The organism is Actinoplanes sichuanensis, from assembly GCF_033097365.1.
Taxonomy (GTDB): domain Bacteria; phylum Actinomycetota; class Actinomycetes; order Mycobacteriales; family Micromonosporaceae; genus Actinoplanes; species Actinoplanes sichuanensis.
This window is the reverse complement of the sequence record NZ_AP028461.1, coordinates 2,865,727-2,981,069: the sequence shown is the minus strand read 5'-3', so window position 1 is coordinate 2,981,069 and position 115,343 is coordinate 2,865,727. Positions and strand designations below refer to the sequence as shown.

At 69.2% G+C, this 115,343-nt stretch carries 91 protein-coding genes, 1 tRNA gene, 1 pseudogene and 1 riboswitch (1 of these 94 running past the window's edge); of the genes and pseudogenes, 43 read left to right on the top strand and 50 right to left on the bottom strand.

From position 1 onward, the window contains the following. On the bottom strand, nt 1-2,134 hold the 5' portion of the coding sequence (locus Q0Z83_RS13215) for an alpha-L-rhamnosidase (protein ID WP_317794181.1). The gene continues 422 nt to the left of window position 1, outside the view; the window shows 2,134 of its 2,556 coding nt (coding positions 1-2,134); it begins with the start codon at nt 2,132-2,134; its stop codon lies beyond the left edge, outside the window. A gap of 389 nt (nt 2,135-2,523) precedes the next feature. On the opposite strand from Q0Z83_RS13215, the gene Q0Z83_RS13210 reads away from it, so the two are divergent. Further along, the gene (locus Q0Z83_RS13210) at nt 2,524-3,306 is read left to right on the top strand and encodes a DUF3152 domain-containing protein (protein ID WP_317794180.1); all 783 of its coding nucleotides are present in this window, start codon (nt 2,524-2,526) and stop codon (nt 3,304-3,306) included. A 150-nt stretch (nt 3,307-3,456) separates the two neighbouring features. On the opposite strand, the gene Q0Z83_RS13205 is transcribed toward Q0Z83_RS13210, so the two are convergent. Beyond that, complete coding sequence (locus tag Q0Z83_RS13205; RefSeq protein WP_317794179.1) at nt 3,457-3,843, bottom strand: VOC family protein; 387 nt, start codon at nt 3,841-3,843, stop codon at nt 3,457-3,459. Nucleotides 3,844-3,933: 90 nt separating this feature from the next. On the opposite strand from Q0Z83_RS13205, the gene Q0Z83_RS13200 reads away from it, so the two are divergent. After that, entirely contained in the window at nt 3,934-4,488 is a 555-nt protein-coding gene (locus Q0Z83_RS13200; RefSeq protein WP_317794178.1) for a dihydrofolate reductase family protein, read from the top strand. Between the two features lie 312 nt (nt 4,489-4,800). Here Q0Z83_RS13200 and Q0Z83_RS13195 read toward each other — a convergent pair whose 3' ends face one another. Continuing rightward, nucleotides 4,801-5,712, bottom strand: a complete 912-nt coding sequence (locus tag Q0Z83_RS13195) for an NAD(P)-dependent alcohol dehydrogenase (protein WP_317794177.1) — start codon at nt 5,710-5,712, stop codon at nt 4,801-4,803. Between the two features lie 187 nt (nt 5,713-5,899). On the opposite strand from Q0Z83_RS13195, the gene Q0Z83_RS13190 reads away from it, so the two are divergent. Further along, on the top strand, nt 5,900-6,520 hold the full coding sequence (locus Q0Z83_RS13190; RefSeq protein WP_317794176.1) for a TetR/AcrR family transcriptional regulator: 621 nt from the start codon (nt 5,900-5,902) through the stop codon (nt 6,518-6,520). Between the two features lie 48 nt (nt 6,521-6,568). Then, nucleotides 6,569-6,653: transfer RNA gene (locus Q0Z83_RS13185), tRNA-Leu, on the top strand. Here the strand turns inward: Q0Z83_RS13185 and Q0Z83_RS13180 are convergent. Then, a complete protein-coding gene (locus Q0Z83_RS13180) occupies nt 6,618-8,312 on the bottom strand; it encodes a recombinase family protein (protein ID WP_317794175.1) in 1,695 nt (564 codons plus the stop codon). The genes Q0Z83_RS13185 and Q0Z83_RS13180 overlap by 36 nt on opposite strands. Nucleotides 8,313-8,556: 244 nt before the next feature. Between Q0Z83_RS13180 and Q0Z83_RS13175 the strand changes: the two genes are divergently transcribed. Next, entirely contained in the window at nt 8,557-9,072 is a 516-nt protein-coding gene (locus Q0Z83_RS13175; protein ID WP_317794174.1) for a hypothetical protein, read from the top strand. Nucleotides 9,073-9,164: 92 nt separating this feature from the next. Here Q0Z83_RS13175 and Q0Z83_RS13170 read toward each other — a convergent pair whose 3' ends face one another. The 4 genes from Q0Z83_RS13170 to Q0Z83_RS13155 form a co-directional block, all read right to left on the bottom strand. Beyond that, nucleotides 9,165-10,829 (bottom strand): FtsK/SpoIIIE domain-containing protein, encoded by a 1,665-nt coding sequence (locus tag Q0Z83_RS13170; protein WP_317794173.1) that lies wholly within the window; start codon nt 10,827-10,829, stop codon nt 9,165-9,167. A 74-nt stretch (nt 10,830-10,903) separates the two neighbouring features. Beyond that, nucleotides 10,904-11,224, bottom strand: coding sequence for a hypothetical protein (locus tag Q0Z83_RS13165; protein WP_317794172.1), 321 nt, complete (start codon nt 11,222-11,224; stop codon nt 10,904-10,906). Nucleotides 11,225-11,264: 40 nt separating this feature from the next. After that, a complete protein-coding gene (locus Q0Z83_RS13160; protein ID WP_092546299.1) occupies nt 11,265-11,459 on the bottom strand; it encodes a hypothetical protein in 195 nt (64 codons plus the stop codon). Beyond that, nucleotides 11,456-11,659 carry a hypothetical protein gene (locus tag Q0Z83_RS13155; RefSeq protein WP_317794171.1) on the bottom strand — a complete coding sequence of 68 codons (204 nt, stop codon included), beginning with the start codon at nt 11,657-11,659 and terminating at the stop codon, nt 11,456-11,458. The genes Q0Z83_RS13160 and Q0Z83_RS13155 overlap by 4 nt, the downstream gene beginning before the upstream one ends. 152 nt (nt 11,660-11,811) lie before the next feature. Here Q0Z83_RS13155 and Q0Z83_RS13150 point away from each other — a divergent pair, with 152 nt between their 5' ends. Genes Q0Z83_RS13150 through Q0Z83_RS13140 form a run of 3 tightly spaced genes read left to right on the top strand, consistent with a single transcriptional unit; the run spans nt 11,812 to nt 13,475 of the window. Continuing rightward, nucleotides 11,812-12,546, top strand: coding sequence for a helix-turn-helix domain-containing protein (locus Q0Z83_RS13150; protein ID WP_317794170.1), 735 nt, complete (start codon nt 11,812-11,814; stop codon nt 12,544-12,546). A gap of 7 nt (nt 12,547-12,553) precedes the next feature. Beyond that, nucleotides 12,554-13,030 (top strand): NUDIX hydrolase, encoded by a 477-nt coding sequence (locus Q0Z83_RS13145; RefSeq protein ID WP_317794169.1) that lies wholly within the window; start codon nt 12,554-12,556, stop codon nt 13,028-13,030. Continuing rightward, entirely contained in the window at nt 13,023-13,475 is a 453-nt protein-coding gene (locus Q0Z83_RS13140) for a hypothetical protein (protein ID WP_317794168.1), read from the top strand. Before Q0Z83_RS13145 ends, Q0Z83_RS13140 begins: the two co-directional genes overlap by 8 nt. A gap of 2 nt (nt 13,476-13,477) precedes the next feature. Here the strand turns inward: Q0Z83_RS13140 and Q0Z83_RS13135 are convergent, their stop codons facing one another. Then, nucleotides 13,478-14,026, bottom strand: coding sequence for an HD domain-containing protein (locus tag Q0Z83_RS13135; protein WP_317794167.1), 549 nt, complete (start codon nt 14,024-14,026; stop codon nt 13,478-13,480). Nucleotides 14,027-14,082: 56 nt separating this feature from the next. Next, on the bottom strand, nt 14,083-14,295 hold the full coding sequence (locus tag Q0Z83_RS13130; RefSeq protein ID WP_317794166.1) for a hypothetical protein: 213 nt from the start codon (nt 14,293-14,295) through the stop codon (nt 14,083-14,085). A gap of 137 nt (nt 14,296-14,432) precedes the next feature. On the opposite strand from Q0Z83_RS13130, the gene Q0Z83_RS13125 reads away from it, so the two are divergent. Both Q0Z83_RS13125 and Q0Z83_RS13120 read left to right on the top strand, forming a co-directional pair. Beyond that, a complete protein-coding gene (locus tag Q0Z83_RS13125) occupies nt 14,433-15,164 on the top strand; it encodes an XRE family transcriptional regulator (protein ID WP_317794165.1) in 732 nt (243 codons plus the stop codon). Between the two features lie 1,199 nt (nt 15,165-16,363). Then, complete coding sequence (locus tag Q0Z83_RS13120; RefSeq protein WP_317794164.1) at nt 16,364-19,102, top strand: nSTAND1 domain-containing NTPase; 2,739 nt, start codon at nt 16,364-16,366, stop codon at nt 19,100-19,102. Between the two features lie 21 nt (nt 19,103-19,123). Here Q0Z83_RS13120 and Q0Z83_RS13115 read toward each other — a convergent pair whose 3' ends face one another. Beyond that, on the bottom strand, nt 19,124-19,345 hold the full coding sequence (locus Q0Z83_RS13115) for a hypothetical protein (protein WP_317794163.1): 222 nt from the start codon (nt 19,343-19,345) through the stop codon (nt 19,124-19,126). Between the two features lie 230 nt (nt 19,346-19,575). After that, nucleotides 19,576-22,164 carry a tetratricopeptide repeat protein gene (locus Q0Z83_RS13110; RefSeq protein ID WP_317794162.1) on the bottom strand — a complete coding sequence of 863 codons (2,589 nt, stop codon included), beginning with the start codon at nt 22,162-22,164 and terminating at the stop codon, nt 19,576-19,578. A gap of 303 nt (nt 22,165-22,467) precedes the next feature. On the opposite strand from Q0Z83_RS13110, the gene Q0Z83_RS13105 reads away from it, so the two are divergent. Next, on the top strand, nt 22,468-22,950 hold the full coding sequence (locus Q0Z83_RS13105; RefSeq protein ID WP_317794161.1) for a hypothetical protein: 483 nt from the start codon (nt 22,468-22,470) through the stop codon (nt 22,948-22,950). A gap of 293 nt (nt 22,951-23,243) precedes the next feature. Here the strand turns inward: Q0Z83_RS13105 and Q0Z83_RS13100 are convergent, their stop codons facing one another. From Q0Z83_RS13100 to Q0Z83_RS13090, 3 genes are all read right to left on the bottom strand, one after another. After that, entirely contained in the window at nt 23,244-23,636 is a 393-nt protein-coding gene (locus Q0Z83_RS13100; RefSeq protein ID WP_378079298.1) for a hypothetical protein, read from the bottom strand. Nucleotides 23,637-24,429: 793 nt separating this feature from the next. Next, complete coding sequence (locus Q0Z83_RS13095; RefSeq protein WP_317794160.1) at nt 24,430-25,761, bottom strand: hypothetical protein; 1,332 nt, start codon at nt 25,759-25,761, stop codon at nt 24,430-24,432. 192 nt (nt 25,762-25,953) lie between these two features. After that, nucleotides 25,954-27,942, bottom strand: a complete 1,989-nt coding sequence (locus tag Q0Z83_RS13090; RefSeq protein WP_317794159.1) for a polysaccharide lyase family protein — start codon at nt 27,940-27,942, stop codon at nt 25,954-25,956. Nucleotides 27,943-28,564: 622 nt separating this feature from the next. Here Q0Z83_RS13090 and Q0Z83_RS13085 point away from each other — a divergent pair. From Q0Z83_RS13085 to Q0Z83_RS13045, 9 genes are all read left to right on the top strand, one after another. Then, entirely contained in the window at nt 28,565-29,863 is a 1,299-nt protein-coding gene (locus tag Q0Z83_RS13085; RefSeq protein ID WP_317794158.1) for an ABC transporter substrate-binding protein, read from the top strand. 59 nt (nt 29,864-29,922) lie between these two features. After that, nucleotides 29,923-30,891, top strand: coding sequence for a carbohydrate ABC transporter permease (locus Q0Z83_RS13080; RefSeq protein ID WP_317794157.1), 969 nt, complete (start codon nt 29,923-29,925; stop codon nt 30,889-30,891). Next, the gene (locus Q0Z83_RS13075) at nt 30,888-31,751 is read left to right on the top strand and encodes a carbohydrate ABC transporter permease (protein ID WP_317794156.1); all 864 of its coding nucleotides are present in this window, start codon (nt 30,888-30,890) and stop codon (nt 31,749-31,751) included. Before Q0Z83_RS13080 ends, Q0Z83_RS13075 begins: the two co-directional genes overlap by 4 nt. Continuing rightward, nucleotides 31,748-32,359 carry a hypothetical protein gene (locus Q0Z83_RS13070; RefSeq protein ID WP_317794155.1) on the top strand — a complete coding sequence of 204 codons (612 nt, stop codon included), beginning with the start codon at nt 31,748-31,750 and terminating at the stop codon, nt 32,357-32,359. Before Q0Z83_RS13075 ends, Q0Z83_RS13070 begins: the two co-directional genes overlap by 4 nt. After that, complete coding sequence (locus Q0Z83_RS13065; protein ID WP_317794154.1) at nt 32,341-33,318, top strand: LacI family DNA-binding transcriptional regulator; 978 nt, start codon at nt 32,341-32,343, stop codon at nt 33,316-33,318. The genes Q0Z83_RS13070 and Q0Z83_RS13065 overlap by 19 nt, the downstream gene beginning before the upstream one ends. Nucleotides 33,319-33,409: 91 nt before the next feature. Beyond that, the gene (locus Q0Z83_RS13060; protein ID WP_317794153.1) at nt 33,410-36,376 is read left to right on the top strand and encodes a glycoside hydrolase family 2 TIM barrel-domain containing protein; all 2,967 of its coding nucleotides are present in this window, start codon (nt 33,410-33,412) and stop codon (nt 36,374-36,376) included. Between the two features lie 5 nt (nt 36,377-36,381). Beyond that, nucleotides 36,382-37,464 carry a Gfo/Idh/MocA family protein gene (locus tag Q0Z83_RS13055; RefSeq protein ID WP_317794152.1) on the top strand — a complete coding sequence of 361 codons (1,083 nt, stop codon included), beginning with the start codon at nt 36,382-36,384 and terminating at the stop codon, nt 37,462-37,464. A 938-nt stretch (nt 37,465-38,402) separates the two neighbouring features. Then, nucleotides 38,403-40,907 (top strand): rhamnogalacturonan lyase, encoded by a 2,505-nt coding sequence (locus Q0Z83_RS13050; RefSeq protein ID WP_317794151.1) that lies wholly within the window; start codon nt 38,403-38,405, stop codon nt 40,905-40,907. A gap of 68 nt (nt 40,908-40,975) precedes the next feature. After that, nucleotides 40,976-42,157: a hypothetical protein gene (locus Q0Z83_RS13045; RefSeq protein WP_317794150.1), complete on the top strand. Its 1,182-nt coding sequence runs from the start codon at nt 40,976-40,978 to the stop codon at nt 42,155-42,157. A gap of 214 nt (nt 42,158-42,371) precedes the next feature. Here Q0Z83_RS13045 and Q0Z83_RS13040 read toward each other — a convergent pair whose 3' ends face one another. The 7 genes from Q0Z83_RS13040 to Q0Z83_RS13010 all read right to left on the bottom strand — a co-directional run bounded on the left by Q0Z83_RS13040 (nt 42,372) and on the right by Q0Z83_RS13010 (nt 51,571). After that, the gene (locus Q0Z83_RS13040) at nt 42,372-43,817 is read right to left on the bottom strand and encodes an APC family permease (RefSeq protein WP_317794149.1); all 1,446 of its coding nucleotides are present in this window, start codon (nt 43,815-43,817) and stop codon (nt 42,372-42,374) included. Between the two features lie 176 nt (nt 43,818-43,993). Next, nucleotides 43,994-44,587: a TetR/AcrR family transcriptional regulator gene (locus Q0Z83_RS13035; protein ID WP_317794148.1), complete on the bottom strand. Its 594-nt coding sequence runs from the start codon at nt 44,585-44,587 to the stop codon at nt 43,994-43,996. Nucleotides 44,588-44,655: 68 nt separating this feature from the next. Beyond that, nucleotides 44,656-45,114 carry a hotdog family protein gene (locus Q0Z83_RS13030; RefSeq protein ID WP_317794147.1) on the bottom strand — a complete coding sequence of 153 codons (459 nt, stop codon included), beginning with the start codon at nt 45,112-45,114 and terminating at the stop codon, nt 44,656-44,658. Continuing rightward, nucleotides 45,090-46,679 carry a class I adenylate-forming enzyme family protein gene (locus Q0Z83_RS13025; protein ID WP_317794146.1) on the bottom strand — a complete coding sequence of 530 codons (1,590 nt, stop codon included), beginning with the start codon at nt 46,677-46,679 and terminating at the stop codon, nt 45,090-45,092. Before Q0Z83_RS13025 ends, Q0Z83_RS13030 begins: the two co-directional genes overlap by 25 nt. A 36-nt stretch (nt 46,680-46,715) precedes the next feature. After that, nucleotides 46,716-48,176 (bottom strand): amidase, encoded by a 1,461-nt coding sequence (locus tag Q0Z83_RS13020; protein ID WP_317794145.1) that lies wholly within the window; start codon nt 48,174-48,176, stop codon nt 46,716-46,718. Nucleotides 48,177-48,409: 233 nt separating this feature from the next. Beyond that, nucleotides 48,410-49,468, bottom strand: coding sequence for a rhamnogalacturonan acetylesterase (locus tag Q0Z83_RS13015; protein ID WP_317794144.1), 1,059 nt, complete (start codon nt 49,466-49,468; stop codon nt 48,410-48,412). A 138-nt stretch (nt 49,469-49,606) separates the two neighbouring features. Continuing rightward, nucleotides 49,607-51,571 (bottom strand): rhamnogalacturonan lyase family protein, encoded by a 1,965-nt coding sequence (locus Q0Z83_RS13010; RefSeq protein WP_317794143.1) that lies wholly within the window; start codon nt 51,569-51,571, stop codon nt 49,607-49,609. A gap of 413 nt (nt 51,572-51,984) precedes the next feature. Here Q0Z83_RS13010 and Q0Z83_RS13005 point away from each other — a divergent pair, with 413 nt between their 5' ends. Then, entirely contained in the window at nt 51,985-53,868 is a 1,884-nt protein-coding gene (locus Q0Z83_RS13005; RefSeq protein ID WP_317794142.1) for a sigma-70 family RNA polymerase sigma factor, read from the top strand. A gap of 5 nt (nt 53,869-53,873) precedes the next feature. On the opposite strand, the gene Q0Z83_RS13000 is transcribed toward Q0Z83_RS13005, so the two are convergent. Genes Q0Z83_RS13000 through Q0Z83_RS12985 form a run of 4 tightly spaced genes read right to left on the bottom strand, consistent with a single transcriptional unit; the run spans nt 53,874 to nt 59,150 of the window. Next, nucleotides 53,874-55,964, bottom strand: a complete 2,091-nt coding sequence (locus tag Q0Z83_RS13000; RefSeq protein WP_317794141.1) for a beta-galactosidase — start codon at nt 55,962-55,964, stop codon at nt 53,874-53,876. A 5-nt stretch (nt 55,965-55,969) separates the two neighbouring features. Beyond that, the gene (dgoD, locus tag Q0Z83_RS12995; protein WP_317794140.1) at nt 55,970-57,100 is read right to left on the bottom strand and encodes a galactonate dehydratase; all 1,131 of its coding nucleotides are present in this window, start codon (nt 57,098-57,100) and stop codon (nt 55,970-55,972) included. A 26-nt stretch (nt 57,101-57,126) separates the two neighbouring features. Continuing rightward, entirely contained in the window at nt 57,127-57,879 is a 753-nt protein-coding gene (locus Q0Z83_RS12990; protein WP_317794139.1) for an SDR family oxidoreductase, read from the bottom strand. Then, nucleotides 57,876-59,150 carry a cellulase-like family protein gene (locus tag Q0Z83_RS12985; RefSeq protein WP_317794138.1) on the bottom strand — a complete coding sequence of 425 codons (1,275 nt, stop codon included), beginning with the start codon at nt 59,148-59,150 and terminating at the stop codon, nt 57,876-57,878. The genes Q0Z83_RS12990 and Q0Z83_RS12985 overlap by 4 nt, the downstream gene beginning before the upstream one ends. A gap of 166 nt (nt 59,151-59,316) precedes the next feature. On the opposite strand from Q0Z83_RS12985, the gene Q0Z83_RS12980 reads away from it, so the two are divergent. Further along, nucleotides 59,317-60,018, top strand: a complete 702-nt coding sequence (locus Q0Z83_RS12980; protein WP_317794137.1) for a FadR/GntR family transcriptional regulator — start codon at nt 59,317-59,319, stop codon at nt 60,016-60,018. Here Q0Z83_RS12980 and Q0Z83_RS12975 read toward each other — a convergent pair. The 6 genes from Q0Z83_RS12975 to Q0Z83_RS12950 form a co-directional block, all read right to left on the bottom strand. Continuing rightward, a complete protein-coding gene (locus Q0Z83_RS12975; RefSeq protein WP_317794136.1) occupies nt 60,015-60,950 on the bottom strand; it encodes a sugar kinase in 936 nt (311 codons plus the stop codon). The genes Q0Z83_RS12980 and Q0Z83_RS12975 overlap by 4 nt on opposite strands. Further along, on the bottom strand, nt 60,943-61,587 hold the full coding sequence (locus Q0Z83_RS12970) for a bifunctional 4-hydroxy-2-oxoglutarate aldolase/2-dehydro-3-deoxy-phosphogluconate aldolase (RefSeq protein ID WP_317794135.1): 645 nt from the start codon (nt 61,585-61,587) through the stop codon (nt 60,943-60,945). The genes Q0Z83_RS12975 and Q0Z83_RS12970 overlap by 8 nt, the downstream gene beginning before the upstream one ends. After that, nucleotides 61,584-63,944: a beta-galactosidase gene (locus Q0Z83_RS12965; protein ID WP_317794134.1), complete on the bottom strand. Its 2,361-nt coding sequence runs from the start codon at nt 63,942-63,944 to the stop codon at nt 61,584-61,586. The genes Q0Z83_RS12970 and Q0Z83_RS12965 overlap by 4 nt, the downstream gene beginning before the upstream one ends. Nucleotides 63,945-64,032: 88 nt before the next feature. Further along, nucleotides 64,033-64,719 (bottom strand): cupin domain-containing protein, encoded by a 687-nt coding sequence (locus Q0Z83_RS12960; RefSeq protein ID WP_317794133.1) that lies wholly within the window; start codon nt 64,717-64,719, stop codon nt 64,033-64,035. Further along, the gene (locus Q0Z83_RS12955; protein WP_317794132.1) at nt 64,716-65,651 is read right to left on the bottom strand and encodes a DUF6807 domain-containing protein; all 936 of its coding nucleotides are present in this window, start codon (nt 65,649-65,651) and stop codon (nt 64,716-64,718) included. The genes Q0Z83_RS12960 and Q0Z83_RS12955 overlap by 4 nt, the downstream gene beginning before the upstream one ends. Next, nucleotides 65,648-66,733, bottom strand: coding sequence for a Gfo/Idh/MocA family protein (locus Q0Z83_RS12950; protein ID WP_317794131.1), 1,086 nt, complete (start codon nt 66,731-66,733; stop codon nt 65,648-65,650). Before Q0Z83_RS12950 ends, Q0Z83_RS12955 begins: the two co-directional genes overlap by 4 nt. 219 nt (nt 66,734-66,952) lie before the next feature. Between Q0Z83_RS12950 and Q0Z83_RS12945 the strand changes: the two genes are divergently transcribed. The 5 genes and pseudogenes from Q0Z83_RS12945 to Q0Z83_RS12925 all read left to right on the top strand — a co-directional run bounded on the left by Q0Z83_RS12945 (nt 66,953) and on the right by Q0Z83_RS12925 (nt 74,147). Continuing rightward, a complete protein-coding gene (locus Q0Z83_RS12945; RefSeq protein ID WP_317794130.1) occupies nt 66,953-67,804 on the top strand; it encodes an SMP-30/gluconolactonase/LRE family protein in 852 nt (283 codons plus the stop codon). A 16-nt stretch (nt 67,805-67,820) separates the two neighbouring features. Beyond that, nucleotides 67,821-70,751, top strand: coding sequence for a family 43 glycosylhydrolase (locus tag Q0Z83_RS12940; protein ID WP_317794128.1), 2,931 nt, complete (start codon nt 67,821-67,823; stop codon nt 70,749-70,751). Beyond that, nucleotides 70,748-71,536 (top strand): hypothetical protein, encoded by a 789-nt coding sequence (locus tag Q0Z83_RS12935; RefSeq protein WP_317794127.1) that lies wholly within the window; start codon nt 70,748-70,750, stop codon nt 71,534-71,536. The genes Q0Z83_RS12940 and Q0Z83_RS12935 overlap by 4 nt, the downstream gene beginning before the upstream one ends. A gap of 395 nt (nt 71,537-71,931) precedes the next feature. Further along, a pseudogene (locus Q0Z83_RS55770) lies at nt 71,932-72,087 on the top strand (DapH/DapD/GlmU-related protein); the annotation flags it as partial. Between the two features lie 1,046 nt (nt 72,088-73,133). Beyond that, nucleotides 73,134-74,147, top strand: coding sequence for a hydroxyacid dehydrogenase (locus Q0Z83_RS12925; RefSeq protein WP_317794125.1), 1,014 nt, complete (start codon nt 73,134-73,136; stop codon nt 74,145-74,147). A gap of 99 nt (nt 74,148-74,246) precedes the next feature. On the opposite strand, the gene Q0Z83_RS12920 is transcribed toward Q0Z83_RS12925, so the two are convergent. Both Q0Z83_RS12920 and Q0Z83_RS12915 read right to left on the bottom strand, forming a co-directional pair. Then, nucleotides 74,247-75,599, bottom strand: a complete 1,353-nt coding sequence (locus Q0Z83_RS12920) for a hypothetical protein (RefSeq protein ID WP_317794124.1) — start codon at nt 75,597-75,599, stop codon at nt 74,247-74,249. Between the two features lie 236 nt (nt 75,600-75,835). After that, nucleotides 75,836-76,981 carry a hypothetical protein gene (locus tag Q0Z83_RS12915; protein WP_317794123.1) on the bottom strand — a complete coding sequence of 382 codons (1,146 nt, stop codon included), beginning with the start codon at nt 76,979-76,981 and terminating at the stop codon, nt 75,836-75,838. Nucleotides 76,982-77,455: 474 nt separating this feature from the next. On the opposite strand from Q0Z83_RS12915, the gene Q0Z83_RS12910 reads away from it, so the two are divergent. The 7 genes from Q0Z83_RS12910 (at nt 77,456) to Q0Z83_RS12880 (ending at nt 86,137) form a co-directional block, all read left to right on the top strand. Beyond that, nucleotides 77,456-78,478 (top strand): GDSL-type esterase/lipase family protein, encoded by a 1,023-nt coding sequence (locus Q0Z83_RS12910; protein WP_317794122.1) that lies wholly within the window; start codon nt 77,456-77,458, stop codon nt 78,476-78,478. Continuing rightward, nucleotides 78,475-79,788, top strand: coding sequence for a right-handed parallel beta-helix repeat-containing protein (locus Q0Z83_RS12905; RefSeq protein ID WP_317794121.1), 1,314 nt, complete (start codon nt 78,475-78,477; stop codon nt 79,786-79,788). The genes Q0Z83_RS12910 and Q0Z83_RS12905 overlap by 4 nt, the downstream gene beginning before the upstream one ends. A gap of 34 nt (nt 79,789-79,822) precedes the next feature. Then, nucleotides 79,823-81,631: a family 43 glycosylhydrolase gene (locus Q0Z83_RS12900; RefSeq protein WP_317794120.1), complete on the top strand. Its 1,809-nt coding sequence runs from the start codon at nt 79,823-79,825 to the stop codon at nt 81,629-81,631. 304 nt (nt 81,632-81,935) lie between these two features. Continuing rightward, nucleotides 81,936-83,291, top strand: coding sequence for an extracellular solute-binding protein (locus Q0Z83_RS12895; RefSeq protein ID WP_317794119.1), 1,356 nt, complete (start codon nt 81,936-81,938; stop codon nt 83,289-83,291). Beyond that, nucleotides 83,288-84,238, top strand: coding sequence for a carbohydrate ABC transporter permease (locus Q0Z83_RS12890; RefSeq protein ID WP_317794118.1), 951 nt, complete (start codon nt 83,288-83,290; stop codon nt 84,236-84,238). The genes Q0Z83_RS12895 and Q0Z83_RS12890 overlap by 4 nt, the downstream gene beginning before the upstream one ends. Before the next feature lie 14 nt (nt 84,239-84,252). Beyond that, the gene (locus Q0Z83_RS12885) at nt 84,253-85,164 is read left to right on the top strand and encodes a carbohydrate ABC transporter permease (protein ID WP_317794117.1); all 912 of its coding nucleotides are present in this window, start codon (nt 84,253-84,255) and stop codon (nt 85,162-85,164) included. 22 nt (nt 85,165-85,186) lie between these two features. Continuing rightward, nucleotides 85,187-86,137: a glycoside hydrolase family 43 protein gene (locus Q0Z83_RS12880; RefSeq protein ID WP_317794116.1), complete on the top strand. Its 951-nt coding sequence runs from the start codon at nt 85,187-85,189 to the stop codon at nt 86,135-86,137. 1,065 nt (nt 86,138-87,202) lie between these two features. On the opposite strand, the gene Q0Z83_RS12875 is transcribed toward Q0Z83_RS12880, so the two are convergent. Next, a complete protein-coding gene (locus Q0Z83_RS12875; protein WP_317794115.1) occupies nt 87,203-87,760 on the bottom strand; it encodes a hypothetical protein in 558 nt (185 codons plus the stop codon). Nucleotides 87,761-87,963: 203 nt separating this feature from the next. On the opposite strand from Q0Z83_RS12875, the gene Q0Z83_RS12870 reads away from it, so the two are divergent. Then, entirely contained in the window at nt 87,964-89,331 is a 1,368-nt protein-coding gene (locus Q0Z83_RS12870) for a M14 family zinc carboxypeptidase (protein ID WP_317794114.1), read from the top strand. 30 nt (nt 89,332-89,361) lie between these two features. Here the strand turns inward: Q0Z83_RS12870 and Q0Z83_RS12865 are convergent, their stop codons facing one another. Further along, on the bottom strand, nt 89,362-90,195 hold the full coding sequence (locus Q0Z83_RS12865; RefSeq protein ID WP_317794113.1) for a hypothetical protein: 834 nt from the start codon (nt 90,193-90,195) through the stop codon (nt 89,362-89,364). 390 nt (nt 90,196-90,585) lie between these two features. Here Q0Z83_RS12865 and Q0Z83_RS12860 point away from each other — a divergent pair, with 390 nt between their 5' ends. Both Q0Z83_RS12860 and Q0Z83_RS12855 read left to right on the top strand, forming a co-directional pair. Beyond that, nucleotides 90,586-90,885, top strand: a complete 300-nt coding sequence (locus Q0Z83_RS12860) for a metal-sensitive transcriptional regulator (protein WP_317794112.1) — start codon at nt 90,586-90,588, stop codon at nt 90,883-90,885. Between the two features lie 608 nt (nt 90,886-91,493). Next, nucleotides 91,494-91,619, top strand: a riboswitch (cyclic di-AMP (ydaO/yuaA leader). Between the two features lie 6 nt (nt 91,620-91,625). Then, the gene (locus tag Q0Z83_RS12855) at nt 91,626-92,207 is read left to right on the top strand and encodes a C40 family peptidase (RefSeq protein WP_317794111.1); all 582 of its coding nucleotides are present in this window, start codon (nt 91,626-91,628) and stop codon (nt 92,205-92,207) included. A 98-nt stretch (nt 92,208-92,305) separates the two neighbouring features. On the opposite strand, the gene Q0Z83_RS12850 is transcribed toward Q0Z83_RS12855, so the two are convergent. The 7 genes from Q0Z83_RS12850 to Q0Z83_RS12820 all read right to left on the bottom strand — a co-directional run bounded on the left by Q0Z83_RS12850 (nt 92,306) and on the right by Q0Z83_RS12820 (nt 98,894). Beyond that, entirely contained in the window at nt 92,306-94,570 is a 2,265-nt protein-coding gene (locus Q0Z83_RS12850; RefSeq protein WP_317794110.1) for a heavy metal translocating P-type ATPase, read from the bottom strand. A gap of 12 nt (nt 94,571-94,582) precedes the next feature. After that, complete coding sequence (locus Q0Z83_RS12845) at nt 94,583-95,551, bottom strand: hypothetical protein (RefSeq protein ID WP_317794109.1); 969 nt, start codon at nt 95,549-95,551, stop codon at nt 94,583-94,585. Nucleotides 95,552-95,553: 2 nt separating this feature from the next. Continuing rightward, entirely contained in the window at nt 95,554-95,760 is a 207-nt protein-coding gene (locus tag Q0Z83_RS12840; protein ID WP_204299584.1) for a heavy-metal-associated domain-containing protein, read from the bottom strand. 154 nt (nt 95,761-95,914) lie between these two features. Beyond that, the gene (locus Q0Z83_RS12835) at nt 95,915-96,520 is read right to left on the bottom strand and encodes a CueP family metal-binding protein (RefSeq protein WP_317794108.1); all 606 of its coding nucleotides are present in this window, start codon (nt 96,518-96,520) and stop codon (nt 95,915-95,917) included. A 239-nt stretch (nt 96,521-96,759) separates the two neighbouring features. Further along, nucleotides 96,760-97,410, bottom strand: coding sequence for a DUF305 domain-containing protein (locus Q0Z83_RS12830; protein ID WP_317794107.1), 651 nt, complete (start codon nt 97,408-97,410; stop codon nt 96,760-96,762). 87 nt (nt 97,411-97,497) lie between these two features. After that, the gene (locus Q0Z83_RS12825; RefSeq protein WP_317794106.1) at nt 97,498-97,932 is read right to left on the bottom strand and encodes a DUF6153 family protein; all 435 of its coding nucleotides are present in this window, start codon (nt 97,930-97,932) and stop codon (nt 97,498-97,500) included. 86 nt (nt 97,933-98,018) lie between these two features. Next, nucleotides 98,019-98,894, bottom strand: a complete 876-nt coding sequence (locus tag Q0Z83_RS12820) for a L,D-transpeptidase (RefSeq protein WP_317794105.1) — start codon at nt 98,892-98,894, stop codon at nt 98,019-98,021. Nucleotides 98,895-99,261: 367 nt separating this feature from the next. On the opposite strand from Q0Z83_RS12820, the gene Q0Z83_RS12815 reads away from it, so the two are divergent. Continuing rightward, a complete protein-coding gene (locus Q0Z83_RS12815) occupies nt 99,262-99,768 on the top strand; it encodes an RICIN domain-containing protein (protein ID WP_317794104.1) in 507 nt (168 codons plus the stop codon). A gap of 75 nt (nt 99,769-99,843) precedes the next feature. Here the strand turns inward: Q0Z83_RS12815 and Q0Z83_RS12810 are convergent, their stop codons facing one another. Continuing rightward, entirely contained in the window at nt 99,844-100,467 is a 624-nt protein-coding gene (locus Q0Z83_RS12810) for a response regulator transcription factor (RefSeq protein WP_317794103.1), read from the bottom strand. A gap of 102 nt (nt 100,468-100,569) precedes the next feature. On the opposite strand from Q0Z83_RS12810, the gene Q0Z83_RS12805 reads away from it, so the two are divergent. The 4 genes from Q0Z83_RS12805 to Q0Z83_RS12790 all read left to right on the top strand — a co-directional run bounded on the left by Q0Z83_RS12805 (nt 100,570) and on the right by Q0Z83_RS12790 (nt 104,945). Next, on the top strand, nt 100,570-100,920 hold the full coding sequence (locus tag Q0Z83_RS12805; protein WP_317794102.1) for a hypothetical protein: 351 nt from the start codon (nt 100,570-100,572) through the stop codon (nt 100,918-100,920). Nucleotides 100,921-100,976: 56 nt separating this feature from the next. Continuing rightward, nucleotides 100,977-102,839, top strand: a complete 1,863-nt coding sequence (locus Q0Z83_RS12800; protein ID WP_317794101.1) for a sensor histidine kinase — start codon at nt 100,977-100,979, stop codon at nt 102,837-102,839. Nucleotides 102,840-102,969: 130 nt separating this feature from the next. Continuing rightward, nucleotides 102,970-103,689 (top strand): TylF/MycF/NovP-related O-methyltransferase, encoded by a 720-nt coding sequence (locus Q0Z83_RS12795; protein WP_317794100.1) that lies wholly within the window; start codon nt 102,970-102,972, stop codon nt 103,687-103,689. Between the two features lie 236 nt (nt 103,690-103,925). After that, nucleotides 103,926-104,945 (top strand): LacI family DNA-binding transcriptional regulator, encoded by a 1,020-nt coding sequence (locus tag Q0Z83_RS12790; RefSeq protein ID WP_317794099.1) that lies wholly within the window; start codon nt 103,926-103,928, stop codon nt 104,943-104,945. On the opposite strand, the gene Q0Z83_RS12785 is transcribed toward Q0Z83_RS12790, so the two are convergent. Then, complete coding sequence (locus Q0Z83_RS12785) at nt 104,935-106,641, bottom strand: amylo-alpha-1,6-glucosidase (protein WP_317794098.1); 1,707 nt, start codon at nt 106,639-106,641, stop codon at nt 104,935-104,937. The genes Q0Z83_RS12790 and Q0Z83_RS12785 overlap by 11 nt on opposite strands. Before the next feature lie 202 nt (nt 106,642-106,843). Continuing rightward, nucleotides 106,844-107,005 (bottom strand): tetratricopeptide repeat protein, encoded by a 162-nt coding sequence (locus Q0Z83_RS12780; protein ID WP_317794097.1) that lies wholly within the window; start codon nt 107,003-107,005, stop codon nt 106,844-106,846. 131 nt (nt 107,006-107,136) lie between these two features. Here Q0Z83_RS12780 and Q0Z83_RS12775 point away from each other — a divergent pair, with 131 nt between their 5' ends. Further along, nucleotides 107,137-107,622: a hypothetical protein gene (locus Q0Z83_RS12775; protein WP_317794096.1), complete on the top strand. Its 486-nt coding sequence runs from the start codon at nt 107,137-107,139 to the stop codon at nt 107,620-107,622. Between the two features lie 108 nt (nt 107,623-107,730). On the opposite strand, the gene Q0Z83_RS12770 is transcribed toward Q0Z83_RS12775, so the two are convergent. From Q0Z83_RS12770 to Q0Z83_RS12755, 4 genes are all read right to left on the bottom strand, one after another. After that, entirely contained in the window at nt 107,731-108,519 is a 789-nt protein-coding gene (locus tag Q0Z83_RS12770) for a GNAT family N-acetyltransferase (RefSeq protein ID WP_317794095.1), read from the bottom strand. Between the two features lie 105 nt (nt 108,520-108,624). Then, nucleotides 108,625-109,122, bottom strand: coding sequence for a hypothetical protein (locus tag Q0Z83_RS12765; RefSeq protein ID WP_317794094.1), 498 nt, complete (start codon nt 109,120-109,122; stop codon nt 108,625-108,627). Between the two features lie 2 nt (nt 109,123-109,124). Next, on the bottom strand, nt 109,125-112,178 hold the full coding sequence (locus Q0Z83_RS12760) for an FtsX-like permease family protein (protein WP_317794093.1): 3,054 nt from the start codon (nt 112,176-112,178) through the stop codon (nt 109,125-109,127). Then, nucleotides 112,175-115,267 carry an FtsX-like permease family protein gene (locus tag Q0Z83_RS12755; protein WP_317794092.1) on the bottom strand — a complete coding sequence of 1,031 codons (3,093 nt, stop codon included), beginning with the start codon at nt 115,265-115,267 and terminating at the stop codon, nt 112,175-112,177. Before Q0Z83_RS12755 ends, Q0Z83_RS12760 begins: the two co-directional genes overlap by 4 nt. Nucleotides 115,268-115,343 lie beyond the last annotated feature (76 nt).

The following is a 115,343-nucleotide window of genomic DNA, read 5'->3' as shown; positions in this document are numbered from 1 at the left end:
GGCTGGTGTCCTGGAACAGCAAGGCGTAGGCCAGTTCCCGATGGCCGTGATCGGCCAGGACCGGGAGCAGGTCGGGGGTGGCCAGGAAGCCGGTGGCCAGGTGGGTGCCGGCTTCGCGTACCAGGGTGGCCAGGTCGTCGGCGGTTTTCTGAATGAGATGGTCGGGGACCAGGTTGAAGCGTAGGGCTCGGACCAGATTGGCCTGGGTGTGCGGGGTGATGCGGTCGTCGACGATGAAGGCGGCCTGCCAGGCGGCGGTTATCCGGTCGGCCGATTCGGTGTAGCGGTGGGCCTCTTCGGTGTATCCGAGGATTTCGGCGATCTTCGCCGCGTGTCGGGTGGACCAGGCGAAATAGGCGGTGGCCACATCTGATTTGTCGGCGGCGATGAAAGCGGCGAAGTCGGTGGGTTCGGCGCCCGGTTCCAGCCATTCGCCCCAGTGGAATCCGGAGTCCCACAGATGGTTCGGGCCGGCCATCGTCTCGGCGCGGTTCAGCCAGGCGATCATGTGCGGCCACATCTCGGCCAGAATCGTGGTGTCGCCGTATTCCTGGTAGAGCTCCCACGGGACCAGAATGATCGCGTCGCCCCAGCCCGCCGAGCCGTTCAGGTTCTTCAAGGGGCCGGATCGTTCGGCCGGTGGCATGGGGGCCATGTTGCCGATCGTGCCGTCCGGCCATTGACCCGCGGCCACGTCTCGCAGCCATTTGGTGGTGAATCCGGCCACGTCGTAAAGGAATGTCGCAGTGGGGATGTAGAGCTGCCAGTCGCCGGTCCAGCCCGCTCGTTCCCTGGTGGGGCAGTCGGTGGGGATGTCGCAGACGTTACCGCGAAGGCTGCGGACGGCGGCGTCGTGCAGTTGCTGCAGGCGCGGATCGTCGCAGCTGAAACCGCCGCGGCGGGGCATGTCGGTGTGTACGAAGATGCCCGTCACATCGTCGGTGGTCAGTGGGCCGGGGTGGCCTTCGATGCGGGCGTAGCGGAAGCCGTGTGTGGTGAATCGCGGTTCGAAGATGTCGCCGGGAATGCCGGCGGAGACGACACGGTCCACCTGGCCCGCGGACAGCGGGCCGGGCAGGAACGCGACGTCGGGCCGCAGGTGTTCCATGGTGACGTCGCCGGTGTGGTCGAGGGCTTCGCCGTGGGTGAGGGTGATGGCGGTGCCGGCCGGGCCCAGGTGGGACAGGCGTAGCCGGCCGTTGATGTTCTGGCCGAGGTCGACGATGTGACGACCGGGGGCCAGCTCGGTGATCGAAATCGGACGGATCTCCTCGATCGCGCGCACCGGCGGGGCGACCGTGTTCGTCAGGTGGTCGTAGCCTCGGTCCACTACCGTCACCGGCGCCCAGGTCGGGTCGGTCGGGCGGTGGTCCTCGTGTTGGCCTTCGATCAGGTCGGCGGCCCGGATGTGCGACGGGGTCCACTGCCAGTCGGCGTTCGTGCCGAAGGTCTGCGTGGTGCCGTCGGTGTAGGTGACGTCGAGCTGGGCCAGTAGGGCGGTGGTGTCGCCCCACTGGTCGCGGGCCCGGAGCAGGCCGACCTGGCCCCGGTACCAGCCGTCGGCCAGCAGGGCGCCGAGTTCGTGGCGGCCCGGGGTCAGGTGGCCGGTCACGTCGTAGGTGGCCACCTGGGTGCGACTGGTGTATTCGGTGTAGCCGGGGAGCAGCTCGTCGTCGGTCACGCGGGAACCGTCGATCGAGGGCTCGCAGAGGCCGTGGGCGGTGACGTAGAGGCGTGCCCGGTGGACCGGCTCGGTGATGTCGACGCTTCCCCGTAGCTGCTGGACCGGGCCGGACTCGGTCTGCGGGGTCACCCAGGCGGCGCTCCAGTCTTCGGCGTGCAGCAGGCCCGCCTCGACGATCAGGTCTGCTGACCAGTCGGAAGGGCCGTGGTCGGTCCAGACCCGGACGCGGACCGTGCGCTGTTCGCCCGAGGTCAGTGGGCGGCCCGGCCACGGGACCAGGACGCAGTCGGCGGTCTCGATCCGGATCGGGTCGCGGTCGTCGACGTGCAGCTCGTACGCCGTCTGTGTGGTGGTGCCCTCGGGCAGGCGCCAGGAGATGCGGGGTCGGGGCTCGCCCAGGCCGAGGGGTTGGTCGAGGTGCTCGGCGCGCAGATCCGTGGGGCGAGTCATACGGGTCAGCCAAACATCGTCGTGGGTGGTGGAACACCATGTCATCGGCGATACCAGGGATCAGCGGGAACGTGAGCCGGAGCGGTTCGTGCGGCCGGGTCCGTCACCCTGTGGCGGGCTGCGCGTCCGTGAGCGCGTGGGTCGGTCGCGCAGGTGCGGGTCGCTCGTTGCTCGCGCAGTTATCGGTCGCTCGACAGGTGCGGGTCGCTCGGCAGGTGCTCGCCGCCCCGCGGATCTTGGCGCCGGCCGTCGGGCGGTTTCTCGGTGCTTCGCCCGTCGCCCCGTGAGAACCGCCGGATTGAGCCGCACGTCACCGCAACGTCCGTTCGGCCAACCTGCGCGGGCTCTTGATCGTCAGGGATGCGAAGCACCCGGCGAGCGGAGAACCAATGACATCGCGTGCGTACCTGGTGGCGGCCTTGGCCGCGACCGCGACAGCCGTCACGACCATCGCCGCATGTGGCACCGCTCCCCCGATGGCGCTGCCGGACGCCGCGCCACAGCCGGTCGCGGCGTCCGCGTCGGTGCCCGCCCCGCAGGCGAAGGCCGCCCCCAGGGAACACATCACCTACCCGGAACAGGGCCGCGGCACCTGGTCGGAAGCCGCCCGGCAGGATGGCGGCCCGGCCGGGCGGGAGGGTCAGGTGATGAGGTACCGGGTAGCGGTCGAACGCGGCATCGAGGGCGTGACAGCGGACGCCTTCGCCGACAAGGTCACCACCACGCTCGAGGATCCACGCAGCTGGACCGCGGGCGAGCAATACCGGTTCCGCCGGGTCGGCCCTGGTCAGAGCGCCGATTTCGTCGTCCGTCTGGCCACCCCGGGAACAAGGGACGCGCTGTGCGACGGCGCGGACGGCTACACGTCATGCCGCAACGGCGCCAACGTGGTGATCAATGTCGCCCGATGGGTCAAAGGCGTTCCACGGTACGGTGCACCGCTGTCGGTCTACCGGCAGTACGTCGTCAATCACGAGGTCGGCCATCGGCTCGGTGAGTCCCATCAGCGGTGCCCGCGCCGTGGCGGTCCCGCGCCGGTGATGCAGCAGCAGACGCTCGGACTACACGGTTGCACCGCCAACCCCTGGCCGTACCCGGACGGCCGGTTGCACCAGGGACCGCTGGGCTCCTACAACGATCCGACCCCACCGCGCGACCGCGGCCGACGCTGACCCCACCCGGGCAGGTAGCGGCCTCCGCCAACACCGACCGAACCAAGGCCGGCAGCGGACCCCACCGATACCGACTCAACCGAGGCCGGTGCCGGACCCCACCAACACCGACCCAACCAAGGCCGGTAGCAGACTCGGCCGGCGCCCGGTCTATCCGGCCAGTTCGCTCTCGCTGCGCAGGATGCAGAACTCGTTGCCCTCCGGGTCAGCGAGGACAACCCAGCCGGTGCCGTCGGGTTTACGCAGGTCGGCGACCTGGGTGGCGCCGAGCGACACCAGACGGGCCAGTTCGCTGTCACGGGTGCCGTCGGCCGGCCGCAGGTCGAAGTGGATTCGATTCTTGACCTGCTTGGCTTCGGGCACCTCGATGAACAGCAGCCGGTGCCGCCCGTCCCGCGACAAGATGAGGCACTCATCGTGGCCGGGCTCATTCGGATCGTCCGGTTCCTCGGTGTAGTCCAGAACCGTCTGCCACCAGCGTGACAGCGCGAACGCGTTGGTGCAGTCGACGGTCGTGTGAGAGATGTAGGCGGTCACCTCCGGATCATCCCAGTCTCGCCCGCTCCGGATGCCGGTGGCCCCGAACACGGATATCGTCGGCCTTGACCTTGATTGAGGTGATCTCCCGTGAGCGGACTGCTCGCCCAGCAGTGGATCTCCGTGGACGGCTTCCTCGCCGGCGTCAACGGCGAGGCCGACGTGTTCGCCGCCGTCTCCGACTTCACCCCCTCGGAAACCCACAACACCGCGCTGCTCGCCGACATCGACGAGGTGCTACTGGGTCGCCGCACCTACGAGGTGTTCGCCGAATACTGGCCGACCGCTGTCGACGAGCCGATGGCCGAGCAGGTCAACACGATGCCGAAGACGGTCTGCTCGACCACCCTGACGGCCGCGACGTGGGGCGAGCACGCCCCGGCCCGGGTGGTGCCCGACCCGGTCGACCACGTCCGGGCGCAGCGCGCCGCCGGAGTCCGAATCATGGTCTGGGGCAGTGTCAGCGTGATGCGGGCCCTCCTCGCTGCCGGACAAGTGGACGAGTTGGAGTTGTTCGTGGCCCCGATCGCCCTGGGTGCCGGTACTCCCCTGCTGGCTCCGGGCGCCGCCCCTCTGCCGCTGCGGCTGACCGACTCACAGACGTGGCCGGGCGGCGTGATCCGCCTCCGCTACGCCGTCGGCTGACCACCCCGCACCCCGAATCGGACCACACGGTCCGCTTCCGCGAAGGTCGGCTCACCTGCCGAACACCTACCGGACGTTTCGGTCCGACTCGGCGAACCGTCAACCTCCAGCTCGGCGGACAGATCGGCCCAGCCGCTTCGGTTGCCGGCACCGGCCACACACGGCTACAAGCGGCCACGCGTGCCCTTCCCCGGCGCTGCCCTTCGGCCCGCTATCCGTACTCAAGCCGATGTCTTGTGCCGGTATCGGCAGCCGCCGGCCGGACAGGCGGAATGACACAGAGTTCTCGGGCCGGGCCGTTGTTGATGGTGGTCACTCGGCGACCGCCACGATGAGCTTTCCGGCGAACCCGCCGCGGTCGAGGCGGTCGAGGGCGGCGGGAGCTTCGTCGAGCCGGTAGATGTCGTCGATGGCCGGGCGCATCTGGCCCGTGGCGATCATGGCGGCCAGCTCGGAGAGGTCGGCGGGATTCGGGCGGACGGTCAGCGGGCGCACTCGGCTGCCGCCGGTGATCATGGCTTTGAGCATGCGGCGTGCCGGGCCGAGCCATCGGCCGCCGGTGCCGGCAGAGAGCAGAAGCATGCCGCCCGGCGCGAGGATGCGCCGTAGCGTGACGACGGGATAGTTGCCGGCCAGGTCGAGGATGACGTCGAACCTCTCCCCCGCCGAGCCCAAGTCGTCGGCGGTGGTCTTCTCGTAGTCGATGATGTGCTCGGCACCGAGTTTGCGGACCAGGGCGGCGTTGCGGTCAGAGCAGACGCCGGTGACCGTCGCCCCCTTGGCTGCGACGAGCTGCACCGCGAAGGTGCCGACGCCGCCGGAGGCGCCGGTGACAAGGAACCGTTGCCCGCCCTGGACACGACGGACTCCGGCCAGTGCCGTGGTGCCGGCGATCGGCAACGAGGCGGCCTCGGCGAAGGTCACGCCGACCGGTATGCGTGCGGCCATACCGGCGGGCACGATGGCGAACTCGCCGATGGCACTGGTCGCCTCGGCCAGGATCTCGTCGCCGAGTGTGAAGTCGCGGACGGCGTCGCCGACCGCCTCGACTCGGCCAGCGAGGGCCCGCCCGACGATGAACCCGGCACGTGGTTTGCGGAGCCCGCCGGCCAGGGCGCGGATGGCGAACGGCTCCCCGCGCAGCAGGAACCGGTCGGCGGCGTTGAGGCCCGCCGCCGCGACCCGCACCAGTAGTTCGTCGGCTCCCGGGACGGGTCTCGGCACCTCTTGGAGGACGACTCTGGCCGGTGACCCGTACCCACTTTGGACCAGCGCTTTCATGATGTACCGCCTCCCGCTTACGTCGTAAGCTTACGATGTAAGCAAGCTTGCGGTATGGTCGACCGGTCCCGCAACTCACCGGAGAGCCGAAAAGATGCCAACTTCCCGAGCGCCGCTCAGCACACGGCGCGTGCTGCAGGCCGCCCTCACGCTGGCCGATTCGGGCGGCACGGATTCACTGACCATGCGCCACCTGGGCCGCGAGCTCGGCGTGGAGGCCATGTCGCTCTACCGGCACGTGGCCAACAAGGACGCCGTCCTCTCCGGAATCCTCGACATGGTGGTCAGCGAGATCGACCTGCCGGAGACACCACAGGACTGGAAGTCGGCGATGCGCCACCGCGGCGTGGCGGCATTCCGCGTGTTCAGCCTCCACCCATGGGCGCCACCACTGCTGATGTCGCGCACCAACACCGGCCCATCGATGCTGCGCTACATCGACTTCACCCTGGGAGCACTACGCGGCGCCGGCTTCTCCTGGAAACTCGCCGACTACGCATGGAACACCATGGACAGTTATGTGTACGGCTACACACTGCGCCGGCTGGCCTTCCCGGTAGCACCGGCCGACTACGCGGAAACCGCCTCCGCCCACCAGCACCTGCTGGCCGGCGACCGCTACCCACACATGGCCGAACTGACCCGACAGGTCGCGGAGGGCCACCACCCGGGTGATCCAGACATCACGTTCGGCCTGGACCTGATCCTCGACGGCCTCGAACGCCTACGAGACGCCGAGCCGGCAACCTGACCCCGCCCTGAAACCCGCCGGTCAGCGTTTGTTAGCTTATGCGGGCAGGTCCGGGTGGCGGAATGGCAGACGCGCTAGCTTGAGGTGCTAGTGCCCTTTATCGGGCGTGGGGGTTCAAGTCCCCCCTCGGACACACATTAAGCACACGGCCGAAGTCGTCAGAGACGACCTCGGCCTTCAGTGTTTCTAGGCCGGGTCGGTAGGTCATCCGCAGGCCGATGCGGCTGTAAAGCTCCGCCTTGTCACGGGGATCGGCATCACGCAAGACGGTCATCAGGCTGCCGAGGCCGTCGGCTATCGCCGTGATCTGCCCCTCGTTGAGCCGTTGTGGTGGCGCCGCGCTCAGGCGCAAGGCGGCGGTCGCGTTGTCTCGTTCGGTTGAGGTCTCGCTGATCCAGGACGCGATGAGCACGGGGTCCCCTCCGGCGTCGAGTGCTGCCCGGTAGCGCTTGATCTTGGCGTCGCAGTCCTCGATTGTCTGCCGCAAGTGATGGGTCTGGTCGGCGCCCTGGTGTCGGGCGAGTTCGGCGCGGTAGTGGGCGTCGGCAAGTCCGCGCAGGGTCGCGGTGAGGGTGTCGCCGGTCAGTTCCTCACGCAGAAACCGATCAACGGGTTCGGTGATGGTGTCTTCGCGGAGATAGAGCACCGGCGGGTGGGCGATCTCGTGCTGGCGGACGAAGTCGCGGGATGCCTTGCACCGGTAGTAGAGGCGCCCGTGGTTGGGGTTGCCGACCATGTTGCGTCCGCAGAGCCCGCACTCGATGAGTCCTCGGAAGAGGTAGGGGCGGACGCTGCGTCGTGGCGCGCGGCCCACCTCGCCGTTGGTGCCGCGCGTCTTGATGGCGCTCTGTGCCCGCTCGTAGAGGTCGGCAGCGATGAGCGGCGTGTGGGCCTGCTGCTGGGACCAGACCCACTGGCTCGGGTCGTTCCAGCGTTGCTTGTCCTCGTGGCCGAGAGCGATGTCTTCGACGTCGATCAGGACCTCGTCGGTGCGCTGTTTGTTCCAGACCTGCCGGCCGGTGTAGCGCGGGTTACGGAGGATGGCGCGGACCGCTGACAGTTCCCAGACCTGGGTCTTGCGGTGGGAGTTCCGTTCGCGGTCATAGGCGGACGGGCACAGGATGCCGTCCTGGGTCAGGCCACGGGCGATGGTGGTCATGCCGCGCCCGGCGGCGTACTCCTCGAAGATGCGCCGAACGACGGGGGCGGTGACGGGATCCGGTTCGAGCCGGTGGAGTCGCTTGCCCTCGGCTGCCTTGCCGGGGTTGGGGTGCGGTCCGGCGTCGGCGAGGCGGTAGCCGTAGGGCGGACGTCCACCGAGGTAGCGGCCTTCCAACTCGGTCTGTGCCTTCATCGCCGAGCGGACCCGGATCTTGATGCGGCTACGCTCGCCTTTGCTCATGCCGCCGTAAAGCGCCATGACCAGGTCGTGGGCGTCAGAGCCGGGATCGATGGCTCCGCCGACCTCGGGCACCCACAGGCCGACGCCGTAGTGCACGAAGACGGGGAAGGTCATGCCGAACTGACTGCCGTAGAACGCGCGCTGCGGTTCGCCGATGACGACGGCGTCGAAGCCACGGCCTGCACTCTTGATGGCGTCGAGCAGGCGTGTCGCTTCGGGGCGGCGTTTCCATGGCAGCGAGCGTGAGAGCCCGATGTCGAAGAACTCGGCGACGACCTCACCGCCGGCCGGTTCGATCAGGCTGCGGGCGCGGGAGAGCTGCCATGCCTTGGATGCCTGCGGGTCCTGCTGGTCCTCGGTCGACACTCGTCCGTAGAAGGCAAACCTCATGGTTGGTGAGTCTTACGGGCTCGGTCGATGATGCGCCACAGCACATCTGCGGCCGCATCCGACATAGGGACGTCTAGGGACGTCTTGAGCTGCATGTTCCCAATTTTCAGCGTCTTGCACGTTCGTATGCTGCGATTTCTCCCCTCGTCGGTCTGGTGGTTCGTCGTGATCTTCGGGCCTCCCTTCACTCTGGCCGCAGTAAATCCGGTGCCGCCTCGGGCGGTTGGCAACCAGAATCGGGGCCATGATCCGCTTCGGTATTCAGGACTACGAACCGCACTGGCTCAACGGCCGGGACAGCATCGCTGCCGTCCACGGCCGACGCCTCGCGCGCCTGGCGGGTCGCGCTCTTCTGCATGTCTGGGTCGTCTGGGATCTGGAAGACGACGAGTGGTTCACCGACGCTCCGGTCCTGCTGGACTTCGGTGACGAACGAGTCACCATCGACCATCAGAAGTTCGACGATCTCTGCATCACGTGGGACGCGGTGGATCCGACCCGATCGATCGAGGATTCCTACTTCAACCTCGTCTGGCGTCCCGACGCCACGCCGCAGCTCGCCGAGCTGGCCGGTCAGACGCTGCAGCGTGTGGCGCTGCTCGAATGGGCTGGCGACAGGAGTGACATGGCCAATGGCAGCGTTGCGATCGGGTTGGATCTTTCACCGCACTGGCTCACGATCTTCAACGCACTTGATGAGAACGGCTTCGGTTTCGGCGGCCCCGACGAGCAATACCGAGCCCACTACTTCGACTCGTAGTCGCGCTGTTGCGGTCGTCCGTCCGCTGTCCGTCCGCGCGCTGATCTGCGCAGACGCGCGCGAGCGGACGGACGTCCGCACGGACGAACGGGTCAGGCTCGCCAGCGCCCGCGAGTGACTTGCCGGGCGCGGCCGGCGGCGGCGTGGGCTTGGAGCCGGTCGTAGACCCAGGTACGGCGCATGCCGGTGAGGTCGATGAGTTCCGGGACAGTCAGCCCGTCGGCGGGTGCTTGGTCGAGTGCCGTCAACAGCGTCTGTTCCGGGTTGTCGGCTGACGGTCGCGGCGGCTCGATGGGCTTCGGCTGGTGGTCGATGGCCGCGCGGGACAACGGATCGAGGTCCGGCCGCTGGTCGGCGTAACGGGCGGCGGTCTGGCGTACGAGATCGTCGGTGACGAGGTAGGCGCGGGCGCGGCGCGGCTGGTTGTGGCCGTCCGCCAGGACGTAGAACTTGCCGGGCGCGTCGAGGGTGTGGGCGTGCCAGCCTGCGGCGAGCATGCCCTTGTCGAGGATGAGGTCGACGTCGCGGCGTTCCCGGACACGTAGGCAGACGCGGATGCTCATCTGCGAACGCAGCGCTCCCCCGCCCATCGCCTTCTGGGTTGGGCGCTGGGTCGCGGCGAGCAGGTCGACGGCGACGGCACGCCCGCGCCGAGCGACCGACTCGGCGTTCCCGACGGCGTCCGGGGCGGTATCGGCGAGTTCGGCGTACTCGTCGATCACGATGACCAGGGCAGGGGCGGTCGGTGTGGGTTTCCAGACGCGGGTGTTGTCCCGGCCGGAGGCGTGTGCGCGGGCGTCGAGCACGGCGACCGCGTCAGCGAGCAGTTCAGTTGCCTCGTCGGGGGTGGTGGCGAGTCTGGCCAGGCATGGCGCCCAGGGCCGCAGTTCCATGCCGCCTTTGAGGTCGATGCCCCAAAGGACGACATCGGTGCAGGCGGCAAGGTTGCCGAGGACCACGTTGAGCACGCCGCTCTTGCCCGAGTCGGTGGTTCCGCCGATGAGGGCATGCCGACGGAGCATCGCTACACGGACGGGTGTGGCGTCCTCGAAGACGCCGAGTTCGATGGGGTCGGCGAGGGTTCGGGCGGTCGGACCGGGCCACGGGATAGCACCGGCGTGCGGGTCGACGGCGAGCACGCGCATCGTACAGCGGCCGGCGTGAGCCGGGTCCTGCTCGACGCGAACGGCGCCGGGTCGCGTTCCCAACGCTGATTCGATAGCTGGCACGCGGGTCATCAGCTCGGTGACGCTCTGCCCCGGTCGCAGTTTGATGCGGGCACGCCATCCCCAGGTGTCGACGACGGCCGACATGATCCGCGAACCGGCCAGGCCGATCTGCTCGGCCAGGTTGGGCCACGCGTTGATGACCCGGTCCACTCGCACCCGCGCTCGACGACGCCGGTGTGCCCACCACGGCACGCCGAGCGCGACCACGGCCAGGATGAGCAGCGTCGGTAAGGGTGATCGGGTCGGTCCGAATGCGGTTGCGGCAGCGAGCCATCCGCCGGTGAGGGCGGTCGTTGTGGTGGCGTATCCGCGCTCGGCGGTACGGGTGAGTCCCCAGGGCCACCCGCGCACCGCCACGGCCGTTGCCGCCAGCACGGTCACGACGGCGACCAGCGGCCACGCTCCGGGACGGCTGTGGTGCAGGACCGACCCGACGACCACCAGGACCAGGGCGAGGAAGCCGGGAGCGAGTTCCGATCGGTACCGGAACAGAGTCCGGCCGATGGCAGCGAGAACGACGAGGGTCAAAGGCTCATCGGGTACGAGTAGCAACGGTTGTGGGTTGCGGCGGCTCCAGCGGCGGTGTCGTCGGCCGTAGGCCCTCATTCGGCGAGTTCGCCCTGTTCCGGCGGCATCCATACCTGGTGCTCGGCGACCGCATCACGTAGGTAGGTCAGCGGCTCAGACTCGCCGTCGTGGTCGGCGGAGAGAGTGGCGCGAGCGGCGGCTAGCAGGTCGGCGAAGTCCCACCGAGTGCGGGTGAGCAGCCGCGCGAGCCGGTCGACCTCGGCGAGCAGGACCGGGACGTCCCCGATGGCGGTCCAGACGGTGACGGGCGTGGGCCGGCGGCGAGCGGCGTGCAGGTGGGAGCGGACGGCCTCCTGGTCGATGGTCGGGCGTGGGATGTACTGGTCGTTGGCCATGTGCGGGTTCTGATCTCCTTCCGATAGGTGGGTGCTCATGTCAGAGGCTCAGTCCGGCGACGAACCGGGCCAAGGCGCGCAGCCCGTTGCCGATCTCCGGGCCGATGGACGACGAGGCGAGGAAGTAGCCGAACGCTGCGCAGACGGCGGCCTGCCAGAGCGGCAACCGGGCGTACCGCCACAGCAGGTAGACGAGGACTCCGAGCAGTAGGACGGCGGAGACGGCGATCGTCACGCGTCACCGCCACGGCGACCGTTGCGGTTGCGGCGGCTGCGGAGACCCCCGTCGGTGCCGGCGTGGCTGCCGCGCGGCTGATGCCGGCGAGCCCACCGGGCCCGGTTGGTGCACTTACGGCAGAGGATGGGGTTGCCAGCGGCAAGCTGAGCGCCGCAGGGGCAGGTCGGGGTCAGATCCTGCGGGATACGGATGGTCATGGTTGATCTCCTCTCGGATCGGCGATGCGGGGCTGCATCGGCGTGCCATCAGAGTGCGATCAATCGACGGGACGTAATCAGGTCATGGCTGGACGTATCGAAGACGTCTCCTCTAGCCTGGTCGGGCCGCCGGACGTCTTGACGGGAAGCCGATGCCGAACGAGCGACTACGCACCGCATTGTTGGAGAACGGGATCACGCCAGCCGAGCTGGCGACATCACTCAAGGTCGATCCCAAGAGTGTCGAGCGATGGATCAGCGGACGGACGCCTTATCGCCGGCATCGGTACGCGGTCGCGGCCCGCCTCGGCGTGGACGAGGTCTACCTCTGGCCGGACGCGCTGAGCCCCGATCAGGTCGCGAACGCCAGCGAAAGCGAGATCATCTCGATCTACCCGCATCGGTGGACGGTTCCGTCCGATCTGTGGCGCAACGTCTTCGCCAGCGCCGAGGAGGAGATCGGTGTCCTGGTCTACAGCGGCCTGTTCGTCTCCGAGGACGCCGGCATCCAAAAGATCTTCAGGGAAAAAGCGGAAGCAGGAGCGCGGGTACGCATCCTGCTCGGCGACCCGGAAAGCGACGTGGTCGCGCAACGCGGAGCCGACGAGGGTGTCGACGACGTCCAGGCCGCGAAGATCCGCAATGCCCTGGTGATGTACCGCCCGCTCCGTGACATCGAGGGCATCGAGTTCCGGCTCCATCGGACGGTGCTTTACAACTCGATCTACCGCGCCGACGACCAGGTACTCGTCAACACCCACATCTACAGCTTCACCGCAGCTCAAGCCCCGGTTCTCCACCTACGACGGGCCGCCGGCGGGGGCATGGTGACGACGTACCTGGAAAGCTTCGAACACGTATGGGATCAAGCGACACCGTCGGAGTGAGTGCCGGGTGGGACAGCGCATCGACTACTTCGACGACCCTGACGCGCCCACGGCTACGTCATTGGTCCCGTCGGCGAATGCCGTCGTGGTCAACGACAGCGGCGAGATCCTGCTGATCCGCCGTTCCGACAACGGCAACTGGGCGCTGCCCGGCGGCGCGATGGACCTCGGCGAGTCTCTGCCCCAGACGGCGGTCCGGGAGACGGCCGAGGAGACCGGCATCGACATCGTCATCACTGGCCTGGTCGGGATATTCACCGATCCGCGGCACGTCATCCTCTACACCAGCAACGGCGAAGTACGGCAGGAGTTCTCCATCGTCTTCACCGCCCAGCCGGTAGGCGGGGAACCGACGCCCAGCGAGGAGACGACCGAGGTCCGATGGGCGTCCGAGGCCGAGTGCCGCACGCTGCCGATGGACCCCTCGATGCGTCGGCGGATCGAGCACTTCCTCACCCGGCCTCAGGACGTACACCTTGGATAGCGACGCACTCGGCGCCATCGCCGACTCGTTCTCAGCCGTCGGCACCATCGGCGCATTCCTGGTCGGCTTCCGCCTGCTACGCCGCGAGCACCGCCGCGAAGCCGACCGCGCCGAGGACGAACGACGCGCTCAGGCCGAACGGATCAGCGCGTGGATCGAGCTGGCCAACAAGCGCGATGGCACACGCGACCTGACGTTCCACATCCACAACGCCAGCCCGATGCCGATCTACGAGGTGGAACTTCCCCTCCCGGCACAGGGCGACGAGGAACCGCACGTCGAGTTCGTCGGTCTGGTCCCACCCGGCCAGACCATCCAGCGTCCCGCCCCTACCGAATGGCTACGGTCCTACGTCGAACCAGAACCGGTGCAGATCGAGTTCCTGGACAGCGCCGGCCGCCGTTGGAGCCGCGACGAACAGGGAACCCTGTCCCGCTCGGAATGACCTCAGCGCTCGGCAAGCGCCGCGTCGATCACCCGAACCGAGTTGATGATCAACGGACTCGCCTCACGGATCGACTCGGCAACAAGGTGGCCGTCCCCATACCGGGAAAGGATCTCGGCAAGCCGCCGCTCGACTTCCACCGGCTCACCGTCGGGTGTGGTGGTCATGTCGGCATAGGTAATCGCATGCGACGCCAGACCCTCGACCGGCGGGAACTCGCTCGCGAGTTCGTCGGACAGTCCCCGGTTGCGGCCCTCGATGAACGCGCACGAGTGGTGGGCGACCAGTCGGCAGATCAAGTCATCCATACCGGCGACGTCGCGCAGGTAGCGGGCGCCGTCAAGCTGATGCATGCCGGTGACGACCAGGTCGGGTGCGTAGCCGACATCGTGCAGCCAAGCCGCGCAGACCAATGCGGATGCGTCGTCGCCGACGAGGTGAGCGACAGACTCGGCCTTACGGCCTACGCCTTGGCTGTGCGCCCAGCGACGCGGGATCGACTCGGCCAGCACCAGCCGCGTCAGATCACGGGCACGCTCAATCTCAGCCACACCGGCAGGTTAGCGCCCGTCCTGCATGGCCGTGCCCTCGTCTGCACGTCCTCCTATCAGCGAAGCCTTGAAAGTAGTTCGGTGAGCCGGTCCGCCACGGCCGCCGTCACGTCCCCCAGCCGCACAACAACGGAGCCTGTGCGGTCGACGGCATCGTGCAGTCCAGGAAAGTCCTGACCGACATCGAACCCGGCATCTTCAAGAACGAGCGCCAGCCGATCCGTAGCCTGACGTGCCGTTTCATGCTCCGCTTGCTTGTCTGTCGGCATCGCAGTCCATCCGCTCACCTGGCGTCTCGTCGAAGCCGAGTCTGCCGATCGGGTGACCCAGCGTGAACCACAGGACTAGGACGTCTAGGGACTTCTTGGCTACGATGACGCCGATCGCCAGCGATGGGAGTCGTTGCGTGAACAGTCCACTCGCCCGAGCCCTACGAAGCGCCGGGATAGACGTCATCGACGTAGCAGCCCGCCTCGATGTCGACCCGAAAACCGTCCAGCGCTGGATGACCGGCCGCATACCCTACCCACGCCACCGCGACGCCCTCGTCAGAATCACCGGCTGGCAGGCCCACGACCTATGGCCGACCCTGCCCCGCCCCACCGAGCAGCCGGCCATGTCCGACGAGGTCCGCATCGTCTACCCCCACCGATCAGCAGTGCCCACCGACGTATGGGCTCGCCTGTTACGCCGTGCCAAGCACGAGATCGACGTCCTGGCCTACAGCGCCCTGTTCCTCGCCGAGGACGCCTCGATCCCTGCCCTGCTACAGGAGAAGGCCCACAACGGCGTACGCGTCCGCATCGCCCTCGGCGACCCCAACGGCAACCACATCGCCCGCCGGGGAGACGAGGAACGCGTAGGCGCCGGAATGAGCGTCCGCATCCGAACCGCCCTGGTCAGCCTCCAGCCGCTCACCACCACACCGGGAATCACGCTGCGCCTGCACGACACAGTCCTCTACAACTCGCTCTGCCGCTCAGACGACGAAATACTCGTCAATTCCCACATCTACGGCCGCCCAGCCGCCCACGCCCCAGTACTCCACCTCAAGAGCACCAGTGACGCCGGCATGGTCGCCACTCACACAAGATCATTCGAGCGAGTCTGGGGCTCAGCAAAGCCGTCAAAGCTCTGACCACGACCAGGAACACCAGCCGCACCCGGCCGCCGACGCGGCAGCACCCCGAACTGATCAAAAACCCCAAGCGCTTCATACCGAGCGCGACACGGTTCCGGCTCCAGACACACTGCGCAAAGCCCACCCGGCGTCCCGGACAGATGCTGGTGCAACTTGGCGTCCGCCACCGCCAGCCGGTCCTGCGCAGTATGAGCAAGGTACAGACCCGCACTCATGGAAGATCCGCAGGTCGATTGATCCTGGCCCAGGCTATGACCTCAGCCGTGACCCAAACCTTGCCGCTAGCAAGCACAGCGGCCGGCTCCGGAAAGCCGCTCCGTTTGGTGACCTGATAGACCCGCCGCCGACGAATCTTCAAGATTTTCTGAATTTCAGCCGAACCAACAAACACGGGCAGCCCCAGCCACTCAAGCTCCCCGGATTCTGACTGCGGTGATCCCATATCCATCGCCCGTCCTCAGCCTCGGTGACAACCCAGCCGCCCGGAGCAAGTCGCAGACGGCCGGGGCCTATCGTCACCGGTTGTCTAAGGCTTCAGCTCTCTGACTACCGGCTCTCGGTAAGACTCACCGCATTACAGATAACCTATGAACCACAGCTATCAGGACGTCTTCTCACTTCTTGACGTCCCCGAGCGTCAAGGTGCTTCGATCTGATCGTGGACCCTTCGGATGCAGTTCCCTCGTCCGCCTTCAGCGGAGTGGTCCGCGTAACCGGCCGCTATCCGATCGGACCTTCTGCGGGTCGCCTTTCTACGGCACCGTCGTCAGAGGTATGGTTGCTCGACGCCGAAGCTAGAGGTGGCGATCTGCTGCCCCTGTCGAATCTCCATAAACAGCCAACCGCCGGCAAGCAGATAGGCGGAGGCTTACACCACCGACGGCTTCCGGCCGACGTCCCATCGCTTCCCTGGGCTCTTACACTCGAAGCTGGCCGCCAGAGTCGGTACCTTGGCTAGCCTCTAGCCAAGGAGGAAGTGATGAATCCGGTCTCGCTGGTTGTGGGTGCACTGGCCGTTTGACCTTCGGAGACGATCAGCGCAGCCGTCCAAGATTCGTACCGAGGCTTCCGGTCTGACTAAGTTCCCAACCTTGCCATTAAGCCTGTAAGGCCGAATGCACTATATGGCAACAGTGGACCTATCTCCCCGAACTCCGACATGGACAGACTCAGGGTCAGCGCCGTATCGTTGTCGCGTGCAGTCAACGACAGTCCAAGAAACCCAAGTCATGGTACTGGCGGCTGGCAATACGCCAGCCGCCGCTGCAACGGCGCGTGGCCACCTCTTCGAACGGTTCATAGCCAAGGTGCTTGAGCAGTTTGGATTTGATCAGCCGACTGTCCGAATTCTGAACAATACGAGCGACGGGATCGAGCTGGATATAGCCGTTCGACATCGACTTACGGGACGCCGGGCGATAGCTGAATGCAAGGCATATACCTCAGCTATCCATGCACGGGAACTGACATCCTTCTACGGGAAATTAGGCGCAGAGCGGTTAGAATCCTCTGAGCAAATCGACGGATTCTTCTTCGCGCTTCCTCGTCTTACTAATAACGGTGCCGAGCAAGCCCGAAAGCTTGAGAAGGATCCTGGCTTCAGATACCTCGATGCCGATCATGTAGCACAGATTGTGCGAGATATCGGAATAATAACAACAGCTCCAGACACACTTACCGGCACGCTCATCTCCGACTCCATTATATTGGTCACTGAACATGGCGTATTCTCGGCAGCTAAACGGCTAGACCCATCATCGCGAACGACTGCGGAAGTCGTTGTTTGGGCTGCGGGCGCGGCACCGGTTCCAATGCCGGTAGTGGAACTGTTAAAAAGCTCTCCGTATGCGGCCAGTTCACCAGTTCGCGATGCGCGGGGCGAACTTCTTCTACAGCATATTCGCCATACAGAAAGCGAAACTCCAGTTATCGTGGAGGTCCGGGGAAGTCAATCGGACTTCGAATACCAGCTTCCCGCTTCACCACAGTACTTCGTCGGTCGGCGAAAAGTCATTGCCGAACTGGAGTCTGTCATCTCTAATGCACCCGCAACATTCGTCATTAACGCAAAATCAGGCTGGGGAAAGAGTTCCCTGGCGTTACGCCTGAGAAAGTCGATCTTGGCGAAACGCGGGCACGCGATCGTATTCGACACTCGCACGGCATCCAGTCGGGAATACGTAACCGCTGCAATCCGATCGGCAGCAATTCGCGCCGAGGCGGCAAAAATCCTACACCTCCCCAGCAACGCGTCTTGGGCAAGTCTTGCAAGCGCCTTGGAGACGCTGAGAAATTCGCAATGGGCAGCGAATGCCGGACCCCTTCTGATCTTTTTCGACCAATTTGAGAATGTTTTCAAGGAAGAAACTATAACGAGGGAATTCAGAGACCTGGCGCTAGGTATCGCCGAAGTCGGCAAGCCAATTGTCGTTGGATTTGCCTGGAAGACTGACCTCGTCGGATGGGTAGAAGGACATCCATTCCAGCTAAGGGAAGAAATTCGCGCACAGGCAACAGTAGCCAATCTAAAGGAGCTTGGGCCGAGCGAAATCGACAATCTCTTGGGCCGCCTTGAGAGGAGCCTCGATGCGAAACTTCTCCCGGATCTAAAACAGCGCCTGCGAGAGATTTCTCAGGGATTGCCGTGGCTATTCAAGAAGCTAGCCGGCCATGTGCTGCGTGAGGTCCAGGACGGCAAAACACAAAGTGAACTTGTAAGCGAAGCGCTCAATGTTCAGAGTCTTTTCGAGTCAGATCTGGCCGAGTTGCAGCCGATCGAACGCGAAGCTCTTCTGCACATTGCACGCTATGCTCCCGTGCCTGTCTCCGAGGTAGAAGATCGACTTCCTGCGGGCGCCATCCAATCCTTAGTTGATCGGCGACTTGTGGTACAGATTGCCGAACGTCTCGATACCTACTGGGACATCTTCAGAGATTTTCTCACCACGGGTCGGATACCTATCGAGGAATCGTACACTCTCAGGTTACCCCCGTCTTCCGTAGGACGGCTATTGCGTGAGGTAATGGCGGCGGGTGGCGACGCACCGGTTCCACACTTGGCTGCACGGCTTGCAACATCTGAAACAGTAATATACAACCTTGCTCGTGAACTACGCGTATTTGGTGTAGTTACGTATGAGCCAAACCGGGTGAAATTCACTCGTGAATTCTATGAATCAGCAGACCCCGAGGATGACCTGCGACGTCGTGTGACCACGTCCCTGCGGCGGCACAAAGCATTTTCAGCTTGCGCTCACCTTCTCGAAAAAAACGACGGCGAGATTACACAATCAATCTTCGCGGCCGCACTTCCCAAAGCGTTTCCCGCTATTGCCGCAACAGAGAACACCTGGCTTAACTACGCCCGGTCTTTCGCACAGTGGTTTCACTATGCTGGCCTAATCCGGTATCGAAATAAGACGATCATCGCGGTCGATGACCATGCCATCATCCCGAAACAGCTTTTGTTCACCGAGGAAGCGGATACCCGTCGCCCAGAATTCTTTCCCCAGCGGGCGCCTGGACCAGCACTGGCGCTCGTGAAAAGGCTCGCGGCCGTAGGCAGTATATGCATCAGGGGTGACGCCAAGACCACGCTGACCAGCCGCGACCTGCTGATTCTTGGCATTGCGAAAGTCGACAAAGAGAGAAACCTGACCCTCTTAACTAAAGAGGGCGTCGATAGTTCCGGGAACCTGAATCCAATCGTTCTCCGGGCGTTAATAGAGAAAGTTCCTGGGTGCAAGAGCGCTATCGACGAGTTGACCCGGAATCCAGAAACTTCTACTGACCAAATCGGGGAGATACTGAAGGATGCGCAGAACGCTACGTGGTCTGAAAGTTGGACTCGTGGGGTAGGAAAGCAGATGCGCGCTTGGGCTAAGGCTGCTGGCGTACGGGAAATAGGTCACCGAAGCGTCCGAGCAACGTCATGACTGCCGCTGCCTGTGCCAGCCCTACGATGCGATCGTCAACTCCCCCTTGATGATCGTCGTGTGCTTATCTTGAGTGTTGGGCCTCGGACACCAATCAAAGACACGAGAACTCGCCGGGGTGAAAACCTCGGCGATCAGTGTTTCTGGGCCAGGTCGGTAGGTCATCCGCAGGCCGATACGGCTGTACAGCTCGGCCTTGTCGCGCGGGTCCGCCTCGCGCAGCAGCCGGAACAGGTCGTTCAATGCTTCGGCGATGGCGTCGATCTGGGTCGGTGGTCATCCGTTGGGGCGGTGCCTCGGTGAGACCCAGCCGTGTCTGTGCGGCTTTCTTGATCCTCGTGGTTTCACTGATCCGGTCGGCGATCAGGGCGGGATCGGCGACGGCGTCGAGGGTTGCCCGGTAGCGGCCGATCTTGGCATCCGCGTCGGCGACGGTCTGCCGGAGGCCTTTCCTAAGGCAACCCGCACGCCTGTCACCGCTGTTCGGCGCTGCTGTTGTCGAGTTGGGCGAGGTGGGTGCGAATCTGGTCGGCTTCGGGTAGGCCGAGGTCGGTGTAGAGGGCCAGTGCTCGCCGGTAATGCGAGTGAGCGTGGACCGGGCTGCCGAGGGCGCGCTGGGCATGGCCGAGGCCGGTGTGGGAACGGGCCTGCTGGTCGCGGTCCGGGATCTCGGCGGCGATGGTGTTGGCGGCGGTGTGGTGGGTCACGGATTCAGCAAGACGGCCAGCAGTGTGGGCGGCTTCGCCGAGGCCGTTCAGCGCGCTGACTTCACCGGCGCGGTCGTGAATCTCGCGGAAGATGGCCAAGGCGTCCTGATAGTGCTCGGTCGCTTCGGCGGGCCGGGCGAGGCCGACATAGAGGGTGCCGAGGCTGTTCATTGTCCAGCCTTCACCGGCGCGGAACCCGCTCTGTCGGCACAAGGCCAGGGCCTGGTGCAAGTGTTCGGTGGCCGATCCGTGCAGGCATTGCTTCGCTTCGACCTCGCCGAGATTGGTCAGCGCGGTGGCTTTGCCGGCCGGGTTGCCAACCTGCCGGTACAGCAGTAGTGCCTGTCGGAGGTGTTCAGCGGCCAGACGGTAGCTGCCTAAGCGGGCTTCGACGAAGCCGAGATTGTTCAGGGCGCGTGCCCAGCCTGCTGGGTCGCCGACCTGTCGGAGCAGGTCTATCGCACGCTCAAGATGGTGGGCGCTGAGCCGGTGATTACCTCGCCGCGTTTCGAGAGCGCCGAGGCACGCCAGGGTGCGTCCTTCGCCAACGGGGTCGTCGACCACTCGGTGCATGCCTAGAGCCTGTTGGAGATGTTCGGCAGATGTTTCATACTGGCCGAGACGGCCGTAGGCGCCGCCGAGGCGGGTGAGTACGTGGGCTTCCCTGGACGGATCGCCGATTTGGCGAGCGACGTGATGGGCGTGGCTGTGAACGGTCAGCGCATCGGTGGGGTAGTCGCCGATGAGGTAGTAGTGCAGGGCGACAGACAGCCGGATTGCGTGGGAGTGCCAGCCGTGGGTCGCGGTATGGATGGCGACTGCTATCAGGGTGGATCGTTCGGTGTCCAACCACAGGAGGGCTCTGTCTGCGTCGGTAAGGACTGGCGTTGGCGTGCCGACGGGAGCGAGCCGGGGCAGGAGGTGCGTCTCGGCGGGATGCAGCGTGCTCATGGTGCTGGCGACCGTGGCGATGTAGTGGTCGAACAGGCGGGTCAGGGCGGCATGGCGTGCGGATGGCGGGTCTTCGTCGTGAGATCTGGTGGTGGCGTAGGCGCGGATCAGGTCGAGGAAGGCGTACCGGCCCGATTCAGCCTGTTGCAGCAGGTGGTCGGAGCGCAGGCTCTCCAGGAGCGCTTGGGCGGTAGCCAGGTCGACATCGGTGAGGGCCGCGGCGGCGTACGCGTCGAAGTCGTGTCCAGGATGCAGGGCGAGCAGGCGTAGCAGTCGCTGCTGGTCAGCGGATAGGTGCTGGTAGGACAGTTGCAGGGCCATTTCCATGCCGGTGTCCAGGCGCCGATCTCGGTGGCGTTCGTCGAGGCGGTCGGCGTGGTCGGTCAGCGTCCAGCCCGGTGTGTTGCGGATGTGCCCAGTGATCAGGCTCAGAGCCAGGGGTAGGTAGTCGCAGCGCCGGGTGATCCGCGCCGCAGCGTGCGGATCCTGGCCGACGGGAATCTCGGGTACGGCCTGAGCCAGGAATGCCAGGGCCTCGCCCGGGGTGAACACGTCCACGGACAGGTGCGTCGCGGGGCGTAGGTTGGCCAAGCGGCGCCGGCTCGTGACCAGGGTGAGGCAGCCCGGTGTAGTTGTTAGCAGCGGGCGGACCTGTTCGGTGGTGGCGGCGTTGTCCAGCACCACCAGGGCCCGGCTTCCTGCGAGGCGGTCGCGGTAGGCGGCGACACGCGCGTCGAGGGTGTGGGGGATCTGCTGGCCGGGCATCCCGAGCAGACGCAGAAACCCGTCCAGGACCGCAGCCGGGTCCGCCGGCGGCTGGGCCGGGTCTGGATCGAAGCCGCGTAGGTTGACGAACAACACCCGCTCGAACGGCTGCCGCTGGTGGAGTAGGTGTCCGGCGCGCACGGCGAGCTGGGTCTTGCCAACCCCGGCCATCCCCTCGATCGCGGAGATCACCACCGTCTGCCCGTTCTGTGCCGCATGGCCGAGCCGGTCGAGTTCCCGGGTGCGGCCGGTGAACCCGGCCAGATCCGGCGGCAGGCTGGCCTGCACCCGCACCCGCGACACCGCCTCGATCTCCCCGCCAACGACCCGCAAAGCCTGACGCCACTGCGTCACATAGCCAGTATCGGGATGCAGCGCTTGGATCACCGCGAGCACCAGGTTGGTGTCGAGGCGTCGCCGACCGGACCGGAAGCAATACGCCACGGTGGACCTGCGCGTCAGCTCACTCGCCGGTCGGCCCGCCGCCGTCCACGCCTTGTTGACCCGGTCCTTGATCGTCTTGTACGAGGGATCACCAGCCCAGACTTTCAACAAGCGCAGCCGCTCGACCAGATCGGCGACACTATTCGCCTGCCCAGGGTCGGGCAGTGCCGTAAACACCTCTGCCGGCGCGGTCAACGGGTCTCCTGACAGCGGCATCGCCCACCCCCCATGATCCGGGTCGATGTCTCAATGCTCGAGGCTAGCGACTCGTCACTGCTGACGGCGATCGCCTACCAGACACTCCCCGCCAGCTGCCCATAACGGACCTCACCGGTGATGACACCGAGGCCCGGCGTCCAAATTCGTCCAAAGTTCCTCCGCACCAGACATCGACGCCTGACGCTGGGACGGAATCACTGCATCCCGGCCAGCAATCGACCCCTGTGACTGCGCGAGGTCGGGTGGACTGCACGCCGTGCTCAACGAAGGGATCCATGGATGAAAATCGTGAAAGCAGTCGGGGCGTCAAGAACCAGGAGTGTCAAAGAGAAAGTTCGAACGATGAGACGGATCAGGTTGGCGGTTATCGCCTGTGTGGGCATGCTGGCGTTGGCATTGTCAGCCGTTCCCGCGCAGGCGGTGACGGACCCGGTGGCACGGGCGGCCACCTCGACGGTGTCCCAGCTGGAGCGCGGGCCGGGTCGGGCCGCCGCCTGGGAGTGCCCGTACGGCTACTCCTGCTACTACGACGACAACAACGGCCTTGTCCCGTTGACCCCCCCGCTACGCTGCGGCGTCCACGACCTGAGAGGAGGCCCTTACCAGAACAAGATCAACTCGGTCTTTAACAACAGCAGCGTTTGGGTCTTCCTGGACATCTGGCGGAATGCCGGCTACTGGGAAGAATACGCCCGTATATTGCCAGGCGAGAAAGTAACGATCCACACAAACGATATCGACCGCATTTGGATCGGCTGCTGAACCCGGTACCGCCCGGGTCCGGCTGAGCGATGGCGAAGCGGACCCGGGCGGCGGGACTCAGCGCGAACAAACCCGGCACGCTGAGCCCCATCGATGGCACGCCGTGGATCACCGACCTGCTTACCTTCTTGGACTTCGAGGCCGCTCGAGCCGCCTACGGGCCGATCAAGCCGGTGACCCTGCCCGACTGTCCGTGTGAGGGTTCAGGAGATGCTGGACACTTCGGCTCCAGGACATGATTGACGCGTCCAGGACATGCTGGACGGGCTCAGCAGATCTTGGACATCCGCTCGTCAGCTGCTCCGGTTGCGGGCGGTGGCCTTGAAGCGGGTGACGGGCTTGGTGCTCGTCCGGGCGTGAGTCGAGATCTCGACGTCGCCGAGCAGGACCCGGAAGACGGTGTCCTCGATCATGACGGTGACGGTCTGACCTGCGTAGGTGCGGCCGACGCGAAGCCGCTGGCCGGCGACCATCGCGACGCCGTCGGCGGGAACTCGGCGGACCGCTCGCAGCGGTCCGGCCGGTGGCGGCGGCAGTGGAGAGGTGCTGGTCCGGGCGCCGGTGAGCCTCGCGCGGCGAGCCGGGTCCAGCGGTGCCGGCCTCGCGAGCGACCTGGGCCACCGGCACGCCGTCGAGAACTCGCAGCACCGCACGGTGCCGGTGAGCCACTTGCCAGACCGGGTCATCGCCAGATCGTTCTTGATCGATCATCACAGATCGAAGATCAAACCACAGACGTCAAGCGAGTCCTGAATCCGTCAAGCATGTCGTGAAGCACTGATGTCCAAGATCTCCTGGGACTTCACACGGACAGACCCGCCAACGACGAACTGCGACGACGAGCCGCTGACCTTTTCCGCGCAGCCGACGACACCGCATGAATCACCGACCCCACCCGCGATCAACCGGTGCCACATCCGGAGGATCCAGCCGCAGGCCGTGCACCTTCGCCCCGCCATCAGCGTCGCCGAGGACCCGTCTGCGGCAACCGAACTCACCTGGCCGCCGTCACGCACCGGCACTCGAACCTCGGCGACGATGCGCTCGAGTTCTCCCGGTGGTCCTCGGAGGTGCTGGTTCGGCGTTGTGCCCGAACTGCAGCCCTACATGATGCAAACAGCCGACCGAATAACCACTCGACTAACGGGGTGAGTCGCTGGGCGGTTTACCTGATGCAGATCAGCGACCTGACGAGCCCGTACCAGCCGGTGAGACGTCGGGCCGGGACGCGGCGGCGACGCTGGCAATGAGCGGCACCAGAGACATGCTATCGCCGACGAGCAGGTTGGCGGCCGGCGACGTCCTGGCCAGAGTGAGTATCAGGACGTAAATGGCGTGCCGAGGAACGGCCGCGCTGATCCAGCCACGGTATACGCGTTCACCGAGCGCTCGCCGGAAGGCGGCGAACCTCAGCCCACGTCATGGTGCCCCGCCTCGCACCCCGTGCCTCGGCACGTCCCTCCGCTTCAAGGCGATTCGTCAGCACCGGTCGATATCCGACGGGGTGTCGACCTTAACGTCGGTGATGGTGAGCCCATCGACGCACGGGGCCTCCTTGATGTGGTTGTCCTTGATCGTCAGCTTCCGCAGCATGACGCCCGACGTGTTGGCGAAGGTGCTGCGGGCCGCGAGCCGGATCTCCCCGCCACCGCTGACGGTGCCGCCCTCGGCGGCGATGGTGACGTTGTAGCAGTTCTCGATCAGGATGGCGTTGCCGCCGGTGCCGGCGATGTCGATGCGACCGATGGTGGCGCCGCCGCTCTCCGAGACGCAGAAGACGCCCCGGCCGCCGCCGCGTGCTTTGACCAGGCCGACCTTGATGTTGGCCGGGTACGCGTCACCGACCCGGCCGTTGCGGTTGGCCATCCGGAAGGCGGCGTACCCGGTGCCGGCGCCGGCGTTCACGGCGTCGACGGTGCCGATCGTGGCGTTGATCGTCGTGTTCAGCAGCAGGCCGGCCTCGCCGACGTTGCGGGCCGTGACGGTGCCGATGGTCAGGCCGTCCACCCCGGCGGTCTCCACGGCGTGCGAGCTGGCGCCGGAGACGTACACCTGATCGATCTTGATGTTCTTGCTGAAGGCCCCGGTGCCGCCGTTGTCGATGCGCACGCCGAGGCCGCTGGAGAGCCGCAAGTCGATGCGGCCGAGCTTCACGTTGGTCACGTCGCGCATGAAGATGCCGTACATCGGCGTGCCGGTGACCGTGAGGTGCTCGACCTCGATGTCGGTGACGTCGCGGGCGAAGATCGGCGCCATGTCCGTCGCGCTCGGCCCCACCACGTCGATCGTGCCGCACACGTCGATGGTGGTGAAGCTGGGCAGTTTGATCCGTGCGGAGGCGGAGACCGTGCCGGAGCCGCGGACCACGACCCGCTGCTTGGCCGTGCGGCCCGCGGTCAGGCTGGCGATGCCGGCCTCGACGGCGCTCTGCATGTCGGTGCCGGTGTAGGTGGTCCGGCCGGCCCGGCGGGCCGTCCACGTGCCGCCGGACCGAACCACTTCGGCGTCGGTCGCCCCGTTCCCACAGGACGTCGCCGTGGCCGCCGACGCGGTGGTCGCCGACGGGCTGGGGGAAGGGCTGGACGTGGCCGCCGAGGGTGACGCGGCCGAGGCGGAGGCCGCGACGGGGCGGGCTCCGGACGGCGACAGCCCCGGCACCTGCCCCGGCACCTGCGCGGGTGCCGGGCTCGACGGCGTGCCCGGCACCCCGCTGAGGCCGGTGGCGGCGTAGGGCAGCGACCTGACTCCCGCGCCGATCAGGGCCACACCCGCCACAGCGGCGAGCCCTCCGACCAGAAGGCGACGTTCCAATGCGTACTCCTCGGCAATTTTCGGACTATTCGATAAATCGCAGCAGAGCCTAGGTTCGGCCGCCGGGGACGTCAACGAAAAGGGCCAGCGAAATAGTGCGAGAAGATAACGGCAAACACATATCATTTTTTGTACGGGAGATTTCTCACGCCCGTGGAGGGGCCCAGTGAAATGCCTGGGCCCCTCCGTTCCTCACCGGGCGTCCACCTGCAGGCGGATCGCGTCGTACATGATTCCGGACATCGGCTCCATCCAGTCGTCCAGGCCGTCGGTGATCTCGCCAGCCCGTGTCGGCGCGAGGGAGAGCACGTTCTCACCGGATTGGATCAGCGTGGCGGGGAAGGTGATGGTCGGCAGCAGCCGGTACATCGATCGCGCGACCAGCCGGTAGGAGCTGTTGTCACCGGGCACGCCGGGCAGCGGGTCGACGGACGCGATCGGGGTGCCGTTGAGTGTCACGGCGAGGGTGCCGAAGACGGAGCCGGCGATCGCGATGTCGAGGTATCCGGTGCCGGTGCGGTACCGGCGGCCGGCGAAGCGGATCTTCCAGTTGGTCAGTGTCTCGTCGGGGGTGGTGCCCCGCCAGGCCAGTTGTGCGGCGGTGCCAGGAGTGGCCAGGGCGGGGTGGAAATAGTTCCACTTCTCGGCCGGATCGTCGGTGCCGACGGTGAAGTCGACGCCGTCCGGGAACTCGTACGGGTATTCCAGCCAGGCCAGGGTGCTACGGTAGCCGTCGGAGCCGCCGGGGGTGTGGAACTCCTTCGCGGTCCGGTCGGGCGTACCGATCTGCCAGAGGGTCTTGCCGTGACTGACCGGCCGCCAGGTGTGCCGGCCGGTGTCGACCTGGCCGGCGGCGGGCACAGTGATACCGGTCCGGCGGTACTCCCCGAACGCGCCCTTGGCGAACGCGGCGAGGGTGTAGGTGCCAGGTCGTACCGCCGGGATCGTGAATTTGCCGGCCCGGTCGATCGGGGCGAAGTAGATGTAGTCCAGGCCGAGATACTGCCAATCCGTGCCGTCCAGGACGGTGCCGCGCCAGTCCCGGTCGGGGCCCGGCTGGTAGAGCACGGCCCAGCCGTCGCGGATCGCGGACTGGCCGGGGATGGCGAGCCGGCCGGTCACGGTGGACCGCTGGTCGGCGGCGTAGAGCGGATCGGTGATCCACTGGTACGGCCAGCGAGCCTTCTCCCGGGCCGCGACCTGTTTGGCGTCCGCCCACAGGGCCGCGACGTTGGTGGCCTCGTCACCGGTCGCCGCCTCAGCGACGTGCAGGTAGAAGGGACCGTAGACCTTGCCCCAGCCTTTCGCCGGCTGCACGTCGGGCATGCCGTAGTGGCCGGTCAGCGGGTGCCACAGCAGGATCATGCCGTCGTAGTAGTCGTGGACGCTGAGCTCCTGACGGGTCGGCCCGCCGAAGCTCTCCTTGCTCGCCTGCACGAGGGAGAGCCCGATGGTCCCGTTGGACATCAGGAAGACGTTGTTGTCGCCTTCGAGGTCGGTGCTGGTCTGGTACTTGCTCCAGATCGTGCCGTCGGGCAGCGCGATGGTGGAGTCCTGCAGGGTCACCGCTGCCTGCACCTCAGCCACGGTGGGCCGCTGCTGGACGCCGCGCTCGTCGTCGACGGCGAACCAGCGGAACGCCGCGTCGGTGCCGTTGGAGAAGGCATACCGCAGCTGTCCGAGCGCGAGGCCGTCGGGCATGTCGTCGGGGTACTTGACGATCCAGTAGGAGTACAGACCGGACGCGCCACGTTCGAGTGCGAAGCGAATATCGACGTAGAAGGGCTGCAGAGTCGGGTCGGCGGAGAGAACGGAAACCTCGATGCGATCGGTCGTCTGACTGATCACGCTGAAGGTCCCGCCTTTCATGCCGCTGGCGGCGGCGGTGCCGACGTTGAAGGTCGTATAACCGTGGCTGCGGCCACCCGGCAGGAGATCGACGTTCTCGTTGCCCTGGGTGCTGCCGACGAGCCGGAGGTTGATGATCTCCGCCGTCGCCTTGACGAGAGTGAATTGGATGAGACCGTTGGTCAGCGTCACCGACTTGCCGTTGTCGGTGAGCGTGACGTCGGCCCCGGCCTCGGCGTTCGCGGCCGTGGCGAAGGCCGGAGCCAGGACGGTGGCTCCCGCGATGCTCCCCGCGAGGCCGAGGACGGTACGCCGCGAGACGGGTTGGGACATGGGGCTCTCCCTGTTCGGTGAAGGCGATTCCGGGCAGGCGTCATCACCGCGATGACTGGCTTGTCGCGGTGGATGCATTACTAAGGGGGGCGCGGATTCTTTACGGGGATTACCCGTTGATGAATGCGTTCAGGTGGCGCGGTGCGAATGCGGCGCACGACGACAGGGGTGCGGTCGCCGGGCGGGGCGCCACGCACGATCGGCACCGAGCAGGGGATCGGCGACGTGCGGGTAAGCGCTTACCTGATTGCCGGGACGCTACACTCGGGTGTCATGCGCGTCAATCCATCACCTCCGGCGCGCCGCCCGTGCCACCACTGCCGACCGGCACCTTGCTTACGGCTATAGAGTTTGTGCAGCTAAACCCCTATGCTGCGGGGCACAATGACCGCCGATGACATCTTGACACGGCTGTTTCAGCGGCGTTACGCTCCGTCCGGCGGGGACATTTGAACGTTTCATTGGCGTATTCCTCCATCTCTTCACCCCCTTCCCCTCACGCAATCCATCGGTCTGTGGCTCCACCGACGGCGACTTAAGCCGTGACCGGTCACGGCGCAGGGACCGTGACCGGTCACGGCATCTGTCGACCAGCGCTTACTACGTCCTGAAGGAGATAAAGATGCGGATCAGGAAACATCCGGGGCGGGCCGTCCGCCTGCTGGCCGTGACAGCGGTGGGCGCCCTTCTCGCCACCGTCGCCGCCTGCGGTGGCGGCGGATCCGGCGAGGACGGCAACGTCACCATCCGGTTCGACTACTGGGGCTCCGCCGAGCGGGCCAAGGCGACCAACGACGCGATCGCCCTGTTCGAGCAGGCCAATCCGGGCATCAAGGTGGAGTCGTCGTTCTCCGACTTCGGCGGCTACTTCCAGAAGCTGGCCACGCAGGTCGCCGGCGGCAGCGCTCCCGACGTGCTGCAGATGGACTACAGCTACGTGCGGGAGTACGCCGACCGTGGTGTGCTCGCGCAGCTCGACAGCGGTGAGGCACAGGTGCAGACGTCGGGTCTGAGCCAGCAGCTGCTGTCCGGCGGCTCGGTCGACAGCAAGCTCTTCGCCATCCCGATCGCGCAGAACACGCAGATGTTCAGCTACGACGCCGCCCAGTGGGAGAAGGTCGGCGCCACCGAGCCGACCGACACCTGGAAGTGGAGTGACCTGCAGGCGGCGGCCCAGAAGGTCACCGACGGCACCGGCAAGAAGGTGTACGGGCTCAACGACTTCGGCGGCGTCCTGGACTGGTTCGAGGTGTGGCTGCGCCAGCAGGGCAAGCAGCTCTACACCGAGGACGGCAAGCTCGGCTACACCGAGGCCGACGTCACCGCCTGGTGGAAGCTGTCCGACTCCTGGCGCACCAGCGGCGCCGTCACTCCGGCCGAGATCACCACGAAGATCGACGGCACGCAGGAGAATGACCCGGTGGCGCAGAAGAAGTCGTCAGCGACGTTCGGCTACGACAGCGGGTTCACGCCGAAGCTCTGGGAGCAGTACGGCCGGGAGCTCACCGCCACCTCCTTCCCCACCGACACCGGTAAGCGTGGCCAGTTCGCCAAGCCCGCCATGATGCTCAGCATCGCCCAGCGCTCGGACAACAAGAAGGCGGCGGCCAAGCTGGTCGACTTCCTGATCCACGACACCAGCGCGGGCACCGCCCTCGGCATGTCCCGCGGCCTGCCCGCCGACGAGAAGGTGCGCGAGCTGGTCGGCGCCACCCTGCAGGGCCCGCCGAAGGCCGCCTACGAGTACGAGCAGAAGGTCCTCGCGACCCTCGACACCGCTCCCCCGCCGCCGCCGAAGGGTGCCGGCGAGGTCAAGGTCGCCTTCCAGCGCGTGTACGACGACGTCATCTTCGGGCGCGCCACGGTCGAGGCGAGCGCCACCAAGTTCATCAGCGAGGCGCAGCGGGCGATCTCGTCCTGACGCGGTCAGCCGGGGCCGTGCGGTCCGGCACGGCCCCGCGATCTGGGAGACATCTGACAATGGTGCATCAAACCCTCGAGAGGCCGGCCGGCGCCGGTAAGCCGGCCCGCGAGCAGGGACAGCCGCGGCGGCGCTACCGCTACGGCGAGCGTCCCGGCCTGGCCTACCTGTTCCTGTCCCCGTGGATCGCCGGCGCCCTGGTGCTGACGATCGGACCGATGCTCGCCTCGCTCTACCTGTCGTTCACCGACTACGACCTGTTCACCACACCGCAGTGGGTGGGGCTGGACAACTACCGGCGGCTGTTCACCGACGACCCCCGGTTCCTCGCCTCGGTCGGGGTGACGCTGCGGTACGTGCTGATCTCCACCCCGCTCAAGCTGATCGCCGCCCTCGCGGTCGCGATGCTGCTGAACCGGGTGACCCGGGGCTCCGGGTTCTACCGCTCGGCGTTCTACGCCCCGTCGCTGCTGGGCGCCAGCGCCGCGATCGCCATCGTCTGGCGCCTGATCTTCGACAACCAGGGCATCGTCGACAACGGCCTGTCCGCGATCGGCATCCACACCGGCGGCTGGGTGGCCTCACCCCGTTACGCCCTGCTGGTCATCGTGGCGCTCGCGGTCTGGCAGTTCGGCGCGCCGATGGTGATCTTCCTGGCCGGCCTCAAGCAGATCCCCCAGGAGTTGTACGACGCCTCCTCGGTCGACGGGGCCGGCTGGTGGCGCACCTTCCGCTCGGTGACCCTGCCGATGCTGTCGCCGGTCATCTTCTTCAACCTGGTCCTGGAGATGATCCACGCGTTCCAGTCGTTCACCGGCGCGTTCGTGGTCAGCGGCGGGCGCGGTGGGCCCAGCGACTCCACCCTCTTCTACACCCTTTACCTGTACGACAACGCCTTCTCGAACTTCCGCATGGGATACGCCTCCGCGATGGCCTGGGCACTGCTCCTGGTGATCGCGGCCGTCACGGCGGTGCTGTTCGGGACGTCGCGCCGATGGGTCTACTACGCGGGAGACGATTCACGTTGACCACCATCACCGCCGCTGTCCCGGTCGCCCGCAGGATCCGCCGGATCCTGCTGCACCTGGCGATGATCGCGACGATCTGCGTCCTGCTCTATCCCGTCGCGTGGCTGATCGCGTCGTCCTTCAAGCCGGCGTCCGAGATCCTGTCCGGTGCGAGCCTGTGGCCCAGCCGCATCGTGCTGAGCAACTACACCGAGGTGTTCGCCGGCGTCGCCGGGGTCAGCGTCTGGCGTTTCGCCTTCAACTCGCTGCTCATCTCGGTCGGTGCGGTCATCGGGAACGTCGTGTCGTGCTCGCTGGCCGCCTACGCCTTCGCGTGGATGCGTTTCCGGCTGCGCGGCCCGATGTTCGCCTTCATGATCGGCACCATCATGCTGCCGGTCCACGTGCTGCTCATCCCGCAGTACACGATCTTCCAGAGTCTCGGCATGATCGACACGATCTGGCCTCTGGTGCTGCCCAAGCTGCTGGCCACCGACGCGTTCTTCATCTTCATGATCGTGCAGTTCATGCGAGGGCTGCCCCGCGAGCTCGGCGACGCCGCCCGCATCGACGGCTGCGGGCCGATCCGGGCGTTCCTCTACGTGGTGCTGCCGCTGAGCAAACCGGCGCTGGTCACCACCGCCATCTTCACGTTCATCTGGTCCTGGAACGACTTCCTGAGCCAGCTGATCTACCTCAACAGCCCCGAGACCTACACCATGCCCCTGGCGCTGCGGCTGTTCATCGACCAGACCGGTGAGAGCTCGTACGGCGCCATGGTGGCGATGTCGGTGCTCACCCTGCTGCCGATCGCCCTGTTCTTCGTCGCGTTCCAGCGGCTGCTGGTGCAGGGCGTCTCGACCTCGGGCCTGAAGGGATGAGCGGCCGGTTCGCCAGGTTCGCCGAGTGCCTGCTGGCCGGCCTGCTCACCGTCCTGTTCGCGCTCCCGGTGGTGACCGCGTTCGCCGCCTTCACCACGGCGTGCACGATGCTGCGCGAGGAGCGCCCGATCGGGCTGCGCACCTACACGAGGTGCCTGGCCGAGGTCCTGCGCAGCGGGCCGATCGTGCTGGTCGTACCGCCGCTGGTGTTGCTGGTTCTGGTGGCCGACGCGCTCGCGGTGGCCTCGGGTGTGCCCGGTGCCGGCCTGCTCGGGGCGGTCACCGCGCTGGCCGGCGCCGTCGTGCTGCCGCTCGGCATGCGGGTGGCGGCCGGCTGGCGGCCGGGCCGGCGCTGGCCGGCGGTGACCCGCGCCGCGGCCACCGATCTGGTCCAGGATCTCCGGGGCAGCGTCCTGCTGTTGTTCGCCGCGCTCATCGCGGTCCTGGTCGCCGTGGCAATACCGATCACGGCCCTGCTGCTGCCCGGGATGCTGGCGCTCGGCGCCGTCGCGGTGGACGCCTCGGCCCGGCACCGATCGACCCGGCATGATGTGGTGGAGGACGCTTCCCCTCGACTGAAGGAGTCCGCATGCCGACTCGCCGGGTGACGATCCGGGAGGTCGCCCAAGCCGCTGGGGTGTCGCGGCAGACGGTCACCCGGGCCATCAACGACATGGCCGACATCAGCGAGGAGACGCGGCAGCGCGTCATGAAGACGGTCGAGGAGCTCGGCTACCGGCCGAACCGGTTCGCGATCGAGCTGTCCCGCCAGCGCACACTGTCGGTCGGCCTGATCATAGGAACGTTCCGGAACCCGTATTACGCCCAGCTCGCCGACGCGTTCGTCAACGAGCTGCAGCGCCGGGACTGGCAACTCGTCGTCGGCACCTCCGAGCGCGGCGAGGCGGAGGTGATCGGCTCGATGGCCTCGCAGGTGGACGCCATCGTCGGCTACATCGACCAGTCCGAGGACGAGATCGCGGCGACGTTCCGCGGCATGCCGATCATCCGCCTGGAGCACCGCGCGACGACCGCCGGGGTGCACTCCGTCGAACTCGACTGGCGACGGGGCGTCACCGACCTGGTCACCGCGCTGCGGGCGAAAGGGGCCCGGCGGTTCGGCATGATCGATGCGTCGCCTGCCACGCCCGACCCGCTCGGGACGCCGCGCCGCCGGTACTTCGAGGACGCGGTGAGTGAGCAGTGCACGGTCGTCACGGAGATCCAGTCGATCGCCGGTGGAGCGGACGGGATCCGGAAACTGCTCGCGCAGGATCCGCGGATCGACACCGTTCTGGCCTTCAACGACCTGATGGCGATGGGGGCCGTGCAGGGGGCGCACACACTGGGCGTCGACGTCCCGGGGGCCATCCGTATCGTCGGGATCGACGGGCTCTCCCTCGGTGAGGCCGTGAGCCCGCAGCTGACGAGTCTCTCGCTGGACTCCGCAGCCGTCGCCCGGGAGGCCGCGGACATCCTCGCCCAGCTCTTCGCCGGTCATGCGGGGACGAGCGGCTCCATCGCCCGGGCCGTCACGCCCGTCGTCGTCTGGCGCGAATCCGCCTGAACGACGCGGGCGCGCGCCGGGTGACCGGCACATCTGACCAGAGCCTTCGCGCCGTGACCGGTCACGGCAACGACATCATCCTGGAGCCAGCATGACGGAGATCTCGCCCGAAACAGGCACAGACCTCGACTACATCACCGCCGTCGGACCCTCCGAGGGCACCCTGCCGCCACGCGCCTCCACGCCGGTCACCACCGCCGACCGGGTGGACCTCAACGGCACCTGGCAGTTCCGGCTCTCCCGATCGGCCGTCGAAGCGGAACGCCGCGAGCTGGCGCCCGACTCCGGCGACTGGAAGGACATCCAGGTGCCGGGTCACTGGCAACTCCAGGGCTTCGGGGACCCCTGGTACACCAATGCCGACTACCCGTTCCCCGTCGACCCGCCCCGCGTTCCCGCCACCAACCCGACCGGCGATTACCGCAACGAGTTCATCTGGGACAAGCCGGTCGAAGGCCGGCGCTGGGTCATGCGCTTCGAGGGCATCGAGTCGATCGGGCGAATCAGGCTGAACGGCGTCCTGCTCGGCATCACCCGCGGCAGCCGTCTGGAGCAGGACTTCGACGTCACCGACCACCTCGTGCCCGGCGCGAACCTACTCGAGGTACGCGTCCACCAGTGGTCGGCACAGAGCTACTTGGAAGACCAGGACATGTGGTGGCTGCCCGGGATCTTCCGTGGCGTGTCCCTGCTCGAACGCCCCGACGGCGAGATCGGCGACCTCTTCGTCCGGGCCGACTACGACGCGGACACCGGCGCCGGCACCCTGCACGTGGAGACCACGGCGCCGGCCTGGATCAGCTGCCCTGAACTCGGTGTCACCGGCCGGCTCACCGGCGAGACCATCGATCTCGCCTCGGTCGATCCGTGGACCGCCGAGACCCCACGCCTCTACACCGTCACGGTCGTCCGGGCCGAGGAGACCCGTACGCTGCGCGCGGGATTCCGCCGCGTCGAGGTCCGCGACGGCAACCTGCTGGTCAACGGCCGGGCCGTACAGCTGCGCGGCGTCAACCACCACGAGTTCCACCCGGAACGCGGACGGGCGGTGACCCCGGCCGACCTCGAAGCGAACATCCGCACGATGAAGCAGCACAACGTCAACGCGCTCCGGACCAGCCACTACCCGCCTTCGGCCCACCTGCTCGACCTGTGCGACGAGTACGGGCTGTGGGTCCTCGACGAGTGCGACATCGAGACGCACGGGTTCCTGCACCAGGACGAGGAACACGGCGAATGGACCGCCCCGTGGAAGTCGAATCCGTCGGCTGACGTCTCCTGGAAGCCGGCCTACCTCGACCGGATGCGGCGCATGGTCGAACGCGACAAGAACCACCCGAGCATCATCATCTGGTCGCTGGGCAACGAGGCCGGCAACGGTGAGAACTTCGCCGCGATGGCCGCCTACGCCCGCCGGCGCGACGGCACCCGGCCGATCCACTACATCGACGACGTGGCCTGCGAGTACGTCGACATCTTCGGCCAGATGTACACGGAGTTCGCCCGGCTCGACGAGATCGGCCGCCGCGTGGACCGCATCGATCCCACAGCGACCGCCGACACGGCTCAGGACATCGCCCGCCGCAAGTTGCCGTACATCATCACCGAGTTCGGCCACGCCATGGGCAACGGGCCCGGCGGCCTGCTCGACTATCGCGAGCTGTTCGAGAAGTACGACCGCTGCCAGGGCGGCTTCATCTGGGAGTGGCGCGATCAGGGCCTCGCCCGGCCGCTGCCGGACGGCCGGATCGAGTACACCTACGGCGGTGACTTCGGCGAGCCCGTCCACGACGACACCTTCTCGATCGACGGTCTGGTGTTCCCCGACGGAAGTCCCTCCCCCGGGCTCCTCGAGTTCAAGGCGGTCTTCGCTCCGATCCGGATCACCGTGGCGACCGCCGGTGACACCGTCCACATCCGCAACCTGCGCGACTTCGCCGCCCTCGACGACGTCGAGTTCCGCTGGACCGTCGCCTTCGACGGGGTGGAGGAGGCCTCCGGCGTTCTCGACGTGCCGGCGCTGCCGGCCGGCGAGTCGGCGACGGTTCTCATCCCGGAGACGCCCCAGCGCGAGGGCGAGTGTGTCGTCACCGTCACCGCGGTCACCCGCGCCGCCAGCCGGTGGGCCGGCGCCGGTCACGAGATCGCCTTCGGTCAGGCCGCCGGGCAGCGGCTCAACCCCGCTCCGGCCACAGTGCCCAGCCCCGGCCTGACCCCCGTCGACGCCACCCGGACCGCCTCGATCACGCTCGGCCCGGCCCGCTTCGACGCCGAGTCGGGCGCGCTCACCGCCCTCGGCGGCCTCGCCTTCACCACCCCGCCGCGGCTGGATCTGTGGCGGGCACCGACCAGCAACGACCTGCAGGTCGGCCAGGACACCTCGGCGGCCAGGCGCTGGCTCAAGGCGAACCTGCACGCTCTGGACCACACCACCCTGTCGGTCGAGCGGGCCGGCGACCAGATCCGGGTGCTCACCCGGGTCGCGCCGCTCGCCCGCAGCTTCGGCGTCCACGTCGACGCACTCTGGTCCCTGACCGAGGACCCCGAGGAGGTACGGCTGCAGCTCACCGCGACCCCGTTCGGCGCCTGGCCGTACACCTGGCCCCGGATCGGGCTGCGCTTCGCGGTTCCGGCCGCCTACGACAGTGTGACCTGGTACGGGTACGGCCCCGGCGAGCGCTACCCGGACACCAGGTCGGCGACCCGGCTGGGCCTCTGGTCGAGCTCGGTGACCGACCTCCAGACACCGTACGTGGTACCGCAGGAGAACGGCGCGCGTGGCGGTCTGCGCCACCTCAGCACCACGGGCGGCGTGCTCCGCCTGGAGGTGGCCGCCGAATCGGAGTTCGGGTTCACCGCACGCCCGTGGACCTCGGAGGAGCTGACGGCGGCACGGCACCACTGGGAACTCGTCCCCGGGCCCGAGACGGTGTTCACCCTCGACATCGCCCACGACGGCATCGGCAGCGCCGCGTGCGGCCCCTTGCCGCTGCCGGCGGACCGGCTGTTCCCCCGGGCCACGCAGCTGCGTGCCCGGCTGCGCACGGTGCGGAGCTGAGAGCCGTGGAGTTCTACCGTGCGGCCGTCGTCGGCACCGGGGCGATCGCGAACGCCCACGCCGAAGCCCTGCGTGCCCTCGGCAGCCGGATCAGCCTCACCGCCGTGGTGGACGTCGACCCCGCACGGGCGCGAGCCTTCGCGGACGCGTGGGAGGTGCCCACCGTGGCGCCGAACCTGCCGACCCTGCTGGCGACCGGCGACGTGGACCTGGTCCACGTGTGCACCCCGCCCTCCACCCACACCGCGCTCGCGCTGCAGTGCCTCGAAGCCGGCGTCACCGTCCTGCTGGAGAAACCGCCGACACTGTCACTGGCCGAGCTGGACACCCTGATCGACGCCTCCGAGCGCACCGGCGCCCACGTGGCGACGGTGTTCCAGCAGCGGTTCGGGCCCGGCATCCGGCGGTTGCGCACCCTGGCGGCCGACGGTGATCTCGGGGCGCCGCTGCTGGCGACCTGCCACACCCACTGGTACCGCGACGACGCCTACTACACCGCCCTGCCGTGGCGCGGCAGGTGGGAGACCGAGGGCGGCGGCCCGACCATGGGACACGGCATCCACCAGTTCGACCTGCTGCTGTCGATCCTCGGTGACTGGGAGCAGGTCACCGCGGTGGCCGCCCGCCGCAGCCGGCCGACCGACACCGAGGACGTGTCGCTGGCCGTCGTCACGTTCGCCAGCGGTGCCGTCGCCTCGGTGGTCAACTCGGTGGTCTCGCCCCGGCAGGTCTCAGCCCTTCGGATCGACTACGCGCACGCCACCATCGAGCTCGACCATCTGTACGGCTACACCGACGACAACTGGACGGTGACCCCCGCGCCCGGCCACGAGCACCTCACCGCCGCGTGGGCCGGCGCCCCGTCCACCTCGGGCAACGGGCACACCGCCCAGTTGGCCGCGGTCCTCGATGCCCTGGACGCCGGTGCCGCCCCACCGGTCTCGCTGGCCGACACCCGGGTCACGGTGGAGTTCATCGCCGCCCTGTACGCCTCCGCGTTCACCGGCCGTCCGGTCCGGGCCGGGCAGATCGGGCCGGACGACCCGTTCGCGAAGCGGATGGACGGCACCGGCGCACCCTGGCAGTAGGCGGCTCCCCCGCTTCACCGGCAGTGAACGAGCGGGCCGGCGGATGACGACATCCGCCGGCCCGCTCGTGCTTCCGTTCCTCAACCGCCCTGGGCCGCGACACGCACACGCGTGCCGGCACCGATCATGGATCTTCATCCCGGCGGTTCGCCGCCACGGCCGAACGGGTGTCGGGCCGCTGCGCCCGCACGTTCGGCGGCGTCTCGCCCGGCGGCGACTACGTGATGTCCAGCGGCGAGAAGACCAGCATCCGGGCCCACCGGCCCTGGGCCGACGCTGTGATGCAGCCGAGAACGACACTCATCGAAATGAACGGGGATCATCGATTATCCCCGTGCGACGATTCCGGCTGCCCGCGGCGCAGCCGGCCGGAAGTTCCGAATAAAGGCACCGCTGATAGGCACGGAAAGAAGCGGTAGGACCGCACGGCGTGAGCAAGGAGCGCCACGGCTTCAGTCACGCGACGGACCGACATCCACGCGCCGGCCAGCGCTTATCAGGGATTCTGCAACGTCCCGGTAAGCGCTTTCCTCGTTTTGCCGGGACGCTACACGCAGGTGTCCGGCGCGTCAACCCGGCATTACCGGGCTTGCGCCTTCGAAAGTTCGTGCAGCTAGTGCCGCCACGCACGGCACGCCGAGACGGACACATCCTTGACATCAACATTTCGGCGGCGTTACGCTCCGAATGTCGCACACATTTGAACGTTTCAATGAAACGCTTTGTTTTCGACCTTCACAGGAATGAATTCTGAGCGATATTCCGTGACCGGTCACGGACCCTCCTCCGTGACCGGTCACGAAGTCGCTCAGCCGATGCTGGCCATTCGCTCCGAAGGGAGACACATATGCGGCACAGACAACCCGGCGATTCACCACGGCGCCCCTGACCACGGACAGCACTTCCCCATCCTGGCGAGAGCCCGAGAGGAATCCATCGTGAACCGTGCACGAAGACTGATCTCCGCGCTGCTGACCACGGGAATCACGGTCGCCGGCATCGCCCCGGCCGCCTCGGCCACGACCGCCTCACCACACGGCGGAGCGCCCTATCAACTCGAGAAACTCGATCGCGGACTGGTCGCGGTGAGCACCGACCAGGGCGTGTTCCTCAGTTGGCGCTTGCTCGCTTCGGAGGCGACCGGGGCCACGCAGACCGGCCTGGCCGGTCCCGACTTCACCGTCTACCGCGATGGCCGGGCGATCGCCACGGTCACCGACAGCACCAACTTCGCGGACCCCGCCGGCACGCCCGACGCGAGCTACACCGTCGCCGCGGTGGTGAGCGGGGTCGAGCTCGCGAAGAGCGCCCCGGTGACGGCGTGGCGGAACGGCTACCACGACGTGCCGCTTCGCAAGCCGGCGGACGGCGTCACACCGACCGGAGAGGCTTACAGCTACGCCGCCTTCGACGGGTCGGCCGCCGACGTCGACGGTGACGGGGCGTACGAGCTCGTGGTCCTCTGGAACCCTTCGAACCAGAAGGACGTGTCGCAGAAGGGCTACACCGGCACCGTCTTCGCAGACACCTACGAGCTCGACGGCACCCTGCTCAACCGCATCGATCTCGGCGTGAACATCCGGGCCGGGCAGCACTACACCCAGTTCATGGTCTACGACTTCGATGGTGACGGCGACGCCGAGACCATGATGAAGACCGCGCCCGGCACGAAGAGCACCGGTTACGCCGCCGACGGCTCGGTCACGAACGAGGCGTACGTGACGATGCCGAAGAAGGACCGCGACGCCGGCTACAAGCACACCGACGACTACCGGCTCAGCGCGGCGGAGTACTTCGACCACCTGACCGAGTTGCTCCAGGGCTGGTCGAAGCATCCCGAGGTGGCGGCCGGACACTGGCCGGCGACCGTCGAGGAGGCGATGGGCGTCCCCGTGACCCACCAGTACCCGCTCTCCCACCAGGACGCCGTCGAGCTGGCGAACTACTTCATCGACGTCTACGCCCCCTCGCGCAGCCCGCGCAACCAACTGCGCACCTTCGAGGGCTTCATCCTGGACGGGCCGGAATACCTGTCGGTGTTCGACAGCGTGACGGGCAAGGAGTTGCAGACCATCCCCTACAAGCCGGGGCGCGGCGACGACGGGTTGATGTGGGGCGACTACGCGAACGCCGTCATCGAGCCGGGCAACCGGGTCGACCGTTTCATCGCCGGAGTGGCGTACCTGGACGGCAAGCACCCGTCGGTGGTGTTCGCCCGCGGTTACTACACCCGGATGACGATGGTGGCGTACGACTGGAACGGCAGGTCGCTCACGGAGCGCTGGTTCGTCGACAGCGGTCACGTGCCGATGACCAATCCGTTCAACGACACTCCCCACGGCCGCGAGGGCAGCGATCCGACGTTCGGGAGGATGTCGTCGCAGGGTTTCCACTCGCTGAGTGCGGCGGATGTCGACGGGGACGGCAAGCACGAGATCGTCTACGGTTCGGCCACACTCGATGACGACGGGAGCGTGCTCTACAGCTCGTACGCCACCCTGCCCGAGGGAAGCGCCGCGCCCGGCACTGTCGCGAAGCTGGGTCACGGCGACGGCATGTACGTGACCGACATCGACCCGGACCGGCCGGGCCTGGAGATCTTCACGGTGCACGAGAGCGCCCGCAACGCCCCGTACGGGGTGGCGATGCGGGATGCGGCGACCGGTGCGGTGCTGCTCGGCGCCTATTCGGGCCGGGACACCGGAAACGGTCTCGTCGGCGACGTCCGGCCCGATGTCCGCGGTCTCGAGGTGTGGGCGTCGATCCAGGCCGGCACCAGCGCGAGTGGCCTGCTCAGCGCGCGCGGAGACATCCTGTCGGCGACAAAGCCGGACCTGGTGGACGCGACGATCCACTTCGCTGCGGAGCCGACGACCCAGACGGTGTCGGGCGACCGGGACGGCGCGAAGCACATCATCGACTGGCAGCGGGGAACCCTGCTCACCGAAGAGGACACGGCAGGGAATCCGCCACTGGTCGCCGACATCCTCGGTGACTGGCGCGAGGAACTGCTCATCCACACGGCGGACTCGACCGCCATGCGCATCTATTCGAGCACCGCGGTGACGACGCACAAATTGACGACGCTGATGCACGACAAGCAGTACCGTGCCGAGATCGCCCGGCAGAACACCGTTTACAACTATCCGACCCAGCCGGGCTTCTATCTGGCGAGCGACACCGACTGGTCGACTGTTCCCGTTCTGACCAAGCCGGTGAGCCCGAAGGCGCCACGATTCATCGACCCGCGGGGCCACCTGTTCGATCTGATCGAGGTGCCGGCGAGCCCCGACGTCGATTACTACATCGACGGCAAGCAGGTGCGTGCCGGACTGAACAAGGCGCCCCGCGCAAAGGTGACAGTGGCTGCGGTGCCGAGGCCGTACCGGGCGGTGGCAAACGGCGCGGCTGCCACGTGGTCCCACGACTTCGGCAGTCACTGAGACATATGCGGAGGCCCACTGTGTCCGCGCAGTGACCGTTACTGGCATGACTTCAAGGAGTGCAATCGATGAGACGTCGTATCTTGGTCGGCACATTCACCGCAATAACCGGATTAGCTCTGGTGGGTGCGGGACTTGGACTGCTGCCGCACGTCGCCGCTCCGGTCAGCGCGCTGGCGGATGAGCAAACCTTGGCAGCCGCTTGCGGCAGCGGCACGTTCGACGCCGAGGTGGTCGAATCCGGTGGCACGTGGACCGCCCGCCGGGGCGGCACGACGGCCTACACCGGCACGAACATGAGGCAGGCCGTCCAGGCCGGCATCGACAGTCTGACGGCGGGCCGTACCGCCAAACAGCGGGTGGTGGTCCGCGGCTCCGGAACCGTGTCCGCCGCGGAACGTATCAAGCTGAGTAGCTACACCGTCATCGACGTGTGCGGCACGATCAACGTGGCCGGCGCGAGCGCGACGGACATGGCGCCGATCTTCGCCCGCGGCGTGAACGACATCGAGGTCCAGCACCTCAACGTCACAGGCGTGCCGTTGTACGGCATCTTCATGCGCGACGTCTACAACGTGAAGCTCGGCCAGATCGACATGCGGCTCGACAGCGGCCTCGGCGTGCGCATCGACAACGGCAGCACCGGCTCCTACAGCAAGAACATCACCATCGACAATGTGTACGTATCCGGGGCGAGCTCACACGCCGTCGAGACCGCCGGGGTGGACGGCATAACCATCGGCACCGTGACGGCCCGCGACGTCGGCGAGTCCGGCCTGCTGCTGGGCACGACGGTCAACGCGACCGTCGGAACGGTCGACGCCGTCAACGCCGGCACCGGAACCGGATATGCCGCGTTCCGCATGGCCAACCGCAACGGCCGGATCAGCGGCGCCTACCCGAACAACATCAAGGTCGGACTGGTCAAGGCCCGCGGCGGCGGCCGGGGCGTCTTCTGCGTCTCCGAGAGCGGCGGCGCCACCATCGACCGGATCGACATCGCCGACACCGGCAACAACGCCATCCTGATCGAGAACTGCTACAACGTGACGATCGCCGGCGTGAGCGGCACCATCACCGGCGGCGGGGAGGTCCGGCTCGCGTCCCGCACCGAATTCCCCGCCACCTCCGACATCACGCTGCAGCATCTGACGGTCGTGAACAACCAGATCACCCAGAGCCCGTGCGTCGACGGGCTCGCCATCACGGATGTCACTGTCGACGGCCTGTCGGACATCAACCGCTGCTGAAGCTTCCCCGGTGAGCAGCAGACGGCAGGCACGCCGCTGTCGTGGCCGCGCGGCGAGGCGGAAAGCGGTCCACCAACCGCCTCGCCGGGTGTACCCTGCCGCTGGCCTGCGAGGTCGCCTGGCAGCAGTTCCTGCGCGGGTCCCACGGCTGAACGGCGGGCAGGGGAGCCCGGTGGCCGGGCGGTGGTCACCGTCCCGGCCGCCGAGCGGGCGATCATGAGCCCTGCGGGTTCTCGGCGAGGACACGCTGGGCGTCCTCGCCACCGATGCGGGCATAGATGGCGGGGCGACGGTGCCGCAGAAGCCCCGCAGCGACCAGGCCCGTGACGAAGGCCACGGCGGGCACGGTCAACAGGACGTTGTTCGTGACGGCGCCGGCGCCGGTGATCAGGTCGATGTTGACGATGACGAGAGCGAGGAGGACGACGAGCGCAACGGTGGAGACGGCAGCGATCACGGCCGTGGCCCGGCCGGCGGTTCGGCGCAGGAAGAACGCCGCCACCGCCGCCGAGGCGAGGCATTGCATGGCCAGGACGCCGATGGTGCCGGGGGTGCTGACCCAGATGGTCATCTGCAGGAACGGGTCGGCGCCGAGGATCGCGGCGGCGACGATGACCGTGGCGGCGGCGATCGACTGCACCGCTCCGGCCCGGGTCGGCGAGCCGAACCGGGGATGGACCCGCTGGAGGCCGGCGGGCAGGAGACCGTCCTCGGCGAGAGCCCGGGCGTACCGGTTGATCGCGTTGTGGAATGCGACCTGCGAGGCGAAGATGCTGGTCACGAGGAAGATGTAGGTGATCGTTCCGGCGGCCGCCCCGAGGTAGTCCTCGATGACCGTCATCAGCACCGCGGTCGGGTCCGCACCGGCCACTGCCACAGCGTCCGCGTCGCCGATGGCCTGCACGAGCGCCCAGAGCACGAGGGCGTAGAAGACCGCCAGGAAGGCGACGGCGGCGTATGTCGCCCGGGTGATGGTCCGGTCGCCGTGGCGGGCTTCGGTGCGATAGATGGCCGTGGACTCGAAACCCATGAAGCAGACGAAGGCGATGCCGAGTGCCGCCAGGATGCCGGGATGTCCCCACGCCTGCGGGGTGAGACCGGCGAGGCTCAGACCGGAGTGGCCGCCCTGTGCGACGACGGCGACGACGAGAGCAGCGAGAAGCAGGCTCTCCACGACGAGCAGCACGCCCAGCAGGCATGCGCTAACCTCGGCACCTCGCCGTCCGAGTGCCCAGATCGCCGCGACGGCCAGCAGGGACCACACCCACCACGGCAGATCGAGACCGGTGAACCGGGCGACAGCCGCCTCGAATTGCATTCCGAGCAGGCCGTAGGAACCGAATTGAATCGCATTGTAGGAGATCAGCGCGAGAACGCCGGTCGCCGCTCCGGCGCGACGGCCCAAACCCAGGGTGACGTACGAGTAGAAGGCGCCGCCACCGTGCACCACCCGGGTCATCCGGGTGAATCCGACGGCGAACAGGGTGAGCACCGCGCCCGCCACCAGATAGGCGGCGGGCGCCGCCAGACCGCCGATGGACAGGGCGAACGGTGCGGTGCCGGCCATGATCGACAACGGTGCCGCAGCGGCCACGACGATGAAGACGACACCGGGCGCACCCAGGCGGCCGGCACGAGAGGAATTGTTGGTTTCAGACACGAGAGCCTCCGGCTGAGGGGAGAGGCAGAAAATGGAGAGTTTCTCGGAACGGCGTAATAAAACGCTTGTTGCAACTGCCGTGTCAACAGTTCCCTTCAGCAATTTAAAGGGAACCGGATCGCGGCATGCTCATATGGCGGAAAGCCCGGGAGGCGCTCCGCGAAGGCCGGTTGCCGTCAGCGCGGCGGCGTGGTCCGGGCCAGCACCACGGACAGGGCCGTCGCGACAACGGACTCCTGCCGCTTCCGGGTCCACGTCTGGGGATGCTCGACCGCGCTCAGGACCACACCGTTGGTCACCGCACGCAGGAAGTCGACCAGCCCGGCGACCTCCCCGGGGGCGACCATGTCGGCCAGGTGCCGTCCGAGCAGGTCCCTGACCTCGGTCTCCCAGCCGTCCAGGAACTCCTCGATCTCGGGCTCGGTGGGCCCGGCCGCCATCATGCTGACCCTGGCGCGCTCCTCCCGCAGGCCCGCCTCGTCGAGCGGGACGAGCCACAGCAGCAGCGTCCGCAGACGTTCTGCCGGGCCTTCCGCGGCGTTCTCCAGCTTGGCGAGCTGCTGACGGCCCAGCTCGATGGAGTACGCGGTCAGGTCGACGATGAGCGCGCGGCGGGTGCCGTAGTAGTGGGTGACCAACGTCGACGATCCGCCCATCCGTGCGGCGACCGAACGGAAGGTCACGCCGGGCAGCCCGTTCTCCCCGAGGATCTCCAGGCCGGCCTGGAGGATCTCCCGGCGACGAGTCTCGCTGTCGACGAAGCGTGGCATCAGCCGTACCCCCCTTCGAACGGCCGGCCGGGTCGGGGCACATCGTACCCAGTGATGATCAACGGCCGTCATCCGTCGTCTCGCGGCCAGAGCAGGAGCAACTGGGCCACGAACGCGGGACCCGGCCTGCCGTCGACCTCGACCTCGACGTCGGCCCGCAGTAGGTGCCCGGTGGGTCTCGGGAGTACCTCGACGATCCGGACGGTGGCGCGGAACCGCTCGCCGGCGTGTACCGGCTGGATGAAGCGGACCCGGTCGAGACCGTAGTTCCAGGCGGACGGCCCGCCGGTCACCGTGATCATCGGGCTGACCAGATGGTCGAGCATGCTGAGCAGCTGGAATCCGGCGACGACGTCATGGTCGTAGCCAGCCTCGGTCGCCACCGGCACACGGGTGACGGTCTCGAAGACGACGGTGTCGGCGACCTCCACCGACGTCCACGGGCTGACGAGCCGGGTGCCGACGGTCCCGGGGAGCTCGTCGAAGGGCACCATGAGCCGCGTCACCGGGTGGCCTGCCGGTCCCATGCGCCCACGCTGCGGTGACGTCCGCCGGGCGCCAGGTCGCGCTTGACGATGCGGTGGCTGGGCGTGCGCGGGAAGGCTGTGTCGCGCAGCCGGACATAGCGGGGCACCTTGAACGCGGCGAGGTGGTGTGCGCAGAACTCGGCGAGGTCTGCCGGGGTCTGCCCAGTGATGGACTTGACCTGGACATAGGCGAGGATCTCCTCGCCCCACAGCTGGTCCGGGACCGGTACCACGGCGGCGTCGACGACCACGGGATGTCGCCGCAACACCGCCTCCACCTCGGCGGGTGCCACGTTCTGCCCGCCGCGGCGGATCACCTCCTTGGCCCGCCCGAGGAAGTAGTACATGCCGTCCTCGTCGCGCCGGACCAGGTCACCCATACGCAGCCAGCCGTCGTGCAGCATCTCGTCGGTCGCGGCTTGGTCGCCGAGGTAGCCGGTGAACAGCACGTTCCCGGCAAGCTCCAGTTCGCCCTCGCCGGGCCCGTCCACGACCGTGCCGTCGGCAGCGACGATCCGGGCCCGCACGTCGGGCAGCGGCACACCGATCGCGCCGGTCCCGACATAGCGCTCGGCGAGGTCGGGTGGCATGCACAGGGCCGGCCCGGACTCCGACGAGCCGTACACCTCCAGCCAGGGGAAACCGAACCGCTCCTGCAGCTCCCGGTGCTGGGCGGCAGGAACGCCGACCGCGCTGGCACTTCGGATCGTGTGCGCGCGCTCAGCCGGCGACGGCGCCGCGGTCAGCAGCAGGTTGGGGATCGACCCGATGGTGTAGAGCCGGGTCGCCCCCACCGCTCGCGCGGCGGTCCAGAACCGGGAGACGCTGAAGCGGCGCATCACTGCGATCGACGCACCCAGTTGCCAGGCGGCCAGCGCCAGGTAGAGGCCGTCACCGTAGTAGAACTGCAGGGGCACGAACGGCCGGTCGTCAGCGGTCAGCCCGGAGACCCGCAACTGCACGTCGGCGTAGCGCAGCGGCTCGAGATGAGTGCCGCCGAGTGCCTTCGGCATTCCGGTGGTGCCGGAGGTGAAACCGATGTCGACGAGGTCGGCCTGTTGACCGGCGGCCTCGGACAGGGGCATCGGCTCGGTGCCGCCCACCCAGTTCGCGAAACCGTCCGGCTCCGGCCGGTCGAGGGCCACCACCTCCCGTAGCGGCGAACCCGGGCCGAGGCCGCGCAGCACGTCCACGGCCCGGCCTTCGGCGAGAGCCATCCGGCAGCTCGACTGGCCGACCAGATGTTCCGCGTCCGCCGGCCCGAGGTCGGGGCCGGCGTTCACGACCACCGCGCGGTTGGCGATGACGGCGAAGTAGGCGATCAGGTACTCCGCCCGGTTGCCGATCGCGAGCAGCACCCGGTCACCGGCGCCGATCCGGCTCCGCAGCGCTCCCGCGAGCCGTTCCACACCGTCACGCAACTGATTGAAGGTGAAGGTGGCACCGTCGTCGAAGAGCAGAGCCGGGGTGTCCCCGCCCGCGGTGAAGACCCGGTCGGCGAAATCGGTCAGGGTGCTGCGGGGCACGGCGCTCCAGGCCGGCGGCAGGGTGACGGTGAGAGACAAGAGCGTTTCCTTGCGTACGGGGATCGGGCGGGATGATCAGCGCAGCGGTGGGCGCCGGTGCGCCCACGGGGCGATGGCCTCGAACGCGGCAGCCGCGCGCAGGACGGCGATGTCGGCGCCGCGCCGGGCCGCGATCTGCAGGCCCACGGGCAGACCGTCGTGGGTGAACCCGGCCGGCACCGTGATCGCCGGGCATCCGGCGTGGGAGATCGCTTCGGTGAGCCGCTGGTTCTCCATGGCCGGCTCGCGCACGGGCCGGCCGGCGATCGACAGTGGGCCACCGGCCGCGCCCGGGTGCTCGAACGCCGGCAGTGGCGTCGTCGGCCACACCAGCAGGTCGAAGCGGGCGAACACGTCCGCGAACGCCCGGTAGATCTGGGATCTGGTCACCATCTGCACTCGGACGAAGTCGACAGCGCTCATCGAGGCGGCCCGCTCCACCAGCGGTCGCACCGCGTCGGGACAGTCGTCGAGGGTGATGCCGTCCTCCGCCATGAGCGCGAGCTCCAGCAACAGGTGCGGGCCCCACCATCCGACGAAGTAGTCGTATGGGTCGGGCAGGTGAATCGTGACCTCCTCGACCTCGGCGCCGCCCTCGGCGGCCATCACACCCACCGCGGCACGCACCACCCGGTCGGTCTCCGGATCGACCGGGCCGCAGCCCAGATCCGGGCTGTAGGCGACGCGGAGTCCGCGCAGCGTGGCGTCGTGCAGTGCAGCAGACGCCCGTGGCGCCGGGCCGAGGATGCTCACCGCGTCGTGGTCCAGTTCGCCGGCCACCACCTCGAACATCAGGGCGGCGTCCGCGACCGTGCGGGTGATCGGCCCGGTCACCGTCACCGCCTCGTACGCCCCGCTGTCGGGGGTGGCGAACGGGATACGGCCGATGGTCGGCTTGAATCCCACGGCGCCGCACAACGACGCGGGAACGCGGATGGACCCGCCACCGTCGCTGCCCGTCGCCAGCGGTGCGAGCCCGGCGGCCACGGCCGCCGCGGCGCCACCACTGCTGCCGCCGGTGGTTCGGCTCAGGTCCCACGGATTGTTTGTCACGCCGGTCAAGCGGCTCTCCGTGATGCCGTGCATGCCGAACTCGGGCGTCGTGGTCTTGCCCACCAGCACGGCACCCGCCTCGTGCATGCGCTGCCAGATCGGCGCGCTGGTGGCCGGGACATGATCGGCGTACCGGACCGAGCCGAAGGTGGTCCGCACCCCGGCCGTGGCCTCCAGGTCCTTGACCGTGACCGGGATCCCGTGCAGGGCCGGCAGCTCAGCGGCAGCTGTCTGCACGACGCGGCGCTCGGCGTCCTTCGCGGCCGCCATGGCCTGTTCGGCGACGACCGTCACGAAGCAGTTGAGCCGCGACCCGACCCGTTCGATGCGGTCCAGGACCGCGGCGGTCACCTCGACCGGAGAGAGCTGACGGGTACGGATGAGACGCGCCAGGTCGGTGGCCGGGGTGAAACACAGTTCGTCGTCCGAGGTCGGGCCGGTCAATGGGTCCTCCAGATGATGGCGATGAGCCTGGCCGAATCGACAGCACCGGCCGACTCCACCTTTCTGCAACACACGTTATACATCTCATGTTGCATTACGGAAGATCCCTGCTGAGAGCTTTCACCCGGCCGTAACACGACACGAGCGGGGCCGCCAGGACGCGTTCTCCCGGCAACCCCGCTCAACCATCAAGAGGTAAAAGCTTTTAATCCTATTGCAGCGAGACAAAGACGTCAGTCGCGGAAGGCGTGCGGGAGCAGGTGCAACTCCTTGAGGCGGGCGAGCACCAGCAGGCCGATCTGATCCGCGCCGTACTCGGAGAAGTGGGTGTTGTCCCCCTCCTCGTTGTAGAGGTAGATCCGCTTGGACGCCTCCACACCGAGCCCTTCGACGAGGGCGGCGCTGTCGGCGGTCAGGTTGATGTAGGGGGCGGCCTGCTCCCCGGCGACGGCCGCCATCTCCGCCGGCAGGTCCACGCCCAGGCTGTTGATGTGCCACGCCACGCCGTTGAGGTGGCCGGTGCTGTCGAAGCGGCGCCGCACCGGCGGGCTGACCAGCACGGGCCGGGCGCCGGCCGCACGGACCTCGGTGACCATGCGGGCCAGGTTCGCCCGGAAGGCCTCGGCGGTCGTGGTCTTGTCGTTGTGGCCGAACTGCAGCAGCACCACGTCACCACGGCGCACCAGGGGCAGCATGGTGGCCCACAGCTTGCTGTTGGCCAGGAAGGACGTGCTGCTCTCGCCGGAGTCGGCGTAGTTGACCACGGTCACCTGGCGGCGCAGGTGCTGCGGGACGGCCTGGCCCCAGCCGGCGTACGGCGCCCAGTCCTGGTCGCAGACCGTCGAGTCGCCGGCTAGGAACAGCTGCGTGCTGCGGGGGCTCGCCGGTCGTACCGCAATATCCTTGATCTTGGGGTTCGAGCCGGTGAAGGTGAGCGTCAGGCCCGGTGTGCCGTATTCGGTGCGGGTCGGCTGACCCTCCGGCTCGCGCACGTTGACGCTGAACGAGCGCCGGGCGAACCGGCCGGCCTCGGTGGTGACCTCACCGAGGACCATCCGGCGGGCCTCGGCCAGCACCGCCGAGGCGCCGGCCTCGGCGGCGTCACCGAACAGCACCGAGACGTCGTAGTTGCCGGGCTCGACATCGAACTGGCAGACGACCGGCGCCGTCCCGGTGCACTCGCCCGGTATCGGCGCGGCGTGGTGCGCACCCCCGGCCGCGGCCGGACTGGAGATGCCGCAGGCGACGGCGGCGACCGGCAGCAGCACGGCGAGCAAAGGTGATCGTTTCAAGGATTCTCCCCGGATTCGGACCGCGATGTTAAAGCGTTTACATTGATGTCATCGAATCATCGCGATTCGCCGGAGGTCAAGAGACCGGAGAAGCACGAAACCCGCCGCCGAGAGCTCGGCGGCGGGGTCTCGCAGTCACTACTTCTGGACGTAGTGGATCTTCGGTGCCGCCGGGGTGGTCATGCCGGTACCGAGGTAGTAGTCGACCGCGTGGGACTGCAGGTAGCCCTTGAGGGTCATGCCGTTGCGGTAGGACGGGTTCTGGGCCAGCGTGTAGAGCCGGGTGTCGGTGGCCTGGTCGGTGGTGAGGATGACCAGTTGGTCATGTGCCTTGCTGCTCAGCACGACCTCCTCGCGCCAGTCACCGAACAGGTCGCCGATCAGGGCCGGGTTGCGCCCGTAGGCGTCGTAGCCGCCGACCTTCCAGGCGGTGAGGACACGCGGCTGGTGCTGGCTGTCCGCGGGCGACTTCGGGTTCCACTCCTCGATCTTGCCGTCGTTGTAGAGCTCGGCGCCCAGGTCGCCGTCCCACCAGAGCGTGAACGCCGGCCAGGGGCTCTTCTTGGTGTCGTTCACCAGGAGCTTTCCGGTCGGGCCGTTGTAGACGCCGGAGTACGACCAGGTCTCCAGGCCGGGCTTGGCCGGGTCGATGTCGCCGACCAGGCCGCGGCCGACGTCGACGATCCCGCCCTTGTGCTGCCAGATGACCTTGCCGGTGGCCGCGTCGTAGTAGTACTCCAGCAGCCCGCTCTTGTTGAGCTGCTGGATGCCGTAGCCCTCCAGGCCGGGACGGCTCGGGTCGATGTCGGCGATGTACCAGCGGTCGCCGTGGCCGATGCCCTGGTCGTCGAGGGTGTACCGCAGGGTGCCATCGCCGTTGAGCACGAAGCCGATCTCGGCGACCTCGTCCTTGCCGTCGCCGTCCACGTCGATGATGCGGGTGTTGTGACCGTCGGCGGCGTGCACGCCCTCACGCAGCCACTTCCACTGCCTCGTGATCGCGGACCCGTCGAACTTCCAAGCGGTCATCACCAGGTTGAAGTCGCCGTTGCCGACCCGGTTCTTCATGAACGCGACCAGGCTGGGGGTCTTGCCGTCGAGGTAGCCGACACCGAACCGGGCGTACAGCGGCCCGTCGGCGAGATAGTCGTCGGGGACCGGGGCGGTGGCCACCTTCTTACCACTCATCCCGTCCAGGATCGCGATGAACTGGTGCACGTCGTCGGAGTACGAGAAACGGGAGCCGTCGCCGAAGGTGACCCCGTTGGCAATCCGGACCGCGACCTCGGCCTTGCCGTCGCTGTCGAAGTCGAAGACGGTGACGCCGTCCCAGTTGCCGACGTCGATGGTGGACGAGCCGCCCTCGATGTTGTTCTGGTTGGCACTGTTCTTCCCCATGCTCATCGACCAGAGGAAGGTGCCGTCACCCCGGTAGGCCTCGAGGCTCTGCGGGTTGGCCTGCCGGTCGATGAGGTAGTCGTACTCACCGTCGCCGTCGAGGTCACCGGTCCAGACGAACTTGAACGCCGCACCCGCCTTGATCGGGATCTTGACGGCCGGGCCGAACGATCCGGCCGCCAGGGTGTAGGCGGTGCTGGGCGCCTGCTCGGTGCCGCCGGTGACCGCCCTGACCCGGTAGCTGTTGGCCTTGGCCTTGTCAGCGGTGGTGTCGACGAAGTTGGTGCCCTTCGTCAGGACGGCACTGTTGAGCTTGGTGTACGCGCCGCCCGCGGTCGACCGGTAAACGTTGAAGCCAATGGCGGCCGGGTCCAGGGCGAGCAGCCGCCACGAGACCAGGACCTCACCGTTGTTGCGGCGGACCGCCACCACGCCCCGCCCGAGGTTCTCCATGGCCCGGCCCACGGTTGTCGCGGTCGCTGTGGTGGCGGACGTGGCCGCGGAGGAGCCCGGCTTCGCCGCCGAGGTGGCGGTCGCCGACGAGAGACCGCCTCCGTCCGCCGCAGCCTCGGCGCCGGCGGACGCCGCCGGCCCGGGTGACGCGGTGCTCGACTGCTTTCGGCAACCGGTGATCGCCAGGCCCGCGACCAGTACCAGTGACGTGACGGCTGCCGCTCGGCGTACCGATGGGCCTGTCCTGGACATGTGTGTTCCTTCCTCGACGACATATTGCGGTTACGCAAGGTGACTTTTGAGCTCCACCCTCCGCCCCGCCGCGGAGGAGATTAGGGGTCTGCAATCAATACGGTCAACTCACCCGACCCCATTCTTAATGGTTACCAAAAGAACCGGAGAGAGAGATGCGGCGAGCGTTCACCGCATATCGTTTTCCGTGCCATGGCGTTGGAATATCGCGAGTTTTAGCAGTTCAGCAGCATTTTACGGCACTGTGATGTGAGTCACATCAGGAAGATGATATATGCGGTCCGCATTTGACATCGCAGAATTCTGGCCGCCTGTTTGACAGCCGCTCGCGCATATATTTACGCTGGGGCCGCCATAACCGATGACATCACAGCCATATCACGATGAGTAGCATTGCTCTGGGAGGCCGGGACATGAGCAGGCACCGCGACAACGAACGGCAACGGATCACCGCGGCCCAGCGTGGTGACCGGCGCGCTCAGGAAGAGCTCGCGCGCACCTACCTGCCGCTCGTCTACAACGTCGCCGGCCGCGCGCTGAGCTCGCATCAGGACGTCGAGGACGTCGTCCAGGAGACCATGCTCCAGGTGATCCGCGCCCTGCCCGGGTTGCGGCAGCCGGGCAGCATCCGGGCCTGGATCCTGACCATCGCCATGCAGCAGGTCGGCGCGCACCAGCGGCAGGCTGCCGCCGACAGCACCGCCGCCCTGGAAGTCCTCACCGACACCGGCACCGACTTCGAGGAGCTGGCCATCCTTCGCCTGCAACTGTCCGATCAGCGCCGCCAGGTCGCCGAGGCGAGTCGCTGGCTCGACGCCGAGGACCGCAACGTCCTCGCGCTCTGGTGGCAGGAGACCGCCGGGCACCTCGAACGGGCCGAGACCGCGGCCGCCCTGGAGACGACGGCGGCGTACGCGGCGGTGCGCATCCAGCGGATGCGCGCCCAACTCGACCGCGGCCGGTCGCTGGTCGCCGCGCTGGACGCCCGGCCCCGCTGCCCGGAGCTGGTGGACGCCGCCGCCGGCTGGGACGGGCGGCCCAGCCCGCTGTGGCGCAAACGGCTCGACCGGCACGTGCGCGAGTGCGACCTGTGCCTGAGCAACTCCCGTGAGGAGGTCGCGGTCGAGCGGCTGCTGGTCGGCTGTGGCCTGGTGCCGGTGCCGGCGGCCCTGACGACCGCGGTGCTGGGCAAGATCTCGGCGACCGGTGGGGCGGCCACGGCTCCCCGGCCGAACCTGACCTCCGCGTTGCGGGCCAAACCGCTCGCGGCCGCGGCGACGGCCGCTGTGGTGGCGATCGGTGGTGCTCTGGCCTACGCCGCAGCGTCCGGGTCCGATCAGCCACGACCCACCGACCGTGTCGTCGCCGCCGCGACCAGCCTCGCACCATCGCCCAGCATCGCGGCGTCGCCCAGCCCGGTGGCCTCGCCCTCGGCGTCGAAAGCCGACGCCGCCCCGGCGAAGACCAGCAAGGCCGCCGCGGCACCGGCCACCGGTGGCTGCGGCAAGCAGCTGGCGAAGATCTGGGCGAGCTGGCCGATGCCGGACAAGGGCAGATACACCAACCTCAGCGACGGTACGGTCCGCGACAACACCACCTGCCTGGTGTGGCAGCGTACCCACGCCCCGGGCACCTACACGTTCACCGCGGCGAAGCAGTACTGCGCCGGCCTCGAGCTGGACGGCGGCGGCTGGCACCTGCCCAGCCGCGTCGAGCTGACGTCGATCGTCGACTACCGCGCCGACAACCCGGCCGTCGACACCGGCACCTTCGCCGGTACCCCGCCCCGCTTCTTCTGGACCTCGTCGCCGTGGGCGGTCACCAAGACGCCGCTGCGTGCCTGGATCATCAACTTCTACGAGGGCCTGGCCAGCAACGCCGCCGAGCAGACCGGCAAGTACCACGTACGCTGCGCCCGGACCGCCGAAGGGTCGGGCCGCCCCGCCTACAAGATCTCCGGCGGCCAGGTCACCGACCCGGCGACCGGCTTGACCTGGCAGCGGGCCAGCGCCGGTGAGATGCCGGCCGCGGATGCCGCCGGCTACTGCGCCGGCCTGACCCTCGGCGGCCACGACTGGCGCCTGCCCACCCTCAAGGAGCTCGCCACCACCGTCGACGAGACCCGGGTCTCCCCCGCCATCGACGTGGCGGCGTTCCCGGACACCCCGAAGACCGCCCGGTACTGGTCGTCCACCGTTGCCGAGCCCCGCCCCGCCGACCGCTGGATGCTGGGCTACAACGACGGTGTCACCACCTACAAGCCGTACGAGACCGGCAACGTGCGATGCGTGCGCTGACGGTGTCAGCTCCCCTCGATCCGGAGAACGCGTACGTCCCACGCCCCCAGCTCCAGGACGGCGCCCTCGTCGAGGCTCCGGCCCGAGGACAGGTCCACGACGGCGGCCGGCAGCGTGAAGGTGCTCTCCCGGAACGACCAGTTGTGCACGAACCGAAGCCGGGAGCCGTCCCGGCCGGTCGCGCCGGTGACCGTCTGGGTGTCGCTCTGCGGCTGCCAGCGCCGGTGACCGGCGGCCGGCACCGCCCAGGCGAGGACCGCCCCGGCCAGCGACGGGTCGGGCACCGTACCGACGTAGGTGACCCGTCCCGCGCCGTGCGCCCGCGTGGTGACGGCCGGCCAGCGCCCGAAGTGCGGATGGGCGTACTCGGCCAGGATATCGGCGCCGTCCACCGTCACGCCGTCGATCCAGCCGGTGGCCCGGGCCCCGTCCGGGACGGTCAGCGGACCGCCGGTGGTGGCACGGACCGGGATGGGCACGTCGATGGTGCTGAACTCGTCGTACCAGATGCCGGCGGGCTCGGTCAGGAACGCCGGCTTGCGTTCCAGCCGGGCACGGGCCTCGTGGTCCTCGTACCCGGTGCGGATGCCCAGGACCAGATGCCCACCCGCGGCGGCATAGCGGCCGAGCCACCGCAGCTGCTCGTCGGTGGCGATGAGGAACCCCGCGGCGACCAGCACCGGGTGGCGGGCGGCACCGTCGGCCGGGTCGGTCCCGAACAGCTGCGACGGATGCACGATCCGGGACTGCAGCGCCGTGTCGAAGGCGCCACGGTGGAACGACTCGAAGATCTTCTGGTACGAGCGGTGATCGGGCTCGCCGTTCTCCTGGTGCAGCGCCGGGGTGTGCTCCAGCGACCATCGGGTGTCGTTGGACCACAGCATCGTCACGTCGGCGTCCGGGGTGAGTCCCGCGACCGCGGCGCCGGCCCGTTCGATCTCGGCGCCCAGGGCCGCGAGCTCCCGGTAGGTACGCCCGGGTTCGAGGCTGTGCGGCAGGATGCCACCCCAGTAGGTCTCGGCGCCGTAGGGCAGCGTGTGCCAGTGCCAGTACTCGATCATCGAGGCACCGCGGGAGATCAGCGCCCAGGCCGCCTGGCGCCACTGGCCGTCGTAGGCGGGCTCGTTGAGCCACGGGAAGCTGATGGCCTGGGCGTTGGTCTCGGTGACCAGGAACGGCTCCTGGCGCGAGGAGTACATCCGGTCGGCGGACTGGTAGACGGCCCACACCCCGGACGAGGTCCAGCTCTGCTCGACACGGTCGGCGCCGGGCAGGGTGAGGTGGTCCTGCATGCGGTAGTACGGGTTGCCCGCGGTGACGTCCAGCCCGGCGGTGACCGCGTCGTCCTCGACGGTCGGGCGCTCGTAGGCCAGGCAGGTGGTCACGAACTGGTCCGGACGGGCGTACTCCCGCACGATGCGGGCCTGCCAGCCGATGAAGTCGGTGGTCAGCTGGGCCTGGAAGCGCCGCCACGCCAGGGTGTACTGAGGTTGGGCGTTGTTGTCGGGGGTCCACAGGTCGGCCCATCGCGACAGCCGGTGCGACCAGTACGTCAGTCCCCATTCCTGGTTGATCCGCTCGACCGTGCCGTAGTGCTTGCGCAGGTGGTCGACGAAGCGCTGGAAGACCGCGTGGTTGTGCAGGATCACGTTGCCGGGCTCGTTGTCGACCTGGAAACCGATCACGGCCGGGTGTGCCGCGTACCGGTCCACGATCCGGCGGATGACGCGCTCGGCGTGAAAAAGGAACGCCGGGTGGGTGTACTGGATCTCCTGCCGGGCACCCCAGCCCATCGGGCGACCGGTCGCGGCCTCCCCGTTGATCTCCGGGTGGAGCCGGGCCAGCCACGGCGGGACGGCGTACGTCGGAGTCCCGAGGACGACACCGATACCGCGCTGGTGGGCGCCGTCGAGGACCGGTTGCAGCCAGTCCAGGTCGAACACGCCGTCATCGGGCTCCCAGGTCGACCAGACCGACTCGCCGACCCGGATCACGCTGAACCGGGCCTCCCGCATCAGGTCCAGGTCGATCTCCAGCCGCGGGCCGCGGTGGTACTCGTGGTAGTAGGCGGCGCCGAAAAGCACGCGGTCGAACATCGGGGTCACCATTCCGTGAAGGATCCGTCGGCACGGCGCCAGACGGGGTTGCGCCAGCGGTGGCCGATCGCCGCCATCCGGATCACCGCCTCCTCGTCGATCTCGATGCCCAGACCCGGCCGGTCGGTACGTTCAGCATGCCCGCCCACGAATCGGAACGGACCCGGATCGATCAGGTAGTCGAGCAGCTCGCCGCCCTGGTGGTAGTGGATGCCGACGCTCTGCTCCTGGATGAGGAAGTTCGGAATGGCGAACGCGAGCTGGAGGCTGGCGGCGAGAGCGATCGGGCCGAGGGGGCAGTGCGGGGCCATGGTGACGTCGTACGTCTCGGCCATGGCCGCGATCCGGCGCACCTCGGAGATGCCGCCGGCGTGGCTGACGTCCGGCTGGGCGACGGCCAGGCCGCTGCCGAGCACGTCCCGGAAGTCGTGCCGGGAGTACAGGCGCTCGCCGGTGGCCAGCGGAATGGACGTGGCCTGCGCCAGCGACTCGATGTTGGCGGTGTGCTCGGGTAGCACGGGTTCCTCGACGAACAGCGGCAGGTACGGCTCCAGCAGCGGCAGCAGGCGCCGGGCCATCGCGGTGGAGGCCCGGCCGTGCAGGTCGACGACCAGGTCGTGGTCCGGCCCGATCGCCTCGCGGACGGCCGCGACCCGGGCGACCACCTGATGGGTGTTCGCCGGTGTCTCGATCGGGCCGAGCTCGGCGGAGCCGTTCATCTTGACCGCGGTGAAACCGGCCTCGATCTGGGCCCGGGCCAGGTCGGCGACCTCGGCGGGGCGGTCACCGCCGATCCAGGCGTACATCCGGGCCCGGTCGCGGACCGGGCCACCGAGCAGCGCGTGCACCGGCCGCTGGTAGGTCTTGCCGGCGATGTCCCACAGTGCCTGGTCGATGCCGGCGACCGCGCTGGACAGCACTGGGCCGCCGCGGTAGAAGCCGCCTTTGGTGAGAACCTGCCAGTGGTCCTCGATGCGCAGCGGGTCCTCACCGACGAGGTAGTCGGCGAGTTCCGCGACGGCGGCCCGGACGGTGTCGGCGCGTCCCTCCACGACCGGTTCGCCCCAGCCGGTGATGCCCTCGTCGGTCTGGATGCGCAGGAACAACCAGCGGGGCGGGACGACGAAGGTTTCCAACGAAATGATCTTCACGGGAGGGCCAATCAGGAGGAGGAGGTGGAGATGCTCCAGCCGCCGTCGACGACGAGACCGGTGCCGGTGATGAAGGAGGCCTCGGCGGAGGCCAGGAAGGCGACGGCAGCGGCGACCTCGTCCGGGTCGCCGAGCCGGCCGGCCGGGGTCGCGGCCACCGAGGCCGCCCGCCCGTCCTCGCCGATGCCGTCCCAGGCCGCGGTGAGGATCGGGCCGGGGATGACGGCGTTCACCCGCACTTCGGGGGCGTAGTCGACGGCCAGCTGGCGGGTCAGTGACAGCAGCGCGCCCTTCGTCGCGGCGTAGGCGGCGCACCCCGCGACGCCGGTGTTCGCGTGCACCGACGAGGTGAGCACGAGAGCGCCGCGGTGCTCGGCCAGCAGCGGGCAGAACAGCCGGGCGGCGTGGTAGGCGCTGGTCAGCGAGACCCCGATCTGCCGGTCCCACTCGTCCTGGCGCAGTTCGTGGATCGGCACGGTGGGCACGACGCGGCCGGGCCCGTTGGCGTGCAGCACGTCGACGCGGCCGTACCGGCCGGTCACCTCGGCGGCCAGCCGTTCCCAGTCCGCACCACGGGCGACGTCGACATGCAGGTACGTCGCGGCGTCGCCGATCTTCTCGGCGAGGGCGGTGCCCTCCTCGTCGGCGACGTCGGCGAGCACGACCCGGGCGCCCTCGGCGGCGAGCCGGCGGGCGGTGGCCGCGCCGATACCCGCGGCGGCTCCGGTGACGATCGCGACGCGACCGGTGAATCGGCTGGTCATTGTGGTACACCCCCGGTGGTGAAGGCTTCGTTGATCTCGGCCTGCAGGGCCACGTCACTCCACATCGGGTGGTGCGGGGCCGCGTTGGAGCAGACCACGGTTCCCCACGCGCCCGCCTGCCGGGCCAGGCCCGTGGCGTCCCGGCAGATCTGCGTGCCGACCGGGCCCTCCTCGAAGCCGGCCCGCAGCGGGGTGTAGCCGACCCAGCCCTCGCCAAAGACCAGGGGCACGTCGTGGGCGGCGGCCCAGTCGGCGGCCACGTCGATCCACGTCGACAGGGTCCGCGCCATGCCGTAGCGGTAGTGGGCGTACCGGTCGTAGAGCCAGCGGTCCCAGCGGTCCGGGTCGCACCAGTCGTGCACGTACACCTCGCGGGCGCTGATCTGGGTGGCATCGATGCGCCAGCGCTGCGCGGGGTCGGGAAGCCAGTCCTCCAGGGCGGGCGCGCCGTCGAGCAGCAGGTGTTCGTGTACCTGATCCTGCGGGAACGGCCGGGTGGCGTCACGCAGGGCGAAGGTGTCGATCAGCGCGTCGAGGACGCCGTACACGTACGGGTGGAAGACCGCGACGTCGGCGTTGCGTGGCAGCCCGCGCATCTCGCCGACCGGCACCCAGGCGTAGTTCGCGGTGCACAACTGGGCCGGGTGGCGGCCCTTGAAGCGGCCGATACCGGCTTCGAGCAGGGGCCCCAGGCCGAGGACGGCAGACTCCCCCGGTGCGAGGGCCTCGGTGAGGCGGCCGAACTGCACCTCGTTGTGCAGCTCGACGAACGCGATCCGGTCGTCGAGCCCGTTCTCGGTGAGCAGGTCGACGCAGCCGGCCAGGGCGTCGGCGAGCGCGTCGATGCGGTGGCGCGGCGGCACCGCGGACAGGGCGCGGTACCACGAGTCGTCGCTGAGGAAGCTGGCACTCTGCTGGTACTCCCAGCTGGAGAGGATGACGTGGCAGTCGTGCCGGCGGGCGGCGCGGAACAGGCTCAGCAGATGCTCACGGCCGTCGATCGTGGTGCTCGCGCTCAGGTCGTACCACCGGGTCCCCTGCCCGAAGCCGGCGCCGAAGCCGGTGAAGGTGAGCGCGGTGGTGTCCAGTCCGGAGCCGAACAGCAGGTACGGCATGGCGCAGATCCGCACGGTGTTGTAGCCGCGGTCGACGGCCTCGGCGAAGGCGGTGTCGAGATCGGCGAACGGCTCGCCCGGGCCGGTCCGGGTGTACCAGCTGAAGTCCCACAGGCTGATGGTGAGCGACGACGGTAGATGGTCGGGGACGGGCATCGGTTCTCCTCGGCGGGACAGCGGCGGCCGCTGGGGCGGGGGATGCGAGCAGCATGCGCGCGGGCTTCCCCCAGTGTCAACAAAAAGTAATATTAGTTGCTGCTTTGATAGGCTTAAAGGAGGAGCGGATGTGAATTGACCGTCCGGGATATGACATGATTCCGCCATGAGCGACCACCCTCGATCCAGTGCGCACGACCGCCTCGTGACCAGCCTGGGCACCTCGATCGTCACCGGTGAGCTGCCGCCCGACGCCGACGTCGACCCGGTGGCGCTGGAATCCCGGTTCGGCGTCAGCCGCACCGCGGTCCGCGAAGCGCTGAGGGTGCTGTCCGCCAAAGGACTCGTCGGGGCCCGTCCGCGCCGCGGCACGTTCGTCGCACCGCGCGAGCAGTGGGCGCTGCTGGACCCCGACGTGCTGCGCTGGCGCTTCGCCGACCGGGTCGACGCCGTGTTCCTCGACGAGCTCGGCGAGGTCCGGCTGACCATCGAGCCGACCGCCGCCCGGCTGGCCGCCACCCGCCGCACCGACCGCGACCTGGCTGACCTCGAGGACGCCCTGGCCGCCATGCGCGCCGCCGGCGAGAAGGACGCCGACGAACAGGTCGCCGCCGACCTCGCCTTCCACGACGCCCTGCTGCGCGCCGCCCACAACGAGCTGCTGCTGCAGATGTCCGTGGTCATCGAGGTCGGCCTGCGCCTGCGCGACCAGTTCGTGCACGGCACCCTCACCACCGAATCAGCCGACAAACACGCCGAGGTCCTCCTGGCCGTGCGCAAACAACGCCCGAAAGCGGCCGAGACCGCCATGCGCACCCTGATCGAGAAATCGATCGCCGACGTGGAGATCGCCAAGAAGGCCCTCTAACGGCGCACGTCCTGGCCGTCGAAGGACAGCAGCTCGGCGCGGGTGGCGAGCCCTTCCCAGTCACCCGCCGTCGATGCGGCGAACGCGCCGCAGACCGCTGCCCGGTGCAGCCGCTGCGCGGGCGCGAGACCGTCCAGCACCCCGGACAGGTAGCCCGCCACGAAGGCGTCACCCGCGCCGACCGGATCGACCTGGGTGACCGGGACCGCGGCCGTCTCGACGGTAGCGTCCGCGGTCACCACGGCCGCGCCGGCGGCACCCCGTTTGAGCACCGCCTCGCCCGGCCCCAGCTTGCGCAGGGCGGACCCGAGATCGTCGCGGGCTCCGGTGATCAGCTCGGCCTCGTCGGCACCGGCGAAGACCAGGTCCGCCCGCCCGGCCAGTTCCCGCAGCACCGGGCCGGCCCGGTCGGGCGCCCAGAGCCGGGACCGGTAGTTGACGTCGAAGCTGACCGTCACCCCGGCCCGCCGGGCCCGCCCGATCGCCTCGTGCACCGCGGCCCGGGCGCTGTCGCCCAATGCCGGGGTGATGCCGGTGACGTGCAGGATCCGCGCCGACTCGATCGTCCCGTCCGGCAGTTGCTCCGGCCCGAGGCGGCTACCGGCCAGGCCGTCGCGGTAGTAGTCGACGACCACCCGGTCGGCGGTGCGCTGATGGCGCAGCAGCAGGCCGGTGGCCCGGTCCGGGTCACGGGTCACGGCGGTGACGTCCACACCCGCCCCGCGCAGGCCGTCCACGACGAGATCGCCGCCGGTGTCCGTGCCCAGCCTACCGAGCCAGGTCGCGGAGTGGCCGAGCCGGCACACGCCGATGGCGACCGTCGCCTCGGCCCCGGCGAAGGAGAGAACCGCCGGCGATCCCGGGACCGGCCGGCCCGGCACACCGCCGCGGACCACGAGCATCGCCTCGCCGAGCGTCACCAGGTCAGGCATGGATGAGCTCCGTCAGCCGGTCGATGAGCTCCCGGGCACGCCGGGCGAGGGCCGTCAGGTCCCCGTCGTCGTCCGCGGCGTCGCCGATCAGTGGCCCGCCCAAGGCGACCGCGCGGGCCCCGGCCCGCAGATAGTCGGCCGCCCGGTCGACGGCAACCCCGCCGGTCGGCACCAGCGGGATGTCCGGCAGCGGGCCGCGGACGGCCCGCAGATAGGCCGGACCGCCCATGGCGTCCGCCGGGAAGACCTTCACCAGGTGGGCGCCCCCGGTGTGGGCGGCAATGATCTCGGTGGGTGTCAGCGCACCACACACCACCGGTACGCCCAGATCACCGGCCTGGTCGAGCACGGCCGGGAGCACCGCCGGGGTGATCAGGAACGACGCTCCCGCCCGGTACGCGTCCGTCGCACCGGCGGCGTCCAGAACCGTTCCCGCGCCCAGGGCGATCCCGGCGGGCAGTGAGCCGGCCAGCGCGGTGATCGCGTCCAGCGCACCGGGGGTGGTCAGGGTCAGCTCGACCGCTGTGAGCCCCGCTTCGGCAAGGGTCTCGACGACCGCCGGGACCCGGTCCGACGAGCGGGCCCGGATGATCGCGATCGCCGGGCAGCGGCCCAGTGCCTCGTCCAGGGTGGTCATCGCGGATCGGCCAGGACAGTGCGCGGCTGGCGGGCGAACTCGATGTGCCGGATGTCGAGCAGGCCCCCAGCCGGATATGCGCCCGGGCGCACCTGCGGTGAGACGAAGATGGGCGCGTCTTCGGCCAGCGGCAGCAGCCGCAGTTCGATGCCGTGGGTGACGGCCTCCTTGCGGATGCGGCGCAGCCCGATCTCCCACACCGGCCCGTACCAGAACTGGTCGGCGACCAGCCGGCCGTCCACGTAGGCCCGGCCCACGTCTCCGGTCCAGTGGATCCGCAGCAGGACCTCGTCACCGGTGTCGGCGAAGACGTCGTCGGGGACCGGCACGTGCAGCACGGCCGCCTGCTCGAAGTCGGCGTCCTGGGGTGCGGAGGCGCGCCCGGTCGCGGCGTCCAGCACCGGTCGCCGGGCCGGGCCGGCCGCGCGCACCCGGGTGACCGCCGCCGGCACCGGCTCGACGTCCGCGACCGGCGGCTCGTGCACGCTGAACACGCCTTGTCGGGGGTGGCCGCTGACCGCCGGGTGGACCAGCACCGGCGCCGGCGGGCCGTAGACGACGGCTGTGCCCTCGTCGAGGACGACCGGGGCGGCGCTGATCACCAGCCGGTCGGCTCCCCACAGCCGGCCCCGGGTGGCGTGCAGCGCGGACGTCTCGTCCAGCAGCAGGATCGCGGCCTGGCTGCCGTCGGCCGCGGTGATCCGCAGCAGGGCGCCCGGGCCGGGCTCGATGCCGCTGACGACGATCTGCTCGGTCTCGTACGAGACGGCGGCCGGGCCTTCCACGGCGGCGGCCGTTCCGGCGTCGAGGACCAGCTCGACCGGGAGGCCGGCGGTCGCGCCGAGGACCGCGGTGGGCACCCCGCCGACGGTCAGGTCGCACAGTGGCTGCGCCGTGGCGCTCACCAACGTCACCGCACCGACACGCTGATTCAGGGGCCAGGCGAAGTACGCACCGGAACCGATGGTGACCGGCCGGCGCGGCACGGTGATCTCCCGGCCGGCGAGCCGGACGGTGAACTGCACGCCGGGATGCTCCGGCAGGCTCTCGACGGGCTGATGGTTGTTGACGAACAGATAGCCGCTGTCGCCGTCGGAGCGCACCGCCCAGCGCAGGGTCTCCCGGTCCGCGGTGTCGCCGGGCGCGTCGCCGGGCAGGTGCAGGGTCATCGGCGCGAGGCGGGCGCCGTGGTCGGCGAGCCAGAGGTTCTGCCGGCGCAGCGCGTACCACGACGGCCGGAACTGGCCGGCGTCACCGAGCGGCGCCTGGAAGTCGTAGTTGATCACCGGGCAGTCGTTGGGATAGCCGGTGGCGTGCGACTCCTGCAGGGTCGACCGCGCACCGACCTTCTGCGAGGCGCCGTGGTAGAGGTAGTAGCCCTGCATCGAGGAGCCGCTGCCGATCTTCACCAGACCCAGGGCGGCGATGTCGTCGGCCGCCACGATTGGCCGCCGGTGGTAGGACGTGTACATGCCGCCGCCCAGCTCGCACGTCGCGAACGGGTAGCGGGCGAGGTGGGACTCGTCGGTCGTACCGCCGCCGGTGTGGTCCTCGTCCTTGCGCAGGTCGGCGCCGATGGAGTCGTCGTCGCGGCCCGGCCCGAAGAAATAGTGCGCGCGGCTCTGCTGCGGCCACCCGTCGTGGGCGTCGTCCCAGGCCGCCTCGGAGTAGCCGCCGAAGACCGGCAGGAGCTCGTCGGCGGGTAGCTGGGCGTGCCCCCAGCCGGTGGCGGTCCACAGCGGCGCGTCCAGGCCCGCCTCGCGGACCATCCGCTTGAGGGTGAGCAGGTGCCCGGGCTGGTCGTAGAGCTCGTTCTCGACCTGGACGGCGATGATCGGGCCGCCCTCGGCCCGGGTCAGGCCGCGCAGCTGCTCGGCGATCTGATCGAGGAAGGGCCGCACGATCGCCAGGTAACCGGGGTCGTCGGTGCGGGTGCGGACCGGCTCGGCGAGCAGCCAGTCGGGGAAGCCTCCGTTGCGGGACTCGCCGTGCGCCCACGGGCCGACCCGGGCCACCACGTCGAGGCCGGCCCCGGCGCAGGCCTGCACGAAGGACCGCAGGTCACGGTCGCCGGACCAGTCGTAGTGGCCGCGTTCCTCCTCGTGCAGGTTCCAGAAGACGTACGTGGCGACCGCGGTGATCCCGCCGGCCCGGATCTTGCGCAGTTCCTCGGCCCACTCGGCCGCCGGATAGCGGCTGAAGTGGAACTCGCCCATGACCGGTAGCCAGGGACGGCCGGCCCTGGTCAGGTAACGGGAGGTCACCGTGATGGCGTCGAGGTGATGCTCGGGGTCGCCCATCGCGACGTGGCCGGCCAGTGGGGGTTCGATCTCCGGCGGGACTTCCAGATGCGGCATGCCGGTGGCTCCTTCGCTCGATGGAGGAAGCGGAGTTGTCATTTTTTTACGGGGTGGGCATTGAACGGCGCGGCTGTCCGGCGACGGCTCAGGAGGTGACGCCGTCGCGGACGTCGTAGGTGCGCAGCCGGCCGCACATGCCGAGCCGGTCCGTCGCGCTCTGCGGCGCGCTGAGCAGCGCCGACTCCCGCAGATGCCCGCCGTCACCCTTCTCCAGCGCGTCGAGAACCGCTCCGGTGTGCCGGGCCGACGCCTCGACGGTGGACCGCCAGATCTCCCGCCACGCGGCGACGTTCGGCCGGACCAGGGCCACGGCCTGGGTGTAGAACTGCTCCAGGGCCGCCGGGTCGGCCGCCAGCCGCAGGAAGTTGGTGACCGCGAGCTCCCGGCGTTGCGGCACCGGCAGTGCTACCGCCTCACGGTACCGGTCCGCGTCGGCGATCACCGACGGCGGGAAGGTCATCACCGCGTCGCCCGCCTCGGGCAGGCCGGCGTTCGACATCACCACGACGACCCACAGATCACCGTGGTTGACGGCCCGGTGGATGGTGCCTGGGGTGAACCAGACCAGCGAACCCGCCGCCAGTGGCGTCACCCGGTGACCGGCGGTGTCCAGGGTGTGCAGCTCCCCCGTCCCACCGGTCACCAGGTAGGCCTCGGTGGACGCCAGGTGCACGTGCGGGGTGCCGCCGGCCAGCCCGTCCGCGGTGCACGCGTCCGGGTAGACCGACAGCCGGCTCACCGAGGTGCCGCCGGGGAAGACGCGGCCGGTCACGGCGCCGGGTCCGGCACGCGCGGGGCGGTGAGCGCCGCCCGGCCCAGATCCGCGAGGATACGGGTACCCGGTTCGCCCGGATCCCCGGCGGTGATCACCACGGCGTAGCGGAAGGACAGGCTCTGCCCCTCGGGCAGGTCCAGTTCCTCACTGAAGAACGGCGCCGGGTTGAGGCACGCGAACTCGGCGCTGCGAGTGAACCACTGCGGCGGGTGCTGCGGGTTCGCCCCGTCGTCGACGATCAGCACCGTCGACGACCGGCCGACCTCGTCGTGCCGGCCGCGGAACGCGAACCACTCGGCCCGTTTGCCGCGCAGGTCGTCGGCGCCGGTGCCGTCCGGTGACTGCACGGTCCCGCCGGTGAACGCGCGTGGCCCGCGCCAGAACAGCCCGCCGTACCCCGCGTTCTCCCGCCCCTTGGTCGTCGGTGACCCGAAGGCGAGCGTCCCGCCGGACACGTTGGTCATCCGGGTCTCGAACACCAGCGTCCAGCTGACGTCGTCGGCCTGTGCCGCAGTCAGCGCCCGGTGCTCGTCGATGACCGGTGCGCCCTGCTGCGAGGTCCAGGCCAGCCGGTGGGCGAAGGTGGCGCGGGAGGCGCCGGCCGACAGCTCGGTCAGTTCCCGGTGGGTGGCGCTGCCGTTGTTGTCCAGCTGCACGTAGAACTGGCCGTGCACGTAGGTGGGGCCGCCCCAGAAGTTGTGCTCGCCGACATGTGGCAGCGACCAGGCGATCCCCTTGTGCCAGACGTGGTCGTGCGGACGGTACAGCGACACCAGGTCACCGGCGAGGGTCCGGATCGGGTGCAGGTACGGCTTCGGCGACTCCAGCTGTGCGGTGCCGGGCGCATACACGTACGTGAAAAGGGGCTTGTCACCGGCGGAGACCGTGACCGAACGGCCCACCGCGTGATCGACCAGCAACCGGCTCATCCGATCCGCACCGCCCGCCACGGCGCGCCGGCGCCGTCCATGCGGGTGGCGAAGGGGCTGTCCGGACCGATGTCGCCGGCGTTCACCGGGGTGCCGGTGAACGCCGAGGCGTAGAGGGCGGCGACGAATTCCATGGTGCGTCTGGTCTCCTCGATAGTGACGGGTGGCGCGGTGCCGCTGTCGAGGGCGTCGAACACGGCGGCGAACTGTCCGTCGTGACCGCTCTGAACCGCCGACGGTGACTGCGCCCAGCGCTCGGCGACGGCCGCGTGCCCGGGCGCCGGGGTGACGGTCCAGTCGGCGTCGGTGTAGCCGTACAGGTGGGACAGCTCGACGGTGGCGTGGCTGTAGTCGAAGCGCAGCGCGGACACCTGCCGCGGTGAGATCACCGAGTTGACCACCGAGGCGATCGTCCCGTCCGCGAAGGTGACCAGCGCCATCGACACGTCCTCGGTGTCGACGTGCCGGTCCCGGCGGGCCGCGACCGCGGTGACCCGCTCCCAGGGGCCGAGCACCGACAGCAGCAAGTCGAACTGGTGGATGCCGTGACCCATGGTCGGGCCGCCGCCCTCGGTCTCCCACTTCCCCCGCCACGGCACCTCGAAGTAGGCGGCGTCGCGGTACCAGAGGGTCTCGCAGGTAGCCAGCAACGGCCGGCCCAGGTCGCCCGCGGCCGCCATCGCCCGCAGCCGGGCTGCCCCGGCACCGAACCGGTGCTGGAAGACGGTGGCCAGGTGCGCCCCGGAGGCTCGCGAAGCCTCCGCCAGGGTGTCGAGCTCGGCCAGCGACAGGGTGGGCGGCTTCTCCACGATCACGTTCACCCCGGCGCGCAGGCATTGCAGGGCGAGCGGGGCGTGCGTCGACGGCGGCGTACACACGTGCACCAAGTCGACGTCACCGGTCTCGAGCAGGGTGGTGAGGCCGGGGGCGACCGTCGGGACGTTCCAGGACCCGGCGAACGTGCGGGCCCGGTTCTCGTCGAGGTCGACGACCGCGGTGAGCCGGGCACGATCATGGTCGGTCAATGCTTGCGCGTGGGCGGCGGCGATGCCGCCGGTGCCCACGATGGCAGCGCGATACATGTGTCTGTTCCTTGCCTACTCGGGCGCGGAGGTGGTGGCCGGGAGCAGCACGCCGGCCGTCTGCCTCACGGAGCGGAAGCGAAATTATCATACTAATTGCTCGCCGACCAGGCTTGTATCGCGCGAATTCAAGACTATCTTTGGTTTCGTTAATATTACTTATCGCCGACTGCGGTGTTTCGCTGAGCGGCCACTCGGAACCGGAGGAGCGGCCCGCGGATGCACGCCGAACAGTTCACCGATCCGGTCGCCGAGCACGGCGAGGGCCCGGTCTGGTACCCGGAACAGCAGACCCTGCGGTGGGTCGACATGCTCGCCGGCGACGTCCTCAGCCGTGGGGTGGGATCGACGGCGGTGCGGCGCCACCACGTCGACCGGGTGGCCGCCGTGCTACGGCCACGACGCGACGGCGGAACGATCGTCGCCGGTGAGAGCTCCTTCGTGCTGCTGGACCAGCACGGCCGGGCCGAACGGCGCGTCGCCGTCCCGGGCTGGCGGCCGGGAACCCGGATGAACGAGGGCGGCTGCGATCCGCACGGCGCCTTCTACGCCGGCTCGATGTCCTATCAGGCCGCACCGGGCGCGGGCCGGCTGTACCGTCTGACGCCGGACGGCGCGATCACCGTCGTCCTCGACGCCGTCACCATCTCCAACGGCCTCGCCTGGAGCCCGGACGGCACTCTCGCCTACTACGTCGACACCCCCACCGGGCGCATCGACGTCTTCGACTCCGACCCGTCGGCCGGTCTGACCGGCCGGCGGCCGCTGGTGGAGATCCCACCCGAGCGTGGCGCCCCCGACGGGCTCACCGTCGACGCCGACGGTCACCTCTGGGTGGCCCTGTGGGACGGCGCCGCCGTGCACCGCTACACCCCGGACGGCCGGCTGGACGGCGTCGTCGACCTGCCGGTTCGGCAGGTCACCGCCTGCACCTTCGGCGGCCCGGACCTCGACGAGCTCTACATCACCACCTCGCGCCACGCACTCGACGACCCGGAACCGGCGGCCGGTGCGGTGTTCCGCGCCCGGGTCGGCGTCACCGGGCTACCCGCCCTGATCTACCACGCCTGAACCACGCGGAGGATCCATGGCCACAAGAGCATTCGCGGCCGCCCTGCTGGCGGCCGCGCTGACCCTTCTCGCACCCGCCAGCCCCGCCGCAGCCGACGAGACGGTCGTGTCCGTCGAGCACACCGCGGTGACCACCGAACGCGGCACCCTGCACCAGACCTACTACGACGGCGCCTGGGACAGCAACTCCCGCATCCACTGGGCCACCACCGGCGCGTTCCTCGAGGTCGTCTTCGACGGGCACACCGCCGTGGTCCACGGCAGCACCCGCACCGGCCACGGACTCGGCCGCGTCTACATCGACGACCAGGAGAAGGGCACCGTCAACTACGGAACCGCCACCGACAACACCGTGCGTGCGCTGGCCACCTTCAGCGGCCTCACCGACGGCCGGCACACCCTGCGGATCGTCGCCGAAGGATGGGTCGATCACGGCTGGGTCGAGGTCACCTCCGGCCAGCCGCACGTCCCGGACGCGCTGGAGACGCTGCACCGTTCGGTGTCCGGCTTCACCGCCGCCGATTACACCGCACCCTCCTGGGAGCCCTTCGCCACCGCCCGCGCCACGGCCGGCGAACTGGGCCGCAGCGGCGGCACGCCGGAGGAGCGGGAGGCGGCCCGGGCCGCGCTCCAGCAGGCCACCGACGCGCTCGTACTCCTGCGCGGGCTACGGGCGATCGTCGCCGACTACGAGAAACGGGTCCCCACCGACTTCACGCACCAGTCGTGGAAGCCCTTCGCCAAAGCCCTGAAGGACGCCCAGCGCGTGCTCGGCCGCGCCGACGCCGGAACGGACGACGTGGTACGGGCCAAGAACGCGCTGCAGAGCACGGCCGGCGCCCTGAAGACGGTCTCCGCCGGCAGCTTCCAGCCGATCACCAACAACACGTTCTGGCGCGATACCGACGGCAACCCGATCTACTCCCAGGGCGGCGGCATCTTCCGGTTCGGCGACACCTACTACTGGTACGGCGTGCGCTACGCCAACGCCGACGAGTACCACGCCAGCCCGACCCGCACCTACCCGTCGACCTTCCAGTCGATCCCGGTCTACTCCTCCAAGGACCTGGTGAACTGGAAGTTCGAGAACGAGGTCGCGACGGTCGGCACCGCCCTGGACATCCCGGCCACCGTCGGCCCGTACTGGGCCCGGCTGCGCACACTCGCCGAGGCCGGCTGGGTCGGGCGGCTCGGCGTCTCCTACAACGAGAACACCGGCAAGTACGTGCTGCTCGTGCAGATGTACCAGCGCCTCGACCCGAGCGGCACCGACAACGCCGGCGTGCTGTTCCTGCAGGGTGACTCACCGGCCGACGACTTCCGGTACGCCAACGTCCAGAGGCAGATCGTCAACTCGCCCACCACCTCGACCGGCGACCAGACCGTCTTCACCGACGACGACGGCTCGGACTACCTGGTGTTCTCCAACGCCGCCGGCCGGGCCCGCGCGTTCGTCAGCAAGATCTCGGCCACCGACTCGCTGAGCATCGAGCCGGCCGTCCAGATCGGCTTCAACGCCGCCGGACGGGAGGGCAACGCCATGTTCCGGCTGCATGACACCTACTACATGGCCGCCTCCGACCTGCACGGCTGGAACACCTCGGTCAACCACGTCATCGAGTCGCAGACCAGCGACATCCAGGGGCCGTACAGCGCCGAGTACACCCTGCCCGGCACCGAGAAGGACTACAGCCACGTCACCCAGACCGGCTTCTTCGTCACGATCAAAGGCACCGAGCAGGACACCGTCCTGTACGCGGGAGACCGCTGGGCCGACTTCGCCTGGAACGGTCTCGGCTACAACCAGTGGGTGCCGCTGTCGGAGACCGCCGACGGCCTCTCCTTCAACTCCCTGAGCCACTGGGAGCTCAACGCGGTCACCGGCGAGTGGCGGGTGGGTGCCGCCAACAACTACGTCCTCAACCCCGACTTCGCCGCCGACCGGATCCTCCGCACCGAGCTGACCGGCTGGACCACCACGGTGGACACCGATTATTCGGCGAACACCTTCGTCAAGAACGTGACACCCGGTGCCGACTCGACCCGCTGGGCGCTCCAGCTCGGTCGCACCGACGCCTTCTCCGGCTCGGTGCGCCAGGAGAACCCGGTGCCCGACGGGCTCTACCGTTTCACCGCGAAGATCAACACCACCGGCGGCCTGTCGTACGCCCGGGTGGTCATCAGCGACGCCGCCGGCCGGGCACATCAACTCGACATCAACCGGGCCACCTCCGGCTGGGAGACCGTCGAGCTCGGCGACCTCGCCCTCACCGGCGGCACCGCCACCGTCCGGGTCGAGGCCCGCAGCCCCGGCGGCAACCAGTCGGTGAAGATCGACCTGCTGTCCCTGACCCCGCAGCCCGTCGACAAGAGCAGGCTCCAGGGCCTGGTCGACACCGCCGAGGACAAGAAGGAAGCCGACCACACCTCGGAGTCCTGGCTCGCCTTCGCCGCCGCGCTGGCGACGGCTCAGCGGACGTTGCTGTCCCCCATCGCGACCCAGCAGGACATCGATGCCGCCACCACCGGCCTGACCGGGGCGGCGAACGCCCTGGCCCCGGCGGTCCGGGCGATCAAGGCCGGCACCACGAAGGACTGGTACGAGACCGGTGCCGCCCTCGACCCGTCCACCGTGCACGTGACCGCCACCCTGGCCGACGGCTCCACCACGGAACTGGCCGCCGACCGGTACACCCTCACCGGTTTCTCCTCCGGCAGCCCCGGCTGCCTCACCGTGACGGTCACGGTGTCACCGCAGCTGTCGCCGGCCGGTGCCCCCGCGGTCACGGCGAGGTTCCAGGTCACCGTGCTCGATCCATGGAACAGCAGAACCACCTACCGCAAGGGCGCCGAGGTGAGCCACGACGGCGCACGATGGCGTGCCACCCGGGTGACCCGCGGGCAGGAACCCGGCGCCGCGCACGGCCCGTGGCGGAGAATCGGATGACCACCGTGCCGCTCAGCGCCCGTTTCGACGCGGCGCTGGGCGGCCGCTGGACCAGCCTGTCCAGCGGCCACCGCGAATGGCTGTGGCAGCGCCGCGACGTCGCCCGCGCCGCCGTGGCTCCGGGCGCGGGGTTCGTGGACGCGGGCGGCCTCGAGGAGTGCCTGCCCACCGTCCGCGGGAACCCCGACCACGGCGACATCTGGTCGCGCCCGTGGTACGCCGTGTCACCGGGCGAGTTCGCCGCCGAGACCCCGGACTTCACCCTGACCCGGCGGATCACCGGCCGCGACGGCGCCGTGGTGGCCGGCTACCGGTTGTCCGCCGCGCCCGGATACCGGTTCGTGTGGGCCGCGCACGCCCTGCTCGACCTGTCACCGCTCGCCCGGCTGGAGGCTCCCTCCGGCACCCGCACCCGCGTCTATCCCGACCCCGCCCCGCCCGTGGAGGGGCCGTGGCCCGCGCCGCTCGGGGTGCCACTGGACCGCCTCGGCCCGGACGACGGCACCGCGATCGGGGCGGTGCTGCAGGATTGTCCACGGGTCACCGTGACCGACGGCCCCGACCGGCTCACCTGGGAGCTGGAATGCGACGGCCAGCCCCGGTCCGTCGCATTATGGCGCAACCTGCGCGGCTGGCCCGCCACCGCGCCGTACCGCAGCATCGGGGTCGAACCCATGCTCGGCGGAGCCTTCGGCGTCGCCGAGGACGTGCCGGCCGCCGTCGTCCCGGCAGGCGGCGAACTGTCGTGGCAACTGATCATCTCAGCATCGCGAGGACAAGCATGAGCCCATCGTCGCCCTTCGACTACTCTCCATGGAACTTCTGGCGTGATGCCGAGCCCACCGCCCAGAGCGACCAGCTCGGCCTGCAACAAGAGCTCGCCGAGCAGCACGGGTACCGGTTCGGCGAGCAGTGCTTCGTCTCCGTGCTGGCCGAGGTGCAGAACGACAGCCTGACCTTCGGCGACCGCACCTACGTCGCGGCGGGCGCCTACCTGAGCGGGTCGCTGCGGGCCGGACGGGACTGCACGATCAACGCGTACGCCGTGGTCCGCGGGGAGATCCGGCTCGGCGACGCGGTCCGGATCGGTGCGCACACCTCGATCCTGGGGTTCAACCACACGTTCAGCGACCCGGACGTCGAGGTGTTCCGGCAGCCGGTCTGGTCCAAGGGCATCGCCGTCGGCGACGACGTGTGGATCGGCTCGCACGTGGTGATCCTCGACGGGGTGACCGTCGGCGACCGGGCCGTGATCGCGGCCGGCGCGATCGTCACCAAGGACGTCCCGGCCGGGGCGGTCGTCGGCGGCAACCCCGCGCGGGTCCTGCGCTGGCGGGTGCCGCAGCCGGTCCCGTCCACCAGCGACCTGGCTGTTTTCGCCGACCGCGCCCGCGAGCAGGCCGCCGCGATCCTGGAGCGCAGCTGGGATCCGGGGTCCCGGATGTTCACCGACCGGCCCGGGGCTCCCGCCACTGTCCGGGCCCAGTGCGACGCCGTCGAGATCGCCGACCTGCTCCTGGGCCGGGCGCCGGACCAACTGCCGGCCGAGGAGCAGATCCGGCGGCTGCGTGCCCCGCAGGACCTGGACCTGTTCGACGGCGCGGACTCCTACCACGTCCTGTGCGCCGGATACGCCCTCGATCTGCTCGGCAGCGAGTTCCCCGAGCCGGTCCGGTACCTCGCCGCGGCCACCCCGCAGCAGATCGTCGCCGGGCTGCGGGAACTGCCGTGGGACGGCAGCGCCTGGCACGGCGGCCACATCGTCGACGGGCTCGGCACCGCCCTGCACTGGAACCTGCGCAAGGGCGAGCCACCGGCGGACGGTGTGGTCGAGGCGCTGTTCGGCTGGCTGTACCTGAACGCCGATCCCCGTACCGGCATGTGGGGGGCTCCCGCGCCGGACAGCGGGCTGCTGGAGATCGTCAACGGCTTCTACCGCGCCTCCCGCGGCACGTACGCCCAGTTCGGCCGGCCCCTGCCCTACCCGGAACGGGTCGTCGACACCGTGCTGGAACACGTCCGCGACGCCCGGTTCTTCGCCCCCGACCGGCAGAACGCCTGCAACATCCTGGACGTCGCCCATCCGCTGTGGCTGACCCGGCACACCGGCCACCGCGCCGCCGAGGTGACCGCCGTGGCCGAACGGCTGCTGCACGACGCCGTCAGCCACTGGACCGACGGCTCCGGATTCGGGTTCCAGGCACCGCATCCGACCGCGCGCGGGCTCGCCGCGACCGTTCCCGGGTTGCAGGGCACCGAGATGTGGCTGGCGATCGTCTGGCTGCTCGCCGACCTGCTGGGCCGCTCGGCGGAGCTCGGCTACCGCCCACGCGGCGTGCACCGGCCGGAGCCGGCCGCCCGCCTGGACCGGGGAAGTCACTCATGAACCGTCCGAACGTCCTCGTGCTGCTGCCGCCGGAGAGCTGGGCCCAGCAGTTCGACCCGGCCCGGCGCGTGCGGCTGCGCTCGCTGTCGCGGGACGACGATCCGATGTGGCTGCCCGACCTGACCGCACCGGGGCTGACCGCCCGGCTGGCCGCGGTGGAGGTGCTGCTGACCGGCTGGGGAACGCCCTACCTGGACGAGGCCGCACTGGACCGGCTGCCCCGGCTGCGCGCCGTGATGCACTGCGCCGGCACGGTCCGCACGTTCGCGAGCCCGGCCGTGTGGCAACGCGGCATCGTCGTCTCCAGCAGCGCCGAGATCAACGCCGAGCCGGTGGCCGAGTTCACCCTGGCCGCGATCATCATGGCCGGCAAGAAGGCACCGTTTCTGGCCGCGGACGCCCGGCTGCACCGCACCTACCAGGCACAGCCACTGCATCGCGGCCCGCTCGGCAACGTCGGCCTGACCATCGGGATCGTCGGGTTCTCCCGGATCGGCAGGCGAACCGTGGAACTGGTCAACCAGGTCCTGCGCAACGTCCGCTGCCTGGTCGTCGACCCGTTCGCCGATCCGGTCGACGTGGGCCGCCACGGGGCCGAGCACATCGGCCTCGACGAGATGCTGCCGCAGGTGGACGTCCTGTCGATCCACGCGCCGGAGCTGCCGTCCACCCGGCACATGATCGGCGCCACCCAGCTCGCCGCGCTGCCCGACCACAGCACGGTCGTCAACACCGCACGGGGCAGTCTGATCGACACCGCCGCGCTGGAGCGGGAATGCCGTACCGGGCGACTGCAGGCGATCCTCGACGTCACCGACCCCGAGCCGCTGCCGGCCGGCTCGCCGCTCTACGACCTGCCGAACGTCATGATCACCCCGCACGTCGCGGGCTCGGCCGGCAGGGAGGTGCTGCGGATGACCGACGGTGCCCTGGACGAGCTGGCCCGGTTCAGCGCCGGCCTTCCGCTCCGCCGGCCAGTGCTCCTCGACGATCTCGCGCACACCGCCTGAGCGTCTCCACCGGTCAGGGCGGCGACCTGGACCCGGCCGAGCCGCCACGGGGCGGTTCGGCCGGACAGCCGAGCTCCAGCAGCGGGGAGTGCGGATCCGTCAGTCGAGGTGGTAGCCGGCGACAGCGAAGTCGCCCGTGCCGCCTTGGTCCCGGTAGTCCACCGATCCGGCGGCCACCAGCCGGCCGTGCGGGAGTTTGGCCAGGCCTCGCGCTACCGCGTGGTAGCCGAAGTCGGTGGTGAGCTTGCCGTTACTGCCGAACCCGGTGTCCAGAGCGCCGTCCGGGTGATAGCGCACGAGAGCGAAGTTGTCATGTGAGCCGACTGTCGCCGTGCCGGCGACGATCAGGTCCTCGCCGTACGCCAATACCGCGTAGGCCTGATCGTTACCACCACTGATGTCCGTGATCACTGTGCCGTCGGTGCCGAAGTCGGGATTGAGCGAGCCGTCGGCACGGTAGTTGGCCAGGAGGAAATCGGACCCGCTGGCCTCTTGGAGCTCGCCGGCGACGGCGATCGTGCCGTCCGGCCGCACGGCGACGGCCCTGGCTGTGTCGAACAGGCTGCCGAGGTCGGTGGTGACCTTCCCGCCGGTGCCGAAGCCCGGATCCAGTGACCCGTCCGTTCGATAGCGTGCCACCGCGATGTCGGGCGCCACGTAGTTGCCGGCGACACCGACCGCAATGATCCTGCCGTCCGGCTGCAGGGCCAGATCGGCGAGGTCGTCCCGGCCCTCGAACAGGGTGACCACCCGGCCGCCGGTGCCGAAGCTCGAGTCGAGCGTGCCGTCCGGGAGATAGCGGACCAGCTCGAATCCGCGAGTGCTGGAGTCTGCCGGATAATGGATCCCGCCGACCACCAACTTGCCGTCGCGCTGTATCACCATGGCCGTGGCCGCGGCGTCACCACCCAGGTCGGTGATGATCTTGCCTCCGGTGCCGAAACTGGTGTCCAGTGAGCCGTTGGCGCGGTAGCGGGCCAACGCGAACATCGTGCGTGACTGGTTCGCGGTGGAAGCCTGACCGGCCACCACCACCTTGCCGTCGGACTGCACAGCGACTGTCGTCGCGGTGTCGAGGTCACCGAGGAAGTCGGTGGTGACCTTGCCGTGACTGCCGAAAGCGCGGTCCAGCCGGCCGTGCTTGTCGTAACGCGCCAGACCGAAGTCGCCGGTGCGCAGTGAGGTGCCCGGAGCGTTGGCGTCGCCCGCGACGATCACGCCGTCGCCGATGGCGGCCACTGCGTTGCCACGGTCGTACCAGCCGGCGAAGTCGGTGACGACTTTGCCCCGCTCGCCGAAGGACGCGCCGAGGGCTACCTCGGCTTCGACTCCGGCGGACGCCGGGCCGGTGGTGAGTACTGCGGCCGTCAGCGCGGCGGCCACGGCGGCGCCGAGCGCTCTTCTCCGTACGGCCCGGCCGGTGAACGCCTGCATCCGCTGTTGGTTGTCCATCTCGCTCCCATGGCGATAGGTCGAGAAATCTCTGTGACATTGCCGTGCGGCGCTTCAAGCACGGCCCGACCCCACGCGCGACTGTGGCGGCGGCCGGGTGTTCGTGTCGGCGCCCGGGCATTCCGCCGCGAACCTCTCGCCGTCCCCGGTCGCGACCATCGCCAAGCGGGGCCTGCTCCGGGCCGCGGGGAGGCCGGGTGGTGCCACCATCGGCTGATGGCGGCACCACCGGCAGTTCAGAGGGTGAGCCCACTCAGGGCGTAGACGGTGTCCCCGACAACGCTGACCGCCGTCAGGGACGTGCCTGTGAGGGCGAATCCGACGACGGCGTACGAATCGATGTTCGACGGCTCGCCGACCGGCCGGGAGGTGGTCCAGGAACCCTCAGCGGCCGGGCGCTGGGCGATGACGGCCGAGTCGGCCGGGTATTCGTCGCCGTGGCTGTAGCCGACCGCCACCTTGGTACCGGACGTGGTCAGGACCGGGTCCCAGCTGCCCGTGCCGTTGGTGAACTCGTACGGCGGGGCTTGGACCTGCCATGACCCGGTGAGGTCGTCGGCGACCTGTACTCGGATCGACGGCAAGCGCTCCGCCCAGGCGACGAACGTGCCGGCCGTGCTGACGGCCACGTCGACCTGCTTCAGTTGCGAGTAGGGACCGGTGCTCGCGACGGTGCGCTGTGTCCAGCGCCGGCCGTTGGTGGTGCGCGCGGTGTAGACGGTCTTGTCGGTGGCGGTGCTGCGATGCCAGGCGGCGGTGACGGCGCCGTCCGCGCCGAGGGTGAGCGCCGGGAAGGCGTCGGCGGCGCTGCCGGTGATGAACGGCTTGGCCGTGGAGAGCCCGTGGTGCAGGGTGCCGGCGGTGTAGAGGTCGGTGTCGCCGGCCGCTTCGCCGGGAACCGGGAAGACGGCGAGCCACCTGCCGTTACGGGCGACGATGTCGCCCTTGCCCTCGCCGGTGGTGGCGGAGGCCGCCGGGCCGAGGACAGCGAGCCGGCTGAACTGGCCGCCGGTGCCGCGTTTGGCCACGACCAGCTGCGGTGTTCCGGCGATCTCCTCGACGATGTGGAGCAGATAGGTGCCGGTGCCGTCCTGCGCGACACCGACGACCGTTCCGAACAGGTCGGTTGCCTGGCTGCTCCAGGAGCTGCCTGAGCCTTCGAAGTAGTGGATGCGGTTGCCGCAGGACTCACTGTGCCGGTAGGCGGCGAATCCGTGCACGGTGCCGCTCGCATCCTGAGCGACGTCGACATTGTCGGAGTACAGGAAGCCGTCATCGCAGGCAGCGAGGACGGCGGTCTGTGTGGTCGCCGCCCGGGCCGGCGTCGCCATGACGTCGATCGTCAGCAGGGTGGCCACCAACGTGGGTAGAACGCGTCGCACGTGGTCTCCTCGAGAGGTCCCCGCCGGCAGCGCCTGTCACGACAGTGACTGCGCTCCGGGGGAGGTGGACGAACGCCGGGGCCCGAGAGGGCGCGGCCCCGAAGAACTGCAGCTCCGGGCCAGGACCCGGTAAAGATGTTAAAACGTTTTCATAGCCCGGAGTGACGGTCAAGCAACCGAGGGCAAAGGGACGCAGAACACTGCGCCACGTGGCCGGTCGCGTGACCCACCGGGGTCAGGTAGCACCCCGTCAACGGAGATCAGGAGGAGCAGGCGCGTTCAACCGCTTCACCACGAGGGGCCTCGGACTGGCCCACAAAGCCACTGCAGCCTGCGGCGTATCCAGTTAAAACGTTTTATTGACATTCTGGAAACACGACGGCAAAATTTTGGAATCGATAGGAAACCGTCGATCAAACTCGACGGCAGCGGCCGCCGACATCCCCCAAGATCCCATCCCCCATGGAGTCAGCAATGACCTCAAGAGACACCCGGCACCGCACGTGGGCCACCGGTCTCACCTGTGCGGCCACCGCCGCGGGCGTCGGCCTGTTCGCCCCGCCCGCGAACGCCGCCCTGCCCACCGGCTGCACCGGAACCGCGCCGATCGTGTGCCACTACGACGTGGCACCGGGCAACTACCTGGTCACCGCGGTCACCGGCAGCGGCACCGGCCTCTCGGTCGAGGCCCGCCGCCGGATCCTCAACCCCGCCTCCGCGGGCACCCGTACCGCCACCGTGAACGTGCGCGAGCCGGAGGGCCAGCCGTCGTCGTGGGGCACCGGATCACCCGGCCTCACCCTGACCTTCGACGGCGCCGCGCCCACCGTCACCTCGGTGACCGTGTCCGCGGCGAGCAACCCATTGGTGGCTTTCCTGTTCGGTGACTCCACCGTCTGCGACCAGTCGGTCGCCCCGTACGCCGGCTGGGGTCAGCAGCTCACCGCGTCGGTGGCCAAGGGCGCCGTGATCGCCAACTATGCCGACACCGGCGAGAGCTCGGAGAGCTTCCGGTACAAGTCCTACCTGTTCCCGGCCATCAAACCCCTGATCAACCCGGGCAACCTGGTCTTCCTGCAGTTCGGCCACAACGACAAGACCACGACGGCGGCCGAGTACCGGGACAACCTCACCGCGATGATCGCCGGGATCCGCGAGCGTGGCGGAGTCCCGGTCCTGGTGACGCCGCCGGTGCGGCGCCGCTTCGACGGCGCCGTGCTGGACGCCGTCGCCCAGCACGTCAACTCGGTGGGAGTGAACCTGCCGGCGGAGATGCGGGCGGTGGCCACCGCGAGCCGGGTCCCGCTGATCGACCTCACCGCCAAGAGCAAGGCCGTCGTCGAGGGACTCGGCCCGGCGGGCTCGGCCGGGATCTACCTCTACGCCGAGAAGGGCGACAACACCCACTTCTCCGAGTACGGGGCTGCGCGGATGGCCGCCCTGGTCGTCGACGGCATCCGCGAGCAGAACCTGTCTCTTGAAGGGTTCCTGCGATGAGCCTCCGCGCCCTCCTAGTTCTGGCTCTCCTGGTCGGCGGCGTTGCCGTCACGGCGGGCACCGCATCCGCGGCGGCCGTCTACTACGTCGCCCCCAACGGCAGCGACAGCGCCGCCGGAACCGCCTCGGCACCGTGGAAGTCGATCGCGAAGGCGCAGTCCGTCGCCGCGGCCGGCGACACCGTCTACCTCCGCGGCGGCACCTACACCTACACCCGCGCAACCAGCGCCTGCGCGAGCCGGACGGCCCGGGTCGACGCGATCACCCTGAACAAGAGCGGCACGTCCGGCAACCCGATCCGCTACTGGGCCTACCCAGGCGAGAAGCCGGTGTTCGACTTCTCCGGGATGACCGACGACTGCCGGATCAAGGGCTTCGACGTCACCGGCAGCTATCTGCACCTCAAAGGCCTCGAGGTCCGCGGTGTGCCGCAGAACAACGACCTGAACGCCGAGTCCTGGGGACTCTGGATCTCCGGTAGCAACAACACCTTCGAGCAGATCGACACCCACCATCACATGGGGACCGGCCTGTTCATCAACGGTGGCGGCGGCAACCTCGTCGTCAACAGCGACTCGCACCACAACTACGACCTGCACAGCTCCGACTCCCCCGGGGAGAACGCCGACGGCTTCGGGTCGCACTACGCACCGGCCGGCCGGGCCGCCAACGTGTTCCGGGGCTGCCGCGCCTGGTGGAACGCCGATGACGGCTTCGACCTGATCTCCACCTACGCGCCGGTGACCATCGAGTACTCGTGGGCGTGGCGTAACGGGTACGTGCCCGGCACGACGACCGCCGCCGGGAACGGCAACGGCTACAAGGTGGGCGGGTTCGGCGGCGACTACGACGCCGGCGCGGTCAAGCACACCGTCCGCTTCTCGGTCGCCTTCCTCAACCGGGCCGCGGGCTTCTACGCCAACCACCATCCGGTCGCCAACGACTACTTCAACAACACGGGGTACGCCAACGGCACCGACTTCAACATGCTCGGAGTCGACTCCAGCGGCGCGGCCGTCGGCCGGGGCAACCTGCGCAACAACGTGGCCTACGCCGGCACGCTGACCGCGAACATGACCGGCACCACCGCCACGAACAACTCCTGGAACCTCGGCATCACCCTGTCGAACAGCCAGTTCCAGAGCGTGTCGACGACCGGCTGGGACACCGCCCGCTCGTCCGACGGCAGCCTGCCCGCCCTGCCCCACCTGCGGCCCACCACGACCAGTGCCCTGATCGACCGTGGCGTCGACGTCGGCCTGACCTACCGGGGCCAGGCCCCCGATCTCGGCGCCTTCGAGATCTCCTGACCTCCGGCATCCCACAAACAGAAGGACAGAGCACATGACTCGCTCATCACGCTCGGTGTGGAAGCGCCGGACGTCCATGCTCGCCGCCCTGCTGCTGGTTCCGGTGTCCCCCGCGGCGCCCGCCAGTGCCCGTTACCACGCCTCCGACTACACAGCCGGCTCGTGGGCGGCGTTCTCCTCCGCCGGGGACACCGGCGCGCTGGTGATGGTGCGCGGCCTGAGAAGCCTGGTCGCGGACTACACCACCCGGGTGCCCGGCCGGTATACCGCCGGATCGTGGGCCCCGTTCGCCGCGGCCCTGACCGCCGCCAGCCGGGTCGCCGGCGACCGGGCCGCAACCGCGGCACAGGTCGCCTCCGCCAAGACCGCCCTGGTGACCGCCGCCGGTGACCTGGTGGCCGCCGACGCGGGAACGTTCCAGACCATCACCAACGACACGTTCTGGCGCGACACCAGCGGCAATCCGATCTACTCGCAGGGCGGTGGCGTCTTCCGGTTCGGTGACACCTACTACTGGTACGGGGTGCACTACCTGGGCGCCGAGCACTATCTGGCCAGCCCGACGAAGAAGTACAACACCGAGACCACCTTCGTGGCGATCCCGGTGTACTCCTCGCAGGACCTGGTGAACTGGAAGTTCGAGCGCAATGTCGCCACCGCCGCCACGACCTTCCCGGACGGGACCAACCTCAGCAGTGGCTGGGTGGGCCGCCTCGGTGTCTCCTACAACGAGACCACCGGCAAGTACGTGCTCGTCTCACAGGGCAAGGGCGGGATCATGTTCCTGCGCGGCGACTCGCCCACCGACACCTTCGACGGCGTCACCGTCCAGGCGCAGATCACCAACTCGCCGACGCCGGCCACCGGGGACCAGACCGTCTTCACCGACGACGACGGGACGGACTATCTGATCTTCTCCAACGCCTCGGGACGCGCACGCGCCTTCGTCTCCCGGCTCCGGCCGTCCGACTCGCTGTACGCGGAGCCCGCCGTGCAGATCGGCTACAGCTCCGCCGGGCGCGAGGGCAACGCCATGTTCAAACTCGACGGCAGGTACTACCACGCGGCATCCGACCTGCACGGCTGGAACTCCTCGGTCGCATACGTGCTCGAGTCGGCGACCAGCAACATCCAAGGAGCCTATTCCGCCGAGTACGTCCTGCCGGGCACCGAGGCGGACTACAGCCACGTGACCCAGACCGGCTTCTTCGTGACCGTCAAGGGCACCGTGCAGAACACGGTGATCTTCGCCGGTGACCGCTGGGCCGACTTCGCCTGGAACGGCATCGGCTACAACCAGTGGATGCCGGTGGACAAGACCGGCAGCCGGCCGCAGTTCCACTCGCTGAGCCAGTGGCAGTTCAACGCCACCACCGGCGAATGGCGGGTCGCGGCGGGCAACAACTACATCCTCAACCCCGACTTCCAGGCCGACCGGATCCTCGTCAGCGCGGTGCGCGGGTGGACCAGCTTCGTCGACTCGGGCACGACCGCGATCGCTGGCAACGCCAACGGTGGGGCCAACGGCAGCAGCTTCTCGCTGCGCGTCGGCGCCACATCGGCCTTCGCGGGCGGGGTACGCCAGGACGTCACCGTGCCGGCCGGCACCTACCGGCTCGCGGCGGCCACGAAGACCTCGGGAACCGTCAGCACCGCTCAGGTGACGGTGACCGACTCCAGCGGCGTCGTGCGCACCCTGACCGTCCCGACCGGCACCAACTGGACCCAGCGCCAGCTGGCCGGCTTCACCCTGGCCGCCGGCAGTGCCCGGGTGACGATCCGGGCCACCGGTGACAACGGCAATCTCTGGGTCGACGGCCTCTCCCTCGTCAAGACCTCGTAGCAGCCGATCACGGCGGTGGCACGCCATCGACCGCGATCATGACAGACCCTGACCCACGGTGGGCTCGCGGCAAGCCGCGAGCCCACCACCGTACAGCCAGATAAATATGCTTAATAGACCTTGGCAGTAATACTTTAGAGGGTGCACCGTAGCACCTGTAATCGCCTTGACATCGCCCCGAAATGTCTCGTTCGGCCTGCTGCCACGGCCCCGTCCCCGGTTGTGCCCCGTCACCGGCCCTCTGGCGGAAAACACCACTCCAGCAGGACCGCAGTCCCACCCTTACGGAGAAGAGGTCTGTTCCATGACGCCCTTTCCCTCATCGGCACCGTTGAGCCGGCGCTCGTTCCTCGGCGCCACCCTGCTGACGGCCGGCGCCGTCGGCGCGCCGGCGCTGGCGGGCTGCACCACCGGGGGCGGCTCGGGCTCCGGCTCGGGCTCCTCGAAGACGGTCACGGTGATGTTCAAGAGCGCCGAGTTCACCAAGGAGCACATCGCGGAGTTCGAGAAGCTCAACCCGGGCCTCACGATCGAGTTCATCGAGGACGACCCGGCCCGGCTCAAGGCGATGATGTCGGCCGGCAGCCCGCCCGACTTCGTACGCGGACGGGCCGAGCCGCTCAATGTGTTCCGAGGGCTGGTCGAGCCGCTGGACCCGTACATCGACGCCAGTTCGGTCCTGAAGCGCGACGACCTGTTGCCCATCAACGACAACAACCGGTGGGACGGCAAGACCAACGGCACCGGCAAGTACTACTCGCTGATCAAGGACTGGAGCCCGGACGCCTGCCTCTGGCAGAACACGGCGCTGTTCGAGAAGGCGAAGATCGAGCCGCTGAGCACCACCGAGCCGATCTCCTGGGACGAGCTGCTGGAGCTGGGCAAGAAGCTCACGGTGCGCCAGGACGGCAAGACCGTGCAGTACGGCCTGGGCCTGGAGTGGGCCTGGTCGGTCTCGACCCCGATCCGGCTGATGGTCGCCCAGCAGGGCGGCACCCTCTTCAACGCGGACATGACCGAGATCGACTTCACCAGCCCCGCGGCGCAGCGGGCGGTCCAGTGGTACACCGACTTCGGCCGCGCCGGGATCGGCCCCACCGTGCTGAACCCGCTGCCCGACAACGCCGACTACTCCACTTTCGCCGCCGGGAAGATGGCCATCACCAAGGACGGCTTCTGGTTCGGCGGCAACTTCGCCAAGGCCCCCGCCGAGTTGCAGAAGACGATCCGGATGGCCCCGGCCGCGACCTTCGGCACCCGCATGAACATGAGCTACAACGGCGGCATGGGCGCCTGGATCCCGACGAAGGCGAAGAACAAGGACGGGGCCTGGAAGGTCATGGAGTACTTCATGAGCGGTCCGCCCGCCGTCGAGCGGGCCAAGAGCGGCTGGGGCCTGCCGGCGCTGAAGTCCCTGTGGCAGTACATCCCGCAGGAGCTCGACTACCAGAAGGAGGCGTTCAAGACCGCACAGGCGGAGCTGGAGCACCTCGTCACGCTGCCCTTCTCGCCATACGCCACCGCCGACCAGGTCAAGGCCGCCATCGAGACGCAGATGACCGATCTGCTCAAGGGCAACATCTCCGTCCCCGACGCCTGCGTGCGCATTCAGGACCAGATCAACAAGGACCTCAAGCGGGGCAAGGAACTGGTGGGATGACCACGCTGGCCGCCCCTCCCGCCCGGTCTCGCCACTGGCGGCGCTACCCCGCCTCGACGTTCTACCTGTTCGCCGCGCCGTGGATCCTCGGCTTCCTGGCGCTGACCATCATTCCGCTGGGCTGGGCGCTCGTCATCAGCCTGACCAACTTCGACGGGATGGCGCCGGGTTACCGGTTCATCGGCCTCAAGAACTACGTCGAGTTGTTCACCGACTATCCCCAGGCGCTGCGGAGCCTGTGGCAGACGGTGCTCTACACCGCCGCCGTGGTGCCGCTGAGCGTCGCCGGCGGCCTCGGCCTGGCGATCCTGGTCAACCGGCGGATCCGGGCCGTAGGCCTGATCCGGGCGATCTTCTTCCTGCCGTCGGTGGTGCCGGTGGTCGCGACTGCGATCATGTGGCGCCTGGTCCTGAACCCGGACGCCGGCATGCTCAACGGCATCCTGGACCTGGTCGGCCTGCCGTCGTCGATCTCCTGGCTCATCGACCCGTACGCCTTCTACTCCCTGCTGATGGTCTCCCTATGGGGCCTGGGCGGTGGCATGGTCATCATCCTGGCCGCCCTGCAGGACGTGCCGGGCGAGCTTAACGAAGCCGCGGTCCTCGACGGCGCCAACGGCTGGCAGACGATCCGGCATGTAACCATTCCGATGATCTCCCCGGTGCTGTACTTCCAGGTCGTCACCGGTGTCATCGGCGCCCTGCAGGTCCTGGTCCAGCCGATGCTGCTCGCCCAGACCAGCAGCATCGCGACAGCGGCCAGCGTGCCACCGAGCACCCACCTCTACATGGTGCAGGTCTACGAGAAGTTCTTCACCAACAACCGGTTCGGCTTCGGCTCCGCGATGCTCTGGGTCTTCTTCGTGGTGATCATGCTGATCACCCTCGCCCTGCAGCGCAGCAGCCGGCGCTGGGTGCACTACCAAGCTTCCACCAACGAGGACTGAGAGGCGGATCCCCGGTGACCACCCTGCTCACCCAGCACCCACCGGCCGGCGACACCGCCCCGGTCAACCGCCGGACCGGATCCGGCCGGGCCCGCGAGCGACGCCAGCGCCAGTCGGCGTTCGTCTACATCGCGATCGTCGTCTGCGTGGCCCTGTTCGGCGGACCGTTCCTGTGGATCCTGCTCACCGCGCTGGCCGCCCGGGAGCAACTCGCCGAGGGCGCCGGTGGGCTCCTGCGCTTCGACAATCTCCAGTGGGGCAACTTCGTCGAGGCGGTCACCCGCGTCGAGCTCGGCGCCTACTTCGGCAACTCGCTGTTCCTGGCCACGCTGACCGCCGTACTCACCACCGCGTCCAGCGCGACCGTCGGCTTCGCCTTCGCCCGGATCCGGGCCCGCGGCAGCAAGCCCCTGTTCACCATCGTGCTGGCCACGATGATGATCCCGCACATCGCCACGCTCATCCCGACGTACATGATGTTCTCCCGGCTCAGCCTCGTCGGCACCTACTGGCCGTGGGTGCTGTGGGGGCTCAGCGGGTCGGCGTACATGATCTTCCTGTTCCGGCAGTTCTTCGCCGCCATCCCGCTGGAGCTCGAGGACGCCGCCATCATCGACGGTTGCGGCTGGCCCCGGATCTTCGTGCAGATCTTCCTGCCGTTGTCCCGGCCGATCCTGCTCACCTCGCTGCTGCTGCAGTTCACCTGGGCGTGGGGCGACTACCTCACCCCCGCACTGCTGCTCACCCAGGACAACACCACCCTCTCCGTCGCCGTCACCAACGCCTATCTCGATCCGCTCGGCAACGGCATCCCCACCCTGCAGGCGGCCGGATCAATCCTTTACATCCTGCCGGCGCTGGTGATCTTCCTGTTCTTCCAGCGCTACTTCATCAGCTCGGCCCTCAGCTCCGGCGTCAAGGGTTGACTCCCGGGAAAGTGAGGAAGTGATGAGTGGTGCCTACCTCCTGGCCTACTTCAAGCCGGAAATCACCGCTGACGGCGAACAGGTGCGCTTCGCTGTCAGCGACATCGACGGCCCGGCCGGCTGGACGGAGCTGAACGGCGGGCGGCCCGTCCTCGTCAACGACCTCGGCGAGCGCGGCGTACGGGATCCGTTCCTCGTTCGCGACACCAGGAACGGCCGGTTCATCGTGCTCGGCACCGACCTGCGGATCTTCCCCGACCACGATTGGAAACGTGCGACACGTACGGGCAGCCGATCAGTCGTGATCTGGGAGTCGGACGATCTGGTCTCCTGGTCGCCGCCTACCCTGGTCGAGGTCGCGCCGCCCCACGCCGGCAACACCTGGGCACCGAAGGCGTTCTGGTCGCGGCAACGTGGCGCCTGGCTCATGATCTGGGCATCCGCGCTGTACCACGACACCACCGGCCCCGAGCAACATCAGCGCCTGCTCGCCGCGCAGACCGACGACTTCCGCACCTTCACACCGGCCGAGATCTACCACGATCCGGGGCACACGGTCATCGACGCGACCTTCCTCGTCGACCGGGGCGAATGGTATCGCTTCTCCGCCAACTCGCTGGGGGCCGGCTGCGCCGAGGAACGGGGCCGTCACATCCTCATGGAACGCGGCACCGCGCTCGAGGACCCGGCCTACGTGACAGTTGTGGAGGACATCGGCAAGCCCGAACTACGGCACGCCGAAGGACCGTCGGCGTTCGCCGGTTCTTCGGGTGACCGATGGTACCTGCTGATCGACGAGAACGGCCACCGCGGCTATCAGCTGTACAGCACCGGCGATCTCCCCTCGGGCCGGTGGAGCCACGACACCTCGGCCGCGCTGCCCGTGGATGCGCGGCACGGCTCCGTCCTGCCCATCACCCTGAACGAACGCGAACGGCTGATCAGAGCGTTCGGAACCGAACGCAGCCGGTAGCCCGGGATGCCGGCTCGTGACGCCGGTCGCTCTCAGCGGACGGGGACGGACCGAGTCCCGGACCACGATGTGAGCGCCGAGCATGATAAGACCGTTGTCGGCCGTGCCCGTTGTCCCCGGCGCTCGAACATGAGCCGGGCGGCGCGGCCGGGTTCTTCGTCGGCCGAACCCTCTACAGGGACGACGGCTCCACGGTTGCGGTGATCGTGACCCGGCGAGCAGGTCCTGGCCGTGCTCGGGCACGCCGGAGATGCAGCCGCCACCGTGCAGCCACAGCAGTGCGGGCAGCCTCTCCCCCACGGTCCCGGCCGGGCGGACCGCCGGCAACCGGCGGTCCAGCATCGTCTCGGTCACCTCGACCGGCAGGCCGGTGACCGGTCGCGGCTCGCCGGCGAGCGGTGCGGCGGCGGCACGGATCGCTGCCAGTCCGCCGTTGGCGCTGTCCCGTTTCGGCGCCGGGTCCATGGCGAGCGCCAGCTCGGGGTCGAGCAGCTCGCGCACGTCCGTGGTCTGGCCGGGCAGACGGTGCGCCTCCGGTCGCCGGTCCGCCCTCGCCTGATGGCCGGGCAGCCGGCTCCGGCCCGGCCATCAGGCGATCCAGGCAAGTTGGTCGAGGTGGATCTGCCCGTTCGACGCACTGATCGCCGAAGTCCGCGCGGCCGCACGAGCGCCTAACTGCGGAATTACGCCACAGTCGTGTTCAGATCCTCGATCCGCCAACCACGGGCCTTGAGTTCCTCCACGTTACTTGCGCGCTCGCCTCCCTCACCAAGCGACGAGAACGGGATGGGACCGATGAATCGGCGGTAGTCATCCGCGAGGTCGCCGGAATGTCCGGGAAGGGCTGCGGATCCTGGTCGCCGACATCCGCCGGACGGCCGGGAATTCGGGGTCGGTGTCGGCATGGTGGCGCTTCTCCGGCCTGGCCCTGTGCTCCGGACCATCAGCGGCAAGGTGCGCCGGGCGGCGATCCGGGAGCTCCTCCGCGACGGCGATCTGGCCTCGTTCAACCAGGACTCCGCCGTCAAGGGTCGAGGTGCGGGAGGCCCTCCGCGCGGCTCTGGGTCAGGCCTCCCAGCCGGCGACGGCGGCGCGGACCACGCCCTGTTCGGAGTCGGTCAGCAGTTCGGGCTCGGCTAGCAGGTGTGGGGCCGCTGCGGCGCGCTCGTGCTCCAGGCCGGGGCGGTCGAGCATGGTCAGGGCGGCGCGGCGGGCGGCCACTCGTACCATCGGATTGGTGTGTTCGAAGTTGGCGGCGACCGCCGGATAGAAGGACGGGATCGCCTCGCGGACGGCGTCGGCGTCCGGCTCGTTGTCGAACTCCTCGAATTCGACGGCGCTGCCGACGAGCACGTTCAGCCAGCTCAGCATGGCCGCCTTGCCCGCCTTGGTACGGGGATCGGTCAGGACGGCGACGACGTACCGCGCGGCCGGCAACGTGGCCGAGTAGAGGTTGCCCTGGTGGGTCAGGTTCCAGGTCAGGGCGTGCATGGCCGCGGCGAAGTCGGCCGTCTCCCCGTTGAGGAGCGGCTGCAACAGGCCGGGCAGGTCCTCCGCGGAACCGTAGGCGTCTTCCAGATCCCCCCAGGCGGTGGTGGCGAGGATGTCTTCCGGTGTGGTCACGGGGACGCATGTTAATCGGTTTGATCTTGAATGCCACGTCATTGCGCAAAGAATGACCGTCGGTGAGCGGACACACGCAGCCAGGTACTTTGCTGCACCGATATGACCACCTCGGCATGTTGACGGCCACAAATTCATCGATGAACGTGAATCAGTAGCGGTCGGTGCTCGGTGACACCGGCCATCACACGACCGAGGTGCCGATGACCAGGTTCCCGTCTTCCCGGCGATCACGGGCGCGCCGGCTGCCGGCCGCAGTGACGATCACGATGCTCCTGCTGATCTCTGCGGGGCTCATGCTGCCCGGCAGCGCGACCGCGGCCGGCCCCGACGCCGGCGAACCGGGTTACTGGATGGTGGCCTCGCCCACCACCGCCGTGGGTGAGCTGGCCGACGACCTCAACAAGCGCGGCTACGACGTCATGGAGGGACTGTCGCGAGACGGGGCGCCGATCCTGGCGACCGCGGCTCAAGCCCAGCGGCTACGGCGCGACGGCCTGAGCGTGCGGTACACCGGACCGCTCTACCAGCCGGTGCCGGTGTCCGTGCAGGCCGCTGCCGGCACCTACTACGGCGGCTATCACACCGCGGCCGCGCACGAGACCCACAACCAGCAGGTCGTGACGGCCCACCCGGAGCTGGCGGTCCTGAAGACCATCGGCCAGTCGTGGCTGAAGACCCAGAACCGGGGCGGTCACGACATCCAGGCCCTGTGCATCACGAAGATCACCACCGGTGACTGCGCGTTGAGCACCGCCGGCTCGAAACCGAAGTTCACGCTGATGGCCCAGATGCACGCGCGCGAACTGGCCACCGGTGAGCTCGCGTACATGTGGATCGACTACCTGGTGGCCAACTACGGCAAGGTCGCTGCCGTGACGAAGCTGATGGACACGACCGAGTTGTGGGTCATTCCGATCGCCAACCCGGACGGCGTCGACATCGTCTCGTCGAACGCGACGCGGCCCGTCTCCCAGCGAAAGAACGCCCACGACAACGGGTGCTCCGGCACCGGGCTCGGAGTCGACCTCAACCGGAACTCGAGTTACCACTGGGACGTCAACCAGGGCACCAAGTGCACCGAGACCTACCCCGGTGCGAGTGCCGCGAGCGAGCCGGAGACGCGGGCCATTCAGAGCTTCCTGGCGAGCATCTACCGCGACACCAAGCCGGCCGCCGACTTCTCGGCGGCGACGACCGCCACCACCGGCACGTTCCTCACGCTGCACAGTTACGCCGAGTTGAACATCTATCCGTACGGCTGGACGAACTCGCTCGCGCCGAACAACACCGATCTCAAGACGATCGCCACGAACATGGCCAAGTCCAACAGGTACACGGTCGTGCACGGCGACGGCGGTCTGAACTACTTCGCGCCGGGTGCCACCGACGACTGGATCTACGGCACGCTGGGTGTGCCCGGATACACGATCGAGGTCGGCCCCAGCAGCTCCTCATGCAGTGGGTTCTTCCCGGCGTACAGCTGCATGGCGTCTTTCTGGAGCCTCAACCTGCCCGCCTTCATGACCCTGGGGACAGCGGCTGCCAAGCCGTACCCGACCGGGAGCTGACACACGCCGTCGACGCTCGCGGCTTGCCGGCTAGGCGCGGCGCCACCGGGCGCGGTTGTCGCCCGACTTGTAGCTGCACTTCATCAGCGTGCCGGCCGAGGTATAGCCGCGGGCCCCTTCGGGAGTGCAGAACGCGCCGGGGTGGACGCCCTTGACGGTTTCTTCACCGTCGCCTGAGTCGGAGCCGCTCTCCTGCTCGCTCTTCTTGATGGCTTTGCGCCACTCGTCGGCGAAAGGGTGTGACGGGCACAGCATGAGTGCACCGGTCAGTTCGGTGGCCTGGGCTTCGCTCATGGTGAAGGTGTTCGAGAGGTAGACGTCAGCGGGGCTTGCTTGCGCACAGAGGTCGAAAAGTGAAGAGATGTCGGGTTCGGTGTACTCTGCCGCCTTCATCGCCTTCTTCTGCAGGCTGGTGGTGGGCGTCATCTCGACCTGCGGAGTGCCGTTCACCGCCGCGAGGTCGCAGTCGTACTGCTCGGCTTTCCAGACTTCGCGGAAGTCGTATCGGCCCTTCGAGTCGGCCGGCACGGTGAACGTCGTGGTGGTGGTCTGCTCCGCATCGGAGGAGCAGATCAGGTCGATACCGTGTTTCGGCGGTGGTGGCGTGGTCGTGACGGCCGCGGAGGGGGTCGGCGACGTGGCCTCGACCGGCGTGTCCGCGAGTGCTGCCGCGGCCGTGGCGGCCGTAGCCGGTTCAGCCGGCTTGTCGTCCTCGAACAGTGCACCGATCCCGGCGATGATCATGCCGACGACGGCCATCGACGCCAGGATGATCATGGCCCGGCGTTCCTCCCGTTTGCGTTTCTCCTCCTGCAGGCGGCGCTCTTCCTCCTTGCGGGCCTTCTCCGCCTCGCGGCGATCCATCCATCCTTGCCAGGGTGGGGTGATTTTCACGCGGCTACCACCGCGGCATTGAATCCGGTCGCCATGCCGGGCCGGGGGCGGCTGCACGACGGGTACGACGCACTCGTACCGGAAGCAGCCGGGACGGACCTCTCGTACAGCCGGTGCGAGAGACGGCCGGATAGTGGCGGCCAGGAATCATCGAGGTACGGCTGCGACATGAGATGAAGTGTGCCGCAGATGATCAACTGGCAGCGATGGACCGAATGGGCGATCCGTCAGTGTCGGGTACAGGCGACCACCTGCCCGCGCCGAAGGGTGCCGGCCCTGCTACGACATCGCGGGCGCGGCGCCGCCGGGGCGTGTCGTGGCCGCCGCCGGCTCATACCGGTGCCGGGTATCTTGCACGGCATGAGTGAGGCGAAACCGGCCGGGCCGCACGGGTATTCGGCGGAGAAACAGGCGCTGATGGCGCGGCTGAAGCGGGTCGAGGGGCAGATCCGTGGACTGCAGCGGATGGTCGACGAGGACACCTACTGCATCGACATCCTGACCCAGATCTCGGCCGCCAAGAGCGCCCTGCACGCGGTGGCGGTCGGCCTGCTCGAAGATCATCTGCGCCATTGCGTGGTGCACGCCGCGTCCGAGGGCGACGTGGACGCGAAGATCAAGGAGGCGAGTGCGGCTATCGCCCGGCTCGTGAAGTCCTGAGTCGGGCGATCGTTGCCACCGGCCGGGTCCGATCCGCTCACCCAGCTGCTGTCGAAGGTGCCGTGCCGTCGACCGGGTCGGCCTGATCGCTCGACGGCGCGGCCGGTTGAGCGGGCCTGTGGTTGCATCGCCGCCGTGACCGCCGTTCGCAAGGCCGCGGTATGCGGTCACCTCCGGACCGCTGGGTGGTCATCGGTTCGGGCGACGAGGGGTGGATACCCGGTCATGATCGGCGGGCCGGCAGTCGGCGTGGACACGACGAACCGGGGAACCCGGTCGAGGCCACGCACAGCGACCACGTTCGGGTCTGCGTGTTCCCTTTCACAGATCAACCTCACGTCGCGTCAAGCACACATCAGCACAGCGTGTCGACAAACCTCGCAGTGCCCTTCCAAATCGGACTCCCTCCGGCGCGGTCATCACTGTGCGTGATCGACTGCCGGGCCCAGGACCGGCGCGGGCCGGGCTATCAAGGAGGGGCGGCGGGCACCTGCTCGCCGGTCGTGCCGACCCGGACCACGCCGAGCCCTGCCCCGGTCCGGTGGCACGAACCGCATGACGAGTCATGAGGCAATCGGGGGCAGGGACGGGGGAACCACCATCGGTCCTCGACCGGCACGCCGTACTGCGGCAGCCGGGGTTGAGGGCCTCGGGGTGAAGCCGCCACCGTGCGGCCGGGCGACCTTCGCGCCCGAATCCGACAGCTAACCTCGCAGGCGTGCCGGAGGGAATCCATCACCGTGCGCGTAAGCACCCTGAGCCGGCCCACCCGTACCCTGGGAACCGGCACTCTCGCCCTGTCCGTGGGTCTCGGTCTGCTGACCGGCGGGCTCGGCACTCCGCAGTCAGCCTCCGCCGCGACGCAGTCCTCGACGGCCGCCTCCACGCAGGTGTCCTCGCCGACCAGCGTGGTGTTCAGCCAGGCCGGCATCACCGTCACGGCCGCGTCCCAGGCCGCCAAGTCCAAGGCGGCCGCGAATCGGATCATGACCGAGGCGGCGAAGCACAAGGGCAAGAAGTACAAGTTCGGTGCGGCCGGGCCCAAGCGGTTCGACTGCTCGGGCTACACCATGTACGTCTACAAGAAGGCGGCGGGCAAGAAGCTGCCGCACAAGGCCCACCTGCAGCAGCGGTACGGCAAGGCCGTCGCCAAGTCCAAGGCCCGCGCGGGTGACCTGATCGTCATCCGTACCGGAACGAAGGGCACGCACGCCGGCATCTACGCCGGTGGCGGCAAGATGTGGGCCGCGCCGCGAACCGGCAAGACCGTCACCAAGCAGAAGATCTGGACCAAGAACTACGTGGTACGGCGCCTGGTCTGACCACAGTGCGGGGATGCCCGTACGTGATTCATGCTCGGGCATCGCACAGTGCCGCCTGCATCCGTCCTCGGCGGGTGCGGGCGGCACTGTCGTACGACCTAATTCTTGATGCCGGTGAAGCGGCGCAGCCGCAGGCTGTTGGCGACGACGAACACCGAGCTGAACGCCATCGCCGCTCCGGCGATCATGGGGTTGAGCAGCCCGGCCGCGGCCAAGGGTAGCGCTGCGACGTTGTAGGCGAAGGCCCAGAACAGGTTGCTCTTGATGATGCGCAGGGTTCGCCGGGACAGCAGGATCGCGTCGGCGGCGGCCATCAGGTCACCACGGACCAAGGTCAGGTCGGACGCCTCGATCGCGGCGTCGGTGCCCGTGCCCATCGCCAGCCCGAGGTCGGCCTGGGCCAGGGCGGCGGCGTCGTTGACGCCGTCGCCGACCATCGCCACGACCTTGCCCTGTTCCTGCAGCCGTTTGACCACGTCGACCTTGTCGGTCGGCAGCACCTCGGCGATCACTTCGGTGATGCCGACCTGCGCGGCGACCGCCCGAGCCACGGTCTCGTTGTCCCCGGTGAGTAGCACCGGCGACAGGCCCAGCGCCCGCAACCGGGCGACGGCGTCGCGGCTGGTCGCCTTGACGGTGTCGGCGACGGCGAGGACGCCGCGGGCCTGGCCGTCCCAACCGGCGACCACGGCGGTCTGCCCGGCCTTGTGGGCGGCGGCGACGGCCTGCTCGACGTCGTCGGGCACCGTCAACCCGGCCTGGCGCAGCAGCGCGATGCGACCGACGTGCACGGCGTGGCCGTCGGCGGTGCCGGTGACACCGAGCCCTTCGGTGCTGGCGAACCCGGTCACCTGCGGCAGCGGCGCGCTGTCGGCGGCCGCCGACGCGATCGCCTGAGCGATCGGGTGCTCCGAGGCGGCCTCGACCGCCCCGGCCAGGCGTAGCAACTCGTCACGGTCGACGCCTGCGGCGGGGACCACGTCGACCAAGCTCATTCGGCCGGTGGTCACGGTGCCGGTCTTGTCCAGCACGACGGTGTCCACGGTCCGGGTCGACTCGAGGGTTTCCGGGCCTTTGATCAGGATCCCGAGTTGCGCGCCGCGGCCGGTGCCGACCAGTAGCGCCGTCGGGGTGGCCAGGCCGAGCGCGCAGGGGCAGGCGATGATCAGTACGGCGACGGCGGCGGTGAACGCGGCCGTCCAGCCGGAGCCGGTGCCGACCCACCAGCCGAGCGTGGCGACGGCGAGGGCGATCACGATCGGCACGAACACGCCGGAGATGCGGTCGGCGAGCCGCTGGACGGCGGCCTTGCCGGTCTGGGCCTGCTCGACCAGCTTCGCCATCTGGGCGAGCTGGGTGTCGGCGCCGATCCGGGTGGCCCGTACGATCAGCCGGCCGCCGGCGTTGACGGTCGCGCCGGCCACCGGGTCGCCGGGGGCGACCTCGACCGGCACGGACTCGCCGGTCAGCATGCTCACGTCGACGGCCGAGGTGCCGTCTTCGATGACGCCGTCGGTGGCGATCTTCTCCCCCGGCCGGACCACGAACCGGTCCCCCACCGCCAGGTCGGCGACCGGGATCCGCCGTTCGGTGCCGTCGCGCAGCACGGCGACGTCCTTGGCGCCGAGTTCCAGCAGGGCCCGCATGGCGGCGCCGGCCCGGCGCTTGGAGCGGGCCTCGAAGTAGCGGCCGGCGAGGATGAAGGTGGTGACCCCGGCGGCGGCTTCCAGGTAGATGGCGCTCGCGCCGTCGGTGGTGCCGATGTCGAGGCTGAACGGGTGGGTCATGCCCGGTGTGCCGGCGGTGCCGAAGAACAGTGCCCACAGCGACCAGCCGAATGCGGCGATCGTGCCCATCGAGATGAGGGTGTCCATGGTCGCGGCGCCGTGGCGCAGGTTGGTCCAGGCGGCTTTGTGGAACGGCAGCCCGCCCCAGACCACGACCGGGGCGGCCAGGGTCAGCGACAGCCACTGCCAGTAGGTGAACTGCCAGGCCGGCACCATCGCGAGCAGCACCACCGGCACGCTGAGCACGATCGAGGTGAACAGGCGGGTCCGCAATGTCTGGAGTTCGTCGACCGGCTGCGCCTGTTCGGCGGGGTCGTCGCCGGGCTGTTGCGGTGGCGGCGGTGGTTTGGCGGTGTAGCCGGTCTTCTCGACGGTCGCGATCAGGTCCTCGGCGGTGACCGCGTCGGGGTAGGTGACGCTGGCCTTCTCGGTGGCGTAGTTGACGGTCGCGACCACGCCGTCCATGCGGTTGAGTTTCTTCTCGATCCGCGCGGCGCAGGAGGCGCAGGTCATGCCGCCGATCGCCAACTCGATCCGGTTCGGGGCCACGGGCGGCGGCCCGGCGACGGTTGCCATGGCGCTCTCCTTTCAGTCGTGGGTGTGGCCGTCGGCGCCGTGTCCGGACGGGCTCGGCGCGGCGGAGGCGGCCGGTGGCGTAGCGCTCGGCACGCCGGTGGCGGCTCCGGCGACGGCGGTGAACTCGGCGGTACGGACCTTCCCATCGTGCTGGAAGTCGAGGTAGAGCCGGTAGGCGCCGGCGGACGGAACCTCGGCGTGGAAGGCGACGTCGGGGCCGGCGGTGGTGCGGCCGTCGCCGGGAGTGCCGTCGGGGTGTACGTGCAGGTAGGCCAGGTCACCGTCGCGCAGCGCGACCAGGTGGCCGTACGCGCCGAGGTAGGGCTGCAAGTCGGTGACCGGCTCGCCGTCCTTGCTGACCGACAGGGTCAGCTTCGACGAAGCGCCGGGGTTCAGGTCTCCGGTCAAGGTGACGGTGTAGCCGTCGACCGTCGTGGACCTGGCGGTCGCGGGAAGCGGGGCGGGCTGGTAGTCGCCGGCTGCGGGGACGTCGGCGCCGAGGGTGAGGCCGTCGTGCCCGGCCGGCTGGAAGTCGGCGAAGACCCGGTACTGTCCGGCGGCAGCCACGGCGAGGGGGATCGACCAGACGCCGTCGCCGCCGAGCTCGGGGTGCACGTGCTGGAACCCGGACAGGTCACGGCGGACCACGATCAGGTGCAGGTCCTTGTCGTGGCTGGTCGTGTAATCGGTGACCGGCCGGTCGTCCGGGCCGGTGATCTGGAAACGGAACGGCTGCGGCGTACCGGTCGAGAGGTTGCCGCTGAGTGGGGTGAGCCGGTAGCCGTCCTGGCCGATCTGCAGCCCGGCCGGCAGCACCGCTGCCGGGGTGTTCTGCTCGGGTGTCGTGTCGGTGTGGCCGCCGCCGTGGGCGGCCGGGGTGGTGGGTGCGGGTGCCGGGAAGAGGCTGCCGAGGCCGAGGGCGGCCGTGAAGACGGCCGCCAGCCCGATGCCGAAGCCGCCCAGCTTGATGGCGGTGTTCACGACTACCTCGCGAGTTCGTAGCCGGCCTCGTCGACGGCCGCGGCGACCGCGGTCTCGTCGACGGGCTGGTCGCTGGTGACGGTGACCGTGCCGGAGGCGAGGTCGACCTGGACGTCGGTGACGCCGGGGATCGCGCCGACCTCGGCGCTGACGGAGTTGACGCAGTGCGAGCAGGTCATGCCGGTCACGGTGTAGGTCTGGGTAGCCATCACGATCTCCCTTGCCGTTGGACGTGCGCGGTGGGACGTCACCGCCCACGACCAACCATACCCATACCCCCCAGGGGTATCAAGTATCGGGGTGGTGATGCGCTGCACGGCGCGCGAGGAAAGGGTCAGCGGGCGGCCTCGGGCCACGTGCCGGTCAGGCCAGTCGTAGTGTGGTCAGGCAGGTCGGAGCGTCTGCGCGGGTGCTGATCTTCGACTCAGCGGTCTTGCCGTCAGAGGTGATCCGCAGAGTGCCGGTGATGTCGCGCGGCAACCAGAACCCGACGAAGCCGTTGGCGAAGGTGGTCCGCGACTCGTCCACCAGAACCGCACCGTCGGCATCGTCGACGATCTCGACCTGCACCTGCCTGCCGGCCAGTTCACCCTTGCAGCCGGTGAGCGCATGGAAGAAGCAGTCGTGGGTCTGCTGCAGGTACGGGCCGGCCGACAGGTAGAACCGGTCGGCGGGGATCGGCAGGCGGTACTCCTGCCCGCCGTCGGAGATCAGCAGCTCACCGACCCGCAGGGACGCCTTCAACCCGGCCGGGCGCTGCTGCGGTGCCAACCGGTCGAGCTGGTCGATGACCTCCACCGTGCTCTTGCCGGCCAGGCCGTAGCGGGCCAGCAGCGGCTGCGCCTCAGCCGACGACGACGCCGCCACGGTCACGCCGGCCGGTCCGGCAACGGGGGCAGAACCGTCGGCGCCGGTGCACCCGGCCATGGTCAGAACCGACACCGCACCCACGAGAAAGAGCCGTTTCATGCTCCCGATTCTCCTTCGGAAAGAGGTCACACGCTTGACCGGGCGCGCAAGTCAGGACCAGGACGGGCCATCCTGCCGTCTTTTGACTGCCAACCTGCAGGAGCCCGATGGGTTACTGACCCTTGCCGTTTGGTGGACCGCTGACCCAGCGTCACCGGGCGCGGGCCACTGCGGCGCGTCGGCCAGTGGGCCGCGGACGGCCGGGCACGTGAGGCCCGGCCGTACGCGGATCTACGGGATCAGAGGCGTTCGAGGATGGTCTTCATCGTGGTGATCTCGGCCTGCTGATCGGTGATGATCTTCTGCGCGAGGGCTTCGGCCTCGGGATTGGAGCCCTGCGCCACCTCGGTCTGGGCCATCTCGATCGCGCCCTCGTGGTGGCTGATCATCATGGTCAGGAAATGCCTGTCGAACGCGGCTCCCTCGGCGTCCATGAGCTTTTGCATGTCGGCGTCGGTCATCATGCCGGGCATCGAGCCGTGGCCCATGCCGGAGCCGGTGCTCATGTGCGGTGCGGGGGCGGGTTTGCCCCAGGCGGTCAGCCAGCCGGTCATGGTGTCGATCTCGGGCTGCTGTGCTGCCTGGATCTTGCCGGCGAGCTCTTTGACGGCGGCGTCGGCGGCGCGGCCGTCGGCCATGTCGGCCATCTGCACGGCCTGCTGGTGGTGCGGGATCATCGCCTGGGCGAAGGTGACGTCGGCGTCGTTGAACGTGCCGACCGCCGACGCGGCCGGGGACGCGGCGGTGGTGGCGCCGTGGTTCATGCCGGTGTCGCCCGACGGGTGGTCGCTGCCGCCGCAGGCCGACAGCACGAAGGCGGCGGTGACGGCGGCGCCGGCGAGCAGGCCGCGGCGCAGCACGGTGGCGGGCAGGTGGGAATGACGCATCATGGCGGTTCATGACCTTTCGGCAGGATGTCGGGTACGCGCGAACGCCTCGGCACGACCGCTGGTCCGGTCGCCGTCGAGGTGGCGTTGCTATATGCGCAGTACCGCTGCCGATGCGAGCGTGAGCCCGGTGGTGCGATCCGGTGGCGCCCGCGGGGACAGCGCCCGCAGAACCGCGGGCACCGGCAGCAGACGGTGGTCGCGGACTGCGGTGAGCAGCCAGAGCAGCATCACGATCACGGCCAGCCCGGTCAGGATCGCCAGGCAGGCGCTCCAGGCGCCGGAGCCGTGCCCGCCGTGGCCGTCGCAGTGCCCGTCCGGACACGGCTGCGCCGCGGTGACCGCCGCAGACAGCATCTCGGGGGCACCCGCCGGGATCGTGCTCATGCCGGTCGTCGCCGGGTGCGCGTCGGCACGGACGCCGGTGTGGCCGAGGGTGTGCATCAGCGCCAGCCCGAGAGCCGTCGCCAGCAGCAGCGCAAGGCGGGCCGCATGGCCCACCGTGGTCGCTGCCGCCCTCGTCACGGCGTCCACGGTATCGCGCGTGAGGTGACGGCCATCCGCCACGGGTCGCCGTCGAGCCGGCGGCCTGATGCCGGCCGTCGGACCGATCAGGTGCCGGGCCGACGCCCGAACGTGTGCACACGGGCCCCGGTCCGCAGATGTCCCCACACGGCCACGGCATCGCGGTGCAGCAGGTTGACGCAACCGTGCGAGCCGCGGGCGGTGTCGTGCAGGTACGTGGTCGTCTCGTGGAAACCCATGCCGCCGGTGAACCGCTGCCAATACGGCAGCCACACCTCGTACGGATCCGACCACTCCTTCTCGGCCCGCTTGTTGATCCGGAAGCTCCCGGCCGGGGTGGCGTGGCCGGCGAAGCCGGTCCGCACGACCGTCGGTCCCGCCACGACGGCACCGTCACGCATCACCCACGCGGTCTGCAGCGTCAGATCGACACAGGCGGTGGTCCCCTCGCCGGCGTCACAGCGTTGCAGATTCGCCGGCTGAGAACTCGCGTCGATGCGCCGGGCGACATCAGCGGTCGTCGCGTCGGCCTGCCCGGCGGCAGGTTCGATGCCGAACCGCTGCTGGAAGCCACGAATGGTGGCGCAGTCCGTCGGTGACTGTCGGCCGTCGACGCTCACCGCGCCGAACGAGCCGAGCTGAGCCAGGTGTTTCTCGATGTCGTATTGCAAGGGGCCGCCCGCGCACGGCGCCGTAGCAGCGCGCGAGGTGGCCGGGTCTGATGTCGCCTGTGCGGGCTTCTCAGGTTCGTCGGCGGAGGCCGTGGCGGCTTTGTGGCGGATCACGGTGACGAACGGTTCTCCGGCAGGCGCAGCCTGCTGCGTCGGCAGTGGGGCCGTGGACGTGGTGATCGGCGGGGTGGAACCGATCAGGTCGGCGATGTCGGCCGCGCCGGCGGCGGCAGCCACGCCGAGCACCGCAGCCGCGCTCAGCAGGTACGCCGCTGCTGATGAACCTGACACCCTGCACCCCGCTCTGCGCCCGACCCGACAGTCGAGAGATCGGCGCCTCGGGCCGCCGGGATGCACCGTTGCGGGGAGTAGTCGCGGTGCGATCTTCGCCTGCCGAAACCGGAGGCGGGCTTGGTACCGACCTCGCCGTCGCCGGGCGTGACCACCACCCTGCATCGGGCGGAATTCCCGTCCGGGGCGGGTCGGTGGCCCTCGTCCCGGGACGTGCGGACTCGAACACTGAAGTCCGGAACGACGGTGGATCCCGCAACGGTCACCGAAAGGCTCGACATCCATGAACCGGTCGGCCTCGGACATCGACCGGATGACGGTCAACGGGATCAAAGACGCCAGGAATGACCTACGAGAGGAATACGCAATGCAGAAACGTACGCTCCTGACCGCGCTCGGCGGCGTCGCGGCACTCGCCGCCGGTGTCCTGGCGTTTCCGGGGGCGGCCATGGCCGCCAACCCCTCCACGATCAGCAATCCGATGCAGACCGTCTGCCTCGAGCCCGAAGGCAAGTCGATGAACCGGGGAGTGCTGATTCTGCAGGCGCCGTGCGACGGGTCGGCTGCGCAGCGCTGGACCCGGGACGGGCTCCACTACATCAACCTCGGCAGCGGTCTGTGTCTCTCGGCCGGGCACGTTCCCACCGAGGCCGGCCACATCCAGACCAGCCAGTGGCCGTGCAACCGGAACAGCGAGCTGAACTGGGAGTCGGGGTCTTCCGTACCCGGCGCTGTCACGTCCTTGATCTCTCGGATCTCCGGCACCCGCGACAAGTGCCTCGAGCTGCCCGGCGGATCACCCTGGCCCGGCAACGGCGCGTGGCTCAGCAGGTGTAACGGGCAGCTCGCCCAGCAGTGGCTGATCCCCGGCTAGCAGCTCGGTCGGAGAGCGGGCACGCAACGGCGCGCTCGTTCTCCGACCGCCTGGGCCGGCACGCTTGACCGCCGGTCACCGGACCAGTCCGGCCCGGTACGCCATCAGGACCGCCTGGGCGCGGTCGCGGGCGCCGACCTTCGTCAGCACGGCGGAGATCTGGTTACGCACCGTCTTCTCGGCGATCGTGAGCTGCTCGGCGACGGACCGGCTGCTGTGCCCGTCGGCGAGCAGCAGGAGCAGGCGCAGCTCCCGGGGATTCAGCGCGTCGAACGGCGCCGGTGGCTGCCCGGAGTCACCGCGCGTGACGCCGGGTCCGAACACGTTGCCGCCTGCCGCCACCGTCCGCGCCGCTGCCACGATGATCTCGGGCTCAGCGTCCTTGAGCAGGTAGCCGTCGGCGCCCGCGTCCAGTGCCGAGCGCACCGCGCGGCTGTCGGCACTCATCGACAGCACCAGGCAGGGGCAGGCCGGACTGGCCCGGGCCAGCCGGCGGACCAACTCGGCGCCGTCGCCGTCGGGCAGGCGCAGGTCGACGATGGCCAGGCCGGGAGGATGGGCGTCGGCGGCCTGCCGGGCCTCGGCCAGGGTGCCCGCCTGGCGGACGTCGCCCACCCAGGGCTCCAGGGCCAGCAGCGCGGCCATGCCGCGCCGTACCACGGGATGGTCGTCGACAACAAGGACACTACGGGACGACATGGTCGGGGAGTCTACGGTCCGGCCGGCCGGGCAGGCCCGCGATCGGTCGGAAAGCTTACCGATGCGTTGTTGTCCCTCACCTGAGGTCATGAGGATGAGCCGATGCAACCAGCACAAGCAACGAAGCCCACGAATGTCGTCATCGTCCTGGACGGCACCACCGAGGCACAGTCCTGGGTGGACCTCCTGGTCGTCCAGGCGCGGTCGGGGGTGGGCGGCTGGCCGCACGCGCACCCGACCATCCCGCCGAGCCAGATCACCGTGTCCGAGCTGAACTCCGCCATCGGGCGCTTCTTCGTCATGGACGGTCGGCCCTGGTCGGTGCCGGGCGACGGGTACCCGCCGCTGGACCAGCCCGGACACCCCGTGGCCGACCCAGGCGCCGGCGACCCGGGCAACCGGGGCACCCGAGCCCACAATCTGCTGCACAGTCTCATCGGGAACTTTCATTGAGCGAAACCGGTGCCGCGACCCGGTCGACCGTCCGGCTCGCTTGGGCGGTGGCTTCGGTGTCCGCGATCCTGCTCGCCGTCGGCCTCTGCGCCACCGTGCTGGACCTGGGCGCCGCCCAGCCCACGGAGTGGTCGGACTGGCTGCTGGCGGTGCTCTGTGTGCCGCTCGGTGTGCGGGTGGCGGTGTATGCGCCCGGCAACCCCTGCGGTTGGCTGCTCTCCGGCGTCGGCCTGCTCGCGTCCGGGACCTTGGCCGCGTCGGTCGATGACGCCGGGCCGCTGCTCTGGACGCGGGAATGGCTGTGGTGGCCGGCGACCGGCCTGCTGATCCTGGTCCTCCTGCTGTTTCCCGACGGTGTCGGCGCCTCCCGTCTGCGGCGCTGGGCGGCCCGTGCCGCGGGTGCGGCCACCGTCGCCGGTACGGTGGCGTTGGCGCACCTGGCCGTCCGGGCGCCCGCCGGTTTCCTCGCCGAACCGATTGCGGTGACACCCGGCTGGGACACCGCGGTCCTGCTCGCCGCGCTGCTCGTGCTCGCCGGGTCCGCGCTGCTCGCGCCGGGCGTTCTGGTGGCCCGGATCCGCCGTGAGCCGGCCGGGCGGCGCGGCCCGCTGATCTGGGCCGCCGGCAACGCCGTGCTGCTGTGCACCGGGCTCGTGCTGGACACCGTCGCCGGGATCCCGCTGACCTGGCTGGCCGTGGTGGTGGCGGTGCCGGTCGCGACGGTCGTCGGCGTCGTGCGCTACCACCTGTACGACATCGACCTGCTCGTGCATCGATCGGTGTCGTACGGCCTGTTCGCCTGCCTGGCCATCGCCGGCTACACGGCCGTCGTCGCGGTCGCCGCCAGACTGCTGCCGGGCGCGGCCCCGGTGGTGGCCGCGGTGGCGGTGGTCACCCTGCTGCCGCTGCGCCAGCGCATCGACACGCTGCTGCGCCGGACCCTGTACGGGCTGAGCGCCGACCCGTACCGGCTGGCCGGGGCCCTGAGCCGCCGGATCGGTCTGGCCCGCACGCCGGACGAGGTGCTCCGCGCGGCCGTCGACGTGATCGGCGCGGGCTTCCGGGCGCCGTATGTGGCGATCCATCTCGACGATCGGTCGCCGGCTCAGAGCACGACGGGACGCCGCCGGGACTGGCCGGTGTCGACTGTCGACCTGGTCCACCGCGGCGTACCGACCGGCCGGCTGGTGGTCCAGCCCCGGGGCCCCGACGAGCCGTGGAACCGCCGGGAGCGGGCCCTGCTCGATCACCTGGCCGGGCAGCTCGCGGCGTCGGCGGCGTCGGTACGGCTGACCCGGGAGCTCCAGGCCGCCCGGGAGCGTCTCGTGCTGGCGAGGGAGGAGGAGGTCCAGCGGTTGCGGCATGACCTGCACGACGGCGTCGGTCCCTCCCTGTCCGGTGCCCGGATGCTGGTGAGCGTCGGCCTGGCGGACGGCGGGACAGCCGACGGACGGGCCAACCTGCAGCAGATCGGCGACTGCCTGACCGACGCCGCGGAGGAGATTCGGCGGCTGGTGAACGGGCTGCACCCGCCGGCCCTGCAGCGGGGGCTCGCGGCGGCTCTGTCCCTGGTCGTCCAGCGACACGAGATCGGTGGGCCGGTCATCGAGCTGAGCGTCGACGGCGAGCTCGCCGACGTGCCGGCCGCCGTCGAGGTGGCCGTCTTCCGGCTGGTCGATGAGGGGCTGCTGAACGTCGTCCGGCACGCGTCGGCTTCCCACGCGCGGGTGGACGTGCGACGTGTCGGCGCGGTCGTGCGGGTCGTGCTGGACGACGACGGCGTGGGCGGCGCGGCGAGTACGCCGACGGGTGTCGGCCTGGAGTCGATGCGGCGCCGCTGCGAGGATCTCGGCGGCACGTTCCGGCTCGTCGATCTGCATCCGGGGACCAGGTTGTCGGCGGTCATCCCGCTGCCCTGACCCCGCGCCGGCGATACCGGAGAATCCTTCGAGTTAATCCTTTTGTCGATGCTCGTACGCTTTTACGCGCAGACATCTACGACCGGTCGGCAGATACCTTCCGCGACTCCGCTGGAATTACTGTCCTGTCATGACCGTGGAATCATTGTTGTCTCTGGGCGGCGTTGACGACGATTGGGCCAGGAGCCGGGGCCTCATCACGTATCCCACGCGTGCGCAGGTGCTGGAAACGGCAGTATTCCTGTCCCGTGCGACGCCGGGGAACATCGTCGAATTCGGTACCTATCGTGGCTACTCTTCTCGGGTATTGCGAGACGAGCTGTGGCGGGCCAAACTGTGGGACCGAAAGCAGTGGAAGAAGAAGATCTTCGCGTGTGACTCCTTTGAAGGACTCCCGGAGGACTACGAGAAGCTCCCGGCCGGAAACTTCGCCACGCCTGTTCCCCGGCTGTTCGGGATCCGTATCGTGAAGGGGTTCTTCGAGGACTCGCTGACCCCGGCCCTGGCTGCGGAGGTCGGGCGGGTCAGCCTCGCACACCTGGACGCCGATCTCTACAGCTCGACGATGACCGCCCTGGAATGGCTCCGTCCCCTGCTGGGGCCGGGCAGCCTGTTGCTGTTCGACGAATTCCTCGGCGCGGATCCCGCGGAAGCGCGTGCCTTCACCGAGTGGACGGCGCGACACGGTATCAAAACGGAATTGCTCGCGTTGTTCGGCCGAGAGCCGAGCGGAAAAGACAGCCGCAGTGACCGGCGCGCCCTATATCAGGTGGTCAGCGACAAGCCGCTGGCCAAGCCCGCTCCTCTCGCACCGGTGCGTTGGCGACGGCGGCTCATGTCGACCTGGTAGATACGGCGAAGAACCGACGTCCACGGCGTGCCAAGATATCGAATCTCGACGGGTGGTCAGGGCGCCGCGGTACTACCCGCGGTGCCCTGACGGCCGTCGCCCCCCACCGATTCGATTCGTTTCGAAAAACGAAGACCAACGAGATTCCGTCGTACGCGCTCAGAACCGCCTGGCGTTTGACGACCCGGCGGGCCGCTCGTAATCTTGCGCGAGAACCGATTCGACGGCGGTGGTGGATGAACATCGGGGAGATCGCCAAGCGGGCGGGCGTCTCCCGCAGCACCGTGTCGTATGTGCTCAGCGGCAGACGCCGGGTCTCGGACGCCACCCGCGGGCGGATCCAGGCCGTCATCGACGAGCTGGACTATCGGCCGAACGCGAGCGCGCGGGCGTTGCGCGAGGGCCGCACCCAGGCGCTCGGTCTGGTGATCCCGCCCGCCGGCCGGCGGCTGACCGGCATGCAGCTCGAGTTCGTCGCCAGCGTCGTGGAGGCGGCGGCGCGCGCCGACATGGATGTGCTGCTGTCGCCGTCCGGCGGTGATCACGACCGGTCGTTCGAGCGGATCGTGAGCGGCCGCCGAGTCGACGGGGTGATCCTCATGGAGATCCGCCTGGAGGACGACCGGGTGACCCGGCTCCAGCAGAGCGGGCTGCCGTTCGTCACGATCGGGCGCACCGCCGATCCGCACACCACGAGCTGGGTCGACGTCGACTACGCCGGGCTGATCGGTCGCTGCGTCCATCATCTGGCCGACCTCGGTCACCGGCACGTCGCCCTGATCAACCGGTCCGCCGAGCTGCTCGCCTCCGGGTACGGGCCCGGCCACCGGGCGACCGCGGGCTTCGACGCCGCGGTCGCCGAGCGCGGGCTCGACGGGGTCACGCTCAGCTGCGGGGACGACGGCAGGTCCGGCGAGATGTGTGTGGAACAGCTGCTCGCCGCCCATCCGCAGGTCACCGCCATCGCCACCGTCAACGAGGCCGCGCTGCCGGGCATCCGGCGGGCGCTGGACACCGCGGGGCTGGTGGTGCCCCGCGACTTCTCCATCACCGGGGTCGCGGCGCAGCACTGGGCCGAGGAGTTCCGGCCGCCACTGACCGCCGCGGACGTGCCGATCGTCGAGATGGGCACCGAGGCGGTGAATCTGCTGCTGGCGGCCATCGCCGGGCCCGGCACCCCCCTCGGTCGTCACCTGTACCGCCCGCCGATCTCGCTGCGGTCGAGTACCGGGCCGGCGCCGCGGGTCAGCCGCTGAGCGAGCGACGCCGCTCGTGGGCGGCGGCCAGGATCAGATAGCTGCTCGCGGTCCAGGTGTAGGCCCGGTCACGTAGGCCGGCTCCGGTTTCGGCGTCGAAGTTCTCGGCGAAACCGGACCTCTCACACAGCGCCCGGAAACGTTCACTGATCTCGTCGGCGAGCCCGCTGTGCCCGGCCCGGCGCAGACCGTCCTCGATCAGGATCGTCGACGGCGCCCAGATCGGGCCGCGCCAGTAGCCGTCGGCGGCGTAGTCCGCCGAGGTGACCGGCTCGGTCGCCGGGCCGTACGCGGTCAGGTGCAGCTCGATACCGCGGGCCAGTGCGGCGGTGATCGGCGCCGGCAGCTCGTCGCCGAGCACGATCGGCATCAGGTCGAGCAGGCTGGTGCTCGGCTGCCGCGCGCCGGAGAGCACGCCGCGGGCCTCGAACCGTTCGCCGTTCCACAGCTGGTCGAGCATGGCGGCGCGGATCTCGTCGGCGATCGCCGTCCACGGTGCTGCGTCGTCGCCGAGTTCGGTGGCCAGCTCGGCCAGGCAGCGCAGCTGCAGGATCAGGAACGCCGCGAGATCCGCACTCTCGATCACCCGGTCGCCGTCGAACGTGGTGGCGTTGTCCCAGCCGCTGTCGTTGCCGTGCTGGTAGTGCGGAAGTGCGTGGCCGGGCGCGCGGCGGAAGTCCAGCCAGAAGCGGGTCCAGGCGGCCAGCCGTTCGTACGTCTGCGTCAGGTCCTGCCGGGTGACCGGCAGGCCGAGGTGTCGTAGCCGCTGCCAGGCCCAGCCGTGGATGGGTGGTTTGACGAAGTTGTGCAGGACCTCGGCGTGGGTGATGGAGTCCGGGAGCGCGCCGCTGTCGTCCTGGTGGTCGAACGGCAGCTGGAACTGGTGCCGGGCCAGGTCGGGCTCACCGGCGGCCAGGGCCAGGGCGTTGAAGCAGTGGTCCCAGCTCCACACCTTGTCCATCCAGTGCTTGCTCATCAGCACGGCCGGACGGGTGACGAAGCCGGCCGGGTCGACGGTGGCCGACCAGAGGACGTACGCGGCGAGCTCGGCGGCCGGGGTCGCGGGCGAGCGCCAGGGCGCGACCGCGTCGGCGAACGCGGTGAACGTGGTCTGGGCCCTGCGGTGTAGCTCGTCGAAGGTGGCTCGACTGCGGTAGGGGCGACGGGCGGTGCCGAACTCCTCGATCGCCAGCTCCCACTCCCCGTCCGGCGGCAGGGTCAAGCCGCGCCGGGTGGTGCCGAGGGTCTGCTGTCCGTCGACGGCTTCGAGGTCTCCGGTGAGGACCGTGACGCGATAGCGGCGGCCGGTCTCGTACGAGGTGAACACGTGTGAGCCGTCGACCGGGTCCTGGTAGAGGTAGGTGCCACTGAACGGGGTGAGGGTGCCCGCGGCTGCGACGATGTCCAGGCCGAGCCGGTGACCCCGTACCCGAATCGTGTCTTGATCGTCGAAGACGAGGTCGATCCGGCCGTCGTCGTGGTGCCAGCTCAACAACGCCGGGGTGGCGGCGACGGTCGCGCCGGGCAGCACGATGAACCGGAGGATCGCGTGCATGCCGTTGCGGTGCGAGACCAGGTGCAGGTCGTCGGCCACGATGTTCTCGGCGATCACCGGCGAGATGCCGAACCACGAGCCGCGGTGACTGAACGGGATGTCCTGGACGGCGAACGCCGGGCCGATGGGGACGACGGTCATGAGTGGCGGGGCCTTTCGCGGTTCAGTCCTTGACCGCGAGGCGGTCACACCGGTCCCGCTTTGTCGAATCGATTCGGCGAAGCCGTTCGACAGAACATAAGACGACGCTCGAAGGAGGTCAAGCGCCTGCCAGTTTCCGCAGTCCTCTTCACGAAGCCACGAGGCTGACCGGGTGCCGTGCACGGGAGTATGTACTTTCCGCCTACCCCAGATGGGCGTCCTTAGCGCGACGAGCCGCTTCGAGGTTGTTGCGGTAGGTCAGGGTGGTGGGGTGGTCGTCGCCGAGGACCCGCCGCCGGTCGGTGAGGTTCTGTTCGTGCAGGGTGATGGCCTGCACGAGGCGTCCGGCCGACTCGTACCCCATTCGGGCACCTCAGCGGCCCCGCCCCGATGTCCGCTGTTTACCGTGCGATCTCCCGCGGTGAGGGTCGCCCGGAACAGATCCGGCCAGGCACCGTACCGCCATGATCGGAAAAGAAGAGGATCACGATGACCATGCGGTACGACGCTGCGCTGATGTTCGGGTACCAGATCCATCCGGTCCCCCACCTGACGTTCGAGGAAGTCGACGGGAACGGCCTGCTCGACCTGCCATGGCTGGGCGGCACCCCGGACGGCTTCCCCGCCCCAGCCGGCGCAGCCAACTTCGTCGGCCGGTTATACATGACGATCCCCGACGCTGACCTCACCGTGACCGACTGGCACCAGCAGGAGCATGCGGTCCACGATCGCTACGGCGTCACCTTCATCGAGGACGGGTGGGCACCCCGCCGTGGTTCTACCCGATCGTGCCTGCTCGCCGCCTACACGGTGCAGGGTCGGTCAGGTGTAACCCGGCCGGTGAATCTCAGCGAGCTCGCCGAGGTCAGGGAACAGCACGGTCTGGACGAGAAACTCGGCGTGGTACTACGGGTGCTCGGTCTGACCCCGAAACACGAACCGCAGTGGCTGCTGGCCGTGACCGGCGTGGACCAGCTGTGACGCTGTCAACGCTCTGATCTTCACCCCGTGCAGAGGGCCTCGGACAGCCGTGCACAGCACCTCAGAAATCGACAGCGCCTCCATGTCAGCACACGTTAACCCTGACATCTACCGACTGGACGAATCGATTCGCTGACTGCTCTCCGCCGGAGCGAAGTCCCACAGATGGTAGTCGCCGACCTGGGCGAAGCCCATCTTGAGGTAGACGGGGTATCCGGCCGGGGTGGCCTGGAGCACCGCGGTGCGGGCGCCCCAGGTTGCTCCGTCGGCCAGGGCCCGCTCGGTGACGGCCCGGCCGTAACCCCGACCGCGGGCCTCGGGCCGGACCCCGACGAAATACGCGCCGATGGTGCCGTGCTCACGGACGCCGACGCCCACACTGATCGCGACGCACCGACCGTCCACCCTGCCGAGGTAGAGCCGGAAGTCGTCGTCGGCGAGGGTCTGTGGCCGGCACATCGCCTCGATGAGCTCGGGATCGTGGCCGAAGGCGGCTCCCGCGCAGTCGATGAACTCGCGTACGTCCTCGATCGACACCGCCGCGGTGACCGTGAGCTCGGCCGGACACGGCAGGGTGGGGGCCGCGGTCGTCAGGTCGAGGGCCATGATCGGGTACAGCGGCTCCTGGCTGACGCCGTGCTGCTCGGCGTACCGGTGTGCGGAGGGGCTGGGTGCCGCACAGACGATCCGCCACGGCATCCGGCGGTCACCGAAATAGGACGCGGCCTGGTCGATCGCGGCCGCGTCGTCGGTTCCGTGGCAGTGGATCTGGTTGAACGGCGCCGCGACGACGCCGGTGAAGATCCGCAGACCGTCGACGGTCTCGTGTACCGAACCTCCGGTGCCGCGCGCCATGTGGCGCCAGAACGTCTGGTGATTGACGTGCAGAGAGTTCATGTCGCTCATCAAGGTTCGCTTTCCTCATACGACCGGCACACGCTCGTCGCCGACGGATTCCCTTTTCTTCGCTCTCATTCCCGCCGTGCGGGTGGCGGGCATCGTTCACGGTCCGCCGACGTCGGCTCCGTCGAGACGCAGCTCGGCTACGAACTCGGAGAAGGTGTCGGCGACCGTCCGCCAGGTGTTCGGCGCCGAACTGTTCCAGACATCGCTGGCGACGACTCGTGGATCGGAGGAACTCGTTCGGTAGTCGAGGGCGATCGCGGTGTCGTCACCGGCGTACCGCGCCATGGCGATGAAGAAGGCCCGGTCGACGTCGAGCCACGGCAGTTCGACCGGACCGGTGGCCGGCTGTGCTCGCGCGAATCCGAACAGCTGCGCCATTTCGTCGTCCTCGGTCAGGTGGTCGAGCGACCGTGATTCCCGCTCCATCTGCTCGATGCTGCCGAGAAAGTCGAGCGGATCCTGGAACCAGGGCATGACCCGAGCGACCGCAGGCTCGCCCGGATGCCTCCACCTGCCCTCCCGCAGGAGATCGAGCAGCAGGTCGGGAACAACGAGACCGCGGACCCGTACCGTCGCCGGATGGTCGTCCTGCACGTTCAAGGTTTTACCCGCCGGCGCAGGTGGCGTCCCGTGGCGACGGCCACGGCGGCGAGCGCCAGCAGGACCACCGCACCCACCGCGAGCAGCACGGTGACCCGCGGCCAGCCGGGTAGGGGCAGGTCCGGAGGGTACGGCCCGGCCAGCGGCAGGGCCCAGCCGGTGACCAGCCACGCGATCGCCCCGACCGGCAGTCCGATCACCACGGCGACGGCGACCAGTGCCGGGTACGTCCACAGCATCGCCTGTCCGGCCGGGCCGGGACGCAGCCCCTGGGTCCGCAGCGCGGAGAGGTCCTCGACCCGGCGGCGCCGGTCCACCGCTGCCGCCAGCACCAGTGCGCCCGCTCCCAGCAGTACGGCCAGCACACCCGCGAGCACGTGGAACCCGAGCGCCAGCGCCGGGCCCTGCTGTTCGAGGCGGCGGCGTATCTGATCGGAGCGGATGTCGGCGACGACGGTGAGGCCCTGTGCCGAGACCCGGTCCAGGATGTCCGGCGGTGCCGCCGTGTTGAGCCAGATCTGTGGCGTGGTGCCGAGGCCGGCGTTCATGGTCGTCCGGTCCGCGTACTCGAGGTCGACCAGGACGGCCCGGCGGCCCAGCTGCGGCACGACCGGCAGGGTCTGGGCGTGGGTGATCGGCAGGGGTTTGCCGTCCAGACCGGTGACGGCGTCGCCGGCGAGGCGGCCACCGGCCACGGCGACCGGCATCGGGTCGGGGGTGCCGGCCGGTTTGATCCACACCAGCGGGGAGACGCTGACCGACTCGGCGAATTCGAGCCGCAGGCCGTCCGGCGCCTGGGCCGGCCGTACCTCCGGGCTCGCCCGCCAGTTGTTCGGATCGGCCAGCTGGGCCGTGGGCAGCACCTCCCGGTCGGGGCCGGTGGCGCGCATGCCGTGGACCACGACCGCGGCGGTGAGGCGAGACGAGCCGGTCCGGGCGAACCCGATGCCGTCGATCCGGCATCCTTCCTGGCAGACCGCGATCTTCTGGCGGTACGTGGCCGGCCGGTTCTGCAGCTCGCCGAGCTCGATCACCGCGTCACCGAGCCCCGTCAGCGACGAGACCGACACCTGCAGCCGCAGGCCGTTCCGGCCCGGTGTCAGGCCGGACGCCGACACGTCGACGGCGATGTCCGGGCCGGCGAACGCCGGTGCAGCCAGCGACTGCGGGTGCAACCGGTCGGCGACCTCGGCCGGGTCGGGTCCGCCGCTCGGCCACGCCGCGACGGCCGCCAACCGAGTGGAGTCGACGGCCAGGCCGGGCGTGTCGGTGGCGGCGACGCCCGGGGGCAGCCGGGTGACCGCCATGGCGAAGTCACCGTCCGGGTCGATGCGGCGCACCGCGGACAGCAGTTGTTGGGGTTGGGCCGTCTGCACGGTGAGGACCCGGTCGGCACCGATGCCGAGGGTCGCCTCGACGGCGCGGCCGGCGGCGGCGGTATCCACCGCGCAGGCCGCGTACCCGGCCACGGCCACGGTGGCCACCAGCAGCGCGAAGAGCCGGCCCGCGCCGGGTCGGCGGGCGAGCTGCAGACCCGCCAGGGCGACACCGAGTCGGCCGCGTTGCAGGGCGCGGACCGCGTACCGGCTGATCAAGGGAAGCAGGACGCGGGCGGCGAGCAGGCCGAGGGCGAGCATCAGGATGGCGGGTGCGAACAGGCCCAACCCGGTCAGCGACCCCTGGGACAGGACGAGCTGGACCGAGGCGGCGACGGCGAGGAGTACGGCGAGCGCCTCCGCCGCGACCGCCCATCGGCCGTTGGCGGTGGAGGGGTTGCGGCGCAGCAGTCGGGCGACCGAGCCGACGAACTGGCGGCGCTGGGCCACCATCACCGACAGCAGTGCCGCCCCCGCCGCCAGTGGTGCGTAGCGCAGTGAGCTCCAGTCGGAGGAGACTCCGTTGTCCGGGAAGACGATCGCCGCGATCGCGTCGACCAGCAGCTGCCCGATCAGGCAGCCGCACAGGGCGCCGGCCAGGACCGCGATCAGGCTCTCGCCGGCCGCCAGCCACCACCGCGTCCACCACCGCGAGCCACGCAGCGCGACGACCGCCAACTCGCTCTGCCTGCCCTCGAGGCCGTAGCCGACGGTGAGGAAGATGGTGAAGCAGGCGAACAGGATCAGGGGCACGGCCAACACCGGCACGAGCGGCCGAGTCGACGACTGTCCGACGTCGATGCGGTCCAGCAGGGCCGTCATGCCGGTGTCGATCTGCACCGCCAAGCCGACGTCGGCGGTGGACAGGGTCAGTTTCTGCAGGTCGGCCCGGAGCACGTCGAGACGGTCGGGGTTCAGTGCGGCCGGGCCGGCCCGGCCGTCCATCGCCAGCGTGATCCGGCCGTGGTCCATCGTCTGCTGCGTCACCGCGGCGGTGAAGATCGGTTCGCCGGGGCCGGTCTCGGGTGTCGCGGTGAAGTAGCCGCGGGCGCCCCAGTAGCCGGCAGCCGGCTCGGTCGGCCGGTAGGTGCCGGCGATCAGCAGGCGCCGGGGCTTGCCGTCGGGTAGCCAGGCCTTCTTCTTCGGATTCGGGCTCGGTACGGCCGACCGCAGCTCGATCGGGTCGCCTGCCTTGAGGTTCAGGCGCTGGGCCGTGTGTTCACCGATCAGTACATCGCCTTCGGCGGCCAGGCAGCGGCCGGTCAGGATCTGCAGGTGGGCGCAGACGTCCTGGCGGTAGACGAAGCGTGCGGCGTTCGCCGGGTTGGAGTCGATGCCGATGGCGTAGTACTCGGCCGAGTAGACGTACGTGAAGCCGGGCATGGCGACCAGCGCGGTGGCCACGTCGCCGAACTGCAACCCGTCCTGCTCGGTGGCCAGGCCGGGGTCTCCGGTGCCGTCGGTGGCGACGCGTTCGTCCTGGACCGTGCTGGCCACCAGGCCGAGCTCGTTCGGCGCGGCGGTGGCGATCTGCCCGACGGCGACCGCACGGTCGACCGCGATCAGATAGGCCGGCGCGGCGACCGCGGAGGTGACCGCCAGCAGGCCGAGCAGTGCCAGGGTGGCGGCCTGCCCGCGACGGTGCCAGAGCATGACGAAGACCAGCGAGATCATCGGCCGTCCTCTTTCGCATCGGCACCACGTCCGGCCGCGATTCCGGCCGGCACGCCGCCGGCAGGCCGGTCGGGCCGCGGTACGGGCGGCGCCGAGCCGGGTGCCCGCAGGCTGCGAAGCAGCGGCCGCACCGACAGCCACCCGGTCACGCCGAGCACGACGAGGGCGACCAGCGCGGACAGCGCGAGCACAGCGCCGCTGAGTGTGGTCGGCGGCGGCAGCACCGCCCAGCCGTCGGTGAACGGTGGCACGACGATCCGGGTGAGCGGCCCGACCAGCGAGGCGGCGAACACACCGACGGCCAGACCGGACAGTACGAGTGCGGCCGTACCGGCATGGCCGGTGGTGACCGCGACCGGGGCGGGTAGTCCCTGCAGCCGCAGCGCCTCGAGTCGTTCACGCAGCAGGGGCCGTTCGACGGCGACGGCGACGGCCGTCGTGGCCGCGGCGAGCAGCAGCGCGGCCACGCCCGCCAGCAGCCCGAACCGCGCGACGGCCGCCGGTCCCTGACGGCCGAGGACGACCGATCGTCGGGCGGTGCTGTCGTCGGCGATCACGGTGAGCCCGGCCGCGGTCAGGTCGGCCACCAGGCCCGAGCGGGCGCCGGCGGCGAGCCAGACCTGGAACTCGCCGGGCGGCTCGCTCTCCCCCGCGACGCGGCGGGTGGCGTCCAGGTCGACGAGGATCCCGGTCGTTCCCAGCCCGGGCAGGGCCTGCGCGGTGCCGGCGACCCGCGCCGGGACCCCGCTGAAGGAGTTCAGCAGCGGGTCGGTGAGTCGCCACTCGGCCGGGGCCGAGCCGGCCAGGACCACCGGCAGCGGCATCGCTGTGTCGGACGCCCACACCTCGGTGCCGCTCACCGGCACTGCCAGCTCGTTGCGGTCGGTGGACAGCCGCAGGCCGTCGCCGGTCGTGGCGATGTCGATGGCGACGCCCCCGTTGGCGGGCCGCCATCGGCCGATGTCGCCGAACGCGGCGGGGTCCAGGATCTCCGCCGGCGCGGCGTCCTGTCGCAGGCTCTGCAGCGTCACCGCGGTGTCCGATGGGAGCGGGTTGGGCTTGCCACTTCCGCCGGGCGCGGTCAGTCCCCAGCGGACCAGGCGACAGCCGGGCGCGGCGGCGCAGCCGGGCGCCGCAGCCGAGACCGTGCCCTCCCCCGCGGCCAGAACACCGAAGTCGACCTGCACCGGCAGGCCGGTGCCCTCGTGCTGCAGCAGCAGCTCGACAGCGACCGGGGCGGTGCCCTCGCTTCGGATCCGGAGGGTCAACCGGTCGCCGGTGACCAGTGGCAGCGGTTTCAGGCCGCCGGCCGCCGTCGCGTCCGGGAGCAGACCGACCGGCCCGAACTCGGGGCGCCACTGGGCCACGGCGGCGAGCCGTGTGGTGTCCACGGCCAGCACCTGCGGGATGGTCGTGGTGTCGGCGACCACCGCCATCGCCTCACGGCCGCCCGGATCGGCTCGCCGGACCGCCGCGAGCAGCGCCGTGCGGTTCGACGCCTCCACCGTGAGCACCCGGGCGGCGCCCAGCTCCGCGGCGCTGCGATCGGCCCGCACGGTACGGTCGGCGGCCAGCCCGCCGGCCGCCGTGGCGAAGCCGGCGACCGCCACCACGATCAGGGCGAACACCCGGTCGACGCCGCGTTGCCGGGACACCTGGACGGCGGTGAGACCGAGCCGGAGCCGCCCGCCACGCAACGCCACGCCGACGACCCGATCGGCGACGCGGATCAGTAGTCGGGCGGCCAGCAGCGCCACGGCCAGCGCGGCGAGCGCGGGCGCGGCGGCCTTGAGGCCGTCCTCCGACCCGCCGGACCGGGCCTGGTAGACCGCGGCGACAGCGAGGGCGGCGAGCACCTGGTCGACCAGGGTGGAGCGCCAGTCGGAGCGTCCGGCCGCCGAGCGTCGCAGCAGCACCGCGACCGGCTGCCGCAACACCAGCGCCTCACCGATGGTCAGCACGAGCAGGCCACCGAGCAGTACCGCGGCGAGGGCGGCCCCGACCAGCGACAGCGCTGCGGGCAGGTCGCTCAGGGGCACCGACCCGGCGAGACCGGCGGCGAGCAGAAGCCCTGCGGGTGCACCGACCAGCACACCGGCCAGCAGCGGGACCAGGTGTTGTCCCCAGGCCAGCCGCAGGATGTCGCCCCGGCTCAGGCCGCGTAGTTTGAGCAGCGCCACGTCGGTACGCCGGTCCCGGCCGGTGAAGCGCCCGGCGATCCCGATCGCGAACCAGGTGAGGATCAGCGTCTGCAGGCCCGCGCTGAGAACGCCGCGGCGTACCGTGTCCCGGTCTCGGGCGATGCGTTCCAGCACCGTGTCGATGCCGGTGATCATCCGTAGCCGGTTCTGGTTGAGCCGGACCTCGGCATCGGCAAGTGCGACACCGAGCCGCTGCGCGCCGTCGCCGCGGATCAGCTCCGGCGGGACCTGGACGTCGTACGTCAGTGTCGGTTCCGAAAGCAGGTCGGAGCCGAAGGTCTCGACCGGTGTGAAGACCGGGTCCAGTCCGGGGGTCTCGGCCCGGTACAGTGGATTGCTCCAGTACGGGTCCGCGGGATCGCGCACCGTGTAGCGGGCGACGATCGTGAGCCGGAACGGGGTGTTCAACCTGTCCAGCAGGGTCAGTGTGTCGCCGGTCGTCAACCCGAGGTTCTGGGCGGTGGCGTTGCTGATCGCGATCTGCAGGGGTGCGGACGGGCAGGGCCCGTCGAGGCGGACGTGTCGGCAGAGGTCGTCGCGGTAGGCGACGGCCATGTTCGCGTCGCCGCCGGTCCGGGCGATGGTCAGTCGCACCCGGATCCCGAGCACCGGCTGGTCCCGTGCGCTGGACAGCTCACCGGCGGCGACGGCGGCGAACCGACGAAGTGCGTCGGCCGCGTCGTCTTGGGTGGTGGTCTCGGTCTGGATCGAGACGTTGCGCTGGGCCGCCGAGGCGGCGCTCAACTGTGCCTCCGCGGCGCGGGTCGCGGACGCGTAGGCATACCAGGGACCGGCGGCAGCGACGGTGGCCGCCAGCGCGGTCAGCACAAAGATCGCCAGTACCTGCGCGGTTCGCGCCCGCACCGCGTCGAAAACGAGCGCGAACAAGCTTCACCTTCCCCCGATCAACGGGCACGCTACGCGATAGGCACAGCATGTGGGGGGCAGTGTGGATCTGCGGCGG

Bases quoted from the DNA above. Each gene is read 5' to 3' on its own strand.
- Q0Z83_RS13210 (WP_317794180.1), top strand. From the start codon at position 2,524: ATGACATCGCGTGCGTACCTGGTGGCGGCCTTGGCCGCGACCGCGACA.
- Q0Z83_RS13180 (WP_317794175.1), bottom strand. From the start codon at position 8,312: ATGAGGTTTGCCTTCTACGGACGAGTGTCGACCGAGGACCAGCAGGAC.
- Q0Z83_RS13175 (WP_317794174.1), top strand. From the start codon at position 8,557: ATGATCCGCTTCGGTATTCAGGACTACGAACCGCACTGGCTCAACGGC.
- Q0Z83_RS13165 (WP_317794172.1), bottom strand. From the start codon at position 11,224: ATGGCCAACGACCAGTACATCCCACGCCCGACCATCGACCAGGAGGCC.
- Q0Z83_RS13155 (WP_317794171.1), bottom strand. From the start codon at position 11,659: ATGACCATCCGTATCCCGCAGGATCTGACCCCGACCTGCCCCTGCGGC.
- Q0Z83_RS13150 (WP_317794170.1), top strand. From the start codon at position 11,812: ATGCCGAACGAGCGACTACGCACCGCATTGTTGGAGAACGGGATCACG.
- Q0Z83_RS13130 (WP_317794166.1), bottom strand. From the start codon at position 14,295: ATGCCGACAGACAAGCAAGCGGAGCATGAAACGGCACGTCAGGCTACG.
- Q0Z83_RS13105 (WP_317794161.1), top strand. From the start codon at position 22,468: ATGAAAATCGTGAAAGCAGTCGGGGCGTCAAGAACCAGGAGTGTCAAA.
- Q0Z83_RS13100 (WP_378079298.1), bottom strand. From the start codon at position 23,636: ATGACCCGGTCTGGCAAGTGGCTCACCGGCACCGTGCGGTGCTGCGAG.
- Q0Z83_RS13090 (WP_317794159.1), bottom strand. From the start codon at position 27,942: ATGTCCCAACCCGTCTCGCGGCGTACCGTCCTCGGCCTCGCGGGGAGC.
- Q0Z83_RS13085 (WP_317794158.1), top strand. From the start codon at position 28,565: ATGCGGATCAGGAAACATCCGGGGCGGGCCGTCCGCCTGCTGGCCGTG.
- Q0Z83_RS13080 (WP_317794157.1), top strand. From the start codon at position 29,923: ATGGTGCATCAAACCCTCGAGAGGCCGGCCGGCGCCGGTAAGCCGGCC.
- Q0Z83_RS13070 (WP_317794155.1), top strand. From the start codon at position 31,748: ATGAGCGGCCGGTTCGCCAGGTTCGCCGAGTGCCTGCTGGCCGGCCTG.
- Q0Z83_RS13065 (WP_317794154.1), top strand. From the start codon at position 32,341: ATGCCGACTCGCCGGGTGACGATCCGGGAGGTCGCCCAAGCCGCTGGG.
- Q0Z83_RS13060 (WP_317794153.1), top strand. From the start codon at position 33,410: ATGACGGAGATCTCGCCCGAAACAGGCACAGACCTCGACTACATCACC.
- Q0Z83_RS13045 (WP_317794150.1), top strand. From the start codon at position 40,976: ATGAGACGTCGTATCTTGGTCGGCACATTCACCGCAATAACCGGATTA.
- Q0Z83_RS13035 (WP_317794148.1), bottom strand. From the start codon at position 44,587: ATGCCACGCTTCGTCGACAGCGAGACTCGTCGCCGGGAGATCCTCCAG.
- Q0Z83_RS13030 (WP_317794147.1), bottom strand. From the start codon at position 45,114: ATGGGACCGGCAGGCCACCCGGTGACGCGGCTCATGGTGCCCTTCGAC.
- Q0Z83_RS13010 (WP_317794143.1), bottom strand. From the start codon at position 51,571: ATGTCCAGGACAGGCCCATCGGTACGCCGAGCGGCAGCCGTCACGTCA.
- Q0Z83_RS13005 (WP_317794142.1), top strand. From the start codon at position 51,985: ATGAGCAGGCACCGCGACAACGAACGGCAACGGATCACCGCGGCCCAG.
- Q0Z83_RS13000 (WP_317794141.1), bottom strand. From the start codon at position 55,964: ATGTTCGACCGCGTGCTTTTCGGCGCCGCCTACTACCACGAGTACCAC.
- Q0Z83_RS12990 (WP_317794139.1), bottom strand. From the start codon at position 57,879: ATGACCAGCCGATTCACCGGTCGCGTCGCGATCGTCACCGGAGCCGCC.
- Q0Z83_RS12985 (WP_317794138.1), bottom strand. From the start codon at position 59,150: ATGCCCGTCCCCGACCATCTACCGTCGTCGCTCACCATCAGCCTGTGG.
- Q0Z83_RS12980 (WP_317794137.1), top strand. From the start codon at position 59,317: ATGAGCGACCACCCTCGATCCAGTGCGCACGACCGCCTCGTGACCAGC.
- Q0Z83_RS12975 (WP_317794136.1), bottom strand. From the start codon at position 60,950: ATGCCTGACCTGGTGACGCTCGGCGAGGCGATGCTCGTGGTCCGCGGC.
- Q0Z83_RS12970 (WP_317794135.1), bottom strand. From the start codon at position 61,587: ATGACCACCCTGGACGAGGCACTGGGCCGCTGCCCGGCGATCGCGATC.
- Q0Z83_RS12965 (WP_317794134.1), bottom strand. From the start codon at position 63,944: ATGCCGCATCTGGAAGTCCCGCCGGAGATCGAACCCCCACTGGCCGGC.
- Q0Z83_RS12955 (WP_317794132.1), bottom strand. From the start codon at position 65,651: ATGAGCCGGTTGCTGGTCGATCACGCGGTGGGCCGTTCGGTCACGGTC.
- Q0Z83_RS12950 (WP_317794131.1), bottom strand. From the start codon at position 66,733: ATGTATCGCGCTGCCATCGTGGGCACCGGCGGCATCGCCGCCGCCCAC.
- Q0Z83_RS12945 (WP_317794130.1), top strand. From the start codon at position 66,953: ATGCACGCCGAACAGTTCACCGATCCGGTCGCCGAGCACGGCGAGGGC.
- Q0Z83_RS12940 (WP_317794128.1), top strand. From the start codon at position 67,821: ATGGCCACAAGAGCATTCGCGGCCGCCCTGCTGGCGGCCGCGCTGACC.
- Q0Z83_RS12935 (WP_317794127.1), top strand. From the start codon at position 70,748: ATGACCACCGTGCCGCTCAGCGCCCGTTTCGACGCGGCGCTGGGCGGC.
- Q0Z83_RS12925 (WP_317794125.1), top strand. From the start codon at position 73,134: ATGAACCGTCCGAACGTCCTCGTGCTGCTGCCGCCGGAGAGCTGGGCC.
- Q0Z83_RS12920 (WP_317794124.1), bottom strand. From the start codon at position 75,599: ATGGACAACCAACAGCGGATGCAGGCGTTCACCGGCCGGGCCGTACGG.
- Q0Z83_RS12910 (WP_317794122.1), top strand. From the start codon at position 77,456: ATGACCTCAAGAGACACCCGGCACCGCACGTGGGCCACCGGTCTCACC.
- Q0Z83_RS12905 (WP_317794121.1), top strand. From the start codon at position 78,475: ATGAGCCTCCGCGCCCTCCTAGTTCTGGCTCTCCTGGTCGGCGGCGTT.
- Q0Z83_RS12900 (WP_317794120.1), top strand. From the start codon at position 79,823: ATGACTCGCTCATCACGCTCGGTGTGGAAGCGCCGGACGTCCATGCTC.
- Q0Z83_RS12895 (WP_317794119.1), top strand. From the start codon at position 81,936: ATGACGCCCTTTCCCTCATCGGCACCGTTGAGCCGGCGCTCGTTCCTC.
- Q0Z83_RS12890 (WP_317794118.1), top strand. From the start codon at position 83,288: ATGACCACGCTGGCCGCCCCTCCCGCCCGGTCTCGCCACTGGCGGCGC.
- Q0Z83_RS12880 (WP_317794116.1), top strand. From the start codon at position 85,187: ATGAGTGGTGCCTACCTCCTGGCCTACTTCAAGCCGGAAATCACCGCT.
- Q0Z83_RS12870 (WP_317794114.1), top strand. From the start codon at position 87,964: ATGACCAGGTTCCCGTCTTCCCGGCGATCACGGGCGCGCCGGCTGCCG.
- Q0Z83_RS12865 (WP_317794113.1), bottom strand. From the start codon at position 90,195: ATGGATCGCCGCGAGGCGGAGAAGGCCCGCAAGGAGGAAGAGCGCCGC.
- Q0Z83_RS12860 (WP_317794112.1), top strand. From the start codon at position 90,586: ATGAGTGAGGCGAAACCGGCCGGGCCGCACGGGTATTCGGCGGAGAAA.
- Q0Z83_RS12850 (WP_317794110.1), bottom strand. From the start codon at position 94,570: ATGGCAACCGTCGCCGGGCCGCCGCCCGTGGCCCCGAACCGGATCGAG.
- Q0Z83_RS12840 (WP_204299584.1), bottom strand. From the start codon at position 95,760: ATGGCTACCCAGACCTACACCGTGACCGGCATGACCTGCTCGCACTGC.
- Q0Z83_RS12835 (WP_317794108.1), bottom strand. From the start codon at position 96,520: ATGAAACGGCTCTTTCTCGTGGGTGCGGTGTCGGTTCTGACCATGGCC.
- Q0Z83_RS12830 (WP_317794107.1), bottom strand. From the start codon at position 97,410: ATGATGCGTCATTCCCACCTGCCCGCCACCGTGCTGCGCCGCGGCCTG.
- Q0Z83_RS12815 (WP_317794104.1), top strand. From the start codon at position 99,262: ATGCAGAAACGTACGCTCCTGACCGCGCTCGGCGGCGTCGCGGCACTC.
- Q0Z83_RS12810 (WP_317794103.1), bottom strand. From the start codon at position 100,467: ATGTCGTCCCGTAGTGTCCTTGTTGTCGACGACCATCCCGTGGTACGG.
- Q0Z83_RS12805 (WP_317794102.1), top strand. From the start codon at position 100,570: ATGCAACCAGCACAAGCAACGAAGCCCACGAATGTCGTCATCGTCCTG.
- Q0Z83_RS12795 (WP_317794100.1), top strand. From the start codon at position 102,970: ATGACCGTGGAATCATTGTTGTCTCTGGGCGGCGTTGACGACGATTGG.
- Q0Z83_RS12790 (WP_317794099.1), top strand. From the start codon at position 103,926: ATGAACATCGGGGAGATCGCCAAGCGGGCGGGCGTCTCCCGCAGCACC.
- Q0Z83_RS12785 (WP_317794098.1), bottom strand. From the start codon at position 106,641: ATGACCGTCGTCCCCATCGGCCCGGCGTTCGCCGTCCAGGACATCCCG.
- Q0Z83_RS12780 (WP_317794097.1), bottom strand. From the start codon at position 107,005: ATGGGGTACGAGTCGGCCGGACGCCTCGTGCAGGCCATCACCCTGCAC.
- Q0Z83_RS12775 (WP_317794096.1), top strand. From the start codon at position 107,137: ATGCGGTACGACGCTGCGCTGATGTTCGGGTACCAGATCCATCCGGTC.
- Q0Z83_RS12770 (WP_317794095.1), bottom strand. From the start codon at position 108,519: ATGAACTCTCTGCACGTCAATCACCAGACGTTCTGGCGCCACATGGCG.
- Q0Z83_RS12760 (WP_317794093.1), bottom strand. From the start codon at position 112,178: ATGATCTCGCTGGTCTTCGTCATGCTCTGGCACCGTCGCGGGCAGGCC.